A 112155-nucleotide genomic window follows, 5' to 3' on the forward strand; every position below is an offset into this window, starting at 1 on the left:
ACACACAACCCGGAACAGACGGTCGCGGTGCTCGCCGTCCACGCGGCAACCGTCGACCGAGCCTCGCTGCACCGTCTGGCGGAGGCACTTCAGCAGGCGGTGTCCGGCGTAGCAGAAGTGTCCCGCCCACCAGCGCTCGTCCCTGCGCTCGAAGCAATCGAAGCAGCCGGCGACGCGGTCGCCACGGACGGCCTCGATCGCTGGAAGGGCCTTCTCGCCCGAGCCCAGACGATCGACGTACCCACCTTTGCTTATGCCACCGTCTCCACCTTCCGCTGGGACAGCTCCCTCACCGAAGGCGTCGTCAGCAAAGCCATCCGCAACGCGCTCCACTCAACAGGAATCGCACCGCTGATCGGCGGCGTGGTCGACGAAGACGTCGCGCTGACTCCCGATGACAACACGATGTCAGTCGGTCCGTTCACCGCGGCCGCCACCATCGCTCTCGACGAGGCCGAGCCGACCGGGACCGCCGAGCTGGCACTGCTGCGCTACCACAACAAGGCCGGACGCCGAGCATTGCGGCGTGCCCCCTCGCCCGCGGTGATTCTCACGCGGGTCTATGGGCCGGACAGCGGGTCACCAACCCCAGAGGGCACCGAGCAGTTGTATCGCGCGGTTGTCCGTTATCACATCGCCCCGGACACGACAACGATCACTTTCCTCGGCTTCGCGGAAAAAGTGGTCACCGATCTCCGAGCAGCTCTGGCAGACCAACTCCGTCATTAGGTTAGGCAATGCTAAGCTTTGGTGTCTGACTATTGGCAGACCGCGTTTCGGTACGCCACCTGCTCGATGAGGAGTCGCCGTGCCGCGTCGTGCTCGCCCCAGCGTCGTACACACCATTGTCCTGCGGGAGTTGGAGGTGGCGCGGGTTGTCGATGTCACTCCCGGGATGCGCCGTGTGACCCTGACCGGTGATCAGCTGGGATCGTTTACCGGAAGCGACGGTACGACCTTCCCCGAGTTCGCCAGCGAGGGTTTCGACGACAATGTCCGGTTGATCTTCCCGTACCCCGGGGAAAACGAGCCAGTGGTCCCGGTCTACAAGGACGGCAAGTACAGGTGGCCGGCCGACCCGCCGGCGCTGTGGCGGGTCTACACGGTACGACGTTACGACGCGCAGGCTCGCGAGCTCGACATCGACTTCGTGAAGCATGGTGTGGGCGTCGCGACGACGTGGGCGTACCGGGCGAACCCCGGCGATCGCCTCCACGTCGGGGGACCTTCGGTCTCCACCAGGCGGCCTGAGGGTTACGACTGGTACCTCGTCGTCGGCGACGACACGGCCATCCCGGCGATCGACCGGTTGCTCGGGGAACTGCCCGACGAAGCACAGGCCGAGGTCTACATCGAGGTGGCCGAGGAGTCGCACCGGATCGACTTCCCGGAACGCCCCGGTGTCGAGGTGACCTGGGTCGTGCGGAACGGACTGGCAGCGGGATCCAAGCCATTGCTGCTGCGGGCAGTACGCGAGGCCGGCCGGCGAGAGGGCTCGATGTTCGCTTGGCTCGCCGGGGAACAGTCCGTAGTACGTGATCTGCGGCGGTATCTCATCGAGGAGCGCGGTGTCGACAAGTCCGACATCGACTTCACCGGCTACTGGCGGCGCGCAGAGGTTGTGGCGTTGGACGAAGACCCCGCCATGCCGGACCCCGAGCGCAACGACGAGGCCTTCGAGAAGTTCCACGAGATGTCCGAGTTGCTTCCGCCGTTGGCGATTCGGGCGGCCGCGAATCTCGGCATCGCCGACTGCATCAGCCGCGGAGTGCGCACCGTACCCGCGCTCGCACTGCACACCGGCGCGAACGAACGCTCCCTGGCGAAGTTCTTGCGGTACCTGCGGGCGATCGAACTCCTGGAACAAGAAGGCGATGGATACAAGCTCAGTGAGACCGGCGAGTTTCTGACCAACGAGTCCGTGCTCGATCACCTGGTTTCCGGCGGGGTCGACTTCCGCATGTCGCAGGCCTTCTACGGTCTTGAAGCGGCGGTCCGCCACGATCATCCGGTGTTGGAGTCGGTGACCGGCAAAGATTGGGACGCCCTCCGCAGCGATGCGACCTTTGAGCACAAGCGTTTGGAGGACAAGTCCCGGTTCGCGCAGGTACTCGCCGAGCCGCTCGCGAAGTCACCCGTGCTCGGGGGCGTCGGCAAGGTGGTTGTCCACGCAGCTGGTGCAGTGGTCCACGCCGACTACCTCACTGCGGGGCATCCGGAGGCGACGGTGACCATCGTGGCGCTCCCTACCGCGGCGGATTGGTTCCGCAGGGACATTCCGATCAGCATCGCGGATGCGACGCGACGCGACCGGATACGGATTGTCGAGCAGTCGGTGTTCGAAAAGACCGAACCTGCGGACGCCGTACTGATCATCGACACGCTCGGGCAGTATCGTGACGCGGAGGCGAAGCTCATTCTTCAGCAGGCCGCTGCGAGCCTGAGCCCCGGTGGCCGGGTGCTGTTGGTGGAGGACACTTTCGATCTCGACGAGTTGGACGAACATGACGCAGAACTCGACATTCTGCGGTTGACGCTCCACGGGTCTGGATACCGCACCGAGGACGAACTCGAGGCGGTCATTGCCGGCGCCGGATTGACAGTGATCGCGACGTCGCTCGTGGGGTGGGGTAACACGTTGCGAGTGCTGGCGCCGTGACCTGAGGTTGTGGGCCCGCCGAGCAGTCCGGCCGGGTCGTCCACGACGAGCCCGGCGACCGCCCTACCGCAGGGTCATGAAGCCACTTCGTCACCAGCTTGGAGCTTCTCCATGACCTCGATCCAGTGACCCAGTCGCGAGTCCTCGGCCAGGGTGATGAAGTCGATCCGGTCCACCCCCGCGGTGCGCCACCGCTCCACCAGATCCATGAGGCGCACCGAGTCCATCCCCTGGTCGCGGAGGCTCAACTCGTAGTCGATCTCCGCGGGTTCGAGGTACAACACGTCGGCGACGTCGGCGATCAACTGCTCGGTGCTCAGGCTCATCAGGACTCCTCGTTCATTGCTTGCCCAACCTCTTTTGACAGTTCCAGCCGGCTGTGTCACACGGTGGCGATCAGCGCTTCCTCGCCGCTGTACGGTCGTAGGCCGTCGGTCCGGCCCGCGAAGTAGCGATCGGCCAGGTCGGTTGCCGAGACGTGTTCGGCGTCGGCGAAACCTGCTTGTCGCGCCAGTTCGATGATCTGGCCGGGAGTGTAAAAGCCGATGAACGGCGTACCGGCCCGCCGAGCACCCTCCCTGGAAGCTCGCCGAATCTGTACGTCCTCGGGCGCGAGATCTTCGAGATGACGGAAGAACGTAAGGATCAGCGAGGAGCCGGACGGCAGACTCGCCACCCGCTTGAGGGTCGCCGTCGTGGCCTCTTCGGTCAGATACATGGTGACCCCCAGCCAGGACACCACCGCGGGACGTGAGGTATCGAATCCCGCCGCCTGTAGCCGATCCCACCAGTCGTCATTCGCTTCGAAATCGACCGGAACCAGGCGCAACCAATCCGGGATGTCATATCCGAGTTCGATCAACCGGCTCCGCTTCCATCCCTGCGTCTCCGGCTGGTCGATCTCGAAGACGGTCATGGTCGAGCCCGCATCGGGATGACGCTGAGCGTAAGTGTCCAAGCCCGCGCCGAGGATCACGTACTGATCCACGCCGCGGCTCGCGGCCTGCGCCACCAGGTCCTCGGTCAACCGCGCCCGCCCGACGATCGTGGCGCGCTTTCCTCGCGAGTCGCCAGGGACCATGTCTCCGCGCTCGCGCCATCCGTCGTCGTCCTGCGCCAGCCGGGCACCCAGGACGTCCTCAAGGACGTGCGGCGGCTCGTCCACCTGTGTGTGCAAGGCGCGCCACAATGCGGTCCGTACCGCTGTGTTGTCCGGCGTGCCGACAACATTTCCCGTCATGAGTCAGTCCTTCCAAGCTCGTTGTTCATGCTCCGTCCGGCCTCCCACGCGCTCCACAGCCCGCCGTACACCCCACCAGCGGCGACCAGCTCGTCATGTGTTCCGGTCTCGATGATCCGGCCGTGCTCCATGACGACGATCCGGTCACAGGTCGCGGCTTGGGAGAGGCGATGCGCGATCACCAACCCGGTGCGACCACGCAAAGCCGCCTCGGCGGCACGGTCCAACAACCCCGCATGGGTGGAGCCGGCCTCGGCGGTCGCCTCGTCGAGGATCGCCAGTTCCGGGTCGGCGAGCAGTAGCCGGGCGAGGGCGAGCTGTTGAGCCTGTGCATCGGTGAGCGGATGCCCGCCGGTGCCGATCATCGTGTTGAGATCGTCCGGCAGCAGGTCGAGCAGACCGGCAGCCCCGGTGGCGTCCAGCGCTGCGTGGATGTCGTGGTCGGTGGCCCCGGGGGCGCCGAGCGTGAGATTGTCCCGCAGGGTGCCGGCGAACACGTGCGTCTCTTGGGTGATCAACGTAGTTCGGCCGGGCTGGGCCACCGTCCCGGCGTCGGGTAGATGGATGCCGGCGATGACGGCGGCAAGCGTCGTCTTGCCGGCCCCGGAGGCGCCGACCACAGCGACGCGCTGACCGGTCGGGACGTCGAGGGTGAGGTTGTCGAACACGCGGGGGCCGTCGCCGTAGCTGAACGCGACCTCGTGAAGCCGCACGGCGATGCCCGTGTCCGCTGTCGCTGTCGGCTCGCCCGCTACCTCCGGGATGGTGGCGACCCCGATCATGCGGCTGAGCGATGCGAGGGCCGACTGGAGGTCGTCGACGACGTACAGCAGCTCGTTGATCGGTCCGAGCAGGCGCAGGACGATCAGCGTCGCGGCGGTGGCGCCGCCGACGGTGGATGCGTCCGCCTCGATCAGGACGAAGCCGACGACGAGGACGGTGGCCAGGCTCAGACATTCGCCGAGGTTCAGGCGGAGGCTGAGCATGGCCATCACGGTGCGCGCGCGGAGTGTGTGCACCGCGACGCCCCAGGACGTGGCCATCACGGTGTGGTGCCGCTGCTCGGTGAGCCCGAGCCCGAGCACGGTGGCGTAGCCGCGCTGGGACTCGAGGATCTGCTGCGCCCGCGCGCTCATCGCCGCGCGTTCGGCGCCATATACCCGCGGGCCGACGCGGAGATACCAGCGCATGACGAGTACGTAGACCGGCAGTACGACGGCGAACGCGGCGGCGTACGGCCATTCCAGTGCCGCAAGCCCGCCCAGCGACGCGACGATGGTGAACGCGCTGACGGTGAGCGCGGGGATCACGGCGGGTGCGGCATCGGCTACCGCGGTGACGTCGTCGCTGGTCCGGGAGATCAGGTCCCCGGTCCCGGCGCGTTCGACGATGTGCTGCGGGAGTGTCATGGCGCGGCCCACGAGCTGTTCGCGCAGCGCGGCGAGGATGGTGTGGTAGACGCGGGTGGCGAGCACGATCGTCACCGCGGTGCCGACCGCGCCGAGAACTGCCGAGAGCGCCATGACGGCCGTGACCGTCAGCACGGTGCCGAGGTCAGCGGTACCAGCCTGCACCCGGTCGACGAGGAACCCGATGATCACGGGCGGGATCAGGTTGACACCGGTGCTGACGATCCCCAGCACTCCGACAGTGGCGAGCCGGAGCCGGTGCCCGCGGCTGAGCCGCCACACCTCCCTGGCTGTCTCCCTGCTGCCCGCGACCGGCAGCGCGTGCCCGGTTGCCGCGGATGCCCCGCTCATGGCGTTGTCCTTACGCGCACCGGTGCGTCCTCGAGCAGGTCGACGACGCGGTCGCAGCTGCCCAGCAACGCGGGGGAGGAGGTGATCAGCAGAGTCGAGCGGCCCGCGCGGACGTCACGCAGCCGCTTCGCGATCGTGTGCTCGGTGACCGAGTCGACCGCCGTGGTCGGGTCGTGCAGCACGAGCACCGGCGCGTCGCTCGCCAGGGCGCGGGCAAGCGCGAGTCGCTGGAGCTGGCCGCCGGAGAAGCGATTGCCGTCCTCGCCGACCGGGAGGTCGAGATCGGCGGCGAAATCACCGCATGCCGCAGCTCGTACCGCAGCTGTCACCAGGTCGGGTGCGGCCGCGGTGGCGGTGAGATTGTCGCGGATCGTTCCGCTGAACAGCATGACCCGGTGCGGGGTGAACGTGACCCGGGAGCGGTACTCCTGCGCGGTCAACTCCCGCGCGGCGATGCCGTCCAGCCGCACCGCCACCTCGCTGCCAGGCCCGCGTGGATCCAGCAGCGCCTCCGCGACGCGGGCAGCGGTCAGGTCGTCGGTGCGCACTCCCACGAGTTCGCCGGGCTCCACCCGGATCGTCGCGCTGGGCGTGGACACCTCCAGCACCGGCAGCTGCCCAACCACCGGCCGCGCCGCGTCGTCAGGCTCGGGCGTCACGGCGACGTCGGTCTTCAGCACGTCGAGGATGCGCGCGGACGAGGCGCGGGATCCGGCGAGGTTGGGGATGGAATCGTTCGCGATCGACTGGATCTGCGGCAGCAGCGCCTGAGCGAGGCCGACGGCGGCGATCAGCTCGCCGATGCTCAGCTGCCCGTCCACGGCGAACCAGCCCGCCAGCCCCATCACCGCTGCGACGAATGTGCCGGTGACCACACCGGAGCCCATGAGAAATCTCCCCAGCAGTCCCGCATTGCGCTTGGCGCCGACCAGCGTCTCCTGGCTTGCCTGCCGGTACCTGCTGGTCGCCTCGGCCTCGGCGCGTATCCCCTTGACCACCCGATAGCCGGCCACGACATCCGTGGCCAGTCCGACTGTGGTGGCCAGCAGTCCCTGGTACTCACGGGTGTCCCGGGACAGCCGTTCGCTGAGGATGCCCATCAACCACACCGCCACCGGCGCCCCCACCAGCACCGCGAGCCCGAGTAGCCAGTGCGTCGTCAACAGCGACACAGCGATGAATCCGATGGTCGTGATCCTCGCGATCGGCATGATCACGAGCTGAACCCCGTTCGCCAGGCGGGCGACGTCGTTGGTCATCACCGAGACGACGCCGCCGCCCGGCGCGTGGACGCTGCCGCCGACCGGATGCAGTACGCCGGTCGAGAGGGTGCTCCGGAGGCGGTGCTGCAGCAGCTGTATCGCATACGCGGTCAGTTGGACAGCGAACTTCGCCGCCACCGTCAACACGATGTACAAGGCCACCAGTACGCCAAGCCACAGCACCAACTGCCCCGCGTTCCCGGTTGCCAACGCCCGGTCGATCGCAAGGCCCATCACCACTGGGACCGCAGCCTCGCCCACCTGCCACACGATCGCGGCCAGCGCCGCAGGAACGGAGACCCGCCGCACCGAGAGGATCACGCGCAACAGGAATCGACCGGCCGTGGTCCCCGAGCCGGCCTCGAACGGCTGGACCTCGGGCGGATCGGTGGGCGCCTGCCAAAGCACAGGTATCCGACGGGTCAAAGGTCCCCGCCCCAGCCCCAACGGGTCGGAGTGCGAGGCGTTCCTCATGGCCGCCCCCGGTCCGTGCCCAGCAGCAGGATGTCGGTGTGCTGAGTGAGCGCCGCAGCCACCCACACTCGCTGTTGCCGGGCCCCGGAGAGTTCGTCTTCCTGGAACGACCTGTCCGGGATCGAACACCAACAGGCCGTCGTCGCGGGGCGGTTGTCGTACCTGATGGAGGATTCTCCTCGGTCGGGTGGCGGGATGGGTGGTGGCACGGGGCAAGGTTAGCCTAACCTTCATTAAGGTTCTAGTGATCGTTGCCTCGGTCGGCTCGATCTGGTCTCAAGAGAAGTGGGTGTGCTTCCGTTGACGGCTTTTGATCGTGTGGAGTTGAGTGCGAGTCAGCGAGGCAACTGGGTGGCTCGGAGGCTTGCCCCTGAGTCCTCGGTGTTTTGTGCGGGTCAGTTGATTTGGCTGAACGGCCCGGTCGATCCGGCCCTGTTCGCGTCCTCGGTCAGTGTTGTTTTCGCAGAGACCGAGGCGTTGCGGGTACGTTTCGGCGACGACGACGGTGTCCCTTTTCAATACGTCGACACCGCCACGACACTCACGACAGAGATCGTCGACGTCGGCCACGGCGACGACCAGATCCGGGTGCTGGCCCGCGGGCAACTCACCGCAGCACCAGCCACCGCCGCCGGGGAACCGACGACGAAGTCGACCCTTGTCCGTCGCGAGAACGGCACCTGGGCATGGATCCTGATCACCAACATCCTGCTCGTTGACGGCTACAGCATTTCTCTGTTCATCCGCCGCGTCGCCGAGGTCTACTCCGCACAGCAGGCCGGCGATTCGGTCCCGGACCGCTGGTTCGGCAGCATGAAGAACGTCACAGACGCCAAGAATTCCGGCGATTCCAGGTTCGAAGAAGGTGCCGCGTACTGGAGTAGCGTCCTCGGAATCGAGCACGCTGGCCACGAGAACGTGGAGGACTTGTCCGAGGTCTTCGTATCCTCAAGTCAACCAGTTGTCGTCCCGATACCCGACGACACCTACTCGAAGGTTCAGCAGTTCGCCCGCGCGGCACGGGTCTCCTGGACTGATTCCCTGATCGCGCTGTGGGGCGTCTATACCGCTCTGGTCGACGGTCGTGACTGCGTAGCGGTCCGGGTTCCTCTGATGATGCGAGACGATCGCGAATCACTGAAAACACCGAGCGCGATCTCAAGGGCAATCCCGGTCGTCACCGAGATCAGCCCGTACCACACCTTCGAAAATGTCCTGGAGATCGTCGCAAACCAGCTGAAGACTTCCCGGCGTTACACGACTGTTGAAGATCACCAGATCGCCCGTCTGTGGCCAAGCGGCCAAGCTTCGTACCTCACGCTCCCGACGATCAACATCAGACTCTTCGAATCAATGCCGCGCCTGGGCGACATCGACGCGATCCCTGAAACAATCAGCACCGGCCCCGTCGGATCACTCGACCTCGCGATCTACCGCAACCCCGACACCGGAATCCGGCTAGAGCTGTCCGCAGGGTCCGCCACGAGCGATCCGCTCGTGCACGCCGAACAATTCAGCGGCTTCCTCAACGCCGTCCTCGACGGGTCCCCGGCCCAAACCCTGCACGAACTGAGTACCGGATTCACACCCGGTACCGACGGCCCGGATCCGTCGTGGGCACGAGGCGAGACGCTTGATATCGCGCCGGCGACAGTGGACGCACTGGTGCGCCGTCGGGTCGCGGCCGATCCGGACGCGGTCGCGGTCGTCGCCGACGACGGCACCGAACTCACCTACAGCCAGTTCGATGCACGGGTCAACGCTCTCACTCACCTCCTGATCGATGAGGGCGTGCGGGTCGGGGACCGCGTCGCGATCGCTATGACACGCTCGGTCGACCTGGTAGTAGCACTTACCGGAGTGATCCGCGCGGGAGCGGCCTACGTGCCGATCGATCCGGAATACCCCGCAGAACGCGTCAAACACATCCTCGACGACGCCGCACCTGCGCTGGTCATCACCGATCAACACACCACAGAAATACATCAACACGTACTGGGTGAACATCGCGCACCAGCACTGCGGATCGACGACCACGAAGTGCAGCGACGGCTGGCCACCGGTCAGGAAACCGCCCCCGTTCTATCCCCGCCGCTGAACGAGCTCGACGCAGCTGTCGTGCTCTTCACATCGGGAACGACGGGCAACCCGAAAGGCGTTGCCGTTTCGCACCGTGGCCTGGTGAACCGCCTCGCATGGGGTCACCAGGTACTGGACTACAAACCGGACAGTGTGGCGCTGTCGAAGAGCGGCGTGGGTTTCGTCGACGCTGTGACCGAGCTGTTCGGGCCGATGATCGCCGGTGCCCGAATCGTGGTCGTGCCCGCGGAAACCGCGCAAGATCCAGCCGGCCTGCTCGACACAATCGCCCGACACCGCGTCACACATCTGCTGACCGTGCCCAGCCTGGCCGACGTCCTCGTCCGCCACGACGACGCACCCACAGCGCTGACCACGATCCGGTCCTGGGTTTCCTCCGGTGAAGCACTCACCCCGGGCACCGCGACCACCATGCGAACGACCGCACCACAAGCAATACTGCACAACTTCTACGGTTCAACCGAGGTTACCGGCGATGGCACAGCGGCCATCATCACCCACACCGAGAACACCCCGATCGGTGCACCGGTCGCGAACACGACAGCGCACGTTCTTGACGCGTGGCTGCGTCCAGTACCGGCCGGTGTCGCAGGAGAGCTCTACCTGGGTGGAGTGCAACTCGCCGACGGATACGTCGCACGCCCGGGCCTGACCGCTGACCGATTCGTGGCTGATCCGTTCAGTGACCAGGGCACGCGGCTGTATCGCACCGGCGATGTCGTGCGATGGAACTCCCTAGGGCAGTTGGAGTACCTCGGCCGCAGCGATGATCAGGTGAAAATACGCGGATACCGGATCGAACCCGGCGAAATCCGCGCCGTCCTCGAACGACACCCAGCAGTATCGGGTGCCGCCATCACCGCCTTGGACCATCCCGCCGGCGGAAAATACCTCGCCGCATACGTCACCACGGCAAGTACCGCGGACGCCGAGGATGCAGCGCTGTTCGACACCCTGCGCGAGCATCTTGCACGGTCGCTGCCGGACTACATGATGCCCACAACCTTGATGCTCCTGGACCGATTCCCGGTCACCGCCAACGGGAAGCTAGATCGCCACGCGTTGCCGCAACCAGACCTCGCCGCAGGTGCAGCCGATGGCCGGCCACCGCAAACCGCCACCGAGATCGCCCTCGCCGGCATCTTCCGCGACGTACTACACCTCGACAACAACACCGATCTCGGCGTGGACAGCGACTTCTTCCGCCTGGGCGGGCACTCGCTGCTGGCCGCACGAGTCGTCGCACGCGCCAACGCACAACTCGGCGCCGCGCTGACACTCCGCGATGTCTTCGACCACCCCCGCATCAGCGAACTCGCCCACATCGCCGACACCACCACCGGAACCACCGAGACATCCGGCACACGAATCGGCGACCTACCACGCCCCGCCCTGATACCAGTCTCCTACGGACAGCAATCACTCTGGTTCACAGAGCAGATCGCAGGGCGTCCGATCTATCGGACTGAAATCGTGCTGCAAGCAGGCGTGCGGCTCGAGCTGGATGCTTTGGCAACGGCGGTACGTCGGGTAGTTGCTCGTCACGAGATATTGCGCACGATCCTCGTGCCGGACGAGGAGACCTCATCGCTCCGCCAGGTCATCTACGCGGAACCCGACGACGACACCAAGGTCCTGGAGGTCGAACACGTCGGTCCTGAGCTGCTCAGCGACAAGATCGCTCAGGTTGCCGCACTGCCACTTGACTTCACCTCCGAGTTCGGGCTGAAGTTTCATTTGTTGCGGCATTCCGATGGCGATGTGCTGGTAGCTTACGGGCATCACATAGTTACCGATGCGGATTCCTTTGGGATCCTAGTTCACGAGCTGAACAAGTTCTATCTCGAAGCGGCTGCCGGCAATTCCACCGAGGTCGCGCCCTTGTCGATCCAGTATGCCGACTTCGCGGTCTGGCAGCGACATGTGCTGGGCAGCCGGAGAGATCCGGAGTCTCGCTATCAATCAGACCTGCGGTACTGGCAGGACATGCTGTCAGATCTCCCGACGGAAACCGTCCTACCCCTCGACCAGCCACGCGACGGATCCGAAGAACGAACCATACGACCTGCCACCACGTCCCTCACCGGCAATGAGACAGCCACGGTCGACGAATTCCTGGTCGAGCACAAGGCAACACCGCTGCAGGCGTTGATTGCGGCATTTTCGTTGGCGCTCTGGGATGAAGGTGCCGGCGATACGGTACCTATCGGCACCCCGGCCAGTTTGCGCGACCAGCCCGAGTTGCAGGACCTCATCGGGTACTTCGTGAACACCGTCGTGGTGCGCGCCGATATCGACGCTTCAACCGGGTTCGCGCAGACGCTGCTCCGTTGCCGCGATCGCATGCTCGAAGCTGCTGACCACAAGCTCGTTCCGTTCGAGCACGTCGTCGAGGCGGTGAACCCGCCGCGGCAGGTCGGGATCAGTCCGCTTTTCCAGGTGATGGCCGCCTACGTGGATCGCGGTGGAGATTCGGGTGCGGCGTCGCCGTTCACCAACTACGCCTCGACCACTGCGGATGGCCCGCTGGCATCTCAGCCTGCGCTGTTCGATCTCGTGTCGAGTATTGAAAGACTTGACAGCGGCGCATTCGGAATGAATCTGAACGCGGCCCGCGAGTTGTTCTCGGCGGAAACCACGTCACGATTGTTGCGGAACACGGCGCGCTTCCTTGTGCTTGGATCCCAGCACCCGGATTTGACGGTCAAGCAACTCGCCCAGATCGTTCGTGTCGGCGACGAGGGCCGGACCAAAGCTGACAACAACGTCGGTGACATTCGCCGCTTCCGCCTGCCGCTTGAAGATTTCGACATCAGCGTGGCTCCGCTCTGGCGGGCGGCGATCGACCACGTCAGTCACGCCCTGTCGGGAGCAAGCCTCGCCTTGCGCTTGGCGATCCGCGACAGCGGCGCCGGTGAACTGGTCGCCGAGACCGGCAATCCTGAGATGCTGGATGCGGTCAGGGAGAAGCTCACCGAGCTGGTCACTGCATATCAGGCAAAAATTCCGATGGTCGTCGTCACGTCTACTCGGGCCGCGGCTGGATACGATGACGACGAATTGACGGCTCTCCTTGACGATCCGTTCTGGGAGGACTGGGCAGATCAGCTCGCTGATGCGACCGCCACTGTGCTGCGGCGGCGAGGCGACTCGGTAGCTTCGGTAGCGTCAAGTGTCACGGCTGGACGAGCGGCTCCCGCCGCCGACGAAACTTCCCTACAGTCCGTTGTGTTGACGGCCGTGGCCAAGGCCTTGGCGGGGATCGCTGAAGGTGATCTGCTCGTGGAGTTCCACGAGTCCGACGGTCCCCTGATGACGCGTAGATTCCCCGTGTTGCTTGACGACGGCGAAGTCATCGGGCTGAGCCCGGAGCGAGCGGTCGAATACGCCGCGCTGGCCGGACACCCCCGGTTCAGCCGCTTCTTCGATGATCTTCCGATCCCACGGATCCGCGTGGGTGTGTTCCGCAGCCAAGCGGAGCTGATCGCCGAGCCTGCCGCGGGTGTCGGCGTACCAGAGGATGGACTCGGCATCCATGTCCACGTCGCGGGTCGTGAACCCGACGACTACGTCGTCCGCGTCTGGGTGGAGTCGGCGGACACCGTTGATGTCGACACGAAGGCGCTGGCCGCCGCCATCACCGAAGAGATCGGCAGAGCCGGAGTCCCTGCCCTCGGCCGCGAGCGTCGAGATGCATTCACTCTGCGTCGCGCGGACCGGGTCACGTTGACGCCCGGCGAAGAAGAATCCATCCGAGCCCGCTACGGGCACGACGCCCAGATCCTTCCGCTTGCCCCGTTGCAACGCGGATTGTTCTATCACCTGCTGCGGTCCCGGGAATCCGACGACCACAACACCTACGTCTCGCAGATCACCCGGCAGATTGCGGGAGATCTCGATCCCGAGCGGATGACGACGTCCATCGCCAGTGCGATGGAGCGGTACCCCAACCTCCAGGCAGCGTTCGTCCCTCCCGGGGACGTACAGGTGATCCCGTCCGGTGTCGAAGTCCCGGTGCGGGTCATCCGATTGGACGAGTGGGGTGGCCTCGGGGTCGATGTGGAGCAGTTCCTGGCGGCCGAGCGAGGTGAGCCGTTCGACTTCGAGGTCCCGCCGCTGATCCGGTTCACGCTGCTCGAACACGGCCACCAAGCGTGGACGTTGGTCATGAGTTTTGAGCACATCCTGCTGGATGGCTGGTCCATCAACGCGCTGTTCGCCGAAATCCTCAGCATCTACGCCGATGACGGATACGTCGATCGCGTGCGACCGTCGTCTTTCCGCTCCTACCTGGACTGGGTCGACGACCAGGATCCCGCTACCGCCTATCGCGCCTGGGACGGCTACCTCGCGGAACTGGCCGGCCCGACGTTGCTGTGCCCTGACTTCGTCGACCTCGGTGAGGCACAGAGCGAGACCGGTGAACTTCACCTCGATCTCAGCCCGGCAGAGGCCGCGATGGTGTTCCGTACCGCACGAGATGCCAAGGTCACGGTGGGCACCTTGCTGCAGACCGCCTGGGGGATCGCGCTCAGCCGGCTCACGGGAAGCAATGACGTCGTCTTCGGTAACACCGTTTCCGGCCGGCCGCCGTCGTTGCCCGACGCTGACCGAATCATCGGGCTGCTGTTCAACACGGTCCCGATGCGGGTGAATCTGCCTCCGTTCGAAACGAATCGGCAGCTGCTCGCCCGGGTCCAGTCCGAGCAGCTGCTCGTCATCGACTACCCGCAAGCCGCTCTGACACAGATCCAGACCAATGCAGGCGTTCCTGTCCTGTTCGACACGCTGTTCGTGGTGCAGAACGTGCCGCTCGGCAAGGCTGCGGGGCAAGACACAGCCGGGTTGCAGGTCGTCGGCGCAAAGGTTGATGACGCAACCCACTACCCGGTGACGTTCGCGATCGACCCGGAAGAACGCGACGGAGCGGCGACCGTGCACGTGCGCCTGTCCTACCGCCGGGACGTTTTCGATGCCCCGGCCGCGGAGCTGTTGCTCAAGCGCTACGTCCAGGTGCTCGTTTCTCTTACTCGCCGGCTTGACGAGCCCGTTGGTACGTTGTCCGCCCTGTTGCCGGACGAGACTGCCCCGCATACGGGTATCGCCGCTGATCTCATCCGCGACATCGAACCGGTCACGGTCGCTGAGTTGCTGCACCGGCAGGTGCGGCTGTCCGGATCGGAGACGGCGCTTGTCGCCGGAGATCGCTTGTTCACCTTCGCGGAGTTCTTCGCCGAGGTGAACCGCTACGGCCGACTTCTGCTCGACGAGGGAGTGCGCCCAGAGCATCGGGTCGCGCTGCTGCTGCCGCGCGACGAGCGCACGGTCATCGCGATGTTCGCGGTGTTCGCCATTGGAGCCGCCTACGTCCCGGTGGACAGTGAACTGCCGGACGAACGGATCGGCTACATGATCGAGGTCGCTGAACCGACCGTCACTCTGGTGACCGACCGCGACGTGGATCGGCTCACCGGCGCCGTCGGCAAGGTGATCAACCTGGATTCCACGACGACGGTGGACCGCCTCGCGCAGACCGAAACAGCTCCGATCACGGCAGCGGAACGCGGCGGGCAGGTCTCGCTCGACAACCTCGCGTACATCATCTTCACCTCGGGAACCACCGGACGGCCCAAGGGAGTTGCCGTCGGCTATCGCGGACTGACAAATATGTACGTCAACCACGTCGAGAAGATCTTCGATCGGGTGGTGGACCACCAGCGCGGGCGCCGGTTGAAGATCGCGCACACGACGTCCTTCTCCTTTGATGCCTCGTGGGAGCAACTGTTCTGGCTCCTGAACGGGCACGAGGTTCACGTCATCGACGAGGAGATGCGACGCGACCATCAGCGGCTGCTGGCTCACTATGACGAGGTGCGTATGGACGGGTTCGATGTGACCCCGTCCTACGGGCAACTGCTGGTCGAAGAAGGGCTGCTCGAGCGAGACCGGCCGGCCGGCCGGTCCGTGTCTTCCGATGCGCCCGGTGTCGTCTTCGTCTCCCTTGGTGGCGAGGCCGTCCCCGACCGGCTCTGGCAACAGCTGCGCGGCGCCCCCGGAGTCGAGTCGTACAACCTTTACGGACCTACCGAGTACACCATCAACGCCCTCGGCGCCGACCTGGCCGACAGCACCAACTCGAGTGTCGGGACGCCGATCTTCAACACCCGGGCCTACATCCTCGACGAGAACCTGCAACCTGCCCTTCCCGGTGTCGCCGGCGAGCTCTACCTGGCCGGCGAAGGAACCGCGCGCGGATACTGGGGCCAGTCCGCGCTGACCGCCGAACGTTTCGTCGCCTGCCCGTGGGAACCCGCAGAACGCATGTATCGCACCGGAGATCTCGCCCGGTGGAACGAAGCCGGGATGATTGATTACCTCGGTCGCGCCGACGAGCAGATCAAGATTCGCGGTTATCGCATCGAACCGGACGAGATCCGGGACGTGGTGCAAGAGTTCCCCGAGGTAACGCGCGCCGAAGTGGTCGCCTTCGAGCATGCCACGGGGCTACAACTGGCTGCCTACTACAGTACGACCGCGGACCTCGACATCAGTGAGTCGTTGCGCAACCATCTGGCCAGGTACTTGCCTGACTACATGGTCCCGGCAGCCCTTGTCCCGGTGGAGTCCTTCCCCCTCACCCCGACCGGCAAGCTGGATCGCCGAGCGTTGCCTGCGGCTGACGTGGCCGCGTCCGGAGTCAGCGCGGGCCGGGCACTCGAGTCGGAGACGGAGCTGGCGGTGGCCGCGATCTTCCGTGCTGTGCTCGACCTCGACGAGGGACTGGTCCTGGGCGCCGCAAACGACTTCTTCCGGCTGGGCGGGCATTCGCTCGCGGCAATGCGGCTTGCGTCGCAGATGAATCGCGCGTTCCCCGTGAACATAGCGATGCGGGACGTCATCTCCGCTTCAACGATCGGCGCACTGAGTGCGGTGGTCGACAAGAAGATGCAGCCGGGCGCCGATCCCGAGGTCGACATCACCGCGATCGCGACCCGATTCACTCAGTCCCTGAACGGCCGCACTCTGTTCTGCGCGCACCCGAAGTTCGGCGCCTCGTCCATGTACTCGGAATTGTCGAGATACCTCCCGGACGGGGTCGGGCTGGTCGGGATCGATGATCCGGCGATCATCGGCCTGGAGATCGAGTTCGATGACCTCGACGACCTCGCCTCGACCTATGCCGACGTCATCCAGGGGCTACAGCCGGCCGGACCGTACGAACTGCTGGGTTGGTCGTACGGCGCACACATCATGTTTGCCGTGGCGCGCCAGCTCCTCTCCCGAGGCGAGCGTGTCAGCCCCCTGGTGATCGTGGATGCCATGCCTGCCGGTTCAGAAGACTCGACGGAGCTCCTCGTGCGACCGGGATCTGGCGAGTCGATGCGTGACGAAATGCTGAAAGCCTTCGGCCAGGAAGCGTTCAACGAGTTGCTCGCCGACGCGAAACAACTCAAGGCTGTCGAGACGGCCGGCCGTCGTTGTGATGTCCTGACGTCCGCGCTGACGCGGGGCAGTCTCGACATCGAGACGCTCGTGATCGCGTCATCCGCGACTCACACGCCCCGAGTGGCGGAGCTGGGCCGTGAGGACGCGCTGGGATGGAGTAGCCACCTGACCAACTTTTCGTTCTTCGTCGCTGAAGACGAAGACCATCAGTCCATCCTCGAGCCCGATTCCGGTCTGCTGAAATGGGGCCCACTGCTGACGAACTTGTTGGACGGCTGAGCGGATTTCGTGGTCTGGTGCAGTACGGCGCGCCGTACTGCACCAGACTCGTCGAACTCGAGTTCCTCAGGGGATGGCGGCAGCGTCTTGCAGGCTGTCGAACAGGGCCGCGCGGCGCATGTAGGCACGAGCGGTGTCGAACTTCTCGGCGGTGCGGCGCAGTTCGTTGAAGTTGTGTCGACGCACCTCGGGGTCGCGTTCCTCCAACAGCCGTTTGTTGGCGATCGTCTGGGCCTGTACGTAGTTCACCGCGGCATGGCGGCGCTGGCGGCTGTAAAGGTCGAGCAGGTCGTCGCCGGCCTCACCGGCGATCACCTTCGCGAGCTTCTCCGTCAGGTTGATGGCGTCATGGATGCCGCCGTTCATGCCCATGCCGCCGATCGGGTTGTTCACGTGCGCGCTATCGCCGGCGAGCAGGATGCGCCCCTGACGGAAGGTCGCGGCCACGCGCTGATTGACTGGGTAGACGTTGCGGTACTCGACGTCGTACGAGCCAGTCTTCGGCAAGAACTTCTGCAACCGCTGCTCGACGCGCGCCGGCGACAACGCGGTGGCGTCGTCCTCGTCGTGGCCGATCGGCAGGATCACTCGCCAGAGCCCCTCGGGCGTTTCTCCCCTCACCTTGAACACGTTGGCCCACTCATTGGGGTCGGAGAAGTAGTTGCGAAACGCCAGATCCGGCTTGACGGTCTTGAGGTCGAAGCTGGTCGCGATCTTGATGAACCGCTCCGGATAGGTGAATCCTTCGAATTCGATGCCGACGAGCTTGCGCACCGTCGATCGGCCACCGTCACAGCCGACGACGTAGGCCGCCGGCATACGTTCTGTGCCGGCAGGTGAGGTGTACTCCACCTCGATGCCGCTCGCGGTTTCGGTCAGACCGGTCAGCGTGTGGGAGAACCGCACGTCGAAGTCGGATTCGTTCGCGTATTCCTCGGCGATGGCAGCGGTCAGCTTGTACTGCTCGTACTGCAGTACGTACGGGAACCGGAACTCATCCTTGAGACGGCCGAGATCGAACTCCGCCACGACCTCTCCGGTCGGCCGGTCGTGGAAGCGATAGGTGCTCGAGAGCAGACTGTGCGCCCGGATCTTCTCTGTGATGCCCAGGTCGTCGAGCATCTCCAGTGTGCTCGGATGGATGGTCGCCGCGCGCTGATCCTGCACCGGCGCCGGCTCGGACTCGAGAACGGTCACCGGGATACCGCGCCGATTCAGCGCCAGCGCGCAAACCATTCCGACGGGGCCCGCGCCCACGACGAGGACACGTGTGGTCTCGTTCGACATGGGCTTAGCTCAGCTCGCGCTGCAGACGCTTGCTGACCTTGCCGACCGCGGTGTAGGGGAACTCGTCGACGACCTCCACGACATCGGGGAGTTTGAACGTGGCGAGGCCCTTGTCGCGCAGGAACTGGCGCAGCTTGCCCAAGGTGAGCTCGGCCGCGCTCTCCGGCGTCCGAGGAATCAGGTACGCCTTGACACGTTCGCCGAGAACCTCGTCATCGACCCCGACGACGGAGACGTTGTGGACGCCGGCATGAGTGAGCAGCGCGTTCTCCAGCTCCTCGGGCGCGATCTTCTCGCCGCCCCGGTTGATCTGGTCCTTCGACCGTCCCACGACTCTGATGAATCCACGCTCGTCCCGCTCGACGATGTCACCGGTGCGGTAGAAACCATCGCTGGTGAACGCCAGCGCATTCTGCTCGGGGTTGCGGTAGTACCCGCGAATCACCGACGGTCCTCGCGTCAGCAAGTGACCGGGTGCACCGGGTGGCACTTCGTTGCCCTCGTCATCGACGACCTGGATCTCGTCGGCCGCTGAGGCCGGCCGGCCCTGGTATCGCACGCTGGTGGCCCGATCGACGTCGGCAGGATTGCTGACGACGAGGCCCTCACCCATCCCGAAGCTCTGCGACAGTTGCACGCCGAACTCCGGCTCGACCCGACCCGCCACTGATTCGCTCAGCTTCGCGCCGCCGCACATGAGCACCTTCAGGCTGGAGATGTCATAGGACTTGCGGAGCGAGGAGTTCAGCCAGGCCAGCAGGATCGGAGGTACCAGCGAAACGCGGGTCACCCCGTGCTTCTCGATCAGCGGGAACGCCGCATCGGGGCTGCCGTTCGGTGCGATCACAATGGTGGCGCCCACGCTGAACGCACCGAGAAATCCGGGCGAACGCGTCGACATACTGTGGCAGATCGGTATGACCAGAAGATGCACGGTGCGCTCGGTGATGCCTCGTTCACCAACGCTTCGCCGCAGTGCGTAGCCGTACGTCTGGTGAGTATGCGGCATCAGCTTCGGAACGCCCGTCGTGCCGCCTGACATCTGCAACAGAGCGACGTCCTGCGGGCTGCACCGTCGCGCGTGCTCGAGCGATCCTTTCGACTGCAACGCCTTGTACTCAGCGCCGCCGCCCTCACGTTCGAGTACTACGGTGTGCTTCAGATGGAGCCATCGCTGCTTCAGGTCGGCAGCCATCGCAGCGAGATCGGTGCCGCTGTCCGAGGCGACTGTGATGTAGGCACGCGCCTCGGCGATCTCGATGAAGTGCTCGATCTCGGCACGACGGTGCGCGATGGGAGCGACGACGGGAACCGCCCCGAGCTCCCACAAGGCGAAGACGAAGGCAATGTACTCATAGATGTTGGGCAGGTGTACCACCACCCGGTCGCCACGGCTCAGCCCCAGATCCTGCAGGCCGGCAGCGAGGCGCAGGACCTCGTCCGTGAGCTGTGCGTAGCTCAACTCGGCTTTGCGGTCGATGACAGCGAGTTTGTCGGGACAGCGCTCCGCGGTGGCGAACAGCAGCTCCGGCAGCGTCTGATCGCGCCAGTACCCCTCGGCGACGTACTTGGCCGCCGTCTCCGACGGAAACGGAACGACCCCGTCAAGGGCCAGCGGTTCGATGCTCAATTGGTTTCCCTTTCGAGGAGCTGCCTCCAAGCCCAGAGAGGGTAGGCTACCCTAACTCCACGATCAGCGGTGCTGGATCCGGTCCGCCAGGGGACGCGCACAGCGTCGATCAATCACGTGACCGGCCGAACCGGGATCGCGGCGCTGCTACCCGAAGACGTCGAGGTCGCAGCAGCCGGACCATGCGCGCGCGGCGGCAACCGACGGGGGTGGCGCGCTCACCGGACGCTTCTCACAGAAATCAGCAAGACCTGACAGAACAATTGACGCACTGTCACCACGCCTCTACCTTCTGACCGATTCACCGAACTGTGTTCGAAATCTCGGAAATCGGTGACCTCTTGGAGGGTAGATGAGCACCAGTGCCCAGCCCGGCCCCCGCCCCTCGCGCCGGACGTTCCTCGGCATGGCGGCGACCGTGCCGCTGGCCGTGACCGGCACGCTGACCGTCGGTGCCGGATCGGCGTACGCGGCCGACTCGGCGTACGTCATGTGTTACTTCACCGAGTCCACGACCATGCTCGAGGCCAATTACGGGCTGCATCTCGCCGTCAGCACCGACGGCCTGAAGTGGATGCCGCTGAACCAGAACAACCCCGTGGTCACGCCGACCGGTGGCGCCGGCGGGCTGCGCGACCCGTTCGTCCTGCGCAAGCAGGACGGCACTTTTGTCGTGCTGGCGACGGACCTCAAGGGCACCGACTGGTCCCGCACGAGTGTGTACATCCACGTCTGGGACTCGGTCGACCTCAGATCCTTCACCGGCTACCGCCTGCTGAAGCTGCACGACATGACGAACACGCACAGCTGGGCCCCGGAGGTCTTCTGGGACGCCGGACGCGGCCGGTACGGGATCCTGTACTCGTCTGTGAACAGCAGTGGCCACAACGTGATCATGGTGAGTTACACCGCGGACTTCCGGACGACCGAGAACCCGCAGGTCTTCTTCGACCCCGGCTACGACATCATCGACGGCAACCTGACCGTGGGCGTGAACGGCGTCAACTACCTGTACGTCAAACGGGACCAGACCCTCGTAGGCGCGAGATCCACCTCGCTCGACCCGGGCAGCTTCACGGTCTTCAGCACGCCCGTCGCACACGGCGGCACCGAGGCCCCCACCGTGGTGAAGTCCCTGACCTCCAACACCTGGTACCTCTGGGGCGACACCTACACGCCGAACGGTGTCTTCTACGCCTGGCAGACCAGCAACCTGGCCGCCGGCACCTGGACGGCGCTCGATCAGCGCCTCTACACCCAGCCGCTCAACTCCAAGCACTGCGGCATCCAGTCGATCACCTCTGCCCAGTACGGCAATCTGGTGACCGCCTGGGGCGCCCCCGCCTGGAACCGGCTGAAGTCGTACAACTACCCGGCCCGTTACGTCCGGCACAGCGGTTTCGTGGGCCGGATCGACGAGTATCCCTTCGACCCGTACCCCGACTCGCAGTGGAAGCTCGTGCCGGGGCTCGCCGACTCGGCGGGGGTCTCCTTCCAGTCGGTCAACTACCCGGCCCGCTATCTGCGCCACTACAGCTACAACCTGAGGCTGGACGAGAACGACGGCACGTCCGCGTTCGCCGGCGACGCCACCTTCTACCGGGCCGCGGGGCTCGCCGACTCCTCCTGGTCGTCGTTCCGGTCGTACAACAACCCGACCCGCTACATCCGGCACGCGGACTACGCACTGCGCATCGATCCCGTCTCCACTGCCACGGAGCGGCAGGACGCCACGTTCCACGTCGGATACTGAGGATCTGGACTGACAGTACAGTGAATGGACTGCTAGTCTAGAAGCGTGAAGCTGAGTCTGGATGCGGAGAGGGATGCGATCGTCGCCGCGCTGATGCCCGTCGTCGACGGGATCGCGGCGACTTTCGGCCCGGTGTGCGAGGTGGTGCTCCATGACTACCGGCGCCCGGAGGAGTCGGTGGTCGCCGTAGCCGGTTCGGTGACCGGACGTGCGGTGGGCGGGGCGATGAGCGAGATCGGCATGCGTGTCCTCGCCCGCGGCGACGCGGCGCGCGACGAGCTGAACTACGTCACCCGCACCGACACCGGCAAGCTGGTCAAGGCGTCGACGATGGTGTTGCGGGACTCCACGGGCGCCGTGTTCGGCGCCCTCTGCGTCAACCTGGACGTCACCGCGGTGCAGGACGCGCAGTCGCTGCTCGGTGCGCTCGCCGGCATCGGCGGTGATGTGGCCGAGACGCCCGTCATCACGTTCGGCAACGACATCGACTCCGTCGTCGATGCCATCCTCGACGCCCACCAGCTCCGGCAGAACCGCAGCTGGGCGGGGCTCGACCGGGACGGGCGCCTGGAACTGTTCCGCAGCCTGGACGAACGCGGCGTGTTCGCCGTCCGGCGTGCGATCGAGCAGGTCGCCGCCCGGCTCGGCATCTCCCGTGCCTCCGCGTACAACTACCTCTCGCAGGCCCGAACCTCGACCGAGACCGAGGCCGCCGCAACCCCCGATGGAGTACACGCGTGACCACCACCCCGCCGGTCACCCTCGACGCGGTCCGTGATGCCGCAGCCCGGCTCAAGTCAGTCGCGCACCGCACCCCGGTGCTGCGCTCACGGACCCTGGACGCACTCGTCGGCGCCGAGGTGTTCCTCAAGTGCGAGAACTTCCAGCGCGTGGGCGCCTTCAAGTTCCGCGGTGCCTACAACGCGGCCTCCCGGCTCGCCCCCGAGCAGCTCGCCCGGGGCATCGCCGCCTACTCCTCCGGCAACCACGCCCAGGCCGTCGCCCTGGCCGCCCGTGAACTGGGCACCACCGCGGTGATCCTCATGCCGGAGGACGCCCCGCGCTCCAAAATGGACGCCACCGCCGGATACGGCGCCGAGATCGTGACGTACGACCGCTACACCGGCGACCGCATCGCCATCGGCGAAGCCCTGGCCGCCGAGCGGGGCCTCGCCCTCATCCCGCCGTACGACCATCCGGACGTCATCGCCGGACAGGGCACCGCCGCCCTCGAACTCCTCGAAGAGGTGGGGGAGTTGGACGCGCTGATCACACCGGTCGGCGGAGGCGGGCTGATGGCCGGCAGCGCCACGGTCGCCAAGGGCCTGCACCCGGGCACTCGCATGATCGGTGTCGAGCCGGAGACCGGGGACGACACCAAGCGGTCTCTTCAGGCGGGCCGGCGCATCACGATCCCGGTGCCCCGCACCATTGCCGACGGGCAGGCCCTGCACACCCCCGGAGAGCTCACCTTCTCCGTGAACCGGCGGCTGGTCGACGAGATCGCGCTGGTCGGCGACGACGAGATCAGGGACGCGATGCGGTTCGCCTTCGAGCGTCTGAAGATCGTCGTCGAGCCCAGCGGCGCCACTCCGCTGGCCGCGCTGCTCACCGGCCGGACGGCCGCCCTCCCGCGCCGGGTCGGTGTGATCGTCTCCGGCGGCAACATCGACGCCGAGCGCTTCGCGCAGATCTGTGGCGGCGCTGACTGACATGGTGGCCTGAGCCGTTCGGGAGGACGATGGAGGCATGGGGCACGGTCACCGCCGGTGCCGCGCATGGCCGCCCGGAGACGGAGACCGGCCCCGGCCGCAGTGCGCGGCCGGAAAGGAGGAGCGTCATGCTCGAGATCAAGACGCTCGACAAGCCGGACGAGCGGAGGGACTTCCCCCGAGGTCATCTGGAAACCGTTCACATGACCGGACTCGACTTCGCTGTGGCGACCTTCGAGCCCGGCTGGCGCTGGTCGGAGTCGATAGCGCCGATCGCCGGGACCGAAAGCTGCCAGATCCACCACAACGGCTATATCGTCGAGGGCCGTTTGCGCATCCGCATGGACGACGGCGCCGAGAGCGAGGTCGGACCCGGCGATGTCTTCGTGTGTCCGCCGGGACACGATGCCTGGGTCGTGGGCGACGAACAGGTCATCGCGTACGACTTCGCGGGAGGCATGGCGCAGGAATACGCCAAGGCCAAGGAGTAATAGCCCCAAGGGGGGATAGCCCCAAGGAGGGACAGCAGCCCTCACACCGTGATGACGACCTTCGCGCGCGCGTGCTCCACCTCGAGGTACCGGATCGCCTCCCGTGTCTCGGCGAACGGGAATGTGCGGTCGATGGCCGGGACGACCTTTCCGGACTCGGTCAGCTCGGCCAAGGCCGTCAGATACTCCGTGGTGACCACCGCCGGGAGTTCGAGCACGCGGTGCCGGACGAACCGGCTGACCGCACGCCCCTGAAAGAAGAGACTCATCGGCCCGAAGAAGGTGCCGCCGTTGTAGGTCCCTCCGCCGGACAGCACCAGCGTGCCGGTGGGGGTCAGTATGCGCCGGAACTCGGTGAGGGACTTGTTGCCGACCAGGTCGAGCACCACGTCGTACCGGTGCTCGCTCCGGGTGAAGTCCTCCTTGCTGTAGTCGACGACATGGTCCGCGCCCAGAGAGCGGACCATGTCCACGTTGCGGGTCCGGCACACCGCGGTGACGTCCAGGCCGTACACCTTCGCGAGCTGCACCGCGAACGTGCCGACGCCGCCGGACGCGCCGTTGACCAGGATCGTCTGTCCGGACCGCACCCGGGCCACATCTCGCAGGCCCATCAGCGCGGTGCACCCCGCCACCGGGATGGCGGCCGCCTGCTCGAAGGTGAGGCCGGCCGGTTTCGGGGCCACCGCGTCGGCCCGTGCGCACGCGTACTCGGCGAAGGTTCCGTCGGTCTCGCCGAACACCTCGTCGCCCACGTGCAGCCCCTTGACCCCACTGCCGACGGCCTCGACCCGGCCGGCGAAGTCCTGGCCGCGGATCTTCAACTTGGGTCCGCGGAAACCCATGGACATGCGCATCAGTTTCGGGTCGCCGTGCATGAGGTGCCAGTCCTTGGCATTGACGGACGCCGCGTGCACCCGCACGAGCACCTGGTCGGCGCTCGGCGCCGGCCGGTCGACGTCCCTGATCTCCAGCTCGTCCGCCGAGCAGTACCGGTCCTGGATCCAAGCCTTCATGGATTCCCCCTCTGTCACTCCGGAGCGTAGGAGAGCGAGGTCTGTCCGGGAATGAGGGGCGAGCCCCAGTTCTCCCGGAGAAACGCCCCCTAGGGGGTTCATGGGGAGGCGTACGGCACGAGCGTTGCGCTTGCTCTGAGAAACCGATCGGTTTACGCTCCTCATGTCGAACGGGAAACCGATCGGTTTCCTACCTCTCGTGTCTGAAGAGTCCGGAGAGTCCCATGACATCCATCGAAGGTTCCGTCGCCCTGGTCACCGGCGGCAGTCGCGGCATCGGCCGTGCCCTGGTGGCGGCCCTGTTCGAGCGGGGCGCGAAGAAGGTGTACGCCACCGCCCGCGACCCGCGGACCGTCACCCACCCCGACGCCGTGCCGCTGGCCCTCGAGGTCGGCGACCTGGCGTCCGTCGCGGCCGCCGCCGAGCAGGCCCAGGACGTCACGCTGCTGATCAACAACGCGGGTGCGAGCGTGAACGCCAACTTCCTCGACTCGCCCGTGGACGACGTCCGCCGCGAGTTCGAGACGAACTTCTACGGACCGCTCCTCGTCACCCGCGGCTTCGTGCCGGTCATCGAGCGCAACGGCGGCGGCCACATCCTGAACGTCCACTCGGTGCTGTCGTGGATCGGGCTCGCCGGGTCCTACAGCGCCTCCAAGGCCGCCCTCTGGTCGCAGACCAACTCCCTGCGCCTCGACCTCAAACCGCGCGGCATCGACGTCACCGGCCTCCATGTCGGCTACGTCGACACGGACATGACGGCGAAGATCGACGAGCCCAAGTCCACGCCCGAGAGCGTGGCGGCGCAGGCTCTCGACGGCATCGCGGCCGGCGCCTATGAAGTGCTGGCCGACGACATCTCCCGGCAGGTCAAAGCGGGGCTGTCCGCGGACCTCGCGATGCTCTATCCGCAGCTCGCGGCGTGATCACACCGGCAGCAGGCGGGCGACCAGCTCGCCGAGCTGCCGGGCGTTGCGGCACTCGTGCATCCCGATGACCCCGGCGTACTCGGGTGCGGCCGAGTCGCCGGTGCCCCACAGGGTGCGCGGCTCGGGGTTCAACCAGTAGATGCGGCGGGCCCGTTCGGCGATGTCGCGTACGGCGGGCAGATTGGGGTCGCTCATATTGGTGCGGGCATCCCCGAGGACGAACACCGTGGTGCGCGGGCCCACCGCGTCGCCGTAGCGCTCCGCGAACTCGCCCAGGGCGACGCCGTAGTCACTGCTGCCGTGCCAGCCGGTGAGCGTCGCCTCCGCCTGGATGCGGGTGCCGAGGCCCTGGGGATCGGCGATGCCGTGCACGAGCAGCCCGGTCACCTCGTCGATCCGGTTGACGAAGGCGAACACCCGCACCTTGCTGAACTGGTCGTGCAGCGCCTGCACCAGCAGCATCGTGAAGTCCGAGAAGCCGGACACCGAGCCCGACACATCGCACAGCAGCACCAGTTCGGGGCGGGCGGGGCGGCGTCGGCGCAGCACGGGCCGCATCGGCACCCCGCCCGTCGACAGCGAGCCGCGCAGCGTCCGGCGCAGGTCGATCGTGCCCCGCGAGGCACGGCGACGGCGTGCGGCCAGCCGGGTGGCGAGCTTGCGGGCGAGCGGCTGCACCGTCCTGCGCAGCTCGGCCACCCGGTCCCGCCCGGCGTACAGGAAGTCGACCCGGTCGGCGGTCGGGGCGACGGCCCGCCGGGCGATCTCGTCCCGGCCGCGCCGCTCGGCGACCCGGCGCCGGGCCTCCGCGGCCACCATCGTGCGGAAGACCTCGATCCGCCGCCGGATCTCGTCTTCGAGAAGCCGGTCCGTGAACCCCGAGGCGCTGTTCTGCGCCCGGATGTCGTCGCGGACGCGGGCGAGCAGCGTCTGCGGGCGGATCCGGTCGAGTGTCTGGTACGACGACCAGCCGTCCGAGGCCGGTGAACTCCCGTACCCGCCGAAGCCGTCGACGGCCTCGCCCGCCAACCGGCCCATCAGGGCCGCATCGCCCGCCACCAGTGCCGCCGCGAGCCGGTCGCGCAGGTCGTCCCGGTCCGCGGGCTCCTCCTCCGGAGCCCCCACGCCCCGGGGGAAGTACAGGTCGAAGACGGGGTCGAACACCGGCCGCTGCCCATTGCCGTGCAGCAGCGTCGCGGCGAGCCCCTCGCGCAGTTGCTCACGGTCCGCGAGGCCCAGCGCCGTCACCGCACGGCCGGCGTCCACGGTCTCGCCGGTGCCGATGCGGATGCCATGCGCACGGAGCGCGGCGACGAAGTCCGTCAGCCGCGCCGCGACATCCGACGCCGCCTCGGTCATACGGCGTCCAGGTCGAGCTTGGCGGCCGCCTTCAGGACGTCGTCCTGGTGCTTGAGGAGCACGCCCAGGCTGGCCCGTACGACGGTCTCGTCGAGGGTGTCGGCCCCCTGCGCCAGCAGCGTGCGCGCCCAGTCGACGGTCTCGGCGACCGAGGGCACCTTCCGCAGGTCCATCGCCCGCAGTGCCCCGACGACGCGCACCACGGATGTGGCCAGCGCCTCGTCGAGGTCCGGCACCTTCAGCCGTACGATCCGGCGCTCCAACTCCTCGTCGGGGAAGCCGATGTGGAGGAACAGACAGCGGCGGCGCAGGGCCTCGGACAGTTCGCGGCTCGCGTTCGAGGTGAGGACGACGAAGGGGCGGCGCGTCGCCGTGACCGTACCCAACTCGGGGACGGTGACCTGAAAGTCGCTGAGCACTTCGAGCAGCAGACCCTCCACCTCGACGTCCGCCTTGTCGGTCTCGTCGATCAGCAGGACTTTCGGGGTGTCGCCGCGGATGGCCGTCAGCAGTGGCCGGGGGAGCAGGTACTCCTCGCTGAAGATGTCGGTGCGCGTCTCGTCCCAGGTCTCGTCACGGCCCGCGCTGATGCGCAGCAGTTGTTTGGCGTGGTTCCACTCGTACAGCGCGCGGGACTCGTCGACGCCTTCGTAGCACTGGAGCCGTATGAGTTCCGCGCCGGCGACCGTGGCGACGGCCTTGGCGAGTTCCGTCTTGCCGACGCCGGCGGGGCCCTCCACCAGGAGCGGCTTGCCGAGCCGGTCGGCCAGGAAGACGGTGGTGGCGACCGCGGGCGAGGCGAGATAGCCGGTTTCGGCCAGGCGCGCGGAGACTTCGTCGACGGATGTGAACAACGGGGCCTCCCGCTCGGAGTCAGTTTCCGGGAACTATCTAAGCGCTTGTTCAGCATCTGTGTCACGTGATCCCCGGTCGGGATACCGATCGGTTTCCGATGTGGCCCGGGGCGCGGTAGCCTCGCCGTATGGCCATGACAGACAGGGCGTCCACGAGGGACCGGTTGCTCGACGCGGCGGCCGAGCTGTTCTACCGCGACGGTGTCTCCATCGGCGTCGAGGCGCTGTGCCGGACGGCCGGTGTCTCCAAGCGGTCGATGTACCAGCTCTTCGCCAGCAAGGACGATGTCCTCGCGGCGAGCCTGGAGCGCCGGGCGCCCGAGTACGAGCGGCAGCTCACCCCGGACCCGCAGCAGAAGCCCGGCACCCCGCGCGAGCGCATCCTCGACGTCTTCGAGCGGCTGGAGAAGGCGTCGACGGAGCCCGAGTACCGGGGCTGCCCCTACCTCTCGGCGCTGGTCGAGCTGAAGGACCCCGAGCACCCGGCGAGCGTCGTCGCCCGTGCGATGAAGGGACGGCTGACCGAGGCGTTCCGCGGGCTCGCCGAGCTCGGCGGCGCACGCGATCCGCAGCTGCTGGCCCGCCAGCTGACGCTGGTCTTCGACGGCGCTAGCGCCAGGGCGGGCGCGGGGGTCGAGACGCTGGACGGGCTGGCCACATCCACCGTGGCGGCGCTGTTGGACGCGGCGGGGGTCAGGTAGAAGAGAGGGGTCAAGTAGGAAAGAGGGGCAGCCGCCGTGGCGACCGCCCCTCCCGAAGTTCCCGTGCTCAGGCGGCGAGCCCCACCGCCTCCACCGCCGGAGTACGCAGCACCCGCCGGGTCGTGGCCAGGCCCGTCCCCATCGTCACCACCGCCGCGATCGCGACGACCGCGATCCAGATGCCGAAGAACTGGCCCGGCAGTACCTCGTCCGAGCGGACGACGGTGAACGGCACGATCCCCGCCAGCGCCGCCACCGTGCCGAAGAAGACGCCGGTCACCGTGAGGACCAGCCCCTCGGCGCCCACCATGCCGAGCACCTGACCAGGAGTCGCCCCGGCCAGCCGCTGCTGCCCGAACTCCCGGGCCCGGTACGTCGTCGCCGCGTACAGCGAGTTGATCAGCATCACGCAGACGAACGCCACGATGATGCCGACGACCGTGAAGTTCAGCGTCTCCAGGTTCTTGGCGTCGACGTCCTTGACGATCCCCAGCTTCTCGACCGTGTCGCTCTCCACGGCCTGCATGGTGAGCGTCGCCGTGGACACCGCCGTGAACAGGATCAGCGACATCAGGATCCCGGCGAGATGATCCGCCCGCTCACGCAGGTTCCGTACGGCCAGCCAGCCGCTGGCCCCCGACAGGGACAGCCGGTCCAGCAGCCCCTTCAGCAATCGCGTCGCCAGCAGCGCGAAACCCACCGACAGCAGGATCGCCCCGTACGCCGGTGCCGCCATCAGCGCCTCGTCCGTCGCCGACATCGCAAAGGTCGAGGTTGCCGCCACGGCGCCGAGGACCAGCGCGGCGTACGCGAAGAACTTCCGTGCCCCGCCCCGCCGTTCACGCCGGTGCGTCGCCCGCCGCACGGCAAGGAACGCGGCGCCCGCGGCCGCGAGCAGCGTGATGCCGACACCGGAGTTCAGCGCGATCGGCCCGAAGGAGTGGTCGACGGAGCCGGCGACCTGGCCGCTGTCCTGGAACACGTCCAGCAGCAGCTGCCCGCCCAGCATCGCCGGGCCGATCGCCAGCACCGCGCCCACCAGGGCCACGGCCACCGCCTCACCCACGACCATCCGCTTGATCTGCGCCGGGGTCGCCCCCGAGCAGCGCAGCAGCTCCAGCTCCGCCGCCCGCTGGCGGACGTTGACCGTGAGCGTCGAGGCGACGGCGAAGAACACCAGCAGGGTGCCGTAGCCGCCGACCACGCTCGCCGAGAGGCTCAGCGTTTCGGAGCTCGTCGAGTCGATTCCGGGCTGTCCGGCCGTGTCGTGCATCGAGTTGAACGTCATGATGACCGCCGCGCCGAGGAAGGCGGCCAGCATGGTCGCGAGGAAACGTCCGGGGCGTTGCCGGATCGAGCGCATGGCCAGTACGAACATCGCTCACACCGCCTTCAGTGCATCGTCGCCCAGGTGGGCGAGCCGCTCGGCGACCGCGTCGGGGGTCGGCGCGTCCATCCGGCCGGCCAGCCTGCCGTCCGCCAGGAACAGCACCGAGTCGGCGTACGAGGCGGCGACCGGGTCGTGCGTCACCATCACCACGGTCCGGCCGTGCATCCGTACCGCATGCTGGAGCAGCCGCAGCACCTCGCGAGCGCTGCGCGTGTCCAGGGCGCCGGTCGGCTCGTCCGCGAAGACCACCCGGGGTTCGGTGACCAGCGCGCGGGCGATCGCCACCCGCTGCCGCTGACCGCCGGACAGCTGGTCGGGACGGTGTCCGAGCCGGTCGCCGAGCCCCACCGAGGTCAGCACCTCCCGGGCCCGCTTCCGGTCGACGCGCTGCCCGGCCAGCTTGAGCGGCAGCACCGTGTTCTGCGCGACCGTCAGCGTCTCCAGCAGGTTGTACTGCTGGAACACGAACCCGATCCGGCGGCGCCGGAACTTCGTCAGCTCGGCCTCGGTGCCACCCGTCATCTCCGCTCCGTCGACCAGCACGATGCCGCTGTCGGGCCGGTCGAGACCGGCCGCGCACTGGAGCAGCGTCGTCTTGCCGGAGCCCGACGGCCCCATCACGGCGGTGAAGGTGCCCCGCCCGAGGCTGAGCGTGACCGCGTCCAGGGCGGTCACGGCGCTGTCGTCGGCGCCGTAGGTCTTGGTGACCTTGACCAGCCGCAGTGCCTCGGCGGCGGGTCCCTGGTCGTGCGTACGTTGCGAGCCGGTGCGAAACATTTCGTCATCACCCTCCGTCGGGCACTTCCTGTGCCACGCCCAAAACGCTACGGAGACGGAGGCCGGACCACATTGGGCGCAGAACCCGTATCGGGGGGTGTACTCGGCAACACCCCGTACGGGTCACCAGAACGAGCCGACCCGGTGGACGGCCCGATGCAATGGACCCGTGACCGCGCCCCCGGACGACTGCCTCGCGCGCAACGAGTGGATCTGCGGCGAGTATCTGAGCACCCGCCGCGACATCCTCCTCGACGCGGTCGCCCAGCATGTGCAGCTGACCGGGATCTCGGTCCTGATCGGCCTGGCCATCGCCCTGCCGCTGGCCGTGCTCGCCCGCCGCTGGGGCTGGTCCGCCGGGCCCGTCCTCGCGGTGACGACGATCCTCTACACGATCCCGTCCCTGGCGATGTTCTCGCTGCTGCTGCCCGTGTACGGGCTCTCGGAGAGCCTGGTCGTCGCCGGGCTCGTCCTGTACTCGCTGACCTTGCTGGTGCGGAACATCCTCGCGGGCCTGCGGGCCGTCCCCGAGGAGACCCGGCAGGCCGCACGCGGCATGGGCTACGGCCCCATCCGCCTCCTGCTGGCCGTCGAACTCCCGCTCGCCCTGCCCGCCGCGATGGCCGGGCTGCGCATCGCCATGGTCTCGGCGGTCTCCCTGGTGACGGTGGGTGCGATCGTCGGCTTCGGCGGGCTCGGCAACCTCATCTACTCGGGCATGAACACCTACTTCAAGGCGCAGGTGCTGACGGCGTCCGTGCTGTGTGTGGTGATCGCGGTCGCGGCCGACGTGCTGCTCCTGGGCGTGCAGCGGCTGATCACCCCATGGACGAGGGCGGCCCGCGGATGACGACCCTCACCGACGCCTGGGACTGGCTCACCGACTCCGCGCACTGGGCCGGCGACGACGGCGTCTGGCACCGGCTCCTGCAACACTTCGTCCTCACCGTTGTCTGCCTCATCGTCAGCTGCCTGATCGCGCTGCCGGTGGCGATCGTCCTGGGACACCTCGGCAAGGGCGGCGCACTGGCCGTGAACATCTCCAACATCGGCCGCGCGGTCCCGACTTTCGCCGTCCTGGTCCTGCTGCTCCTGACTCCCGTCGGCGACTGGGGAGAGGGCCCGACGGTCGTCGCCCTCGTACTGTTCGCCATTCCGCCCCTGCTCACCAATGCGTACGTCGGCATGCGCGAGGTCGACCGCAGCATCGTGCAGGCGGCGCGGGGGATGGGCATGACAGGGCGGCAGATGATGCTCCGCGTTGAACTCCCCCTCGCACTCCCGATGATCATGAACGGGGTGCGTATCGCCGCCGTCCAGCTCGTCGCGACCGCCACCATCGCCGCGCTGGCGGGCGGGGGAGGGCTGGGCCGGATCATCACGGCGGGCTTCAACCTCGCCAGCACACCGCAGGTGGTGGCGGGGGCGGTCCTGGTCGCCGTCTTCGCGCTGATCGTCGAGGGCGTCTTCGAGGTGGCCGAACGCCTTTCGCCGCGCTGGGCGAGGGGAGTGCGATGAGACGGCGCTCGGCCCTCGCCGCCCTGCTGCTGCTCACCGGCTGCGCCACCGGACCGTCCCTGGAGAACCAGGGCGAGGTCACCGCGCCGCCCGGCAACAGCCGCGATCTGACCATCGGGTCCGCCGGATTCACCGAGAGCGATCTGCTCGCCCAGATGTACGCCCTCCTGCTCAACCAGGCCGGTTACAAGACATCGATGCTCACCGTCGCCAACCGCGAACTGTACGAACCGGCCCTGGAATCCGGCCAGATCGACGTCGTACCCGAGTACGCGGCGACCTTCGCCGACTGGCTCAACGCCAAGACCAACGGAGCCGACGCACCGCCCGCCGGCTCACCCGACCGCGCCGCCACGATGAAGGCGCTGCGCGAACTGGCCGCACCCCGCGGGCTCACAGTCCTGGACCCCGGCAGGGCCGTCGACCAGAACGCCTTCGCGGTGAGCACGTCCTACGCCCGGCAGCACGGCCTCAAGACCCTCAGCGACCTCGGTGCCTCCGGACTTCCGGTGCGGCTCGCCGCGGGCGACGAGTGCGTCCAACGGCCGTACTGCCAGCCAGGGTTGGAGAAGACGTACGGCATCGACATCACGGGCGTCGACCCCAAGGGCGTCGGCACCACCCCGGCGAAACAGGCGGTCCAGAGCGGCCGGGACCAGCTGGTCCTCACGACCACGACGGACGCCACCCTCCCCGAATTCGGCCTCGTCATCCTGGCCGACGACAAACACCTCCAGAACGCCGACTACGTCGTCCCGGTCCTCAACCGCTCCCGCGCGGGCGGTGAAGGAGTGACCAGGACGTTGGGCGAGCTGAACGACGTCCTCACCACGGCCGACCTGGCCTCCCTGAACCAACAGGTGGACAGCTGGCGCCGGTTGGCGACAGACGTGGCACGGACCTATCTGGAGGACAAAGGGCTGCTGAAGTGAGGTTCCGACTCCCGTTACGCGTCCGCGACCGAGTCGAACGACACCTGATCGCGTGGCACGCCCAGCGCGTCCGCGTCGACGGAGCGCCGTAGCGCCTCGTGCAGCTTCGCCGGGGTCAGGACGCCCAGGAAGCGGGCGCCGTCCAGGACGGCGACCCAGCCGGCGTCGTGCTGGAGCATCACGCCGAACGCCTGCTTCAGAGGTGCGCCGACCGGGACCCAGGCGTTCATCCGGTGTGCGCGCTCGCCGACCGAACCGCCCGCCCCGAGGTCGTCGACTCCGACCCAGCCGAGCAGTTCACCCTCCTCGTCGAGTACGACGGCCCAGCGCGCGCCCTCCGCGCGCAGCCGTTCGGCCGCGGTTCCCGCCTGCTCGTCGGGGCGGGCGAGTGGCGGCTGCTCCAGGTCGTCGGCCTCGATCTCGGTGACGGACAGCCGTTTCAGCCCACGGTCGGCGCCCACGAACTCGGCGACGTACGGAGTCGACGGGGCGCCCAGCACCGCTCCGGGCGTGTCGTACTGCTCGATCCGCCCCTGCCCGTACACGGCGATACGGTCGCCGAGCCGCACCGCCTCCTCGATGTCATGCGTGACCAGCAGCACCGTCTTGCGCACCGCGGCCTGCATCCGCAGGAACTCGTCCTGCAACTGCTCCCGCACCACCGGGTCGACCGCGCCGAACGGCTCGTCCATCAGCAGCACCGGCGGATCGGCGGCCAGTGCCCGCGCCACCCCCACCCGTTGCCGCTGCCCGCCCGACAACTGCTCCGGATAGCGACGCCCGTACGTCTTCGGATCCAGCCCCACCAGATCGAGCAACTCCGCCGCCCGTGCCCGTGCCTTCGCCTTCTTCCAGCCGACCAGTGACGGCACGGTCGCCGTGTTGTCGAGGATCGTGCGATGCGGGAACAGGCCCACCTGCTGGATGACGTAACCGATACGGCGGCGCAGCCGTACGGGATCGACCTTCGCGATGTCCTCGCCGTTCACGAAGATCTGCCCGGCCGTCGGTTCGATCAGCCGGTTCACCATCATCATGGTCGTCGTCTTGCCGCAGCCGGACGGGCCGACGAGCGTGACGAGCTCGCCCTCGGACACCTCGAAGTCGAGCCCGTCCACGGCCGTCGTACCGTCCGGATACCGCTTGGTGACCTGATCGAACCGGATCATGCCTTCACGCTAACGGCGCCGGTCACTCTCCGCTCACCAGGACCACCTCCAGTGTGCGCGGCCCGTGCACCCCCTCGACCCGGTCGAGTTCGATGTCGCTGGTCGCGGAGGGGCCGGAGATCCAGGTCAGCGGGCGTGTCGGGTCGAGGCGCGGCAGGGCCTGCGGGACGGAGGAGACGACCTGGTCGGGGACGCGTACGACGCAGATGTGGTGATCGGGGACGAGGGTGATGCGGCGGCGGCCCTGGTCGGGGGAGCCGTCCAGGACGATCGTGCCGGTCTCGGCGATCGCGATCGCGCAGCCCGTCACCACGCTGTCGACACGGTCCAGTTCGTACGACGTGCTCTCCGCCAGGTCCGGCACCCGGGGCACCTCGGTCGCCGCCAGCCAGCCCGCGTCCAGCCCCGGCGGTACGGCGACGGAGACCGATCCCCGTGCGTCGAGCAGTCCCGCGATCACCCCGGCGAGTCCCGCGCCGGTGGTGCGGTGCACGATCGCCCGGTAGTCCGCCAGGTTCTCGGCGAGCAGATCCACCGTCTCCGCGACACTCCGGTTCCCGTGTTCGCCGAGATACGCGCGCGTGATCGCCTGGTCGTACGGCGTGTCGTCCGGTTGCACGTCCGCGAGCGCGCGGTGCACCCGGCCCAGGATCCGTTCCCTGCTGCTCACTTCGCACCGTCCTTTCCGCCTTGCGTACGCTGCCACCAGTCCCGGAAGGGTTCGGACGGCACCGGGGGCAGATCTCTGCTGCCGCTCCACGCCTTGCCGGGGCCCGGCAGCGTGCGCGGATGGAGCCTGCGGGTGCGCGAGGCGAGCCGCTGGCCGGTGCGCAGGACTCCCGGGCGGGCGAACGCCCAGCGTGCCGCCCGCATGGCCGCCCGCTCGGCGGCATGTCCCTTCGCCGGCTTCAGCACCACCTTGTTGCCCTCGCGGGTCACCTGACCGCCCTCCACGACACGTTCCCGCAGATGCACCAGCACTTCGGGGATGTCGATGGCGACCGGGCACACGTCGTAGCAGGCACCGCACAGCGACGAGGCGTACGGCAGTGAGGCGTCGATCTCGCTGTCCGTACCCCGGAGCTGCGGGCTGAGAATGGCTCCGATCGGGCCCGGATAGACGGAGCCGTACGCATGGCCGCCGGCCCGCTCGTACACCGGGCACACGTTGAGACACGCCGAGCAGCGGATGCAGCGCAGGGCCTGGCGGCCGACCTCGTCGGCGAGCGTGTCGGTGCGGCCGTTGTCGAGGAGTACCAGGTGGAAGGTCTGAGGGCCGTCAGCCGTCCCGGAGTCGGTCGTTCCCGTCCACATGCTCGTGTACGGATTCATGCGCTCCGCCGTCGACGAGCGCGGCAGCGTCTGGAGGAACACCTCCAGGTCCTGCCAGGTCGGCAGGATCTTCTCGATGCCGACGACCGAGATCAGCGTCTCGGGCAGGGTCAGGCACATCCGTCCGTTGCCCTCGGACTCCACGACGACGAGCGTGCCGGTCTCGGCGATCATGAAGTTGGCGCCGGAGACGCCGACCTTGGCGCGCAGGAACTTCTCGCGGAGGTGGAGGCGGGCGGCCTCGGCGAGTTCAGCGGGTGTGTCGGTCAGGCCTTCGGGAGCAGGGCGGCCCCACTCGCTCATCTCGCGGGCGAAGATGTCCCGGATCTCCCCGCGGTTGCGGTGGATCGCCGGGACGAGGATGTGCGAGGGCCGGTCCTTGCCCAACTGCACGATCAGCTCGGCGAGATCGGTCTCGTAGGCGTGGATGCCTTCTTCTTCGAGCGCCTCGTTGAGCCCGATCTCCTGCGTGGCCATCGACTTGACCTTGACGACCTCCGATTCGCCGGTCTCCTTGACCAGTTGCGTCACGATCCGGTTGGCCTCGTCGGCGTCGGCGGCCCAGTGGACCGTACCGCCCGCGGCCGTCACCGACTTCTCCAACTGCTCCAGATAGTGGCCGAGATGACGCAGTGTGTGGTCCTTGATCTGCTTGCCCGCCTCCCGCAGCGCCGCCCAGTCGGAGACCTCGCCGACCGCTTTGGCCCGCTTGGCGCGGATGGTGTGGGTGGCGTGGCGCAGATTGCCGCGCAGGGTCTGGTTGTGTACCGCCTCGTGTGCGGCCTTGGGGAAGGCCGGCATGCCTACGAATGTGCCGCTCATGCCACCGGCTCCTCTTCCGTGCTCGCCAGGATCTCCGCGATGTGGACCGGCCGCATGCCGGTGCTGAGCCGGGCCATGGTCCCGCCGATGTGCATCAGACAGGAGTTGTCGGCCGCGCACAGCACCTCGGCGCCCGTCGACTCGGCGTTGCGCACCTTGTCCGCGCCCATCGCCGCGGAGACATCGGAGTTCTTCAGCGCGAAGGTGCCGCCGAATCCGCAGCACTCGTCGGCACCCGGCAACTCGGCCAGCTCCAGCCCTTTGACGGCCTGGAGCAGCCGCCGTGGCCGGTCGCCCAGGCCCAGACTGCGCAGCCCGTGGCAGGTCGGGTGGTAGGTCACCTTGTGCGGGTAGTACGCGCCGACGTCCGTCACCCCGAGCACATCGACCAGGAACTCCGTGAGTTCGTACGTCTTCGGGATCACCGGAGCCAACGTGGCGGCGAGTGTGTCCCCGCGCCCCTCGGCCCGCGCTCGCTCGCCCATCCGCGGATACAGCTCCCGCACCATCGCCCCACACGACCCCGACGGGGTCACGATCGCCTCGTACTCCCCGAATACATCGGAGAAATGCCGGGCCAGCGGCTCCGCCTCATGCCGGTAGCCGGTGTTGTAGTGCGCCTGCCCGCAGCAGGTCTGGGCCATCGGGAAGTCGACCTCGACGCCCAGCCTGGTCAGCAGTTTCACCACGGCGCGTCCCGTGTCCGGATAGAGCGTGTCGTTGACACAGGTCAGGAACAGGGCGACACGCATCGCGGCTCCTTGTGATCGATCATCGGATGAGTGCAGCGTAGTCCGGCAACAGGACGCGGGGGAGTCCCCGGTCACCGCCCGGTGAGCCGGGCCTGAGCCGAGCGCCAGCGTGCGGTGTCGCCGCGCGGCTCGTACCGCGTGAGCGGCTGCGTACGGGTGAGCAGTCGCCGCGTCTCCGCACGGTCGCCGACGAGCCCGTGCGCCCGCGCCTGGACCAGGACGTTCCCGAGGGCGGCCGCCTCCGTCGGGCCCGCCACCACCGGCAGTCCACAGGCGTCGGCGGTCAGCTGGCACAGCAGCGCGTTACGGGTGCCGCCGCCGACGACATGCACGACGTCGACCGGATGGTCGGCCAGCCGCTGCGCTTCCTCGACCGCCCGGCGATGGGCGAGCGCGAGGGAGTCGAGGATGCAGCGAGTGATCTCGGCGGGGGACTCGGGCACCGGCTGCCCCGAGGCTCGGCAGGCCTCCGCGATCCGCTCCGGCATCCGCCCCGGCGCGAGGAACGCCGCGTCGCCCGCGTCCACGACCGACCGCAGCGCCGGCGCCTTGGCCGCGTCGAGCAGCAGCCCGCCCAACTCCGGCTCACCCCAGGCCCGTACACACTCCTGGAGCAGCCACAGGCCCATGATGTTGCGCAGATAGCGGACCGTGCCGTCCAGCCCCAGCTCATTGGTGAAGTTGGCGGCGCGGCTCGCCTCGCTCAGCACGGGCGCGTCCAGCTCCAGGCCCGCCAGGGACCAGGTGCCGGTGCAGATGTAAGCGAACCGCTCGCCCTCGGCCGGCACCGCCGCCACCGCCGACGCCGTGTCGTGCGAGCCGACCGCCGTCACCGGCACCGGCCCGGTCAGCCCGGTCTCCTCCAGCACCTCGGGCCGCAGCACGCCCGCCGGATCGCCGGGTTGTCTGAGCGGCGCGAACAGGCCGAGGTCGATACCGACCCGGGCGGCGACGTCGTACGACCAGTCGCGCGTCCGGGGATCGATCAGCTGGGTCGTCGAGGCGTTGGTGAGCTCGGTGCCCTGCTCGCCGGTGAGCCAGTAGGAGAGCAGGTCCGGCACGAGCAACAGGCGCTTGGCGTGCGCCAATTGCCCGGCGGAACGGGCGGCGACCAGCTGGTACAGCGTGTTGAAGGGCGCGTACTGGAGTCCGGTCGCCGCATACAGCTCGGGGGCGGGCACGGTCGCCCACACCTTCTCAGCGATCCCCTCCGTGCGGGTGTCGCGATAGTGCACGGGGTTACCGAGCAGCGCCCCGTCCGCGTCGAGCAGACCGTAGTCCACGGCCCAGCTGTCGATGCCGACGGAGTCGACCCGTCCCGCGGCCCTGAGCCCGTCCAGCACTCCGGCGTACAGGCCGAGTACGTCCCACCGCAGCCCCTCCGGCACCCGCACCGGCCGGTTCACGAACCGGTGCGCCTCCGCCAGCTCCAGCGAGTCGGGCCCGACGCGGCCGACCATGACGCGCCCGCTGGACGCACCGAGGTCGACCGCTGCGTACGACTTCACGGCGGCACTCATCGCAGGAACGCGGCCGCGACACCGGCGTCGACCGGGACATGCAGCCCGGTGGTGTGCGTCAACTCCCCACCGGTCAGCGCGAACACGGCATTGGCGACATGCTCGGGCAGCACCTCGCGCTTGAGGATCGTCCGCTGGGCGTAGAACTCGCCCAGCTTCGCCTCGTCCACCCCGTACACGGCGGCCCGCTGCGCACCCCAGCCACCCGCGAAGATTCCGGACCCGCGCACCACACCATCCGGATTGATCCCGTTGACACGGATGCCGTGCTCGCCCAACTCGGCGGCCAGCAGCCGTACTTGGTGGGCCTGATCGGCTTTGGTGGCGGAGTAGGCAATGTTGTTGGGCCCGGCGAAGACGGCGTTCTTGGAGGCGATGTAGACGATGTCGCCGCCCAGCCCCTGCGCGATCATCACCCGGGCGGCCTCGCGCGAGACGAGGAAGGACCCGCGGGCCATGATGTCGTGCTGAAGGTCCCAGTCCTTCGCCGAAGTCTCCAGCAGCGGCTTGGAGATGGAGATACCGGCGTTGTTGACCACCAGATCGACCCCGCCGAAGGCCAGCACGGCCGCCTTGAAGGCGTCGGCGATCTGCTCCTCGCTCGTCACATCCACCGTCACGGCGACGGCCTTGTCCGGCCCGCCGAGCTCCTCGGCGACCCTGCCGGCGTTCTCGGCATTCAGATCCGCGACGACGACACACGCCCCCTCGGCCACGAGCCGCCCGGCGATCGCCTTGCCGATCCCGCTCCCGGCCCCCGTCACCAACGCCACGCGAGTCGCCAGCGCCTTGGGCTTGGGCATCCGCTGAAGCTTGGCCTCCTCCAGGGCCCAGTACTCGATTCGGAACTTCTCGGACTCCTCGATCGGCGCATACGCCGACACGGCCTCGGCCCCGCGCATCACATTGATGGCGTTGACGTAGAACTCGCCGGCCACCCGCGCGGTCTGCTTGTCCTTGCCGAAGCTGAACATGCCGACGCCGGGAATCAGCACGATCGCCGGGTCGGCCCCGCGCATCGCGGGGGAGTCGGGCAGGGCGTGCCGCTGGTAGTAGGCGGCGTACTCCTCACGGTAGGCGGCGTGCAGCTCCCTGAGCCGTGCGATCGCCTCGTCCAGCGGGGTGGTCGGCGGCAGGTCGAGCACCAGCGGCCGGACCTTCGTCCGCAGGAAGTGGTCGGGGCAGGAGGTGCCGAGGGCGGCGAGGCGCGGGTGCTCGGCGGACGCAAGGAAGTCGAGGACGACCTCGGAGTCGTTGAAGTGCCCGACCTGCGGGCGGTCCTGGGACGCGATGCCACGGACATGAGGTGCCAGCGCGGCCGCCCGCTCCCGCCGCTCGGCCGCGCTGAGGGCGGCGTATCCCTCGATCACCGGCCCGAAGGGCTCGGCCTTCCCGCGCTCTTCCAGAAACGCCTCGGCGGTACGGATGATGTGCAGCGAATTCCGCTCGCACTCCTCGGAGGTGTCACCCCACGCGGTGATCCCGTGCCCGCCGAGAACGCACCCGATCGCCTGCGGGTTGGCCTCCTTCACGGCAGCGATGTCCAGCCCCAGCTGAAAGCCGGGCCGGCGCCAGGGGACCCACACCACGCTGTCCCCGAAGCACTCGGCGGTCAGCTTCTCCCCGTCGGCGGCACACGCCAGCGCGATCCCCGAGTCGGGGTGCAGATGATCGACGTGCGCGGCCTCGACCAGCCCGTGCATCGCGGTGTCGATCGAGGGCGCGGCACCACCCTTGCCGTGCAGGCAGTAGTCGAACGCCGCCACCATCTCGTCCTCACGCTCAACGCCCGGGTAGACATCGACGAGCGCCCGCATCCGATCCAGCCGCAACACGGCCAGCCCGGATTCCGTGAGAGTCCCGAGATCACCCCCGGACCCCTTCACCCACATCAGCTCCACATCACCCCCGGTGACGGGATCGGTGTCGGTGCCCTTCGCCGACGTGTTCCCGCCGGCGTAGTTGGTGTTACGGGGATCAGCGCCGAGCCGATGGGACCGGGCGAGAAGAGCAGCGGCTTCGGGGTGCGGTGCCATGAACGGTCAGTCCTTACTTGAGAGACGGCAAGTGCATTCACCTAGGGGCGCGGGGAACTGCGCGACCAGCCACAACCGGCCCGCACCCCGCGACGAAACAGATCCCGGCAGACGCTTACGCGCCCCAACCGGCCTGCTCCCCTCCAACCCGCTCGGCGACGATCTTCTCGGCCCACCCGGACCGGCGGTACGCAGCCATCGGGTCCCCGTCCAGCCCCATCTCCTCGCGTACCTCGGCAAGAAGCGGACGTACGTCCGTGTTGTACGCATCCATCAGCACGGCATTCGCATCAAGAACGTCACCCGACACCTGCGCCGCAGCCAACGCCGACCGGTCGACCAGCAGCGCCTTCGCCGTAGCCTCCTGCACATTCATCACGGAACGTACGATCGCCGGGATCTTCGCCTCGATGTTGTGACACTGATCGAGCATGAAGGCGACGTCGGACGTGAGCCCACCCCCACGCACCACCTCATACATGATCCGGAACAACTGGAACGGATCAGCGGCCCCCACCATCAGATCGTCATCCGCATAGAAGCGCGAGTTGAAGTCGAACCCCCCGAGCTTCCCCTCCCGCAGCAGCGTCGCCACGATGAACTCGATGTTCGTACCCGGCGCATGATGACCGGTGTCGACCACGACCTGGGCCTGCGGCCCCAACTTGAGGCAGTGCGCATACGCCGTACCCCAGTCCGGAACGTCGGTCGAGTAAAAGGCGGGCTCGAAGAACTTGTACTCCAGCAGCATCCGCTGCCCCTCACCGAGCCGCCCGTACACCTCGGCAAGCCCTTCGGCCAGCCGATCCTGCCGCTCCCGTAGATCATCCTGACCGGGATAGTTCGTACCGTCCGCGAACCACAGCTTCAGGTCGGCGGAGCCCGTCGCATCCATGATGTCGACGCACTCCAGCAAGTGATCAACAGCCTTGCGCCGCACCGCCGCATCCGGATGACAGATGCTGCCGAGCTTGTAGTCGTCGTCCTGGAAGGTATTGGAGTTGATCGCGCCCAGCTTCACGCCGCGCTCCTCGGCGTACTTCGCCAGCGCCGCGTAGTCGTCGACCCTGTCCCACGGAATGTGCAGGGCGACGGTCGGCGCGACACCGGTGAAAGCGTGCACCTGGGCGGCATCGTCCAGCTTCTCCCGCGGCGTCCGTGGAACGCCCTGCTGCGCGAACACCTTGAACCGCGTGCCCGAGTTCCCGTACGCCCACGATGGCGTCTCGACGGCCTGGGTCTTCAGGGCGGCCTTCACCGCGGCGAGATCGGTCACTTCAGGACTCCTGTGGCATCGGGTCGTAACGACTGGAGCAACGACTACGGCAACGACTACGGCAATGACTACGGCATGAAACGATTCAGAACGGGAAGCTATGGCGCCTCCGAAGGGGTGTCAACCCCTCTGACCAACCCCGATTCCCGTGACTGGTCCGTGACCTTCGGCTATCGAAATTTTTTCGACACAGACCCATTGACGTGACATGGCTGTGGTGCCTAACGTCCCGGCAACCCAGTTGAAACCTTTCACGACGCCGTGAGGCCCGTCCCGCCGGCGTTGTCGAGGAGCCCCCAATGACCCACCCGTCCGACACGGGTCCGGCCCCGGTGCTTGCGCTGAAGGACGTTTCCAAGTCCTTCGGCGCTGTACGTGCTCTGCGGGACGTCACCCTGGAACTGTTCCCCGGCGAGGTACACGCACTCGCCGGTGAGAACGGCGCCGGGAAGTCGACCCTCATCAAGTCGCTCGCCGGGGTGCACCGGCCGGACGCCGGCCAGGTGCTGCTCGACGGTGAGCCCGTGGTCTTCCACGGTCCCGGCGACGCCCGCGACGCCGGTATCGCCGTGATCTACCAGGAGCCCACGCTCTTCCCCGACCTGTCGATCGCCGAGAACATCTTCATGGGCCGCCAGCCGCGGCGTGGCCTCGGCCGGATCGACCACAAGGCCACCCACGCCGCCACCGCCGCGCTGATGCAGCGCCTGGGCGTCGAACTCGACCCCGACCGTCCCGCCCGCGGACTGTCCATCGCCGACCAGCAGATCGTCGAGATCGCCAAGGCGCTGTCCTTCGACGCGCGTGTCCTGATCATGGACGAGCCCACCGCCGCCCTCACCGGCAGCGAGGTGGCCCGCCTCTTCGGCGTCGTCCGCACCCTGCGCGAACAGGGCGCCGCGGTGCTGTTCATCTCGCACCGGCTGGAGGAGATCTTCCAGATCGCCCGGACGGTGACCACCCTGCGCGACGGCGCCCGGATCGCCAGCGAGCCGCTGGACGGTATGACCGAGGACGACCTCGTACGCCGCATGGTCGGCCGCGATCTCGACGAGCTCTACCCGAAGCAGGACGTCCGGCCCGGTGAGGTCGCCCTGAGCGTACGGCGGCTGACCCGTGAGGGCGTCTTCACCGACGTCTCCTTCGAGGTCCGCACCGGCGAGATCGTCGGCCTCGCGGGGCTTGTCGGCGCGGGTCGCACGGAGGTCGCCCGTGCCGTCTTCGGCATCGACCGCTGGGACGCCGGCGAGGTCGAGGTCCAGGGGCGGAAGCTGACCAACGGCGCGCCCTCCACGGCGATGGCCGCCGGGCTCGCCATGGTTCCCGAGGACCGGCGCGCCCAGGGGCTGGTGATGGACATGTCCATCGAGCGAAACATCGGCCTCACCGGACTCCGTACGACGGTCAGGGCCGGCCTCATGGACCGTGGCGCCGAACGCAGCCGCTCCCTCGACTGGGCGGTCAAGCTCCAGGTCAAGTACGCCCGGATCGCCGACACCGTGAACACGCTCTCCGGCGGCAACCAGCAGAAGGTCGTCCTCGCCAAGTGGCTGGCCACCGGCCCCAAGGTGCTGATCGTCGACGAGCCCACCCGCGGCATCGACGTCGGTACGAAGGCCGAGGTCCACCGGCTGCTGAGCGAGCTGGCCGCCGGCGGCGTGGCCGTCCTGATGATCTCCTCCGACCTGCCCGAGATCCTCGGCATGGCCGACCGCGTGCTCGTGATGCACGAGGGCCGCCTCACCGCAGAGATCCCGCGCTCCGACGCCACCGAGGAAACCGTGATGGCCGCAGCCACGGGGAGGGCCGCCGCATGACGGTGACCACCAACCCGGCTCCCGTGACCGAGGTGCCCAAGTCCAGCGGCACCCGGCTGGTCGACCGCGTCTTCAAGATGCGTGAACTCGCCATCCTGGTCGTGTTCCTGGTGATGATCGTCATCACCCAGTTGGGGAACAGCGAGTTCCTGTCCGAGCAGGGCATCAAGGACCTGCTGCTCAACGCGACCATCCTGGTGCTGGTCGCCACCGGCCAGTCCCTGGTCGTCATCACCCGCAACGTCGACCTCTCGGTCGGCTCGACACTCGGGATCAGCGCCTTCGCGGCCGGGACCTACCTCCAGGGCGGCGGCAACTCCACCGTCGCGATCCTGCTGGCCGTACTGCTCGGCATCGGCTGCGGCCTGCTGAACGGACTGCTCGTCAGCGTCGGCCAGGTGCCCGCCCTCGTCGTCACCCTCGGCACGCTCTACATCATCCGCGGCATCGACTCGATCTGGGTCGGCTCCCGCCAGATCACCGCCGCCGACCTGCCGGACGGCTTCGTCGACTTCGGCTCCGGCGGCATCTGGGCGGTGCCGTGGCTGGCGCTGATCGCGCTGGCGGTCCTGGTGGCGACGGCGTACTACCTCAAGCACTTCGGCAGCGGACGCGAGCTGTACGCGCTCGGATCCAACCCCGAGGCCGCGCGGCTCGCCGGCATCCCGGTCCGCAAGCGGATCCTGGCCGCGTACACCTTCTGCGGCGCCCTCGCCGGGCTCGCGGGCGCGATGTACCTGGCCCGGTTCGGCAACGTCGACTCCGGTACCGGCAACGGCTACGAACTCACCGTCGTCAGCGCGGTCGTGGTCGGCGGTGTGGTGTTCACCGGCGGCTCCGGCAGCGTGTACGGCGCCGCGCTCGGCGCGCTGCTGCTGACCTCCATCAACAGCGTGCTGCCCGCCCTCGGTGTCAGCTCCGTCTGGGTGCTCGCCATCAACGGCATCCTGCTACTGCTCGCCATCGCGGTCGACCGGATCGTCGCCCTGCGCGTGGCCTCCGCCCTGAAGAAGAGGAACGCCCGCCATGGCTGACTCGGCTCTTTCGCGCGCGATCCGCTGGTCCGCCTTGAAAAGGTGGGATTCAGCCGTCGGCGCGCTTCTGATCGTCGTGCTCCTGCTCTCCTTCGGTACGGTCGACGGTTTCGGGAACGCTCTCAACCTGTCGTTCCTGATCGGCAACACCCTTCCGATCGCATTGATCGCCCTGCCGATGACCCTCCTGGTCGTCTCGGGCGAGATCGATCTCTCGGTAGCCTCCACCGCCGGTCTCTCCGGCGCTGTCATGGGAGCGCTGTGGAACCAGGGCATGACGATCGAAACGATCATCCCGATCTGCCTGCTGCTCGGCGTGGTCTGCGGTCTCATCAACGGTCTGCTAGTCACCCGGCTCGGGCTGCCCTCCCTCGCCGTCACGATCGGAACCCTCGCCGCCTACCGGGGCATCGCCCAGATCGTGCTCGGTTCGGACGCGGTGACCGACTTCCCCACCCAGTACCTGGACTTCGCGTCCGGACGTCTCGGCGACACCTTCATCCCGTACGCCTTCCTGCCCTTCCTGGTGCTCCTCGCGATCGGCGTGGTCGTTCTGCACGCCACCCCGTTCGGCCGGTCGGTCTTCGCGACCGGCGCGAGCGAGGAGGCGGCGCGGTTCGCCGGCATCCGGGTCAAGCGGCAGAAGCTGATCCTGTTCACGGTGACGGGGCTTATGGCTTCGCTCACCGGCATCTTCTGGGCGTTGCATTACGCGTCCGCTCGGTATGACAACGCGATGGGGCTCGAACTGTCCGTCGTTGCCGCCGTGTTGCTCGGTGGGATCGACTTCGACGGGGGCAAGGGGACGCTCGGCGGTGCGATTGCGGGTGTGTTCCTGCTGGGTGCGCTGCAGAACGTGATGAGTCTTCAGGACGTTTCCGCGCAGTCGCAGATCGTCGTCACCGGTGTGCTGTTGGTGCTGTCCGTGTTGGGGCCTCGGGTGGCACGTCAGATTTCTGTCGCTCGGGCGCAGAGGCTCACGTCGTAGGGCCGTCTTATGGCTGTGGGTCCGTTGTGGCTGGTCGCGCAGTTCCCCGCGCCCCTGAAGGGCGCGTTCCGCTCACCCTCTTTCAGAAGGAAACCGTTATGCGTAAGTCATCTCTCCGCCGTACCTGTGCGGCCCTCGCCGCCGCCACCTCTCTCGCTCTGGCCCTCACCGCCTGCGGCGGTGGTACCACCAAGAAGGACGTCGCCGACGAGGATGCCTCCGCCGCCACCGCAGGCAAGGCCGACCCGAACGCCGAGTTGAAGAAGGGCCTGACCGTCGGGTTCCTGCCCAAGCAGGTCAACAACCCGTACTTCACCTCCGCCGACAAGGGCGGCGAGGCGGCGCTGAAGGAGCTCGGCTCCAGCTACAAGGAGGTCGGTCCGAGCAGCGCCACCGACACGGCCGGGCAGGTGAGTTACGTCAACACGCTCACCCAGCAGCAGGTCGACGCGATGGCCGTCTCCGCGCAGGACCCGGGCGCTCTGTGCACCGCGCTCAAGCAGGCGATGAAGAACGACATCAAGGTCGTCACCTACGACTCGGACACCAAGGCCGACTGCCGCAACGCCTTCGTCTCGCAGGCCAGCGCAGAGGACCTGGGCCGCACCGAGGTGCAGCTGCTCGGCGAACAGCTCGGCTACAAGGGCGAGATCGCGATTCTGTCCGCCGCGCAGACCGCGACCAACCAGAACACCTGGATCGACTTCATGAAGGACGAGCTCAAGGATCCCAAGTACAAGGACATGAAGCTGGTGAAGGTCGCGTACGGCAACGACGACGCCCAGCAGTCCTTCCAGCAGACCCAGGGCCTGCTCCAGGAGTACCCGAACCTGAAGGGGATCATCTCCCCGACCACCGTCGGCATCAAGGCGGCGGCACAGTACCTGTCGGGCTCGAAGTACAAGGGCAAGGTCAAGCTGACCGGCCTCGGCACCCCGAACGACATGCGCAAGTACGTCAAGAACGGCACCGTCGAGGCCTTCGAGCTGTGGAACCCGGCCAAGCTGGGCGAGCTGGCCGCCCGTACCTCCGTCGCGCTGGTGTCCGGGCAGATCACCGGCAAGGAGGGCGAGACCTTCACCGCCGGAGACATGGGCGAGTACACCATCGGCAAGGACGGCGTGATCAGCCTCGGCAAGCCGACCGTGTTCGACGTCAAGAACATCGACGAGTTCGACTTCTGATCCGGTCCGACGTCGGATTCCCTGGGGGCTGTTGATGCAGCGTGTGTGCTTTCTGCTGAAGGTCAGGGCGGACCGCCTCGACGAGTACCGCGAGCGGCACGCCGCCGTGTGGCCGGAGATGCTGGACGCGCTCTCGGCCACCGGCTGGCACAACTACTCGCTCTTCCTGCGTGAAGACGGCCTGCTGGTCGGCTACTTGGAGACCGAGGACTTCGCCGCCGCCCAGGCCGGCATGGAGGCAACCGACGTCAACGCCCGTTGGCAGGCGGAGATGGCGCCGTTCTTCGAGTCCCTGGACGGCGCCCGACCCGACGAATCGATGCAACCCCTCACCGAAGTCTTCCACCTAGCCTGAGCCGGAGTTGCTTTCATGAGAAGACGCGCTGTACTGGCGACCGCGCTGTTGGCCGCCGTGGCCACCCCCGGCACCGCGAGGGCGGCCGACCCCGGCCCCTCCGTCACCCGGACCGGCACCACCACCCTCGACACCCAGGCCATCTTCTTCGTCTCCTACGACGGCCTGGTCAACAACAACTCCTTCCAGAAGAACGGCCTGCTGACCTACAAGGGCTACCAGTACGCCGTCTGGTACACCGCCGACCGCAACGCCGTCGTCGGCCGCCGCGCCCTCGGCGCCACCACCTGGTCCACGGTCAAGGTCGGCCACACGCTCCGCTACAACGACTCCCACAACGTGATCTCCATGGGCGTCTCCAAGGTCGACGGCCGGCTGCACCTCAACATGGACTCCCACAGCGACGGCTTCACCTACGTCAAGTCGGTCGCCGGGCTCATGGACAACCCGGCCGGTCTCAGCTGGACCGCGAGCCGCTTCGGCGCACCCCGGTCGACGCTCGACGGGCTGGCGCTCACCTCGCAGTTCACCTACCCGCAGTTCATCTCCACCCCCGAGGGCAGGCTCCAGCTCAGCTACCGGGTCGCCGTCTCCGGCAACGGCCGCAACGCCCTTGCCGAGTACGACGGTTCGACGTGGACCGCGCTGGGGGAGTGGAGCAGTTCCACCGGCACCTACACCAGCGAGCACGGCTCCTCGACGGTCCGCAACATGTACCTGCACGGCATCGACTACGACAGAAACGGCCGGCTGCACTCCTTCTTCACCTGGCGCGAGCAGAACGGCGCCGTGATGTGCAGCAGCGGCGGCATCACCAACCACGACACGGGTTACGTCTACTCGGACGATCGCGGCCGCACCTGGCGTAACAACGCGGGCACCGTCGTCGGCACGACGGGAGGCTCCGACAAGGTCGCCGTCACGGACTCCGGCCTGGTCGTGGACGCGCTCAACCCGGACCACTCCCTGATGAACCAGGAGAGCCAGTTCACCGACTCCTCCGGCCGGCCGCACGCGATCATCAGCTACGTCCCCGGCCGCTTCGGCCAGTGCACCACCGACTACGTCGCCGACCGCACCGCAAACGGCCGCGCCTTCCACGTCCGCAAGAACTCCTCCGGCACCTGGCAGAAGACCGAGATCCCCGTTGCCCTGAACTCCAGCCAGCGCACCAGGCTGGTCCTCGACAAGTACGACAACGCGTACGCCGTCCTCCCCTTCGGCCGGATCGCCGGCGCCTCCAAGGCGTCCGGGTACACCGACTGGACACTGCTGTTCGACGGCAGCGGTCTGAACGCGTTCGGCGAGGTCGTGATAGACGAGATGCGGATCGCGCAGGACAACGTGCTCTCGGTCATGTACCAGGAGAAGTCCAGCGGTACGACGCCCTCGGCGCTCCGAGTCGTCGACTTCCGGCTTCCTGCGTGACCGAAGCACCGTTGCAGCACTGATGGGGCGGCATGACGGTAATGTGAAGACCTTCCCGCCGCCCCTCGTTTCCCTGGAGGTCCCTGCCTGATGGCCCAGTCGGTGGGTATCAAGGACGTCGCCCGAGTCGCCGGAGTCTCCGTCGGCACGGTGTCGAACGTGATCAACCGCCCGGACACCGTCGCCACCGAGACCCGCGCCCGGGTGCTGTCCGCGATCGACCGGCTCGGCTACGTCCGCAGTGAGTCCGCGCGCCAGCTGCGCGCGGGCCGCAGCCGGATCATGGGCCTGCTCGTCCTCGACATGGGCAACCCGTTCTTCGTGGACGTCGCGCGCGGTGCCGAGCGGGCCGCGCGCCAGGCCGGACTCGGCGTGATGGTCTGCAACAGCGCGCAGAGCGCGGGCGAGGAGGCCGACTATCTGTCGCTCTTCGCCGAGCAGCGGGTACGCGGCGTCCTGCTGACGCCCACCGACGCCAGCGGCCGCAACATCGACGCGTTCCGCCGCCACGGCATCCCCTTCGTGCTGGTCGACCGTGTCGCCGACGGCACCACCGAGTGCTCGGTGTCCGTGGACGACGTGGCGGGCGGCGCGCTGGCCGTACGCCACCTGGTGGACGCCGGGCACCGCTCCATCGCGTACGTCAGCGGCCCGCCCGGCCTCAACCAGGTGCGCGACCGCCGCACCGGCGCGCTCAATGCGCTCACCGAGGCGGGCCTGGGCCCCGGCGCCCTGCGCGAACTGCCCACCGAGCGGCTCGACGTCGCCGCCGGCCGGGACGCGGGCGCCCGCCTCCTCGGCCTCGCCGACCGCCCGACCGCCGTGTTCTGCGCCAACGACCTGCTGGCCCTCGGCGTCCTCCAGGCCATGTACGCGGCCGGTGTCGGCGTCCCCGACGACCTCGCGATCGTCGGCTACGACGACATCGAGTTCGCGGCCGCCGCCGCCGTCCCCCTCACCTCGGTCCGCCAGCCCGCCGTCCCCATGGGCGCCCTGGCCGCCGAACTGCTCCTCGAGGAGACGGAGGCGGAAAACGGCGGACCGAGACAGCACGAGCACCGCCGTGTCGTGCTCCAGCCCGAGCTGGTGGTACGCCGCTCCAGCCTGGCGGCCCGCTGACGGCCGCTCAGTGGGCTGCGCGAAGTCAGCGGCGGTTCGGCAGCGCCCCAAAGGGGCGCGGGGAACTGCGCGACCAGCCACGACGGCGCCGCAGCGAACCGACAACCCTCGCGGCAGCACCCCCAGCGGAGCTACCCTGCGGCCATCGCCGCCTGGACCGCCGGCGGTCGAGAGGTCGCCTACGTCCTGGCGACCAGCGGAGAGGCGGGCATCGACACGCTGGAGCCGCAGAAGTGCGGTCCGCTGCGGGAGCGTGAGCAGCGGGCGAGCGCGGCTGTCGTGGGGGTGTCGGTGGTGGAGTTCCTCGACCACAAGGACGGGGTGATCGAGTACGGCACCGGCCTGCGCCGGGACATCGCCGCCGCCATCCGCAGGCACCGGCCCGAGCTGGTGATCACCCTCAACCACCGGGACACCTGGGGCGGCGTCGCCTGGAACACCCCGGACCATGTGGCCGTCGGCCGTGCCACGCTGGACGCGGCGGGCGACGCGGGGAACCGGTGGATCTTCCCGGAGCTCGTCGAGCAGGGCCTGGAACCCTGGAGCGGCGTCCGCTGGGTCGCCGTCGCCGGCTCCAGCAGCCCCACGCACGCGGTGGAGGCGACCGAAGACCGTCTGGAGCGCGCGGTGCGCTCGCTGCTCGAACACCGCACCTACATCGAGGTGTTGACCGACGAGGACCCGGAATCGTACGTCCGGGAATTCCTGACCCGCGGTGCCGCGATGTCGAGCGAGCGGTTCGGCGGGAAGCCCGCCGTGGCGTTCGAGGTGTTCGGCCGCTAGGCCGGCCGGAGGCTTCAGGCGGCGACGGCCAGCGGGCCGAGGGTGCGGTACGGGCTCACGACTCGTCCGTCCGGCAGGAGTTCACCGGTGTCGTCGAGTATTGAGCTAGGACACCCCTAGGAGCACACTCGAAGTGAGCCCCAGGAGGTGCCCGATGACGATCAGTCAGAAGCCCAAGCGAGTAGTGATCTACGCCCGGATCAGCGACGACCGCGAGGGACGCCAGAACGGCGTCAAGCGCCAGGAAGAGCAGTGCCGCAAGACGGCCGCCCGCAACGGCGAGGAGGTCGTGAGGGTGTTCGTGGACGACGACCGCTCCGCGTACTCCGGCAAGCTGCGTCCCGAGTACGCGCGCATGATCGAGTACCTGGAAGCCGGACACGCCGTCGGCGTCCTGGCCCTGGCGCCGACCCGGCTGTACCGCAAGCTGTACGAGCCCAAGACCCGTCAGGACTACCTGCACTTCCACGACCTTGTGCAGCGCCTCGGTCTGCACGTGCAGACTGTGAAGGCGGGGCGCTTCGACCTGTCCACGGCCGACGGCCGCAAGTCGGCCCGTGACGCCGCCTCACAGGCACAGTACGAGTCCGAGCTGATCGGAGAACGCGTGGAGGACGCAAAGCGGGACAACGTCCGTGACGGCACCTTCCGGGGCGGTGGCCGTCCCTTCGGCTTCGAGGCCGACGGCATCACGCCGCGCTCACTTCTCTGCCCTGTCTGCGGAGCCACCGAGGGCTTCCGGATCATCACCGTCACCCATGACGAGGGCGCTGTAGAGGCCGTCATGGTCGAGTGCCCGGAGGGCTGCACGGCCCACCCGGTCAACGCCCCCGGGTCCGAGGCGTGGCACCTGGAGTCGGCCACCCAGGCGATCGCTGACGGCAAGTCCGTGCGCTCGGTGCTCCGCACATGGCAGACGGCCGGAGTGCGGACACCGGCCCGCCGCAAGCGTCTCCCGGACGGCACCCGCACGGAGCCGATCTCCAATGACTGGACGCCGACCACCCTTCTCAAGCTGCTGCGCCGTCCCCGGAACGCGGGACTCATGGAGGTCACCGGAGAGATCACCGGCAAGGGCGCATGGCCCGAGATCGTCGACCGGCAGATCTGGGACATCTGCCAGGCCGTGCTCAAGAACCCCGCACGCCGCACGTCGCCCGGACCTGCCCGCAAGTTCCTCGGCGGGGGTCTCTACCTCTGCGGCGTCTGCCGTGAGGCCGCGACCACTACCGGGCGTGGTCGCGCCCGCAACGGCTCTTCGTACACCTGCGGCAACGGCCAGCACGTGTCGAGGAACGCGGCGGCCGTCGACCAGTTCGCAGAGCGCGTGGTCATCGCCCGGCTCTGCGAATCCGACGCCCACGACCTGTTCACGGCCCCCGCGCCCGAGACTCCGGCCGGGCCGTCCACGGCAGAGCTGACCGCCCGTCACGCGGCGCTCACCGCCCGCCTGAAGGGACTCGCCGCAGCATTCGCCGACGACGATGATTCCGACCCCGTCGAGTTCAAGGCGGCGGCCCGCAGGATCAAGGAGAAGATCGCTGATGTGGACCGTCAGCTTGCCGAGGCGGTGGCGGCGGTGACCTCCGCCAGCTCACCGCTGGACGACGTCGACCTTCCCGAGCTCGCCCGGCGCCACGCCGAGGACCCTGACGAGGCGTTGAAGTGGTGGCGGGAGCAGTACAGCCTTGAGACCCGGCAGCGCGTCCTCGCCGCTCTGGTGACCGTGACGATCCACCCCGCAGAGCAAGGCCGGACGGCCGGATGGCGGCCGGGATCGAAGTACTTCCGTCCTGAGTCCGTCGACATCGATTGGACGCCCCGGACCACCGCCTGAGACACGCGCACGAGACGAAGCCCCGGCCGGGGGATGGCCGGGGCTTCGCGCTGTGAGGGCGATCTACATCGCAGGGCGGTGTGCGGCCCATATGCGCGTCATGATCCGCAGTAGCACCGGGTCGATCAAATCCACGTCGTCGACGTGATCGCGGTGGGCCCAGATCGTCCAGCCCGGTCCGCTGGCGGCCTCCTCGTACGCGACGGCGACCGCGTCGTCCGGGTCGGTGATCAGCCCGTCGCAGGCACGGCACACATGCAGGGGCGTGATCATCGCGCGTCCCGGTGACGGGGGCAGCGGCACGGCGGCCAAGCACCGCTCATCAGGGGCTCATCGCTGGGGACCACGTTCACGGCCCCCTGGTCCTCGACCACCTCTCCGTCACGGTTCACGCGGTAGACGTGCAGCGTCATGGTCGGGGCGATGAGCCCCTTTCCGGCGGTCTTCGCGCTCATGAGCACCCCCGCCGGAGAACATCCGCGATCCTCAGCGCGACGTCGGCACGCACCCGCCCGAGGTTGATCAGATTCAGTGAAGGGGAGGCCGGGTCGGCTCCCAGAGACGGCAGGACGATCCCCGCCGCCGTCAGTGCTCCTCGCAGGACTTCGACCGCCTCAAGGGCGTCGGCAGTGCTGGGCTCCTGTGCAATGGTCATGAACTCAGCGTTGGCCTGCGCGAGTTGGGTCCGCTAGCAGATATTCACGGATATTCTTGCCACATGAACGGTTATGCACGAGCTTTCTCATGCGGCAGGGAGCAGGCCGTAGCCGACGAGCAAGCGGTGACGCAATGCTGATGTGATCCAACCCGAAGAGAAGGGCACGATCATGAGGCGGATTCGCTTCAACGGCACGGGATCCGGCGAGGGCGGCTGCCCGTCGGTCCATGAGGACCTGGACAGCAACGAGATCATCGTTCACGGTCCGCCGCTCACCGACCCCGACGACATCGCACAGCTCCGGCACTTGTCCGAAGGGGAAGTGCCGATCGTCGTCCCGCGCGAACTGCTCGTCGACTTCGGCCCCAAGGAGGTCACCCGCGTGCCCCGCATCATCGACCTGGACGCCTTCGGCCAGCTCTTCGAGAACTTCGAGCACACCGCCTGGCGGCTGGAGACCCGCCGCCGGTACGCCTCCGACGAAGAGACCGGCACCTACGCCCAGTTCGTCCGGGGGGAGGCGCCGACGTGGGATCTCGGGACCCCGTGGTCGCTCACCATCAAGGCGAAGACCACTGGTGGCGCGAGCGTCGGACGGGTGCGCATCGTCGACTCACCCGCCACCGAGGGACAGCGCTACCTGCTCGCGCACGCCGACAAGAACGCCGCCCTCGGTGAGGACATCCGCAACCTGTCTCGCGCCGATGCTGATCGTCTGGGACTCCCCGCCGAGGACTTCTGGATCTTCGACTCGCGTCTGGTCGCGCTCCTCAACTTCGACGCCGACGACAACTTCACCGACGTCGAGCTGATCACCGAACCGGCCGAGGTGATCAGGTACTCGATGGTCCGGGACACGGCCATGCATGACGCTGTGCCCTACCAGGAATTCGCGACCAAGGAGCAGTGAGCAGGACCGGTGAGCACCGACTTCCAGCAGGCACGCGCGGCTCTCGGGGAGCGTCTGAGAGAGCTGCGTGAGTCCTCCCCTGGAGGTCGGCTCACCGGGACGATCCTCGCCGGTCGCCTCGGCTGGCCCCAGTCGAAGATCAGCAAGCTGGAGAACGGCAAGCAGACCCCTTCGGCTGAGGATCTCAAGGCGTGGGCCGAGTCGACCGGTCAGCCGGAGGCGGACGCCGAACTCCTCGCCCGCCTGAGGGGCCTTGAGTCCCACGTCCGCTCCTGGCGGCGCCAGCTCGCCGCCGGACACAAGGCCGTCCAGGACGCGCACAACGAGGCTCAGGCGCGGGCGGCGGTGCTTCATGCGTGGGAGTCGTCATGGGTCGTCGGCGTCCTCCAGACGCCGGATTATGCGAGGGCGATTCTCGGCAGATTCACCGAACTGCACGGCTCCGTCCGGGACATCGAGGAGGCCGTGCGCTCCCGCATGAAGCGCCAGGAGGGTCTCTACAGCGCGGGCCGGAAGTACCACATCCTCCTCTGGGAGCCGGTCCTGAGGGCGCTGATCTGTCCGCCCTCGGTGCTTGCGGCGCAGCTCGACCGTCTCTCCGGCGTGATCGGTCTGGACACTGTCGAGCTCGGGATCGTGCCCACCGGCGCGTCGCTGAAGATCCCGCCCGGCGGAGGCTTCTGGATCTACGACGAGCAACAGGTCGTGGTCGAGAACTGGCACGCGGAGCTGTGGCTCGACGACTCCGACAGCGTGGCGACCCACCTCAAGGTCTGGCGCACGCTGCGCGAGTCGGCCGTCTTCGGCGCCGACGCCCAGAACCTGATCAGTCACGCGCGCCGTGCGCTCAACGTCACCTGACGGCTCCGGTTCAACGCGTCCGAGGCCGCGCCAGATTGGCGGCTCCCGTCCTCAAGGCCCTTCCCCGGTACACCGCGTCATCCGGGACTCTGCGGGGCCCTCACAGCCGTACTGGTGACGTGGTCGTGTCTCCGGTGCGAGGGTGGAGACCATGACGATGGTCAACCGCACGGCCCCTCAAAGCGGCGTGGCGGAACAAGTGATGATCCGTCTCCGCAAGCGCAGGGCGGCCGGGCTCGGCGGCCGGTCACTGTGGGCGCTCGCCGCCGATCTCAAGGTCGACGCCGAGCGGTTGCGAGGCGTCCTCACCGGACTCGAAGAGCGGGGTCTGGTCGCGCAGTCGACGGCGCTTCCGTCCTCGTATCGTGAGCGACCCCCCGCGATGTGGCGGGCGGTGTGATCGCTACGCGCGCAGCGATCCTCCGTGATCTTTCCCGAGCCGGCGAGTACCTCCGGCCGGACGAAGTAAGTCCCCGGCTGGAGATCAGGGCGAACCGTTGACCTTGCTCAGCGCGGCCTTGGCCTCAGCGAGTCGACGGCCGCCGGTCGCCCGTGAGACACCGAGGAGATCAGCCGCCGACTGCGCCGACAGCGTCTCACCGCCCTTGAGACGGGTGATGAGCTGACTCACACCCGTCTCAACCGGCTGAGACGGGTGTGAGACGCCTTGAGACGCCGGTGAGACAACCTGAGTCGGCGTCTCAACGACGTGAGACGGCTGAGTCGTTGTCTCAGTGACCCGCTCAACGGCGTGAGCAGGTGTCTCAGCTGAGACACCTATGCCGAGAGCCTCCTTCTCGGCGTCGGCCTTCGCGGTGAGCCGGGTGAGCTGGCGGCTCACCGCGATCAGCGCCAGGTCGGCGTGGACCGCGTCCCTGCGCACCTTGACCGACGTCACTGCCTCGGGGTCGAGTCTCGCGCCGGTCGTCCTCATGACGATGTGCCAGTAGCTCTTCGCCAGCAGGCTCACGGCGGCACCGGCGAGGCCGACCCACAGGAAGCCCTGAGCGGAGCCGTGAGCCGTGATCAGCGTCATGGACAGGAGCAGTGCCGCCCACCCCGCGTTGCGCGGCAGCCTGACCCGTTCCGTGTCGTACCGGGTCGACCACTCCAGGATCATGAGGCCGATCCACATGAGATCGAAGACGGCCGCGATCCCGTACGAGATCCACACCGGGAATGCCAGGGACAGCAGTCCTCCGATGGCGACCGCGCTCCAGATCACGGCGCCTGACACGATGAGCACCGCGAGCACGGTGACCACGGTCAGGGCCTGGGCGTCGCGGTCGGGAATCGTCTTGCTCATGACTGCTCTCCATCGGTCTTCGGTGTGATCACGAACTTCCTGCCGACCTTGGTGAGTTCTCCGGTGTCGAGCCCCTCGTTGAGACAGGCATAGATCCGGCTCGCAGAGTGCCCGGTCTTGGTCTTGAGCTCGGTCGCCGTGAGACCGGCAGGAGCCTCGCAGACGAGATCGCGGACGTCGTCGCACACTGACGTCCGGGTGCGGCCCGGTGACCCGCTGACGGAGCGGCTGGCCGTGTTCCCGGACGCGTCCGGGACCTCCCGCAGCCTGGCGAACTGCTCCGACAGCTCCTGATTCCGGGCGCGGGCCTCTTCGAGCTGTGTTCCGGTCACCGGGGCAGCCTTCACGGCATTTGCGGCGGCGTCCTTCTCGGCCTCCCGCCGGGCCTTCTCACGCTCGAACTCCTCGGCCAGCGGGGCGAGGCGGTCATGCAGGCCGATCCAGATATCAACCCGGTCGGAGCGATCGGAGCGGCCTACGAAGACGACCGAGCCGTGCCACTCACGATGGGTCTGCACCATGCCCACGGCGATCTGGTCGGGCGTCAGGTCGTACGTGTTCCGGGCTCGCATCTGACGGGCCCTCACCAGCCCGAGGCCCGTCGCGAGATGAATGCCGCCCGTCTCGACGTCGGAGAACTGAAGGCGCCCGTGAAGACGCCCGTGAAGGCGGTAGCCGAGCTCCCATTCCTCCATGCGGCCGGGCAGGAGTCCGGTCAGTCCCCGCGCCTGAGTGATCTCCTCCCACAGCTCCCCGTGACCGAGGCGCCAGAGGAGTCGTGACTCCTCGCGGGTCGCCTCCGGCGGTGTCTCGAACAGGTCGCTGATGAATTCAGCGGCGCTCTTCAGCGCCTCTCGCACGCGCCCGCGCGTAGGTGACGATCCCGCAGGAAAAAAGGAGGAAAGGAAACGGCGCGAAGTGGTCACGGGCACGGCCTCCGCGCCGTGGGATTCTTCGCTCATGGATGTCAGCTCCTTCGTAGCTGTCCGTCCTAGGCGGCCCGTCGGCTCTCATCCGGCGGGTCCGCCGCTGTCAGTTCAGGTCGCCGACCACTTGTCCGGCTGACGCTGCGAGCCGAGATCACGGGGGCCGTGGTCGACGGTCACCTTGCCGTTGGCCGTGAGGAGTTCGAGCGCCTCGCGTATCGCTTGACGGTCCGTCATCCGAAGAGCGGTGCCGATCTGGTCGAGCGTCGCGCCGGTCGGCAGTCCCGAATCCCGGCGCTCCCGCAAGTACTTCGCGACCCTCGCGGCGGTCGGCTGCTTGTGGTCGGGCGTCGCGCTGCGGGTCTCGTACACACGGCTCATGACGGCTCCAGCGGCCAGAGACGCCCGTGGTCGTCACGGACGACGACGCGGTTGCGGACGAGTGAAGGCATGGTCTGTTGGATGAGCTGCCGGTCGAGGATCTTCTCGGCGGCTTCCACGTGTTCGCCGATCGTGCGCCCGGGGCGGGCGGTGACCAGATCTGCGAGGCGCCGGACGGCGTGAGGAGAGACGCTGTAGACGCTCACGACAGCCCTGCCCGCCAGAGAAGATCCCCGATGCGCTCGCGGGCGTCGGCCGGAAGCGCGCCGATCAGGTCGCCCAGGGTCGGCCACTGCCCCGGTGACCACATGTACTTGGCGATCGCGTCGGCGGCGGCCACCGCGTAGCGGGCACGCATCGCAGCGACCTCGAACTCTTCGCGGCTCATGTCCATGACCGACGGCTTCATGCGAGCCGTGAGTTCGAGCAGGAACTCACGTCCGGCGGGGTCGGCGGCGAGCTCTGCGATCCCCTCACCCACGATCTTCGATCGTTCGATGTCGTCCATGATCAGCCTCCGATCCTGAAGGCGGCGATCCACTCGTAGTCGCCGATGTTGCTGTACCTCACGACGTCTCGGGCGGCATGGACGACGTGGCCGCCGTCGGCGACGATCGCGGCGTGCGCGGTCGTCGCGTCACCGGCGAAGACAAGATCGCCGGGCTGCGCCTCCTCGACCGGCAGGATGACCCCGAGAGGGAGGAGTGCCTCCTTGGTACGCGGGACGTTCAGCCCCGCCGCCGCGAAGTAGGACCAACTCACAAGTCCCGCACAGTCAAAGCGAGTTGGCCCCGAGGCGTTCTTCTCGTAAGGACTTCCGATCTTCAGCTCTGCGAAGCGGAGCGCCTGAAGACGCAGCGCGGCACTGCCGGAGGCCGCACCGCCGCGCTCCCTGCGCGTCTGATCAGTGAGCCTGTTCCGGTTGGCGAAGTACCGCTGATCGGCCTCGCAGGGCTCGGATCCGAAGAGCTGCCGGTAGGCGGCGGTGTCGCCCGGGGCCAGCGCCTTCAGCCGGTAGGCGATGGTTCTCGCCGCGCACCACCGACAGCCATCGTCCAGCGGCCGGGCGGCGGCGTAGATCGAGGCGTGACCGAAGGCGTCACCAGCGTCACCGGCGAGCAGGCGTTCGCGCGCTTCGAGGGCATGCTTCGCGTCGGCCGACCGGCGGCGGCTGAAGAGGATCCCGGTCTTCCCCGGTATCCGCTCCTCGTGATCGACCAGCGGCCACATCTCCGAGGCGACCGTGCGCGCGTAGTCCTCCTCGTCACACGGCTGGCGGGCGAGGGCGGCCTCACGGCGGTCCTCGATCAGCCGGAAGATCTCGGACAAGGCGAGGCCCCCACCGGCGGAGGCGACCAGAGAACCGTTCCTGGACCAGGTGTGGATGGTGCGATCACTGACGCCGAGACTCTTCGCGGCGTCGGTGATGGAAAGGATTTCGTCCATTAATATCCGCCCCTATTCCGGAGGTTGGCGATTACTTCCGGAATAGGTATATCATCAATACGGGTTGTGGGACCTTCAGGCGAGGGGCCGGTCTTCGGATCGGCCCTTTGTTGTATGTAATCGACTCAAAAGAATTCAGAGCGCCGGCTGTCAGTTAATTATGAGCTCTTTTGAGTTGGATGTTCCTACAGGCTTTGCTGAATCGCGGAATTGGTGGCGTCGTAGAGCATTCCGGCGGCTGATCCGAAAGAATTTGCCCTAAACTGGAGGCATATCCCGGGCCCATGGGTCCGGCGGGATCAGCCCGCCTTGAGCGGTGGAGGTCGTCAACCTCGTCCCGTAGCTGGGCAGTCGCAGCGGAGGCGGCAGGACAGCCGTTGACCCGAAGATCCAGATTCTTCGGAGTCCGGCATGCCCAGGAAGTACACGGTCACTGCGGCCGTGATCGAGCGCAACAAGAATTCCCGCGCCGCACAGCTCTCCCTCGACAACTACGTGCGGAAGATCGTCGCACGTGCCCCCGAACTCACCGAAGCACAGAAGGCCATTCTCCGGCCGCTGCTCTCGGAGCCCGACGGCGGGAGCGCGGATCGATGAGCACATACGAAAGGGCCCGCTCCGCAACGGGCCCCAACGCAGATGAAGTGTTCAGCTCCACTGCCCAGGATACCGCAGAATTCGTCGAGCCGAAGAAATCAAATGGCTTCGTGCCGTGCCCGGTGTATTACGTCCGGCTGTGCGGCGATCTCGGAGCGCGTCTCGAAGATCTCGCCGACCGACGCGGGATGCGCATCGAGGACATCATCACCGAGCTGATCACCGAAGGTCTCGTGAGCGGCGGTGAGTCGTCATGATCTCCGACGACAAGTTCGCGAACACCTTCGGGGCGGTCGCCCCCGGCGACACCGAACAACTCCGCAAGATCGCGATCCTGGCCGTCCGCAACGGCTTCGCCGTCGTCCTCGTCAAGCCCGGGGACAAGGCGCCGCTGTGTCCGCTTCTGGCGAGGGCTCGCAACCAGGCCGACAGGGAAGCGCGGGAGACGCACAAAGCAGCGGGAGACGCCAACTGGGCCCGCCGGGAGCATGCTTGCGGCATCGCCCATGCCTTCACGGATCCGGCCGAGATCGGCAAGGTCACGGCCCGTCTGATCAAGAACGGGATGATCCCCAACCTCGGGGTCGAACTCGGCCGGTCCCGCATGGTGGTCGTCGACACGGACACCGCCGATCAGACGGCGGCCTTCCTCGCCGCATGGGAGGAGGCGACCGGCGATGACATGACGGGCATGGTCACGACGGTCAAGTCTCCGGGATCCCAGAAGCCTGACGGCACTTGGCCGCACAAGGACGGCGGTCACTTCTGGTTCTACGTGCCGGACGGGATCGAGCTGCCGACGAACACCGGCGTCGTCAAGGGCGAGGGTGACTGGGCGGTCTACTGGCGCGACCGGCAGATCCTCGTGCCCCCGTCGAAGCGTCCGGAAGGTGAGTACCGGCTTCGCGGTCAGGCGACTGAACTCCCGCCCTGGCTACGGGAGTTCATCGAGTCCGGGGCGAAGGCTGCTGGTGATCGTGAGCCGGCTGGGGAGATCAGGAACGGTGACGCGATCGACCGATGGGCCTCCGACGGCTGGGACTCGGTTCTGACCGCCGACGGCTGGACGAAGACCGGTCGCTTCAGTGAGTGCGGATGCCCGGAATGGACGGCGCCCGGCGAGCACGCGTCGGACAAGTCGGCGACTGCGCACGAGAAGGGGTGCGGGCGCTACGACACGTCCGGCGGCCAGGGGCCGATCCACATCTGGACGGACAACGTTCCGGAGTGCGTGGCCGACGCGGTCGCGGCTCGCGGGAAGACGTTCTCGAAGCTGACCTACGTCGCCTATCGCGATCACGGAGGGGACATGGACGCCGCGAAGGCCGCGCTCGGGATCGTGAGCGACGAAGCCGATGACGACGATCTGACCGAGGATCCGGCCAAGGCGGCGGCGGTCGCGAAGGCCTCGCGCACGCTGCCTGACGGCTTCTGGGAGTCACGCCGTGAGCTGAGGCACATCAGGCAGGCGGCATGGGGCTGGGACGTCTCCCCGGACGCCTGTCTCTACGGCGTCCTCACCCGGGTCGCGAGCATGCTGCCGGGTGATCTGCGGGTGGTCACCAGCCGGGGACCGCTGTCTCTGAACCTCTTCGCGGCCATGATCGGGGAGTCCTCCGCGTGCAAGTCGACCAGTGCGGAACGGGCCGCCGAGCTGGTGCCCGTCCCGGACTGGCTGACGCCGGACGAGGACGGCGGGATCCGGTACATCGATCTCGCGCCGATGGGATCCGGTGAGGGAGTCGCCGGAGCCTACATGGGTGAGACCGGCGCGAAGCGGCGGCAAGTCCGCCACAACGTGAGCTACTACATCGACGAGGGCGAGAGCCTGACGGTGCTCATGAACAAACGGGAGGGCGCAACACTCGGGCAGATACTCCGGACGGCGTGGCGCGGCACCACCACGATCGGGCAACTGAACGGGTCCGCCGAGCGGACCAGGATCGTGAACGACTACGCGCTCGGCATTCTGGTCGGCTATCAGCCGGACACAGCCGCTCCACTGCTCGACGGGGCCACCAAGGGGACTCCTCAGAGGTTCGTGTTCGTTCTGGTCGACACCGCTGGCAACCCCGACGAGGAGCCGGAGGATCCCGGCCCCCTGTGGAAGCCGGATCACCTCGCCGACGTGCTGGGACTGATCACAGACCCTGCGGTCACCGACGGCGTACCCCTGCTCGGTGAGCGCGCGAGGACGGCGGTCACCCTCGTCGGCTCCCTGAGGGCGAAGGTCAGGGCGGAGCTGAAAGCGGAGGGCCGGAAGCCGCCCGCCCGGCTGAACGGGCACCGGATCGCGACCATGGTCAAGCTGTCCGGGCTTCTCGCGATTCTGTCCGGCCGGACGGAGATCACAGAAGACGACTGGTCGCTCGCCGCAACGATGTGGGGAACGTCCTGCGCGGTCCGGGACGTCCTGTCGGCCAAGGCTGCACAGGACGCGAAGAAGGTGTTCCGGGACAAGACCGAAGCGATCGCCGAGCGCGCGGTGAAGATCGAGATCGACAAGATCAACGCCATCGAGAGCCGAGAGGTGGAACAGGTCGCCCGCAGACTTGCCTTCACGGTGTCGGAGAAGGGTCCTCTGATGTCTTCGGCCCTGCGGAGATCGCTCAAGGCCAACCGGCGGGAGTACTACCCGGACGCCGTCGAGTACGCCAAGGCGCGCGGCTGGCTCGTCGTACTCGACGGGGAGCCGATCGGCCCCGGCGATGCACGGCCCCAGTGATCGCGTAGGGGTGTACCCGTGTACCGGTACACCCCCCTCCAGCGCGAGAGCGCGAAAGCCTTCTTTGAAAATCAAAAATCACTATCTATCTATGCAGGTCAGGGCGGTGGAGAGTTTTCCAGGATCACGCGCTTTCGCGCTCTCGCACCGGACCGGGGGTGTACCGGTACACGGGTACACCCCCTGAACCAAGATCATCTAAGCAAGATCAGAAGGGAGAATGATCATGGGCCGACGGAAGATCAACAAACCTCGCCGGGAGCGTCCGGAGCCGTCACCGATGACGGTGGCGCTCGCCGATGCGTACGAGTGCGGGCACTGCAACAGCACCGCCCGCGTGACGAAGGACGAGCGCGGGATCAGTCATCTGTGGATCAGTCACGACGACGGGTGCCCCGTGCTCGCCGGGACGCTGCCCGCTGCCCCTGATCTTGCGCGAGCAGCCGACGCCGCAGCGTCTGACCAAGATCCCTTCGGGCCGAAGGATCACTGACCCGCCAAGCACTGAGAGGTGAGCAATGGCCGCACCACCGCAACGTCACGGCGCCCGAGCCGCACGCGTCGAACGCGCGGCGAAGATGTACCGGCTGAGCAATGCCGGTCTGACGGAACGTGAAATCGCCAGGGAAGTCGGCCTGTCGCCCGGCCGCACTCACGAGATCCTCGTCAAGGAGTACGCGGCGCACGTCGGTCCCCCCGGTGGCGAGTACGTCGACCGCCGGGAGGGAGAGCTGATCGCGCTTCACCGGGTGGCGTACGCGATCGCCGTCAGTCCGGCGACCGACCACGAGACCAGGCTGAAGGCGATCGACCGCTGCCTGAGGATCAATGAGAGCAGGCGCAAGCTGAGGGGCGCCGACGCCCCGGAGGCGATGACGGTCATGCTGGCACGGCGCGACCACCAGGAGGCCGTGATCACAAGCGAGGCGATCATCGCCGCGCTCGACTCGCTCAGCCTGCCGCCGGACCGGCGGGACCATGCCCTCAAGGTCGCCGGGGCTGTGCTGGAGGGCGGCGAGGTGCCCGCGCCGATGTCATCGGGGATCACCGCCGTGCCCTATGTCGACGACGCGACCGGGACCATGTTCATCGACGGTCCCGGCGGTCTGCGCTACCGGGTCGCGGGCGTCGAGACTCAGCCGGGCGAGGCCGTCGACCGTGCCGAGCTACTGCCCGCCCGGTCGACGACCGGCGGCGGCCTGTCTGCCCACTTCGGCAAGGGCGAGGCCGCCCCCGATGTGATCATTGAAGAGCTCGACCTCATTGAGGCCGAGTATGCCGATCTTCTGGAGGAGGTCGATGATGACGAACCTGAAGGCGATCAAACGCCGTCTGCGTGAGCTGAGGGCCGACCCCGGCGCCGAGGGAGCGACGGGCGAGGCGCAGCGGCTGATCGGTGAGCTCGCCAGGGCGCGACAGGCGAGGGACGTTGGCGACATGGAGCGTCCGGCGTCCCGCAGGACGGCACCGAGGCAAGAACGCGAAGACGGAGGCAGCGGCGACCACGTCATTCCGTCACAGGATGGAATGCCCGCCCCGGAGCCGACACCGCCCGTCATGGTCGGCAACGACGACGTCTCCGGCTGGCCGCCCGAGCTGCGCGCACGGGCCCGGCGATCGTCACTCAGCCGGTCAGTCACCGGCGAGGCCGACGATGACCTGCACGGGTACGGCCTGAAGAACGATCTCAAGCGGATCTCTCACTGGCGGTGGTGACGCTCTGAGCTGTGCAAACGCGCCACCGACTGGGGACGGAGGCACGCCCCTGGCATTCGCAGGCCGTGGCCGTCACCGACCTTGGAGTCTCTAAGATCACCCTTCGCGCGATCAAGCTTGCCTGCATGACTATGCAGCGCGCTGAGCTGCACAAACGCGTCTGGCATTCCCAGGTGAATAAGTGTGTCCTGGCTAAATCTTTGTGTCGTCGAAGACGATGGTGCCGTTGCACAGCAGGCTCCAGCCCTGTTCGGGGTGGGCCGAGACGATCACGGCGGAGTGGTGGTCCACGCTGTCGGCGGTGGGGCACTGGGGCTGATGGCTGCACATGATGACGTCTCTCCTCGATCCGTTGGCTCCTGCCTCGTCGGCTCGTATCTCTTTGGTAGCCGAGGCTGTTTTCTGTTGTATGTGGAGACCCCCACAGCGCGAAAAATTCATCGGTGAGGTTTCCTTCCGGGGCGGACATTAGGCTGGTCGTATGGAAGATCAACCCGGCGACCTCGTCGACCTGCGCGGAGACTGCGAGAACTGCTTCGGGCTGTGCTGTGTCGCGCTGCCCTTCACCGCCTCCGCGGACTTCGCCATCGACAAGGACGCCGGGACGCCCTGCCGGAACCTTCAGGATGACCACCGCTGCGGGATCCATGCCCGCCTCCGGCAGCAGGGCTTCACCGGCTGCACGGTCTACGACTGCTTCGGCGCCGGGCAGAAGGTCTCCCAGGTCACCTTCGGCGGACAGGACTGGCGCACGGGCCCGCGCGAGCAGGCCCGGCGGATGTTCGACGTGTTCCCGGTGGTCCGCCAGCTCCACGAACTGCTCTGGTACCTGACCGAGGCCCTCACCCTGCCCGCCGCCCGCACCGTCCACGCCGATCTGCGCCGGGCCCTGGAGCGGACCGAGGAGCTGACGCGCCTGACCCCGGAGGAACTCGGCGCGCTGGACGTCGGCGCCCACCGGCAGGACGTCAACGCGCTGCTGCTGCGGACCAGTGAACTGGTGCGGGCGGGCACGCGGGGCCGCAAGAAGGACCGCCGGGGCGCGGACCTCATGGGCGCCCGTCTCAAGGGCGCCGACCTGCGCGGCGTCAGCCTCCGCGGCGCCTATCTCATCGCCGCCGACCTGACCGGCGCCGACCTGCGCGGTGCGGATCTGATCGGTGCCGACCTGCGCGACACCGACCTCACCGACGCCGACCTGACCGGTGCCTTCTTCCTGACCCAGCCTCAGCTGAACGCGGCCAGGGGCAGCGCCGGCACCAGGCTGCCGGGGTCACTCACCCGCCCCGCGCACTGGGCAGGGAGCCTCTGAGCGAGCGGCCGGCACAGCCGTGTGCCGCCGCTCCAGGTGCAGCCGCAGCCCCTCCGGCATCAGTGTCAGCCGCTCGGTCACCCGCAGCCGGTACTCCGGGTCGGCCCGCAGTTCGTAGCGGCGCAGCAGCAGCCCCAGCACCAGCGTCGCCTCGTGCAGCGCGAACTGGCGGCCGATGCACGCCCGCGCCCCGGTCCCGAACGGCTTGAAGGTGTGGGCAGGACGTGCCCGTACGGCCGTGGCGTCGAAGCGGTCCGGGTCGAAGCGCTCGGCGTCGGCGCCCCACACCTCGGGTTCGCGGTGGAGCATCGGTATGAGGACCAGCGCCCAGGCCCCCCGGCGCATCGGATGGTCGCCGGCCAGCACCGTGTCCTCCCGGGCCTCCCGGGCGTACGCGGGCGCCGTCGGCCACAGCCGCAGCGACTCGTCCAGCACCCGGCGCACATACCGCAGCCTGGCCACCTGGTCGTAGCCCGGCGCCTCCGTGTCGCCCCAGACGCGGTCCACCTCGGCGCGGGCGCGGGCCGCGACCTCGGGGTGCCGGGAGAGGTAGTGCAGGGCGAAGGAGAGCGCGCCGGACGTGGTCTCGTGGCCCGCCACCAGGAAGGTGATCACCTGACGGCGGACGTTCTCCGGCGACAGCCGCTCGCCGGTCTCCGGATGGGCCGTCTCCAGCATCCGGTCCAGCAGATCCCCGTCGCCGCTCGACGTACGACGGGCGCGGACGATGTCGTCGACCGTGCGGTTGAGGACGTCCATGTCGGCGTCGTTGCGCCGGGAGGCGCGCTTCAGCAGCAGCGGAGCCAGCGGCGGCGGCACTCTGTTGAGGCGCTGGGCGTAGGAGAGCGTGCCCACCATCGCCGTCACGAAGGGGTGCGGCCGGGACCGCTCGAAGGAGCCGAAGTCGTGCCCGAACCCGGTGCGCGCGATGGTCTCCAGCGTCAGCTTCGTCATGTCCCCGGGCACGTCCACCGCCCGGCCCGCCGCAAGTTGACGGTCCCAGTGATCGGTGAGCTGCCCGGCCACGTCCAGCATCATCGGGTGGTAGCCCGCCATGGCCTCCCGGCTGAAGCCCGGCGCCAGGACGTCGTGCGCCAGCTGCCAGTTGGGCTCGTGGTTGTACGCCGTGAACAGCCCGTCCCCGACGATCGGCCGCAGGTTGGCGATGCCGAGGCCCACATGCTTGGCGAAGCGCGACTCGTCGGACATGTCGGCGGTGAGGTCGGCGCCCCACACGAACACGATCTCGTTGGCGAACGCCTTGCGCCGGAAGATCGGCCCCAACTGCCGGGCGTAGCGCAGGGAATCCTGCAAGGGCTTGGTCCTGCTGGCGCCGACCACATCGCCGAGCAGCGGGAGCCGGTGCGGCGGGTACGGTATGCGGTGCAGCTCCGGCCAGCCCTGCTCGGCGCTGCGGAATCCCTTCGGCATCGCGGCCCCGGTCGTCGTCTCCGCCATGACGCGATCTCCCTTGGTCCAGCGGTGAGTTGAGCGTGTTGTACGTGGGTTCAACAACGCGAACCAGTCTGATCCCGCTATTGAACCGGCGTCAAGTAAAGTGCGGACATGACCGCGAAACAGGGCGGGCCGATACGCCGCCGGCTGAGCACCGAGGAGCGCAGGGATCAACTGCTCACGGTCGGGGCGCGGTTGTTCTCGGACAGTCCGTACGACGACGTGTGGATCGAGCAGGTCGCCGAGATCGCCGGAGTCTCGCGCGGGCTGCTCTACCACTACTTCCCGACGAAACGTGACTTCTTCGCGGCGGTCGTGGAGCGGGAGAGCGAGCGGATGCTGCGGATGACCGCGGCGGTGCCCGGAGTTCCGGTGCGTGAGCAGCTGGCGGCCAGTCTCGACACGTATCTGGAGTACGTCCAGGCCCATGCGCACGGCTTTCGTGCCTTCCACCGGGCCGACGCGGCGGGGGATCAGGCCGTGCGCAGGATCTACCAGCGGGCCCTGGGGGCCCATGAACTCCAGATCCTGGCGGTGCTCGCCGAGGATCCCGAGTTCGGCCCCGTGGCGCGGGCGCGCCCCGACACCCAACTCGCCGTCCGTGGCTGGCTGGCGTTCACGACGTCCGTCTGTCTGGAGTGGCTGCGGGGCTCGGACCTTTCGCGGGAGCAAGTGCGCGACCTGTGTGCACGGGCTCTGCTGGGTGTGCTCACCCCCTGAATTCTGATAACTGCCGCACAGGTTCGGCTGTGCTGGTTGGCGTGCGCCCCGATCTTGGGTAAGTTAGGCAAGGCTTACCTAAGGAGGTTTTGGGATGGGTGACAGCCAATCCTGGACGGCCGCGCCTGCCGCGGCGGAACGGGCCCGTTCGCTGCTGGCCACCGCGTGGTCCTGCGCGGTGACCGCGGACGGCGGCCGCGAGGAGTTCGTCGGCGCGCACTCCGTGGACGAGGACGGCCGGGTGCTCCTACAGGTGCCCGAGGACAGCGCGCTGCTCGCGACGGCGATCTGCGCGCCCCGCGGCGAGCCGTCCGCCGTCCTGGAGTTCGCCGACGTCGCGCCCGTCCCGGTACGCAACCGGATCCGCGCCCGGCTCTGGCTCGCCGGATGGTTCTCCTCCGCGGACGACCATCTCGCGTTCCACGCCACGCGCGTCGTGCTGCGGCAGCCCTCGGGCGCCGTGGTCGTCGACCTCGACGAGTTCGCCGCCGCAGCACCCGACCCGCTGGCCACGGCGGAGTCCCGGCTGCTGACGCACCTCGCCGACTGCCACGCCGACGCGGTCGAGCGGCTCACCCGGCTCGTCGAGCCCGAGAGCCTGCACGGCGCGGTGAAGGTCCAGCCCCTCGCCGTCGACCGGCACGGACTGACGTTGCGCATCGAGCGCAACCGCGCCCACGGCGACGTACGACTGCCGTTCCACCGGCCCGCCGACGATGTCGCGCAACTCACCGAGCGCATGCACATCCTGCTCTCGCAGGCCAGCGCGGCCCAGTGCCCCAGGGCGCTACAGCGGCAGCGCACAGACGGCGACGGGTGAGGCGAACGGCTCGCCAGCGAGCCGCAGTTCACCGCTGCCGGCGTCCACCTGGAACACGCTCACCGTGCTCGACTTCTGGTTCGCCGCGAACAGCAGAGTCCCGTCCGGCGAGAGGGCGATCTGCCGGGGGAAGTCACCGGATACCGGCATCGTGTCCAGCAACCTGAGCCGGGCACCGTCGGCCTCCACCGCGTAGCGCGCGAGGGTGTTGTGGCCACGGTTGGCGAGATAGGCGTACGAGCCGTTCGGCGTCACCACGATCTGCGCCGGGTAGCTGGTGCCCTCGCCGGTGCCCGTGGACTGCGGCTCGCCGATGGTCAGGCGCCCGGAGGCGGCGTCGTATCCGCACACCGCGACCGTGTTGTCGACCTCGTTGGCCAGGTAGGCGTACCGGCCGCCGGGGTGGAAGGTGAGGTGCCGGGGGCCCGCGCCGGCACGGGTGTGGGCCTGGGACACCTCGGTGAGGGTGCCTGCGCGGTCGTCGAGGCGATAGGTGTAGACGGTGTCCGTGCCGAGGTCGACGGCGAGGACATGGCCGCCGTCGGGGCTCGTGACGAACTGGTGGGCGTGCGGGCCGTCCTGGCCCGGGCCCGGTGCCGGGCTCGTGTGGGTGACCAGTTCGGTGCGCTCGCCGAGTGCGCCGGAGTCGTCGATCGGGTGCACGGCCACACTGCCGGAGGCGTAGTTGGCGCTCAGCAGCCACCGCCCGCCGGGATGCACCGAGAGATGGCAGGGAGCCCCGCCGCCGGTGCTCCGGCTGCCCAGGATCTTGCGGTCGGACAGCCGGACGGCGGTCACGGCACCGTCCTCGCGTTCGGTGACGGCGTACAGCGTGTCGGCGTTCGGATGGAGCGCGAGATACGACGGGTCGCCGACGCTCTCGATGGTTCCCGCGCCCGTGATCAGGCCCGTGGCGGCGTCGTAGGTCGCGAGGCCGATGCCCTTGCCGCCGCCGTCGACCGAGGTGTACGTGCCGAGATACAGCGGGCGGGGGCCGGAGGGCTTGGCGGCCTCGCGCGGTGTGCTCGCCGTCGTCTCGGAGGCTGTCGCGTCCGCCGCGGGCGCCGGAGCGTCGTTGCACGCCGGGAGCGCCACCGCGGCGGCCGTTCCTGTGAGGGCACCGACGAATCGGCGCCTGCTCAAGCCACCACTGCCCATGTCCACACCCCAGGTAGTCGGTCGTCCCGACAGCCACCCTGGCGTGGAACACCCACCACGTGCAACAACGGCACCGTCCGTTGCGCAGGCCGCAACGCCTACCAGTCGCCGTCCTCCACCGGTTTGCCCGGCACGTCCTTGAGGGGCTTCACCTGGCCCGGCGACGGCTCCTCCCAGGGTTCGTGGTCGTCACCGATCCAGTCGCCCACCGGCTTCACCGCATCCAGGGTGTCCGTCGGGGCCAGGTCCTCCGCGTCCTGGTCGTAGTAGTCGAACCACGGGAGCCCCGCGCGCGTGTACGCCGCCCGGTCCACAGGTGACGGCGGCGGGGCCTCACCGGTGATGCGGCGCCACTGAGGAGGCGTGACCAGGTGGACGAAGACCCGCCCGGCCGACTCCTCGGCCCAGTCCGTCGAGGGCCGGTCGTCCTGGTAGACCTCCTGGCGCATGGAGCCACCGACGCCCAGCCCCATCTCCGCGGCGGGCCGCGCACGCCCTGCCGCGGCGGCGCCGGGTGCCGGGGGTGCGGACATAGGCATCGCGGCGCCGAAGCCCCCGGCCGCCTTCATGGACCGCGCCTCACGCTCGGCCCTGAGCCGCTGCTCCTCGCGCCACACGGCCAGCGCTCCGTCGACCAGCGGGAACGACTGAAGTTGTACGCCGCCCCAGACCTCCTCGCCGGTGACCTGGCCCTCGACGGTCGCGCCCATGCCCAGCGGCACCGCCACGAACTGGCGGACCGTGCCCTTCCCGGAATTGATGCCGTCGAGCCAGGGCTGGCGGGGCAGCACGACGTAGTTCTGGGGGTTGCGGGAGAGCCGGTCGCTCCACGGCCTGCCCGAGACGGCGCACACCTTGCCGACGCCGACCTGAAGGGCGGCCGGCTCCGTGGTGCCCGCGAAGCTCAGCCACATCGCCTCGCGCAGATACACCGGCAGCAGCACGCCGCCGCGCGAGCGCCACTGCTCGGGCACGGTGTCCGGGTAGTCCGCGACGCGCCGGACCGGGAACTCGCCGAGTCCCGGCGGCAGCGCGTGCGTGCCCGTCTCGGGCAGCCGCAGGGTGCGGATGAACCGCACCGCCGCCCCGCCCGGCAGGCGCAGTGTGTTCCCGTCGATCCGCACGGTCGTGTCGGCCATCGCCCGCTCCCCTAGGTCCGGTCGTCGAATTCCCGGCGCCCCCTACCGAGAACGCCCGTCCATCCCGGTACGGTTCCGCCACAGCTGCTCCTGGACGCCCATACGTTCGCGCAGCCGGGTCAGGCGCGGCATCCGCACGCGCTGATCCTGGGACACGCGGTCCAGTTCCTCCAGCAGACGACGCGAGCGGTTCTCGGTGTCGAGCTCGTCGAGGATGCGGTTCACCTCGGTCAGGACGGCGCCGAGCAGTTGCCAGTGCCGGGCCTCGCGCTCGGCCTCCTCGCGCAGCAGCTGGGCCAGCTTGTCGCGGGTCGCCGCCGCGGTCTGCAGCTCGGCGGCGAGCCGGGCCTCCGCCGACTCGGCGTTGGCGCTGACGCTGGTGGTGACCAGTACCGCGAAGCTGACCACGGCGTTGGCGATCTCGGCCAGCAGCTGCTGCACCGCGGCACCCGTCGGCGGCGCGAACAGCGGCTCGGGGTCGCGCTCCTTCGCCAGGTCCGTGAGGGTGCGCGCGAGCACTCGCAGGACGACCGTGCAGATCTCCAGCGTGTCGAGGCCGGTCCGCAGCACGACCCGGTGCAACAGGCCCTCACGCACGCGTGGGTTGAGCCGCAGGCTGTCCTCGGCCTGCCGCAGGGCCGCGTCCACCTCGACGATTTCGTGGTCGAGCCGGCGGGCCTCGTGGAGCCGCGCCGCAGCCTGCTCGACCGGGGTACGGCCGGCCGCCTCCTCACCCATGTTCAGCATCAGCTGCCGCAGCCTGCGGGCGAGGCCCTCGATGGACTCACCCGCCTGGCCGACCCACACCGGCGGCGCCAGCAGCAGGTTGAAGCCGAGGCCGACGACCGCGCCGATGAGCGTCTCCACCACCCGCGCCCACGCCGTGTCCCCGACGGTCGTCACCCCGAGGACCAGCATCGCGCTGATCGCGACCTCGGGGACGTACTCGTTGACCCGCACCAGGTGCCCCACGGCCAGCGAGGCGAGGATCAGCAGGGCGAGACTCCACCAGGTCAGTCCCACCAGCAGGCTGAAGGCGATGGCCACGAGAACCCCGGCCACCACGGAGTTGACCCGGCGGATGCCGTTGGTGAGGGTGGCGTAGAGGGTGACCTGGACGACCAGCAGCGCGGTCAGGGGCGCGGTGAGCGGCAGCGCCTCGGGGCTCAGGCGCAGCGCGATGACGTAGGCGATCGTCGCCGCGGCGGCCGAGCGCAGCGTCTGGACGACGACGGGGTCCCGGCGCTGCTTCCTCACCAGGCGCTCGAAGGACGCCGTCTGCTCACGTACATCTCGCATCGCTTGGGATCTTCCCTTCCTCAGGCGCATCGAACGTACTGAGGAAAACCCCCGCTGTCGCGCTGCGGATGTCCGGGCAAGGGTGGCCATCTGCCCCGTCGATCGTCTGCGGCGCCGTCGTGGCTGGTTGCGCCCGCGCGGCGGAGTCGCATATTGATACAGCCTCGCGCCCCTCAGGGCGCGGCCGAACCGCAGTGGACTTCGCCCGACCCGTCTAGACGTACAGCTTGTCGAGGAAGGCGGACAGATTGACCGTGGTGCGGGCGATCTGTTCGTCCACGGTCAGGCTCTCCTCGATACGGATCCCGGACTGCGGGATCTTCTTGCCGCGCACGTAGAGGGAACAGGCGAGATCGGTGCACATGTAGACGCCGACGGAGTTCCCCTCGCGGCCCGCCGTTCCCGCTTTGCGGGCCGTCATCAGGGAGACGCCGCCTCCCGGGTGGGTCGTCAGGCACAGCGAGCACATGCTGCGGTGCAGGAAGCCGCGTTGCGAGGACGGGAACCTCAGGGTCACGCCGGTGAGCTGTCCTGCCCGCTCGGTGACCAGATAGCTGCGATCGGGTGCCCCCGGATCACGCCAGCCGAGGAAGTCCAGGTCGCCCCAGGGGCGTTCTTCGAGGTCCCGGGGTATGGCCAGCCGCTTGGCCTCGCCCTTGGAGCAGTTGATAAATGAGTTGCGGATGTCCTGCTCGGTGAGTGATCTCATGGGAGTCTCCTGGGGATTACCGGCTGCCTAGGGGGATTAGGTTTTAGCCTAGGGTAGATAGCCCGGGGGAGGGGAAGCCAGTGCATTTCCGGGACGTCGAGTCACCGCGGGCACGCGCGGCACTGGGGCACGTGGGGGGCCGCTCCGCCGGACCGGCCGTCGACCAGGATCTGCGTATCACGCTCAACTTCCACCCGGACCGGCTGGTCGGCGGGGTCCCGATTCTCGTGGCGCTGGCTCAGGACGGTACCTACCACTCGCAGTTCGTCACGGGAGTGAGCAACGGCGGCCTCACCGCGCATCCGGGCGGCGACCGCTGGCGCTGGGAGAGCCGGATCTTCGGCGGAGCCTACGACGACGCGTCCCCGCACGACCGGCCCGTCTACGGCGCCCTGAACTTCCGGCACCAGGTGGTGGGCGCGGCCCCACGGTTCGGGTCCTCGCACTTCCGGCTCACCGCGGCGACCCTGGCCTGCGCCACCTTCTGCTACCCCGACAGCGCGGCCGAGCCCACCGACTTCGGCGTGGCCACCGGCATGTCCCTGATCGCACTGGCCGAGGCGGACCGGCGGGACGCCCTCAACGACTACATCGAGGCGCAGGTCCACGGCGGCGTCGCCCTCGCCCACGACGTGGAGGCGCTCGTCCTGGACGCGGCCTACCGGGGCACCGCTGTCGAGGCGGCGGCCCGCTCGCTGCCCTGTCCGGTCGAATGGCACCCCGGCTACCGGCTCACCGTGGCCGAATTGCGAAGCCATGCGGACTACCGAGGCCCGGAGTACGCCGACCTGGGCGCCCGGATCGCCGACGACGGCCGCCTCGACCCGCGGATCATCGGCGACGCGGCCCGCACGGGACGCCATGAACTCCAGGACCTGAAGATGGTGTGGCACACCCTCGCCTGCTTCGGCGCCCCGGAGGGAGCCGGTACGGCCTACTCCGGCGCGGCCGAGTCCGGCGTGGCCGGCGTCGGCGGCCACACCCCGGGAGTGAGCACGCCCAGTGCGTAGGCGCGGGCGACCAGTTCGGTGCGGTTCGCCGCGTTCCAGCGGGCGGACAGCCGGCGCAGGTGATAGTTGACGCCGTCGACGGTGAGGCCGGTCTCACGGGCGGCGTGGGCCGTGGTGGCGCCCGCCGCCAGCAGGGCCAGGATGCGGGCCTCGATCGGCGCGACCCGGACGGGGGTGTCCGAGCCGGCCTCGCGTTCGCCGAGGACGCGCAGCATCACCAGCAGCGCGGGCGTGTCCTCCGAGGTGTCGCTCACCGGATCCGCCGTCAGCTCCCCGTACCGCTCGCCGCCGCCGGGCGCCTGCCAGCGCACCGAGACCTGATAGCGCGACCGGTGCCGCAGCCGCAGCGCCTGCGCGATCCGCTCCACCTGCGTCGCCTCCTGCGGCCGGAACAGCTCCAGCACGTCACGGCCGCGCAGCCGCCCCGGGGCCGTACCGCACTCCGTGGCCATCGCCGGATTGGCCAGCAGCACGGAACCGTACACATCGCACACCGCGACGGGCACCGAGACCCGGTCGAACAGCAACAGCGCGCGATTGCGCCACACCACCCCTTCCGCGTGAGCCAGGTCCACCAGCACCTCCAGCCTTTCCGTGCAAGGCCGATTCATGTCCATGCACTACAGAGAAGGATTGTGGGGCAAGGGCAGCAGCCGTTGGCGCGGAGCGGCTCCAGCCGGGTCGGGCGTCTCCTGGCTGGAGCCGGTCGTCGTCAGATATGGGCAGACACGATGAGCGTGCCGATGTGCCCCGGCTTGGGCGCCTCGAATACATCCGCCTTGGCCATGGAGAACCCGGCCCGGGTCAGCAGACGTTCCCAGACTGCGGGCCGGTAGCTGTAGCGGTAGGTGAACATGGCCTTCCCTGCGAACCCGCCCTTGTACATGCCCTGCGGCCCGTAGGCCCCGGGGATCGCCGGGGGCTGCGAGAAGACGAAGACACCGCCGGGGTTCAGCCGTTGCCGTACGAGAGGGAAGAGACGCCCGGGATCGGTGAACCAGGCCGCACCAAAGATCGAGTAGACGGCGTCGTACGTGTCCTCGCACTCCGCCAGGTGTTCCAGGACTTCGGCGTGGCTGAACACGGCCCCGGTGCATGCCCACTTCTCGCTGGTCCTCTTGACCATGACCGGTGAGAGGTCCACGCCGTGCGCGGTGGCGCCCTGCTCGGCCAGGTGCGCGAGCGCGCGGCCAGTGCCGCAACCGAGCTCCAGCACCTTGTGCGGGTCACCGAGAAGTTCCGGGCCGGGGCCGTGGCCGGCGTACTGGGTCCAGCAGAAGGTGGGCTCGGCGTCGTCCTTGAACGCGGATTCGGCGTATGCGTCCCACAGTTCGGTCTCGGCGGCGATGTCGTGTGGTACGGGCACGGCGCGTTCCTTCGGGTAGTCGGGATGCGGGAGCCCCCGCCCTCGGGGAGATGGGAGGGCGGGGGCCGACTGTAGCGAGGTCAGTGGCTGTCGGGGACCTTGTCGTCGCACGGGGAGCAGTCCGCGCCGTCGATGGCCCACAGTTCCTCGTCGATCGGCCAGCCCTGGCTCTTCAGGAAGTCGCCGGTGCGCATGCACAGGCCGTCTCGGCGGCGCTCGATGAACGGGGCGTGGTGCTTGAACCTGCCGCCGTTGTAAAGGCGGCAGATGCCCCACCAGACAGGCGTGTCGAGGATCAGTTGGTGCACGCCGAAGTCGACGAGTTTGCCGACGCCGAGGTGAACGTCGGGGTTCTCGATGGAGCCCATGACGTACATGACGGCGTTGCCGAGGATCCGTTCGGCCATGTCGCGGACCATGGTGTGGTCGCGGAGCAGGAGGGCGACTTCGCGGTCCCACAGGCTCATGCCGGAGTCGAAGACGTTGACGGTCAGCTCGGTGATGTGTGGTGCGACCGCTTCGAGCAGTTCCTGCGGGTCGCGTGCGCGGGTTGCGGCGGGACGATCTAACGCGATGGTCACGTTGTTCCTCCTGTTGCGGACGGTTGCCTCCGGTCGGAGGCGATGAGCCAACCCGCCCTTTCGGGGGGCAGGGCGGGCTGCACCCGTACCCGGCGTGCCGTCCCGCCGGGGACGGGTCTACCAACTGGTCTTGGTGTACGGATGCCAGTGCCCGCCATTGCCGTCCCGCGGGGGATGCCCGGGGGCTCGGTGCAGTGGACGTGGGTGCGCCGGTGCTCGGCCCAGCAATACCAGGCTGCTCGTCCTGCGGGCGTCTCGGAGCGCCCGATGATGGCGCTGCGCTCGGTCTCGGCGGTCATGGACTGTGCTCCCCCGTCCGGCGGTGCAGGGCGCGCGCGACCAGGACGCGCGCTAGGATGCGGACCCCGTCGGGGTCCGGCTCGACGAGGTGGGCGTGCTCGCGGTGTGCCCACACCGTCCAGCCCGGGTCGGACATCCCCAGCTCGTGGGCGACGGCCACTGCGTCATCCGGGTCCGCTATCAGGCCGTCGCAGTAGCGGCACACGTGCAGAGTGGCAGTCACGGGCGGCAGCTCAGCGTCTCGTAGTGGTCGCACAGCGCACTCAGGGACCGGGCCAGGCGCCGGGCATGGGCGACACCGGCATCGAGCCCGGCGAGGGGCGGGACGGACATCTTCCGGCGGGCCTCGCCCACGCAGGCCATCGCGCAGTACGACTGCACGTCCTTGAACCGCGAGCCCGCGGCCCGCTCCACCTCAGGGACGAGCAACTCAATGTGGCCACGCAGGGCGAGGGTGAGCGTGTCGACCTCGTCGGCGGCCGGTGGCAAGGCCTCCGGGCCGTCATCGGGCCCGAGGAGACGGAGCGCGTTTCCTCGCATCGTCGCCAGATCCGGAGGGGCCTGATCGCGCTCTTCGACGGTCGGTGAGTGGGCTGTAGCTTGGGCCATGTCGGCGCTCCTCAGCAGCGTTGGCCGCGCCCCGGGAGGTCTCATCCTCGCCGGGGTCTTGTTGTAACTCCCGACGCTAGAAGCGCAGGCTGCACGACCTCCAGGAATGTGCACGCATGTACACGCGTCTTGTTTATGGTCTTGACCTGCCAACACCCACGAACGACCGTGGTGTACATCCCTGAACACGAAGAGCAGCGGAGGCGATTGTGGACCTACAGTTCATCGGGATCGACCCCAACACCGGCGACGGCGAAAGCCCCACCGTGTGGGTCGACCAGGAGAAGCAGGAACTCGTGCTCCAGGGCTGGAAGCCGGGTCCGGAACTTGAAGCGGCGTGTGCGCAGTTCGAGGCGCCCGGCCACGCGGTGGGGATCCCGGACCACGAGGCCGTGATCCGTATCCCCGCCAGGATGGTGCACATGATCAGGGAGGCCTGCGATGCCGTCGAGCGTGCCGACGTTTCCTGAACTGCTCGGCTCGGCAACGAGCACGGCCGTCCATCTGGAGATGCGCGACAGCTACGCCGTCGACTACGAGAAGGGGCCGTTCGCCGACTGGCGGGCTGGTTTCCGCCACGACATCGCGGACCGGGCGTCCTGGTGGCGTCCGTGGCTCGACCTGATCCAGGAGACCGTGGGCCGCGGCGTCGTCGTCCGCCGGGCCCGCATCGTCTCCGAGCCGGTCAGCGAATACACCCGCTTCCTGTACGACGGCACCTTCACCAACGTCGCCGCGGGCGAACAGGTGCGCTGGCTTGCTCGCCGCAGTGCTTCAGACATCGCCCTGCCGGGAAACGACTTCTGGCTGATCGATGGCCGGCTGATCCGGTGGAACCACTTCACCGGCGAAGGCGCGTCCGGAGGCGGGGAGATCAGCGATGATCCGGCCGCGGTGAAGCTGTGCGCCGACGCCTTCGAAGCGGTGTGGGCGCGTGCCGTACCGCACGACCAGTACGAGATCAGCTAGAACGGAAGGCGCACGCCCAGCTCATGCCCATTTCTCCCTCGTCCTCGGCGCAGGCCGCCCGAAAAGCAGTAGCCGGGCGGCTGAAGGAACTTCGAGCCGACGCCGGGATCACCGGCCCCGAGCTGGCCGCGCGCTGCGGCTGGAGCCACCCGAAGACGTACCGGATCGAGGCTGCCCGCACGCCGCCGTCAGCTGACGACATCCGTCGTTGGTGCGAGGCGTGCGGCGCCGTGGGCCAGGCCGAGGACATCATCGCCCAGTCCCGCACCGCCGAGTCCATGTACACGGAATGGCGACGCAAGGTACGCACTGGCCTCAAGCAACTCCAGAACAGCTACGTGCACTTGTTCCAGTCCACGCAGCTCTTCCGCGTCTACTCGCCCACGCTCGTGCCCGGCCTGCTCCAGACCGAGGGATACGCGACGGGCCTGCTTTCCTCGATCACAGAGTTCCGCGACATCCCCAACGACGTCGCGGAAGCCGTAGCCGCGAGGCTGGAACGATCCCGGATCCTGCACGAACCCGGGCACCACTTCGTGATGGTCATCGAAGAGCCGGTCCTCTACTACCGACTGGGCGACAGCGATGCCATGGCCGCACAGCTCGGCTACCTGCTCACCGCTGGCGCGCTGCCGTCGGTGTCGCTGGGCATCATCCCCAGCGCGACCGAGGAACGCGCCATGTGGCCACAGGAGTTGTTCCACGTGTACGACGACGCGCTTGTGTCGGTGGAGCTGCTGTCGGCGCGCATCCAAGTCACCCAGCCCTCGGAGATCACCCTGTACGTGAAGGCGTTCGAGCAGCTGCGCGGCATGGCCGTGTATGGGGCCGACGCGCGGGCGCTGATCGTGAACGCCATCGACGCGCTGCACTGACCACGTGCAGGGCTACCCTCCCGGCATGACCACCGCTGCCGTGACCCTCGCCTTGATAGCCGCCGCCCTGGAGATCTGGGGCATCTGGCGGACCATCAAGGACATCTGTACGGCACGCCAGCGTCTGGCGTCGTATCTGGATTTTCCGCGCACCGTGTACGGGTCGGCTCACGGCCTCTTTGGCGGCTTGAGGATGACGGCCACTGGGACGGTGCACGGTCAGACGCTGGAGCAGCGCATCCAGGCTCTGGAGGCGGCACAGCGCGGTCTGCGTGACGAACTCGACCGTCGGGAAGAGAGGGCGAGGGAGCGCCTCAGGAACGAGTTCCAAGGCGCCCTGAAGGCTTCCGAGAAGACCATCGACGACCAGGTCACGAAGCTGCGGGGATACGTCGTGGGCGATGGTCAGACGTCCCGGACCAGGGCGTACCGGGGGCCGATCGTGTTGGGCATCGGCATCGTGGTCGGTCTGGTCGGCAACATCTTCTCCAGCCTCTGATCGCAGAGATCAGGCAAGGGTGGAACCGCATAGAGGATGCGGTGTGTCGGCTGTGAGGGTTCAACTAGGGGATGGCACCCGTGTGGCACTCGTGGGGATCTGGCGGGAGATGAAATGGACTGGGGAGACGCACCAAGTGCGGCCGCCGCGCTGGTGGCGGTGGTGGCGGCCGTCTTCAGCGGCATTGCCCTGAAGCACAGCCGAGAGTCAGCGGCCGCAGCCAAGCAGTCCGCGGCATCGTCGGACCGGTCTGCCGTAGCGGCAGAACGCTCGGCGACGGCAGACGAGGCCGCTCTCGCCGAGATGAGGCGTGAGGCGCAGGAGCGGCGGGATGCTGAGGCCGAGGTGCAGCGACCCAAGCCTGAGCTGCGGGTGGACTGGATCGCCGGAGTGCGGTACATCGTGCGGAACGGAGGCACAGGTCCCGCGGTCAATGTGGCGACCGTCCGGGCAGGCGAGCCAGACCAGTGCCGCGACCTGCCGAGCGGTGTGACGATCGGTCCCGGCGAGGGCCACGAGTTCATCATCCTCACCGCGATGGGTCTGCCTATCCCGACGTCGATTCACGTGACGTGGGACGGGCAGGCCACGCCCGTGGCATTGCCGGTGCCGCAGTGATGTCCGGCGCCACACGTTGCGTGCGCCGGTCGACGGGCAGTCGAAGACAGGCGGCGACGAACGAGGGCCGCGACTACATCGGCCCCCGGCGACCGCCGAAGGATCTGGTCTTCTTACAGGTTGGGCACCGGTAGCGCCCGGGTTCGATGCGCACGAGCAGCAGACATTCGCACGTAGCTGCACGCGGGCTTGGCGGAACGGCGGTCGGGAGCCCCGATCCCATCCGCTCCCACACGATGATTTCAGGAGTCGGCGGGGGCACTGGTTTGGTCGGACCCCAATACAATTCGTAGACCGGCAGTTCGGGCTGCTGGTCTCGTCCTGTCAGAGGGCCGAACTTGATTGCCGGATCCCCTTTGTCGGCTAGCTCCATGGTTGCCCCTCCCCGCTATCGGCATACGCCGGAGGGGTACATGCCGCAACGGTCGGGGCACAACGGCTTGAGCCCGATTGCGGGGAGGGAACCAGGCCGAGGGAGGCAGAACCCCCCGTTCCCCGCCTTCCGGGGTGTGCTTCTCTCGCCTCCCTGACTGCCATTTTCGCAGGTCATGTACAGGGAGGTTGGGTAGGGAGAACGCCCTCAGTCCTCGGCGCCTCCCTCGTCGTCCAGGGTGTCGTCGTCGCGGGCGGCGATGGCATCGAGGACGCGGTCGAGCCGTTCGTTGTCGAGTCCAGCTTCATCGAGTGGCGAGGCGGCAGCGGGAAGCGTGGGAGCACTGAACGCGAGAGCGCCCGCCCTATGCAGGCTGGCGGCCCTACTCAGGGGCGTACTCGAAGACGGTCCGCGAACTCCCATTGATTTCCATCGTCTCGCTGGTCCGGCGGTAGCGCTCGGTTTTCCCAGTGGCGCCGTTCTGGAACCACAGGTATTCATGGTCGTCATCGGCTGCCAGCGTTGGGGCGAGCCCGTCGTTGGGGCCGCCCCTGAAGTACAAATCAGCCATGCACCCATGGTGCACGCCGGAGCGGATGACGCATACCGGGCGGCGGGCGCTGCTGTCGGTCAGGCGTGCCACGATGCGTCCATGAGCAACGGATACCCGACTGAGTTGACTCTGCTGGGGATCGAGATCATGACTGCGTGGGCCGCGAGCCAGTCTGAGAACGACTTCATGGGTGAGCGGCTCGAAGCGCTGAAGCGAGATCTGGAAGACCCGACGAACGAGATCATCACCGCCCTCACGAACCTGTCGGCTCACCTGCTGAAGCTGCGCCACCAAGAGCAGGGCGCGAGTTTCGCCGAGACCCTGCAACTCCTCGCCTCGTACGTCAACAACCAGGAGCAATGAGGGCGTACGACAATGGCCCCGCCCCCCGGTGAGGGGCGGGGCCACGTTGGCGGTGCGGTCAGCGCGCGCCGGCCTGGTGGGTGCGTCGCCATGCGTTGTGTGTTCCGGCCGTCGCGCAGCCGTCGGCGGTCCGCACTCGTTGGATGAGCTGCACACGACGGCGGGTGTGCTGCTGCGCCGTGGCGCGCAGGAGGGGCGCCAACTCGTCGCCGCCCTGGGCGAGTACGACTGAGAGAGTGCAGCCATGACTACCGCCGCCGTGACTCTCGCCTCGCTCGCCGCAGTCCTGGAGATCGGGGGCATCGTCTGGACGATTCGCGATATCCGCACCGCGCGTGACCACCTGGCGACGTACCTTCAGCGTCCCGGCACTGTGTACGCCTCACTCGGTCTAGCTGTGGAGTCGGCTCTTGCACTCGCCCTAACGCCGCAGAACCAAACGCTTGAGCAGCGCATCGAGGCATTGGAGGCATGGCGGCGGGGTCTGCCCGACGAGCTTGCCTGGCGTGAGCGGGAGTTGGGCGACGTGCTGCGACACGACTTCCAGGGCGCGCTCAAGGCTACTGAGCGCACGATCGACGATCAGTTCAAGGGGCTGCGTGAGTACGTCGTGGGCAGCGGGCAGACGCCTTGGATCAAGGCGTATCGGGGTCCGGTCCTGCTCGCCGTCGGTGTCGTGGTCGGCCTGGCGGGCAACATCGTTGGCGCCTTCTGAGGACCGCCTACGCGGCTGCGCGAACACGTCGTCCACGACGAGCGGCAGCAGCACCCGATGGAACCGGTAGGGCGCCACGCGCTCGAATGAACCCGTCCGCACGCCCAGACCGCTGCCATGCGCCCCGAACGCGTCCACCTCGCCACCAGGCCGCCGAGCGTGAAGTCGCCCATGTACGCCTGGCACAGGGCGTCCACGGCGGCCGTGAGGACCGCGTCGGTGCCGTCCTCGGGTTCGGTGAGGGTGGGCCGGTACGCGTGGACGTACAGCTCCATCCGCACCGGCGTGGTCGCAAGCCCGGATGACCGGACGAGCGAGATCCGCCTGCATCGTGACGCAGGCGGCGGTGCCGCTGCCGAGCGCCCGCGGCTCGTGCAGGCTGACCGTCTCGAAGTGCCCGGTCGACAGGGCGTGTGTGGCGACGGCGTCGAGGATCGCCGAGGAGTTCAGCGCTATGAGGGCTCCCGCTCCTCCGTGCACCTTTTGCCCGTTATGTGTGTCACCCGCAGCCCCGTGAACGTCTCCACACACACCCGCTCAGCCCTTAACACCCCAGCCATACCCAGGAGATGCCCAGCTCACAGCCTTGTGCAACACGCTTTAGGGGTGGTCAGATAGCCGACGCTAGTGATGTTCTTCTGGAGATCTGGCGCGATCAGCGCCAGGCGGCCGTGTAGTCGGAGAACCAGCGAGCGACGCTTTCCAACATCGTCATTCTGGTAGTTGCCGCTGGGCTGGGGCTCGTGTCGCAGCGAGGGATCGAGACATCGACGTTGGTGATCTCCGTGCCGATGGCCTTTTTGGGCGTGTACGGCGTATTGGCGTGCCTGAAGTTCCGGGAGCGTTTTAATCTTCACAACAAGCTTGCTGTGGAGTTGAGAGACCAACTGGTGGCGCTGCACCCCGGGTTGGAGGTGCGAACCGCTTGGTCGAGCGCTTACGGCGCGCGCCGATCCAAATACCGTGCCCTCTTCAGGGTTCGCCTGTATGCGCTGTGGGTGGCTCTGCATGGGGGGATCGCGCTGGTGGGAGTCATGCTCTCCATCTTCGCGCTGGCCGCGTGAGAAGCGGGGCTGTGAGCTGCTGCGCGGTCTGGTGGGCAGTGAGGCGGTCGGGCCAGATGTTCTGCGACTTCCACGTGGCTGGTGTGACTTACTCGTCTGTCTCGGAAGGTCGCCACATGCGGGTCTGCATGTGGACCGAGAGATCCTCGAGGCGCGCATTCTCGATCGTTCCGGTGGCGAAGCCGATTTCCGGCTGTCCGTCGAGGTTCCACTTGATGGCTGGCCTGGGCCGGTAGCGGAATCCCTCTCTCGCTGCGTTCCAGCCCCACTCGGCGGCACGCGCCATAAGCTGCTCGACAGCCGCACGCCGGAACTGGACTACGTCGATCTCGTCCGTTGCTAGGCCACCTTCACCGTCGCCGTCTGTTGTGGCGGCCCGAATGATCTCGGCGTCGCTGCTCGCAGCGATTGCTGCTGCCTCTTCCACGCGGGTCAGTTCCACCTCTTGGCCAGCGAGACTGATTCGGACGCTCCTGCCTTCGAGGACCTTCTGCAACGTTGCTGCCAGGACGGGGTTCTTCCTGAGACGCCACCAAGAGAAGGCGACCAGGATCAGTATCAGAAGGGGCCATTTCACGGAGGAGATGAATTGCAGGACGCTCATGGCTGCTCCAGGGGCCCGCTCTGCGTGGGAAGCACATTGTGCCCGAGCGGGAGGCAGCGTGGGCGCGCTGCGGCGCCTGTTTGCAGCTTCTCTGGGGTCGGCCTCCTGCTCTCCCTGGCCTCCCTGGGTGGCGTATCCGCAGGTCACCCCAGGGAGGCAGGGCAGGGAGGCGGTCAGGGAGTTCTCCCTGATCCCTCGCGCCTCCCTACGCGGCGTCCCGCTTGGCAAGGGCGTCACGGATCCGGTCACGACCGACGACCATCACGCCGTCAGACTTGTACGGCGCCGCCTCGAACTCGTCGAGGAACTCTCGCAGATCGGAGTTCGTCCACGGCCGGTATGTCCTGGGGTCCCGCTCGGCGAGGCGCTGAAGAACCTCCTGCGTCCGCATGCGGGGCGCGGTCCCGAGCACGGTGAGGGGGGCGACCTCTCGTACGACGTCGAGCTTGTGCAGGGTGGCGACGCCGGACCGCTGTGCCTTGGCCCGGTCGGTGATCACCTGCGCCTGGTCGTCGTGGATGAAGTGCGTGCGCACCGTGATGGACGACTGGCCCGGCTCCAACTTGATGCCGTCACCGGCGACGGCCAGCGTCCCCTTGTCAAGACCCTGGCGCAGCAGATGAGGCGCGGCGCCGTCGTCGATGGCCTTGTCGCCCAGCGCCATCCGCCCCTGCGATTCGGTGCCGACGACCAGCGAACCGCGGACGTGGGCGCCCTCCCGCACCAGCTTGGGAAAGTTCTGGTCGGTGGGGTCCTGCGTGCCCTGCCACAGCGTCACAGACACGGCACGCCCCTGGTTATGGATCCGGCGCGCTGCCATGAAGTACCGGCTCGTCGCCTTGCTCCCGCCGTACGGACGGTCGTCGGCCCCCTTCATCGGGTGCATGAATGCCACCTGCGCCTCGTCGACGATGATGACGAGCGGGTCGAACACGGTGCCCGGAGGCGCCATCAGGCGGCGCTCCATCTCCTGTAGGCCCGCCTCGACCATCTCGGTCACGGCGCAGGCGTGTTCGTGGGTCGGCCCCTGGATCAGTACCGAGGCGAGCCCCTCGAACATGCCCCAGTCGCCGATGCCCTTGAGGTCGCCGATCCAGAACTCAACCGAGGAGTCGAGGGCGAGCCACAGCGCCAGGGCACGCAGCGCTGCCGTCTTGCCCTGGTTGGACAGGCCCGTGACCAACACATGCCGCTGATGACCGTGGCGTCGCCGCGCAGGTTCTGACCCCACGGCGCGCGCCCCGTCTGGTAGTCCGCGGTCAGCGTCTCGTCGAGGACGAGCGCCGACGGGCCGATCGGCTCGTCCAGCGCCCCTGAGTCGGCAATCCACAGCCGTACGGTGCGGGCCGCCTCGGGGATCGTGATGAACACCTCGTGCTCGTGACGGCCAAGGTTCTCGGCAAGCTTGCGGCGCCGGTTCTGGATCTCGTCCGTGGATACGCCCGAGGGCAGCCTCACGTCCACCTCGACTCCGCAGCCCGCCATGACGATCGGCGAGAGCATCGCCGCGCCCATGTCGCCCATGTCCTCAATGGCACGGGGCAGAGCGGAGATACCGAGGTCTCTGAACGCCACGACGACGATGGACGGCGTGATGGGTCCGCCGTCGTCTCGCTGGTGCGGCGGCAGCGCCCATTGAGGGGCGGTGCGTGAGTGCCGGCCGACTGCCCACACGGCGGCGAGGCCGATCCACGGCAAGACGAACAGCGTTGGTTCCCACGCCACGCCAGCGACGACGGCGACCAGGCGGACCAGCTCGATGACAACACGCGTGGGGGCGAGGACGTCGCTCACGTCGTGGTTCGCCCACGCCAGCAGAAGCCCGCACAGGAGCAGCGCACCGGCTCCCGGGACGACGGCGGAGCCGACAGCCTTGGGAGCCCGGATCAGGGCGGTGAGCATCTCCATACGGCGCCGGTGACGAGCCTCCCGGAACACTCGCCCACGCTCCTCCCACAGTTTCACCTCATCCATGAGCCCTGCCGCTTCGGCTGCCCGGATCATCCGCTCGTACCGGGCAGCGCTGCGGCCGTCCCACGTACGGCGTGCCAGCACGCGCGCTCCTCCGCCGACGTAGGCGCCGTGACGCACGATCAGGCGCCCAGCGGTGCGGGTGCGTTCGTCGGCCAGGGCACGGCGCAGACCGTCAAGCCGCAGGCCTCGCGGTCGTTCAGGAGCGTCGACCTTGCCCAGGGACACCAGCACGAGGCGTTCGTGTTCCGTAGTCATGGTCACGCCCCTCGCCGGTAGTCGCGCCACATCGAGCGCAGCACCAGAACGCAGATGGTCAGGGCGCAGGCAGCGATGGCCAGCACCATCGGGGCGATGGACAGCCCGATGAGGATGGCCACCAGGACCGTGCCGACGATGGCCAGGGCGATAACGCCGAGGCACCCGACACCGACGTACGTGCCGACCGGGTACGCCTTGATGGGCGCCCGCGGTACCGGCGCCGCGGCGACTGGCCACGGGTAGATGGGGTGTCCGTCGGCGGTCATCCCGATTGTCTTGAGGTGGTCACGCTGCGGCGTGACGTCGGGCTGTTCATGACCGCTTCCCCTCGACGATGTCGCGCCGTAGTTCGGCGGCGTCACGGCGGGACAGACCCAGCTCAGAACGCAGCCGTTCGATAGTCACTGGGCGACCGGTCTCGGCGGGTACGGAAGTGGTCACCTTGGTGGTCATGCCGCTGGTCACATAGGCGTGCCGCGCATGAGGCAGCGGATCGGGCACGGCGGTCACCTCGGTGACCACCTGCGCGGGCGTGCTGCGGGGGGTAGGGGTGGTCACCTCGACGTCATCGCGCAGGGCGTGAACCCTCCACAGCACGAGAGGGGCGATGGCGGAGACGGCGACGACGAGCGGCACCGACACCGGCAGCAGACCGGCCGTGACGAGATGCGAGGCGGCGTTGACGGCGATCATCGCGAGGACTACGGCGAGCACGTCGCGGTGCACTCTGAGGGCGCGTACGGCGTAGATGTCCAGCGCTGCCGGAACCCCTGCGGCGACGACCGGGCTGAACCCGCGCGCGGGCAAGGATGTACTCAGCGGATGCGGTGAACGCGAGAGCCGTGCCAAGTGCGGCCCACGCCAACAGGTCGCGCTTCACCGGTCCTCACCCCACGCCCGGTAGCCGGTGGGCGGCGTCTCGGTGAGTCGCTCGTGCAGGAAACGGGTGTTCTACTCGACGCCGCACGGGTGGCCGCCCAGGATGCTGCGCAGGGCAACGGCGGCATGAAGGCACGGGCGGCAAGGATGTGATCGCGGGTCTCGGCGTCGCCGAGGCTGTCGGGTGCGGGGATGTCGATGGCTTCGAGGACGGTGGCGAGGAGATCTCGGGTGGGCTCGGGGATGGCGCTCATCAGGCAGCCACCTCCAGAGCGAGCCGCGCGAACGAGGCGGCGGCCGTGGTGTCCTTGGGCCGGTAGGCGGCCAGGCGCGTAAGGAAGGTGTCGGCTGAGTAGACCTTGACGGCGACGGCCTTCCGGGCGCGGCCCTTCAGCTTCACCGCGGTCGTGCGGGTGCCGTCCGCGGTCACGCCACGGGAGAAGGCTCCGGCGAACCGGTGGGCGGTGGCGTCGTCGAGACCCGGCGGCGTCGAGCCGGGTACGAACGGGCTGCGGCTGGCCGGTGGCCACGGCACGGACCGCGCGAGCGGTGGCGCGAGTGGCGGCCGAGCGGGGGCGGACGATGGCACGCAGAGCGCGGCGCTCACGGTGGGCGGTACGGTCCTTCATGGGTCCGGCTCCTTGATCGGAAGATTCTGGATCAAGGCCCCGGGGCGGTGATGGGCTCACCGTCCGGGGCCGCCGCCGTCTCACACATGTCTCACGGACTGTGCGTGAGACGGCGGACTCGGAGCCCCTGACCTGGACGTTGAGCGGTCCTACGGACTCACACAAGTCCTGTTGGACGCTTTCGACTACAGAATCATGTAGTTCCGCGGCCCGGGCCACCGGGGCCGATCGATCAACCTGGAGCGCAGTACTTCCGTACCGCGAAAGGCAGTTGTCGCGCCATGCCCCCCACCGCGCTGCACACCCATACCGCCGGCACCCTCCCCGGTGTCCCCGTCGTCGACATCTCCGCCACCGGACCGGGACGCACGCCGATCCAGCAGGTCATGGGCCTGATGCGGCAGCACGGGCCGGTGCTCGTGCGGCGGCTGCACGGGCGGGACACGCTCTTCGTGGGCGATCTCGACCTGGTCGCCGATCTCGCCGACGAGCAGCGGTTCGCCAAGCACATCGGGCCCGCCCTGGAGAACGTCCGTGAGTTCGCCGCCGACGGGCTGTTCACGGCGTACAACGACGAGCCCAACTGGGCCAAGGCGCACGACATCCTGATGCCCGCCTTCGCGCTCGGCTCGATGCGCACCTACCACCCGGTGATGCTGAAGGTGGCCCGAAGGCTGATCGACTCCTGGGATCGCGGCGCCCGCGACGGGCAGCCGGTCAATGTCCCCGACGACATGACCCGGATGACCCTCGACACCATCGGGCTCGCCGGCTTCGACTACGACTTCGGCTCCTTCGAACGCGCCGAACCCCACCCCTTCGTCGAGTCGATGGTCCGCTGCCTGGAGTGGGCCATGACCCGGCTCGCCCGCACCCCGGGCGAGGACCACTCAGCCGCCGACGCGGCCTTCCGCGACGACGCCGACTACCTCGCCCAGGTCGTCGACGACGTCATCGCCTCCCGCACCGGCACCGACCAGCAAAACGCCGAGGACCTGCTCGGGCTGATGCTCAGCGCCACGCACCCGGCCGACGGCAGCACGCTCGACACCGCCAACATCCGCAACCAGGTCATCACCTTCCTGATCGCGGGCCATGAGACGACCTCCGGCGCGATGTCCTTCGCGCTGTACTACCTCGCCAAGCACCCGACCGCGCTCCAGCTCGTCCAGCGCGAGGTGGACGCCCTGTGGGGCGACACGCCCGACCCGGAACCGACGTACGACGAGGTCGGCCGGCTCACCTACACCCGCCAGGTCCTCAACGAGGCACTGCGGCTGTGGCCGACGGCCGCCGCCTTCACCCGGCGCGCTCTTCAGGACACGGTGCTCGGTGGCCGGATCCCGGTCGCCGCGGGACAGGCCGTCACCGTGCTCGCCCCGGTGCTGCACCGGCAGCCGGTCTGGGGCGACAACCCCGAGCGCTTCGACCCCTCCCGCTTCACGCCCGAAGCGGAGGCGGCCCGGTCCGTGCACGCCTTCAAGCCGTTCGGCACCGGTGAACGCGCCTGCATCGGGCGGCAGTTCGCGCTCCACGAGGCGACCATGCTGCTGGCGATGCTCGTCCACCGCTACCGGCTGAACGACCACGCCGACTACCGCCTGGGCGTCAAGGAGACGCTCACCCTGAAGCCGGAGGGCTTCACGCTGACGCTCACCCCGCGCACACCGGCCGACCGCGTGCACGCGCCGCTGCCAGGTGTCGTGCAGGCCGAGGCGTCCCCGACGGTCGACAGCGACACCCTCCCCGCTCGCGTCCGTCCCGGCACCAGCGTCCTCTTCCTGCACGGCAGCAACTACGGAACCTGCCGTGAGTTCGCCGCCCAACTCGCCGACGAGGCCGCCGCGATCGGCTGCGAGACCCGGATCGCGTCCCTCGACGCATACGCCGGCGGCCTGCCCACCGACCGCCCCGTCGTCATCACGGCCGCCTCCTACAACGGCCGCCCCACCGACGACGCCACCGCCTTCGCCGCCTGGCTCGACGGCACTCCGGACGCGACCGAGGTGACGTACGCCGTCCTGGGCGTCGGCGACCGCAACTGGGCCGCCACCTACCAGCACGTCCCCACCCGCATCGACGCCCTCCTCGCCGAGCTCGGCGGCACCCGGCTCACCGACCGCGTGGCGGCCGACGCCTCGGGCGATCTCACCGGCGCCGTGCGGGAGTTCACGGTCAAGCTGCGCACGGCCCTGCTGGAGCAGTACGGCGACCCCGACGCCGTCGCTCCCGCGGACGTACCCGACACCGCCTACGAGATCCGCACCCTGACCGGTGGCCCTCTGGACGCCCTCGCCGAACGGCACGGCCTCGTCCCCATGACGGTCACCGAGGCATACGACCTCACCGCACCCGGATACCCGCGCCGCAAGCGGTTCGTACGCGTCGCACTCCCGGAGGGCATCGCCTACCGCACGGCCGACCACCTCGCCGTGCTGCCCGTGAACGCCCCTGCCCTCGTCGAACGAGCCGCTGCCGCCCTCGGCGTCGACCCCGACACCGTCCTGGAGATCCGCGCCGCCCGCCCACGCCGCGCCGGCCTGGCGGTGGACCGCCCCTTGACGGTACGTCAACTCCTCATGCACCACGTCGAGTTGCAGGAGCGCCCGAGCGCATCACAGCTGTCCGCGCTCGCCGCCGCCAATCCCTGCCCGCCGGAACGCATGGCGCTGACGGCCCTCGAAGCCGACGACCCGCGCACCCTGGTCGAGGTGATCGAGGCGTACCCGGCACTGCGCGGTGCCCTGGACTGGCCGCAACTTTTGGAGATCCTCACCCCGCTGCGCCCCCGCCACTACTCCATCTCCTCCTCACCCGCCGTCGACCCCGGCCACGCGGACCTGATGGTCTCCCTGCTGGAGGCACCGGCCCGCTCGGGCAACGGCGTGTACCGGGGGACCGGGTCCGGCCACCTCGCCACCGTCGAGCCGGGCGACACGATCATGGCCCGCGTCCAGCCGTGCCGGGAGACCTTCCGGATCGACGGCTCCACGCCGGTCATCATGATCGCGGCGGGTACGGGACTGGCCCCCTTCCGTGGCGCCATCGCGGACCGCACGGCAGCGGCTGCCGAACTCGCCCCCGCCCTTTGCTACTTCGGCTGCGACGCCCCCGACGCGGACTTCCTGCACGCCGAGGAACTCCGCGCCGCGGAGACCGCCGGAGCGGTCTCGCTCCGCCCGGCCTTCAGTACCGCCGGGACCTTCGTGCAGCACCGCATCGCCGCCGAGGCGGCCGAGGTCTGGGAGCTGCTGAACGCGGGCGCCCGGGTGTATGTCTGCGGCGACGGCTCACGGATGGCGCCGGGCGTGCGGGACGCGTTCCGTACTCTTTACCGGGAGCGCACCCCGGACGCCGACACAGCGACGGCCGAGCGGTGGCTCGACGCGCTGATCGCGGACGGGCGTTACGTCGAGGACGTGTACGCCGCCGGCTGACCGGAGGGAAGGGGTGGGCGCACGGTGGTGGACTCCTGGGAACGGGCCCGAAACGTCCTGGCGGCGGCGCAGATCCCGCCCCACCAACTCGCCCACCTGCGTCCACTGGACGGCGGCACGTACAACACCGTCGAGGAACTCCGGCTCACCGACGGCACCCGCCACGTCCTGAAGATCCCGCCCGCGGGGACCACGCCCGGCCTGCGCCACGAACGCGAACTCCTCGTATCCGAGGCGGAGTTCTACGAAGGGGCCGCCAAGGCCGACGTACCGGCACCGCGCGTCGTGGCGGTCGGCGGGGACCCGGGCGCACGACATCTGCTGATGACCGCCTGTCCGGGCGACCCGTGGGACGATTCACTCACGGATGCCGAACAGGCCGCCCTGCGCACGGAGTTGGGACGTCAGGTGGCCAGGCTCCATCGGGTGACGGGCCCCGGCTTCGGCTATCCGTCCGGCGCCCTCGGCCCCCTCGCCCCCGACTGGCGGACCGCCGTCACCGCGATGCTCGACGCCGTACTCGACGACGCCCGCCACTACCGCGCCAAGCTGCCCCGCCCCGCCGGCGAGGTGGCCCGCACCGTCCGGGCCGCTCTCCCCGCCCTCGACGAGGTCTCGGTCCCGTGCCTCGTCCACTTCGACCTCTGGCCGGGCAACATCCTGGTGGACCGCTCGACGGGGGTGGCGAGCATCGGCGGGCTCATCGACGGGGAGCGCATGTTCTGGGGCGACCCCCTGGCGGACTTCGTCTCCCTTGCGCTGCTGGGTGACATCAAGAAGGACGAGGATTTCCTGGCGGGCTATCGGGAGGCCGGGGGCCATGCCGTCTTCGACGCACCGGCCCGCGTCCGTCTTGCCCTCTACCGCAGCTATCTCTACCTGATCATGCTCACCGAGACGGTCCCGCGGGCGGTGGGCGAGGACCGGAACCGCTGGGTCCAGGCGGCGGTCGGCCCCGAACTCCTCGCCGCCCTCGACGAGATTCAGGAACTGACCGCTTCTTGACAGGGACAGGCCCGTCTTAATTCATCTCATGAACTAAGGGGTCGAAAAAGTCGCGCAGGACCCGTCCCCGGAGGTATGTTGCAGGTCGGACAGGGTTCGAAAGGAGCCACATGGCGGGGCGGAACGGGCGCACGGTACGCGACCTCAGGCGGGCCAACCGCACGGCCGTACTACAACGGCTCTACTTCGACGGACCCCTCAGCCGCTTCGAACTGGGTCCCGTGACCGGGCTCAGCTCCGGCTCCGTCAGCAATGTGGTGGCCGACCTGGTCGCCGACGGTCTGCTGGAGGAGGCGGGCAGCGTCGACTCCGACGGCGGCCGCCCGCGCACCCTGCTGCGTGTGGCCCCCGGCAGTGGCCACATGATCGGGGTCGACGTCGGCGAAACCCGGGTCCGCATCGAGCTGTTCGACCTCACACTCACCGAACTCGCCCGCACCGAACGCCCGTTGGCGCAGCATGGCTACGAGGTCGGCGTCATCGTCGGTCACATCCGCGACGGCATCACCGAGGTGCTCACCGCCGCCGGAATCGCACCGGAACAGCTCCTGGGCGTCGGCATCGGCGTCCCCGGCATCGTCGAACGCACCCCGAACCGCGGCGCCGTGGTCCACGGACAGACGATCGGCTGGGACGCGGTCCCCCTCGAAGCGCTGCTCCGTGACGGCTCCCCCCTCCCGGAGACCGTCCCGTACTTCATCGACAACGGAGCCAAGACCCTGGGCCAGGCCGAGATGTGGTTCGGCGCCGGACGAGGCGCCCGCAACGCGGTCGTCGTCCTCTTCGGCTCCGGCGTCGGCGCCTGCCTCGTCACGCCCGAGGTGGAGCACGGGCGGGCGGTGGAGTGGGGGCATCTGACGGTACGGGTCAGGGGGCGCCGCTGCCGCTGCGGTGCGCTCGGCTGCCTGGAGGCGTACGCGGGCGCCGAGTCGCTGCTCGAGCGGTGGCGCGAGCAGGGCGGACGTCCGCCGGAGGACACCGACGAGGAGACGGCGCTGACGGCGATGCTGGCCGCCGCCTACCCGACCGAGAGCGGTGCGGCCGACCCGGTGGCGCTCGCCGTCCTCGAGGAGACCGCCGAGTACCTGGGCGCCGGCCTGTCCGACCTGATCAACCTCTTCCAGCCCGAGCGGATCCTCATCGGCGGCTGGGCCGGGCTCCAGCTCGGCTCACGGTTCCTGCCCGCCGTACGCCGCCACGCCGTGTCGTACGCGCTGCGCCACCCGGCCGAGCGGGTCACCATCGACCTGGGCCGGCTCGGCCCCGACGCGGTCACCGTCGGCGCCGCGATCCTGCCGCTGGCCGACTTCTTCGCCCGCGGCGGCCGCCGTGCCGAGCCCGCGCCCGAGGGCCCGCCGCCCGCCTGGCGCGCGGCGCTTCAGGAACGGGCTCCGCACTGAGGTTTCGCCGGTGATCGCGGAGGTACTCGGTGCGCTCGCACCACCGGAGGGAGGACGCGATGGCTGACGACCGACGTGCGGGTCCCGTGCCGCGTGATCTCCAGGACCAGCAGGCGGCCGACCCGGGCGACGACCCGTGGGAGGTGCCGCCCGCCGACGCGACCGACGATCCCGACGAGACCGATGAGACCGACGTGCCCGACACCGACGTGCCAGACACCGACGAGGCGGGCACCGGTCGCCAGGGTGCCCCGCACGCGGCAGGCGTCCATCCCGAGCAGCCGGTACCGGACGAGTCCTCCGGGTGACGCGCCACCGGACGGACCCGGTGGATCTCCGGCGTTGCGCCATGCGAACGCAGCAAGCCTCATACGCGAGACGCATGATCGGGTAGGGTCCGTGGGGTGGGACTGTCCTTGGGAGAACGGGTGAGGTCGGCGGTGGCCGCGCTGATGCACGCGACCGGTGAGTCGCAGGCGGACCTCGCCGTCGCACTCGGTGTGAGCCAGGCACAGGTGAGCCGTCGGCAGTCCGGCAGCGCGGCCTGGAGCCTGTCCGACTGCGACGCGCTCGCCACGCACTTCGGCATCGACGTACTCGACCTGCTCGCCGGCCCGACCCGGGCGTGCGAGACCCTGCCCGTCCGGCGGCGCAGGACCGGCGGATCGGCGGCGGTGGCCCGATGACCGACTTCGAGGCGATCGACGCGCTTCTGGCGGGCGCCCGCCAGGAGGTGCCCCTGCCGCCCGCCGAGGAACGGCGCGACCTGCGGGAGAAGCTGAACCTCTCCCGCGCCCAGGTGGCCCAGGCCCTCGGCGTGAGCCCCTCCACCGTCGGCGGCTGGGAGTCCGGCCGGGACCCCAGCGGCGAGGTGCGCGAGAAGTACGCGTACTTCCTGGAGGGGGCGCGGACGAAGCTGGTGGGCCAGGACGAGGAAGAGGAAGAGGTCGGGCCTACGGAGGATGCCGTCGACCCGGCGGATGTGGACGAGGGGAGCGGCCACGCCGTCGACGAGGCCGATGACGTCGCCTCCCTCGGCGCTCCGCGCCCGTGCGTCCTGTGCGGCGGCCCCGCCCACCATGAGGTCGCCGGATTCCCCCAGCACCTGGACCCCGCCGAGTGCGCCCCGACGGTACCGGTACCGGCGCCGACCGCCCCGGTCGCGGAGCCAGGGCAGCAGGCCGGACCGGTCCAGCCCCGGCAGGGCGCGAAGCCCGTCCAGGTCGTCCCCGCAGGCCGCCGTATGCGCACCGCCTCCGACGCAGAGCCCGACCTGATCCGCGCGGCCGTCGCCGAGGCGCTCGCCCGCCACGAAGGCGATGTGGACGCGGCGACCGCGGCCCTGGTGAAGCGGGCCATTCCCGATGCCATGGCGTTGCTGGACGAGACCCGCAAGGGCGGCCGGTACGACGTCGTGGCGCACCCGTGGATCCCGGAGGTCCTGCGCAAACAGACCGCTCGCGGTTCCGATCAGATCTGGGAGGCCCGCCCCAAGTGGGCCCGGCGCGAACTGCCGCCCGGCGCGCACGAGGTGACCGCCCTCGACGTCAACGGCGCATATCTGTCGGCACTCAAGACGCATCTGCCGATCGGCCAGCTGGAACACTCCACCGGCTTCGACCACGACCGCCGCCGGGCCGGCGTCCATCTGATCACCCCGTCTGCCTGGGAGCACGACGCCCACCTGCCGAACCCGCTCGGCAGCCGCGACGAGCCAGGGCCCTTGTGGGTCACCGAACCCACCCTGCGTCTCCTGCTTCGGCTGTCCGGCCCGAAGCACGGACTGTGCGACCCGCCGGAGATCCACGAGTCGTTCACCTCCGGCGCGACCGAGAGCCTCCTGGAGAAGTTCCGGGTCGCGCTGAAGGACGCCCGCGACCGGGCGATCGCGGAGGACGACGAGGTGACGCTGGAGTATGTGAAGGCGATGTACTCCAAGTTCGTCTCCACGATGGGGGAGTCCAACTACAACCGGGAGCTGTACCGCCCCGACTGGATGCACCTGATCCGCTCCCAGGCCTTCGCCAACCTCTGGATGAAGGCGTACAAGGCGCACGAGGAAGGCCTGCTGGTCGTCCGCGCCATGGGCACCGACGAACTCCATGTGATCGGCGACTGGCGGCGGGTCTTCCCGGAGGGCCGGGGGGTCTCCGACGTGAAGCTCAAGGACGTGTACACCGTCGGAGAGGACGCCGCCCCGGCCGTCGTCGACGACTGAGAAGCCCTACGCGGCGAGCGGGTTCACACCGGTCAGCTTCACCGACAGCTCCCACAGCCGTGCCGCCTGCTCGGGGTCGACTGCCCAGTCCATGACCCCCTCGGACGCGTCGGCGTCCGGAGCGGGCTCGGCGATGTCGCAGTCCTCCAGATACACGCCGCCCATTCCGGCCAGCTGAGGCGAGGTCGCCGCCCACACCTGGGTGGCCGCACCCTGCTCCGGTGTCTTGAAGCCCTGGGGGTTCAGCGGATTGCCGTCCTCGTCGATCCAGCCGCGATCGACCATCTCCTGCTTCGCCAGATGGCGCTGGAGCGGCGTGAGGATGCCGCCCGGGTGCAGCGCGAAGGCCCGTACACCGCGCTCCCGGCCCAGCCGGTCGAGGTGCACGGCGAACAGGACGTTCGCCGTCTTGGCCTGCCCGTACGCCTCCCACTTGTCGTAGCCGTCGTGCCAGTGCAGGTCGTCCCAGCGGATCCCGGAGTTGTGGTGCCCGCGCGACGAGACCGAGACGACACGGGCGCCGCCCGGTTCGATCGCCGGCCACAACAGGCCGACCAGGGCGAAGTGGCCGAGGTGGTTGGTGGCGAACTGCGCCTCCCAGCCGGGGCCGACCCGGGTCTCCGGGCAGGCCATGATCCCGGCGCTGTCGATGACGAAGTCGACGGTCCGCCCGGAGGTGAGGAACCGCTCGGCGAAGCCGCGCACGCTCTCCAGGTCACCGAGGTCCATCTCGTCCACCTCGACGCCGTCGATACCCGCGAGGGCCTCCTGCGCGGGGGCGGGACGGCGGGCGGGTACGACGACCTGGGCGCCGGCCTTGGCGAGCGCGCGGGTCGTCTCCAGGCCCAGGCCCGAGTAGCCGCCCGTGACGATCGCGAGCTTCCCGGTCAGGTCGATGCCCTGGAGGACGTCGTCAGCGGTGCTCGTGGCACCGAAGCCCGAGCCGATCTTGTGCTGTGCAGTGGTCATGCCGCAACGCTACGAATTGGAGCGCTCTCGAAGTCAAGGCCGGACGAATGCGGGCAAAAGGAAAGCCCCGACCGTGACGGGGGAATCACGATCGGGGCGGCCAGGTGGTGGGCACGGATGGCGGTCGCCTCTCGGCGAAAGGCTCCACAGGGCTTCAGCCGAACGATCTTCCCTGTGGGCGAAAGGTGAGGCCCGGGGACACTGTTCCATCCGCGCCCACGGTTTGTTCAACGGGGAACCACCTTGGAGTGTTCCGGCACCTGCGGTGATCTGGGTCACCGGGGCAGCCGTCGCTCGCGGGCCCAGGTCAGCAGGTCGTCCACCGGCCAGGTGGTGACCACCCGCTCCGCGGGCACCCCGCACTCCTCCGCCCGGGCGCAGCCGAGGATCTGCCAGTCCAGCTGGCCCGGCGCGTGCGCGTCGGTGTCGATCGAGAACAGGACGCCCGCCTCCACGGCCCGGCGCAGCAGCCGCCGTGGCGGGTCCAGCCGCTCGGGGCGGCTGTTGATCTCCAGGGCGGTGCCCGTCTCGGCGCATGCGGCGAACACCTCGTCCGCGTCGAACCTCGACTCGGGCCGCGCGTCGCCGCCGTTCCGCCCGATGAGCAGCCGTCCGGTGCAGTGCCCGAGGATGTCCGACAGCGGATTGCGTACGGCGGCCACCATGCGGCGCGTCATCGCGCGGGCGTCCATCCGGAGCTTGGAGTGCACCGACACGACCACGACATCGAGCCAGTCCAGCAGCTCCGGCTCCTGGTCGAGCGTGCCGTCCTCGAGGATGTCGCACTCGATCCCGGTGAGCAGCCGGAACGGCGCCCAGGTCGCGTTCAGCTCCGCCACCACGTCCAGCTGCGCGCGCAGCCGGTCGGGGGACAGCCCCCGGGCCACGGTGAGCCGCGGCGAGTGATCGGTCAGGACCGCCCACTCATGGCCGAGCCGGGCCGCGGTCCGGCCCATCTCCTTGATCGGGCTGCCGCCGTCAGACCAGTCGGAGTGCAGATGGCAGTCGCCGCGCAGCAGCGCCCGCAGCCGGTCGCCGCCCTCGCCCTGGGGACCCCCGGCCTCCTCCTCCAGCTTCTCCAGATAGCCGGGCACGCCTCCGGCCAGCGCCTCACGCACCACCTGCGCCGTCTTGGGGCCGACCCCCTTGAGCTTCTCCAGCGACCCGCCGTCCGCCCGCGCGCGCACCTCGTCCTCGGGCAGCTCGGAGAGTACGTGGGCGGCCGTGCGGAAGGCGCGGACGCGGTACGTCGGCGCCAGGGACCGCTCCAGCAGGAACGCGATCCGGTCCAATGCCTCGACGGGATCCATCGCCACCTCCTCCTCCAGGGTTCCCCAGCCCTGGAGGGAGCGCACCCGGGTCGGGCGGGTCCGGTGGCCCGGACCCGCCCGACCGGTCGCTTCGCCCCGCTTCGGGGGCGACTCGTATGGTTCGCGATGGCCGGATCGCTCTACGCTCTATGCATGACCGAAGCAGCGAGCCCCTATATGTCCCACCCGCGGATCTTGGTGCTCGGGGTACAGCCGGGCACGCCCCCGTTCCGCATCGTGGAGATCGACGGAGAGGTGGTCGGTGCGGCGAAGACCCTCACCGACGTACTCCAGGCAGCCGCCGCCTGGGGCATCACGGTCCACGACCTGGACGACCCGGACGTGGTCCGCTGGGTGGGCGGCGACAAGCTCACCTGGAGGATGCACTAGGACGCGGCGGCTCAGCCGACCGTCCACTTCTGGTTGGCGCCGCCGCCGCAGGTCCAGATCTGTAGCCGGGTGTTGTTGGCCGAGGTGTTGCCGGTCACGTCGAGGCACTTGTTCGCCTGCGGGTTCACTATGTCCTGTGCCGCGCTGACGGCCCACTTCTGGTTCGGGCCGCCGGTGCAGTCCCACAGCTGGACGGTCGAGCCGTCCGCGGTGGCGTTGCCGGTGACGTCCAGGCACTTGCCGAGCGCCCGCAGTGTGCCGTCGGAGCCGACGGTCCACTGCTGGGCGGCGGAGGAGTTGCAGTCGTAGAGCTGTACGGGAGTGCCGTTGGCGGAGCTCGCCCCGGCGACGTCCACGCACTTGCCGCCGAGGCCCCTGATCGGCACGCCGGCCGCCGAGTCGCTCGTCGTGACCGTCACGTGGTCGACCACCAGCTGCTGCGGGAAGACCGTGGAGCCGTCCGGGTCGCCGGGCCAGTAGCCGCCGACCGCGAGGTTGAGGATCATGAAGAACGGCTTGTTGAACACCCAGGTCCGCCCGCCCAGGTCGGCGGGCGTGCGCCGCTGGTAGACGTTCCCGTCCACGGACCAGGTGATGGAGTCGGGCGCCCAGTCGATGGCGAAGGTGTGGAAGGCGTCCGCGAAGGCCTGGCCGTTCGGCAGGGAGTAGCCCGCGCCGATGCCACCCGAGCCGGAGTAGCCGGGGCCGTGGAGGGTGCCATGGACGGTCGAGGGCTCGTAGCCGACGTTCTCCATGATGTCGATCTCGCCCGAGTCCGGCCAGTTGACCGGTGTGCCGAGCATCCAGAAGGCGGGCCACATGCCCTGTCCGCGCGGGACCTTCATCCGCGACTCGATGTGACCGTACTGGGCGTTGAACTTCCCGGCGGTGTTGAGCCGTGCCGACGTGTACTGGCAAGTACCGTACCAGCACTGGTAGTTGGCCGGGTTCTCACGCTTGGCCGTGATCACCAGATTGCCCTGGCCGTCCAGGGCGGCGTTGTTGGTGCCGGAGGTGTAGTACTGCCGTTCATGGTTGTTGACGTTGTCGCCGGTCTCGAGCTGCCACTTCGACGAGTTGACGCCCGAGCCTGCGGGCCCGTCGAAGGTGTCGGAGAAGGTCACGGCCTTGACGCTCGGCGCGTCCGCCCCGGCGGGGGTGACGTCCGCCCCGGCGGGGGCGACGGCTGCGGAGGCGACCAGCAGGGCAGACAGTGCGACGAGGAGACATCTGCGGAGCGAGCGTGGGGAGACCACGGCTCTCCCTTCCGTACGGCGCGCCCGGCGTACGGGGGCGCCGACCGAGGTGGGGGGTTGGTGTGTCGCCTCTTGATTTAAGGGTTGAACAAAGGGGCCGTCAATAGCTTGGTACGGTCCAACTCTTGAACAGTACGCGTCACGCGCTCCGATCCCGGGAGTGCACGGCCCGGCTCAGCCGGCGCCCCAGCAGGAGGTAACCGATCAGTGCGCCGGTGGTGTTGAGGATGACGTCGTCGATGTCGAAGGCGCGCCCGTTGACCATCAGGCCCTGGGCCAGCTCCACCAGCAGCATCACGGTCGCGGTCAGCAGCAGGATGCGCAGCGGCCCCCGGGTGCGCGGGGCGATGACGGGGGCCAGGATGCCGAACGGGATGCCGAGCAGCAGATTGCCGCCGATCTGCTTGGCGGCGTCGCGCAGTTCCGGCTGATCGAGATAGGCCTTGAGTGAGCGGCCCGGCCGCAGATTGGTGTGGGTCAGCGCTTCTGACGCGGGGGAGGGCTCCAGGGTCAGCCGGGCCAGCACGACGGCGAACGCCACCATGAGCACGAACGCGCACAGCATCGTCACCATCCGGGCGAGGAAGCGCAGGGGATCCCGCTTCCGACGGGCGGCCGGCGGCGCCTGCTTGGACTTGGGCGTCCGCTTGGACTTGGGCGCCCCCGCCGACTTCGGCGTCCGCTTGGATTTGGGCGCCTCCTCCGACTTGGGGGCCCGCTTCCCCTTGGGTACCCCCACGGACCCGGACGTCTGCGTGGTCCTGGTCGCCTGCGCGGCCTTGGATATGCGGGGGCGCCACCCGCCGGCACGGGATCGCAAGGCTGTACGGGCCATGAGGTCCTCCAGTCTTCAACTTCCCCCGGTCGTAGGGCGGTTACCCGCGAACCAACCGAAGATGCCGCGCGATCCCGGCCGCCGGTTCGCCCGCCCGATCAGGCGCCGTTCGTCGAGCCGGAGCCGTACGAGACGGCCACCTTCTTGAAGCCGAGGGAGTGCAGCAGGCCTTCGAGCATGCTGGTGGTGTTGGACTCGGCGCGTGTGGTCAGCTCGCTGTCCTTGGCGGCGTCGCCGATGTGCCGGGACGCGAGCTTCTGAACGGCCTGTTCGCTGTTCGGGTTGTCGGAGAAGAGGTCGCCGAGACGGTCGAGCAGCCCGCGCTGCTTGGAGACGGCGTAGGAGCGTTCGGGGTCGAGAGCGGGTTGGCCCAGCGCCGCGTGCGGCAGCCGGAGCGTGGCGGACGTACGGTCCTCGTTGACCTTCACGTCCTGCTTGCCGACCTGTCCGAGGTCGACGTAGGCGTCCACGGTGCCCGCCCCGACATACAGGGTGCGGGTGCCACGGATCGCGTCGGGCAGGAACTTGGCGTCCTTCTCCAGGTCCACGACGACCTGGAAGTTGCCGGAGGCGGCGTCGTAACGGCTGATGTCCTGAATGGACTCCAGCAGCGTGGGACCGGTGTGGTCCTGGGTCTCCGTGCCGAAGAAGTCCTTCAGGCCCGGAAGCAGACTCAGCCGGATCCCGGCGAACATCACGGCAAGCACCAGGACGACGGCGGTCACCAGCTTCGCCCAGCCGGGCATGCGCCTGGGTAGGCGCTTGATGGAAGTCGTCATGTCGACGGTCCCCCTTCCTCCCAGACCGAATGCCCCTCAAAGCCCGCGTCAGACCCGGTTGTTGCGAGACCGGGACACCCGACGGAGGTGCGCACCGGCGCACGGGCGAGCGTGAACCGCTCCTACCGGCGTGCTCGGAGTTCCCGGTCGCCGGACGGCCGTGACCACCACACTCCCTCGCCACGCGTGAGCCCCGGCAGCCGCAGCTCCACCTCACGCACCCTGCGCGCCGGCAGTTCCCCGGTGATCAGCCACGAGGCGCCCGCGCTCGTCGTTCCCGTGAACTCGGCTGTGCATGAGGCCAGTTGGGCGGTCACCTGGGCAAGGACGTCACGGGGGATCTCGGCTTCGAAGGTGTGATACGGCTCGTACAGCCGCGTTCCCGCTCGTTCCAAGGCCTGGCGCAGCACGACCGGAGTGAGGCCACGGAAGTCGGCCGCGGTGCTGAGGGGAGCGGAGTAGCCGGACCGGACCAGGGTGACCCGGTAGTCCGTCACGGCCGCGCCGGAGAGCCCCGTGCGCAGTGTCGCGTGGACCGTGTCCTCGATGGCCTGGTGGAAGGCCCGGGGGAGTGCGCCGAGTTCCGTCTCGTACGTGAACACCCCGCCGGAGTCGACAGGGCCCGGCTCGATGCGCAGCCCGATCGTCGCCCAGTAGCGGGTGTGGTCGTGCCACGGCATCTCCGCGCAGTCTTCGCCCAGTTTCCTCGGGCGCTCCAGGAACCGGACCCGGCCGGCCGTGAAGTCGGCCTCGACACCGAAGTCCTGGGTGAGCGTGGCCGCGAGGACCTCCATCTGGACCTCGCCGTACAGGAGCAGCGCGGTCGCGCCGGAGTCCGCGGGCCGGGCGTGGATCAGCGGGTCCTGGTCGGCCAGGGCGAGCAGGGCTGAACGCAGCCGACCCGCCTGCCCGGGGTGCCGCGCCCGGACGAGGGTCTCCAGTGTCGGCGGTGCGAACTGCGGGGCGCGGTCGGTGAGTTCACCGAACCGGTCGCCGACGCGAAGACCGGACGGGACGGTGAGCGCCGCGATGTTCCCGGCAGTGAGCGGGTCGCTCCCGCCGACCACGTCGAGGCGCGTCACCCGGCCGGAGACCTCGGTGGTCCGGCCGTCCGCCTCCCGCCGCAGGAAGGTCAGCCGCTGGCGCCGGGCCACCTCACCGTCGTACAGCCGCAGATACGCCGTTCGCTCCCCGCCGGGACCCGGTCGTACGGCGAAGACCGTGCCGCGCGGCTGTGTGCCCTCGGCCGTCGGGGCCGGTGGGATCAGCCGGAGTACGCCCTCGACGAGATGCGTGACGCCCTGGCCGCTCAGCGCGGAGCCGAAGAAGACCGGGTGGAAGGAACCGCCGGCGGTATGGGCGGCGAGGGCTGCGCGCAGCTCGTCCGGGGTCGGCTCGGGACCGTCGACGACGGCCGCCAGGATGTCCGGGTCGACCTCGGCGAGGGTCTCGGCGAGCGTGGGGTCGTCTTCGGGGAGGGGTGCCACCCGGGCGTCGGGGGTGCCGATGCCCGTCACCTCCGTGAGCGGGACGACGTACGGCGTCAGCCTGCGCCTGATGTCGGCGAGCAGGTCCGTGGACCGGGCGCCGGCCCGGTCGATCTTGTTGACGAAGACGAGCGTGGGCAGCCGCAGCCGGCGCAGCGTCCTCATCAGCACCCGCGTCTGCGCCTGTACGCCCTCCACGGCGGACAGCAGCAGGACCGCCCCGTCGAGGACCTCCAGGGCACGCTCGACCTCGGCGATGAAGTCCGAGTGGCCGGGGGTGTCGATGAGGTTGATCCGGGTGTCGCCGGCCGTGAACGAGGCGACTGCGGAACGGATGGTGATGCCGCGTTCCCGCTCGATCGCGCCGTCGTCCGTGCGGGTGTCACCGGTGTCGACGCTGCCGAGCCGGTCGATCGCTCCGTGGTCGAACAGCAGCCGCTCGGTGAGGCTGGTCTTACCCGCGTCGACGTGGGCCAGAATTCCGATGTTCAGGGTCTGCATGCGTGGTCGAGTCCTCGAGAACCGTCGTCCAGTAGGGGCGCTGGGAGATTCCGAGGAGTCGGCGCATGCGAAGGATCCTGACGTGAGGGAATGCGGACGCCGCCATGATGGCCTGCTGTCCGATGCGGTCCGCAACCGAATTTCCGCGGTCAGTAGCATGAGGGCGCCAGCCCGGAATGATCATGCGAGGAGCGGACGTGCGAGACATCGCCGTGTTCAGCGGTAGCGCCCACCCCGAACTGGCGGCGGAGGTTTGTCGGCATCTCGGCGTGCCGCTCAACCCGATCCGGGTCAGCCGGTTCGCCAACGACTGTCTGGAGGTGCAGCTCCAGGCCAACTGCCGCGAGCGGGATGTCTTCCTCATCCAGCCGCTGGTCGTTCCCGTCCAGGAACATCTGGTCGAACTGCTGATGATGTGCGACGCGGCGCGCGGGGCGTCCGCCCGCCGGATCACCGTCGTCATGCCGCACTACGCCTACGCCCGCTCCGACAAGAAGGACGAGCCGCGCATCTCCCTGGGCGGACGGCTTGTCGCGGACCTGATGGTCGCGGCCGGCGCGAGCCGGGTGCTCGCCATGACGCTGCACTCGCCGCAGGTCCACGGCTTCTTCTCGGTGCCCGTCGACCATCTGCACGCGCTGCGTGAACTCGCCGTGCACTTCCGGCAGTACGACCTGACCCGCACCACCGTCGTCTCGCCGGACCTCGGCAACGCCAAGGAGGCGGCCGCCTTCGCCCGTCTGATCGGCGCCCGGGTCGCGGCAGGCGCCAAGCAGCGGTACGCGGACGACCGGGTCAGCATCAGCGCCGTCATCGGCGATGTCGCCGGGCGCGATGTCATCGTGCTGGACGACGAGATCGCCAAGGGCAGCACGGTGCTCGAACTGCTCGATCGGCTGCGGGAGTTGGGGCCGCGGTCGATCCGGATCGCCTGTACGCACGGCCTGTTCGCCGCAGGCGCCCTGAAGAGGCTCAGCGAGCAGCCCGACGTGGAGGAGATCGTGTGCACCAACACCGTGCCGGTACCGGCGGAGGAACACACGGACAAGCTGCGGATTCTCTCCATCGCTCCCGCGCTCGCCGAGGCCGTGCGCCGCATTCACAACGGTGAGTCCGTCAGCGCCCTGTTCGACGCGCCGCGGAGCGAATAGACAGGAGGGAGCGGATTCCCAGCAACCGCAACGCTCGGCACCACCCAGGTGACCAGGAGGGCTTGCAGTGGCCAAGGCGAAGTTCGAGCGGACGAAACCGCATGTGAACATCGGCACCATCGGTCACATCGACCACGGTAAGACGACGCTCACGGCAGCCATCACGAAGGTGCTGCACGACCGGTTCCCCGATCTGAACCCGTACACGCCGTTCGACCAGATCGACAAGGCGCCCGAGGAGCGGCAGCGCGGCATCACCATCTCCATCGCCCATGTCGAGTACCAGACGGAGCGCCGCCACTACGCACACGTCGACTGCCCGGGGCACGCCGACTACATCAAGAACATGATCACGGGCGCGGCGCAGATGGACGGCGCCATCCTGGTCGTCGCGGCCACGGACGGGCCGATGCCGCAGACCAAGGAGCATGTGCTGCTGGCCCGGCAGGTGGGTGTGCCGTACATCGTGGTGGCCCTCAACAAGACGGACATGGTGGACGACGAGGAGATCCTGGAGCTCGTGGAGCTGGAGGTGCGCGAGCTGCTCACCGAGTACGAGTTCCCGGGCGACGACGTCCCGGTCGTGCAGGTCTCCGCGCTGAAGGCCCTGGAGGGCGATCCGCGGTGGACCCAGTCGGTGCTCGATCTCCTCGACGCGGTCGATTCGGCGGTCCCGGAACCGCAGCGTGACGTGGACAAGCCGTTCCTCATGCCGATCGAGGACGTGTTCACCATCACCGGACGCGGTACCGTCGTCACCGGCCGGATCGAGCGCGGCACGCTGAACGTCCACAGCGAGGTCGAGATCATCGGCATCCACGAGCAGAAGACGAAGACGACCGTCACCGGCATCGAGATGTTCCGCAAGCTTCTCGACGAGGGCCGGGCGGGAGAGAACGTGGGACTGCTGCTGCGTGGGGTGAAGCGTGAGGACGTCGAACGCGGCCAGGTCGTCATCAGGCCCGGATCGGTCACCCCGCACCTGGAGTTCGAGGCGCGCGCCTACATTCTGTCGAAGGACGAGGGCGGCCGGCACACGCCCTTCTTCGACAACTACCGCCCGCAGTTCTACTTCCGTACGACGGATGTGACCGGCGTGGTGACCCTGCCCAAGGGCAGCGAGATGGTCATGCCGGGCGACAACACCACCATGCACGTACAGCTGATCCAGCCGATCGCCATGGAGGAGGGGCTGAAGTTCGCCATCCGGGAGGGCGGCCGGACGGTGGGCGCCGGTCAGGTCACCAGGATCCGTAAGTAATCGCCGTCAGACGGAACCGGACGTCGCCTCGGGCTGCCCCAGGGCCGCGTCCAGCGTCGGGGCCGGGGGCATCAGCCGCACCAGGCCGGTCACCCGGAGGATGCGCAGCGTCAGCGGATGCGTGCACACGAGATGCAGCTGTCCGCCACGGTCGAGCACCCGGCTCCGCGCCCGGTACAGCAGACGCAGCCCGGAGCAGTCGAAGAACTCGATCCGGCTGAGGTCGAGCACGACCCGGGGACCGGGCCCGGCCGTCGCGCGGTCGAGGGGCGGGATGATCTCCACGGACGCCGCGATGTCGATCTCACCGCGGAACTCGAGCACCGTGAAACCACGGTCCTGGCGGATACGCAGGTGCCGGGTGAGTGGAGCGGGTTCCTGCGGCACGACGACGTCGCCTCCAACGGGCTCCCTGAGCATAATTCCATTTCCCGCCCAGCAAGTTACCCCCGATCGAGCGAATTCGCGCAAGTTCGATTGACATATGTCTTCGTGTCGCGCTCAAGCAGTTACGAGAGTGCATGCCAGGAGCGGGAGAGGGCCCGGCGGAACTGCTCGGCCTGGTGCGTCGTGAGATCCCCGACCATCCGTTCCTCCAGCTCCCGCACCGGCCCGGCGTGGCGATCGAGCAGCTCCCGGCCGGCGTCGGTGAGCAGGATCAGCAGCTCGCGCCGGTTGCGGGGGTTGCGCTCACGCCGGACCAGTCCGCGGCTCTCCAGGGACCTGACCAGGTCGGCGATGGACTGGGCGGTGACGAACGAGTCCCGGGCCAGCTGCGCCGCGGACAGACCGTCGTGTCGCTCCAGGACGGTGAGCGCGGTGTACTGGAGTGCGGTGATCCCCGACGGTTTGACCAGCTCGTCCAGGCGTGAGCGGACGATGAGTTCCACCTGCTTGACCATGTAGAGCAGTGACGGGGGTGCCTTGGTTGCCTGGGTGCCGACCATGGGATCGAGCCTAGAGCATTGACAGGAATCCTGTCTGTAAAGAGACTGCGAGCGGACGAGGAACCAACAGGAATCCTGTTGGTTGAAAACTTGGCAATGAAGCTGAGGAGTGGTGATGACCACCTTCGAGATCGAACCCGGACGGCTGTTCATCGGGGGTCAGTGGCGCGAGGCCGCCGACGGGGCGCGCACCGAGGTGGTCGACCCGTCCCGGGGCACGGTCCTCACCACCGTCGCGGAAGCGGGCGCAGCGGACGTGGACGCCGCCGTGCGTGCCGCCCGGGAGGCCTTCGACGACGGAGCCTGGTCCGGCCTGAGCGGCCGCGAGCGGGGGCGGGTGCTGCACCGCGTCGCCCAGCTGATCCGGGAGAACGCCGACGACATCGCCCGGCTGGAGAGCCTCGACGTCGGTAAGCCGATCACCCTGTGCCATGCCGTCGATGTGACGAACGCGGCCAACGACTACGAGCACTTCGCCGCCCTCGCCCACTCCCTGCACGGGGCGAACCGCGACACCCCCATGAACGCCCTCGCCTACACCCGGCGCGAGCCGCTCGGCGTGGTCGCGGCCATCACGCCCTTCAACTTCCCGCTGATCCTGGCCGGTTCGAAGCTCGGACCGGCGCTCGCGGCCGGCAACACGGTGGTGCACAAGCCAGCGGACGAGACCCCGCTCAGCGCCCTCTACATGGCCAGGCTGCTCCAGGAGGCGGGCGTCCCGGACGGAGTGGTCAACGTCGTGACCGGCACGGGCCCGGTCGCCGGCGAGGCGCTGCTGCGCCACCCCGGCGTCGACAAGGTCGCGTTCACCGGCTCCACCGCGGTCGGCCGGCATGTGGCGAGCGCCGCAGGCGAGGCACTCAAGCCGGTCACCATGGAACTCGGCGGCAACGCGGCCCATGTCGTCTTCGAGGACGCCGACCTGGAGAAGGCGGTCGGCGCTGTCATCAAGGGCTTCGTCTTCAACACCGGGCAGTTCTGCATGGGCGGCCCGCGCCTGCTGGTGGCCCGCCCGGTGTACAGCACCCTGCTGGGCATCCTCGCCCAGGCCGTCCCCGGCGTGCCGGTGGGCGACCCCCGCCATCCCGAGACCGTCGTCGGACCGATGGCGGGGGAGAGGCACCTGGCGAAGGTCGAGGAGTACGTCGACCTGGCCCGCAAGGAAGGCGGCCGCATCGTCTGCGGCGGCGAGCGGCTCGACCTGGACGGCGGCTTCTACTACAAGCCCACCGTGATCGCCGACCTGCCGAACGACTCCCGTGTCGTCCAGGAGGAGATCTTCGGCCCGGTCCTCACCGTGCAGCCCTTCGACTCCGAGGACGAGGCCGTCGAACTCGCCAACTCCACGCCGTACGGCCTGGCTTCGGGCGTCCAGACCACCAACCTGGCCCGCGCCCACCGCATCGCCGACCGGCTCCAGGCGGGCATCGTCTGGATCAACGACTGGGCGATGCTCGACCCCGCGGTCCCCTTCGGCGGCGTCAAGGACTCCGGCTTCGGCCGCGAGTACGGCCCCGAGGCGCTCGCCGCCTACACCAAGGTCAAGTCCGTCGTCGTCTCGCTCGACTGAGCGCCGCCCTCAAGGAGTTCGTACGATGTCCATCACCACCCGCGCCGCCGTCGTCGAGTCGGGCGGCGCGCCCTTCACCCTCTGTGACGTGGCCCTCGACGAGCCCGGCCCGCATGAGGCGGTCGTCCGCATGGTGGCGACCGGTCTGTGTCACACCGACCTCGGCGTCGCGAGCGGCGGACTGCCCTTCCCGCTGCCCGGAGTTCTGGGCCACGAGGGGGCCGGGGTCGTCGAGGCCGTCGGTCCGGCCGTCACCGGCGTCGCCCCCGGCGACCATGTCGTGCTGTCCTTCACCTCGTGCGGGGAGTGCCGCAACTGCCACGGCGGTCACCCGGCCTACTGTGCGACCTGGCTGCCGCTGAACCTCATCGGCGGCCGCCGTGCCGACGGCACCAGCACCATCAGCCGGGACGGCACACCGCTCGGCGGCCACTTCTTCGGCCAGTCCTCGTTCGCGGAGCGGGCGTTGGTGGACGAGCGCAGCCTCGTCAAGGTCGACTCGGATGTGCCGCTGGAGTCCATCGCCCCGCTGGGCTGCGGTGTACAGACCGGAGTCGGCGCAGTCTGGAACGTACTGCGGCCCACCCTCGGCAGCACCGTCGTCGTCCTCGGCGCCGGCGCCGTCGGCCTCTCCGCCGTCATGGCCGCCGCCCTCACGCCCGCGACCCGGATCGTCGCCGTCGACAGGGTCGGCGAACGCCTGTCGCTGGCAAGGGAATTGGGCGCCACCCACACCGTCAACGCAGGCGAGGCCGATCTCGGCGAGGCGATGGCCGAGATCACCGGCGGCCAGGGCGCCGACGGCGTCGTGGAGACCACCGGCAGCGTCGCCGTGCTGCGTCAGGGCGTCGACGCGCTCGCCGCCCGCGGCACCCTGGTCGTCGTCGGCGCCCCGCCGTTCGGCGCCGAAGTCGCCCTGGACGTCAACGGGTTGCTCGGCGGCAAGCAGGTCGTCGGCCTCACCCTGGGCGACGCCGAGACGCAGTCCTTCATCCCGTCCCTGGTGCGGCTCGTCAAGGAGGGCCGACTGCCGCTGCACCGCCTGATCAGCACGTATCCGTTCGCGGAGATCGACCAGGCGGTGCGGGACATGCGCGCGGGCAAGGCGATCAAGCCCGTGCTCACCTTCTGAGCGACGTCAGTCGACCAGCAGGACCAGCTTCCCCGTGGTCCGGCCGGTGTCGCCGAGTTCATGCGCCTTGGCGGCATCGGCCAGCGGGAAGGTCCCGGCGATCGTGGCGCGCAGCTTGCCCGCCTCGACGAGGTCCGCGATCGCCTCCATGTCGGAGTGCGAGGCGTCGACCAGCATCCTGAGCGCCCGTACGCCAAGCCGCTCGGCCTCTTCGTAGAGCTCGTCCGAGCCGACGGGCAGGATCGAGACCAGGAGCCCGCCCGGGCGCAGCACGCGCAGCGAGCGGAGGCCGTCGTCGCCGCCGATCGTGTCCAGGACCACGTCGACGTCCCGCACGGCCTCGGCGAAGTCGGTCGTCCGGTAGTCGACGGCCTCGTCCACGCCGATCTCGCGCAGGAACTCGTGCTTGCGCGCGCTCGCGGTGCCGATCACATACGCGCCCCGGGCCTTGGCGATCTGCACGGCCACATGACCGACGCCACCCGCCGCGGCGTGGATCAGCACCCGCTGCCCGGGCTGCACGTCCGCGTACTCGACGAGCGCCTGCCAGGCGGTCAGGGACACCAGGGGGAGCGCGCCCGCCTGTGTGTGGTCGATCGAGGCCGGCTTGCGGGCGAACCAGCGCGCCGGGGCGGTGACGTACTCGGCGTGCGAGCCGTGGCCGAACGGGTACGACAGCATGCCGAAGACCTCGTCGCCGGGCTGGAAGCGGGCGACGCCGATACCGACCGCCTCGACCGTGCCGGAGACGTCCCAGCCGAGGACGAAGGGCGGCTTGCCGAGGAAACCGCCGGTGGCGCGGTGCTTCCAGTCGGTCGGGTTGACTCCGGCGGCGCGTACCCGGATCAACACCTCGTTGGTGCGCGGCGCGGGCCGCTCGATCTCCACTTCCTTCAGGACCTCGGGGCCGCCGAGGACGTCCTGGCTGATGGCTCGCATCGTGTTCACAGTGCTCATGGTGGTACAGCCTGCCGGGGGCCGCCCCTCAGGAAAATGGCATGATTGCCAAGCTTCGATAGGATCGTGCCATGAGAGATGTGCACCGGGTCGTGGTCCTGGCCCTCGACGGCGTCTATCCCTTCGAGCTCGGCATCCCCAGCCGGATCTTCGGCGCCGCCGACGGCCGGTACGAGGTGCTGACCTGCACTGTCGACGGACGTCCGGTGCGGACCAACGCCGACTTCACGGTCACCGTGGAGCAGGGTCCCGAGGTGCTGGCCACAGCCGACACCGTGATCGTCGCGTCGATCTCGCCGTCCCACGTCACCTCGGAGCTGACGGACGAGGTGGCGGCCGCCCTCGCAATGATCCGGCCCGCGGCGCGCATCGTCTCCATCTGTACCGGCGCGTTCGTGCTCGCGGCGGCCGGACTGCTCGACGGCCACACCGCGGCCACGCACTGGAACATGGCCGACTCGTTTCGGAGCATGTTCCCGCACATCGCCCTCGACCCGGAAGTGCTCTTCGTCGACGACGACCGGATCCTGACCTCCGCCGGAGCCGCCTCCGGAGTGGACGTCTGCCTGCACCTGGTGCGCAAGGACCACGGCAGTGAGCTGGCCAACGCGGTGGCCCGGCGTTGCGTGGTGCCGCCCTTCCGGGACGGCGGCCAGGCCCAGTACATCGAGCAGCCGGTTCCCGAGAACGGGGCCGCGAGCACGTCCGCCACCCGCGCCTGGGCCCTCGAACGCCTCGACGAGCCGCTCACGCTGACCGACCTCGCCACGCACGCCCGGATGAGCCTGCGCACCTTCGCCCGCCGCTTCCACGACGAGGTCGGCCTCAGTCCCGGCCGCTGGCTGATCCAGCAGCGCGTGGCCCGGGCCCGGCATCTGCTGGAGGCCAGCGACCTGTCCGTGGACCAGATCGCCGGCCGGGTCGGCTTCGCGACCGGAGCCTCCCTGCGCCAGCACCTGCACACGGCCATCGGCGTCTCGCCGCAGGTGTACCGGCGTACGTTCCAGGCGACTCGCTGAACGCGTGGTGTCGAGCCGGGACCGGGGCAGCGTGACTCAGCGGCTGGCGTGCAGGGCGACCAGCAACTGCCAGACCTGGTCGGCGACTTCCTCGGGAGACCCCTCGACCAGCCCGTGCAGCCAGTCGGCCAGCACCCCGGCGAAGGTCGCGGCGACCGCGGAGGCGATCAGCGGTGCGTCCGCCGCGCCCACGAGCCGGCGCTCGGCCAGACTGCGGGCCCGTAGATCCCGGTGCAGGACACGGCCGAGCGGACCACCGCCGCCCGGGCTCAACAGGGCGCGGTACAGGGCCGTGTGCGGGGCGAGGCCGGCGAAGAACGCCGGCAGCGCGGCGGGCGCGTGCACGGGATCGGGCCGGCCCCGCCAGGCGTGCAGCGCATCCACGGCGTCCCGTACGACGTCCGCGCAGGCGTCCACCGCCAGGGCCTCCAGGTCGGCGTAGTGGACGTAGAACGTGGCCCGGCCGACACCGGCCCGGCGCACCAGCGAGGCGACCCCGACCTCCTCCAGCGGCCGCTCGGCGCACTCCGCGAGGAGAGCCTCGCGCAGGCGCGCCCGGGTGCGGGCCGCCCGCGGGTCCTCGGGCACGCCGCGGGTCACTGCGCGACGAGGACGGCGGCCAGGGCGAGCGCACCGGGCAGTGCCTGCGCGACCAGGATGCGGATGTTCGCGGTGACCGCGCCGAACACGCCCGCGACCACGACACAGGACAGGAAGAACACCTGCACCCTGAACCCGGTCGGATCCGCGGCGATCAGCCCCCACACCAGACCCGCCGCGAGAAACCCGTTGTAGAGCCCCTGGTTTGCAGCCATGGGCGCGGTCGCCCGCGCCATCTCACGGTCGAAACCGTGGAACGACCTGCCCGGCTTCTTCTGCCAGAGGAACATCTCCATCACCAGGATGTACGCGTGCAACGCGGCCACCAGACCGACCAGCACGCTCGCGACTGTCTCCATGCCCCACCTCTGTTTTCTGGACGACTGTCCACTATAGCTGGACGACTGTCCATGAAGTTCCGCTGGCGGAGAGTGACGGAATCCTCACTTCCGGGAGGCCCTGAGGTTGATCCTTTTGCCTTCGAACCCGATAAGCTCCCCTTCGGCGCTGCGAGTTGACGCGGTGACGATCCG

Annotated in this window: 106 protein-coding genes and 4 pseudogenes (1 of these 110 cut by a window edge); 54 read left to right on the top strand and 56 right to left on the bottom strand. The window is 68.7% G+C overall.

Features of this window, described 5'->3' with window-relative positions; all coding sequences use genetic code 11:
- Window positions 1-729: the 3' portion of a non-ribosomal peptide synthetase gene (locus KCH87_RS17690; protein WP_210587076.1), read on the top strand. The gene continues 6738 nt to the left of window position 1, outside the view; only the last 729 of its 7467 coding nucleotides appear in the window; its start codon lies beyond the left edge, outside the window; it ends in the stop codon at window positions 727-729.
- A gap of 79 nt (window positions 730-808) precedes the next feature.
- Window positions 809-2659 carry a siderophore-interacting protein gene (locus KCH87_RS17695; RefSeq protein WP_210587077.1) on the top strand — a complete coding sequence of 617 codons (1851 nt, stop codon included), beginning with the start codon at window positions 809-811 and terminating at the stop codon, window positions 2657-2659.
- A 74-nt stretch (window positions 2660-2733) separates the two neighbouring features.
- On the opposite strand, the gene KCH87_RS17700 is transcribed toward KCH87_RS17695, so the two are convergent.
- From KCH87_RS17700 to KCH87_RS17715, 4 genes are read right to left on the bottom strand one after another with little or no spacing between them, the layout of a single operon-like run.
- Window positions 2734-2985, bottom strand: a complete 252-nt coding sequence (locus KCH87_RS17700; RefSeq protein WP_210587078.1) for a phosphopantetheine-binding protein — start codon at window positions 2983-2985, stop codon at window positions 2734-2736.
- A gap of 56 nt (window positions 2986-3041) precedes the next feature.
- Window positions 3042-3899, bottom strand: a complete 858-nt coding sequence (locus KCH87_RS17705) for a class I SAM-dependent methyltransferase (protein ID WP_210587079.1) — start codon at window positions 3897-3899, stop codon at window positions 3042-3044.
- A complete protein-coding gene (locus KCH87_RS17710; protein WP_210587080.1) occupies window positions 3896-5659 on the bottom strand; it encodes an ABC transporter ATP-binding protein in 1764 nt (587 codons plus the stop codon). Before KCH87_RS17710 ends, KCH87_RS17705 begins: the two co-directional genes overlap by 4 nt.
- Window positions 5656-7329 (bottom strand): ABC transporter ATP-binding protein, encoded by a 1674-nt coding sequence (locus KCH87_RS17715; protein WP_210587081.1) that lies wholly within the window; start codon window positions 7327-7329, stop codon window positions 5656-5658. Before KCH87_RS17715 ends, KCH87_RS17710 begins: the two co-directional genes overlap by 4 nt.
- A gap of 357 nt (window positions 7330-7686) precedes the next feature.
- Here KCH87_RS17715 and KCH87_RS17720 point away from each other — a divergent pair, with 357 nt between their 5' ends.
- Complete coding sequence (locus KCH87_RS17720) at window positions 7687-17220, top strand: non-ribosomal peptide synthetase (protein ID WP_210587082.1); 9534 nt, start codon at window positions 7687-7689, stop codon at window positions 17218-17220.
- 66 nt (window positions 17221-17286) lie between these two features.
- Here the strand turns inward: KCH87_RS17720 and KCH87_RS17725 are convergent, their stop codons facing one another.
- The gene (locus KCH87_RS17725; RefSeq protein ID WP_210587083.1) at window positions 17287-18507 is read right to left on the bottom strand and encodes an NAD(P)/FAD-dependent oxidoreductase; all 1221 of its coding nucleotides are present in this window, start codon (window positions 18505-18507) and stop codon (window positions 17287-17289) included.
- A 4-nt stretch (window positions 18508-18511) separates the two neighbouring features.
- Window positions 18512-20137: a (2,3-dihydroxybenzoyl)adenylate synthase gene (locus tag KCH87_RS17730; protein WP_210587084.1), complete on the bottom strand. Its 1626-nt coding sequence runs from the start codon at window positions 20135-20137 to the stop codon at window positions 18512-18514.
- 352 nt (window positions 20138-20489) lie between these two features.
- On the opposite strand from KCH87_RS17730, the gene KCH87_RS17735 reads away from it, so the two are divergent.
- The 4 genes from KCH87_RS17735 (at window position 20490) to KCH87_RS17750 (ending at window position 24093) form a co-directional block, all read left to right on the top strand.
- A complete protein-coding gene (locus KCH87_RS17735) occupies window positions 20490-21890 on the top strand; it encodes a glycoside hydrolase family 43 protein (protein ID WP_210587085.1) in 1401 nt (466 codons plus the stop codon).
- Between the two features lie 93 nt (window positions 21891-21983).
- Complete coding sequence (locus KCH87_RS17740) at window positions 21984-22631, top strand: transcriptional regulator (protein WP_210587300.1); 648 nt, start codon at window positions 21984-21986, stop codon at window positions 22629-22631.
- Window positions 22628-23602 carry a threo-3-hydroxy-L-aspartate ammonia-lyase gene (locus KCH87_RS17745; protein WP_210587086.1) on the top strand — a complete coding sequence of 325 codons (975 nt, stop codon included), beginning with the start codon at window positions 22628-22630 and terminating at the stop codon, window positions 23600-23602. The genes KCH87_RS17740 and KCH87_RS17745 overlap by 4 nt, the downstream gene beginning before the upstream one ends.
- Window positions 23603-23730: 128 nt before the next feature.
- Window positions 23731-24093, top strand: a complete 363-nt coding sequence (locus KCH87_RS17750; protein WP_210587087.1) for a cupin domain-containing protein — start codon at window positions 23731-23733, stop codon at window positions 24091-24093.
- Between the two features lie 41 nt (window positions 24094-24134).
- Here KCH87_RS17750 and KCH87_RS17755 read toward each other — a convergent pair whose 3' ends face one another.
- Window positions 24135-25109: an NAD(P)-dependent alcohol dehydrogenase gene (locus KCH87_RS17755; RefSeq protein WP_210587088.1), complete on the bottom strand. Its 975-nt coding sequence runs from the start codon at window positions 25107-25109 to the stop codon at window positions 24135-24137.
- A gap of 224 nt (window positions 25110-25333) precedes the next feature.
- On the opposite strand from KCH87_RS17755, the gene KCH87_RS17760 reads away from it, so the two are divergent.
- Window positions 25334-26035, top strand: coding sequence for an SDR family oxidoreductase (locus KCH87_RS17760; RefSeq protein WP_210587089.1), 702 nt, complete (start codon window positions 25334-25336; stop codon window positions 26033-26035).
- Here the strand turns inward: KCH87_RS17760 and KCH87_RS17765 are convergent, their stop codons facing one another.
- Window positions 26036-27397: a VWA domain-containing protein gene (locus KCH87_RS17765; protein ID WP_210587090.1), complete on the bottom strand. Its 1362-nt coding sequence runs from the start codon at window positions 27395-27397 to the stop codon at window positions 26036-26038.
- Complete coding sequence (locus tag KCH87_RS17770) at window positions 27394-28251, bottom strand: MoxR family ATPase (protein ID WP_210587091.1); 858 nt, start codon at window positions 28249-28251, stop codon at window positions 27394-27396. The genes KCH87_RS17765 and KCH87_RS17770 overlap by 4 nt, the downstream gene beginning before the upstream one ends.
- 128 nt (window positions 28252-28379) lie before the next feature.
- Here KCH87_RS17770 and KCH87_RS17775 point away from each other — a divergent pair, with 128 nt between their 5' ends.
- On the top strand, window positions 28380-28952 hold the full coding sequence (locus tag KCH87_RS17775) for a TetR/AcrR family transcriptional regulator (protein ID WP_210587092.1): 573 nt from the start codon (window positions 28380-28382) through the stop codon (window positions 28950-28952).
- A gap of 67 nt (window positions 28953-29019) precedes the next feature.
- Here the strand turns inward: KCH87_RS17775 and KCH87_RS17780 are convergent, their stop codons facing one another.
- Both KCH87_RS17780 and KCH87_RS17785 read right to left on the bottom strand, forming a co-directional pair.
- Window positions 29020-30330, bottom strand: a complete 1311-nt coding sequence (locus tag KCH87_RS17780) for an FtsX-like permease family protein (protein WP_210587093.1) — start codon at window positions 30328-30330, stop codon at window positions 29020-29022.
- A gap of 3 nt (window positions 30331-30333) precedes the next feature.
- A complete protein-coding gene (locus tag KCH87_RS17785) occupies window positions 30334-31119 on the bottom strand; it encodes an ABC transporter ATP-binding protein (RefSeq protein ID WP_210587094.1) in 786 nt (261 codons plus the stop codon).
- 169 nt (window positions 31120-31288) lie between these two features.
- Between KCH87_RS17785 and KCH87_RS17790 the strand changes: the two genes are divergently transcribed.
- Genes KCH87_RS17790 through KCH87_RS17800 form a run of 3 tightly spaced genes read left to right on the top strand, consistent with a single transcriptional unit; the run spans window position 31289 to window position 33569 of the window.
- Window positions 31289-31969: an ABC transporter permease gene (locus tag KCH87_RS17790; protein ID WP_210587095.1), complete on the top strand. Its 681-nt coding sequence runs from the start codon at window positions 31289-31291 to the stop codon at window positions 31967-31969.
- Entirely contained in the window at window positions 31966-32637 is a 672-nt protein-coding gene (locus tag KCH87_RS17795; protein WP_210587096.1) for an ABC transporter permease, read from the top strand. Before KCH87_RS17790 ends, KCH87_RS17795 begins: the two co-directional genes overlap by 4 nt.
- Window positions 32634-33569 carry an ABC transporter substrate-binding protein gene (locus tag KCH87_RS17800; RefSeq protein WP_210587097.1) on the top strand — a complete coding sequence of 312 codons (936 nt, stop codon included), beginning with the start codon at window positions 32634-32636 and terminating at the stop codon, window positions 33567-33569. Before KCH87_RS17795 ends, KCH87_RS17800 begins: the two co-directional genes overlap by 4 nt.
- A 14-nt stretch (window positions 33570-33583) precedes the next feature.
- Here KCH87_RS17800 and KCH87_RS17805 read toward each other — a convergent pair whose 3' ends face one another.
- From KCH87_RS17805 to rhaI, 7 genes are all read right to left on the bottom strand, one after another.
- Window positions 33584-34738: a betaine/proline/choline family ABC transporter ATP-binding protein gene (locus KCH87_RS17805; RefSeq protein WP_210587098.1), complete on the bottom strand. Its 1155-nt coding sequence runs from the start codon at window positions 34736-34738 to the stop codon at window positions 33584-33586.
- Between the two features lie 22 nt (window positions 34739-34760).
- Complete coding sequence (locus tag KCH87_RS17810) at window positions 34761-35408, bottom strand: lactate utilization protein C (protein ID WP_210587099.1); 648 nt, start codon at window positions 35406-35408, stop codon at window positions 34761-34763.
- The gene (locus tag KCH87_RS17815; protein ID WP_210587100.1) at window positions 35405-36892 is read right to left on the bottom strand and encodes a LutB/LldF family L-lactate oxidation iron-sulfur protein; all 1488 of its coding nucleotides are present in this window, start codon (window positions 36890-36892) and stop codon (window positions 35405-35407) included. Before KCH87_RS17815 ends, KCH87_RS17810 begins: the two co-directional genes overlap by 4 nt.
- Entirely contained in the window at window positions 36889-37644 is a 756-nt protein-coding gene (locus tag KCH87_RS17820; protein ID WP_210587101.1) for a (Fe-S)-binding protein, read from the bottom strand. The genes KCH87_RS17815 and KCH87_RS17820 overlap by 4 nt, the downstream gene beginning before the upstream one ends.
- Window positions 37645-37715: 71 nt before the next feature.
- Window positions 37716-39152, bottom strand: coding sequence for a rhamnulokinase family protein (locus KCH87_RS17825; protein WP_308298851.1), 1437 nt, complete (start codon window positions 39150-39152; stop codon window positions 37716-37718).
- Window positions 39153-39160: 8 nt separating this feature from the next.
- Window positions 39161-41200 (bottom strand): bifunctional aldolase/short-chain dehydrogenase, encoded by a 2040-nt coding sequence (locus tag KCH87_RS17830; RefSeq protein WP_210587103.1) that lies wholly within the window; start codon window positions 41198-41200, stop codon window positions 39161-39163.
- A 115-nt stretch (window positions 41201-41315) separates the two neighbouring features.
- Window positions 41316-42476: an L-rhamnose isomerase gene (gene rhaI, locus KCH87_RS17835; protein ID WP_210587104.1), complete on the bottom strand. Its 1161-nt coding sequence runs from the start codon at window positions 42474-42476 to the stop codon at window positions 41316-41318.
- A 299-nt stretch (window positions 42477-42775) separates the two neighbouring features.
- Between rhaI and KCH87_RS17840 the strand changes: the two genes are divergently transcribed.
- From KCH87_RS17840 to KCH87_RS17875, 8 genes and pseudogenes are all read left to right on the top strand, one after another.
- On the top strand, window positions 42776-44293 hold the full coding sequence (locus KCH87_RS17840; protein WP_210587105.1) for a sugar ABC transporter ATP-binding protein: 1518 nt from the start codon (window positions 42776-42778) through the stop codon (window positions 44291-44293).
- The gene (locus tag KCH87_RS17845; RefSeq protein WP_210587106.1) at window positions 44290-45327 is read left to right on the top strand and encodes an ABC transporter permease; all 1038 of its coding nucleotides are present in this window, start codon (window positions 44290-44292) and stop codon (window positions 45325-45327) included. Before KCH87_RS17840 ends, KCH87_RS17845 begins: the two co-directional genes overlap by 4 nt.
- Window positions 45320-46315: an ABC transporter permease gene (locus KCH87_RS17850; protein WP_210587107.1), complete on the top strand. Its 996-nt coding sequence runs from the start codon at window positions 45320-45322 to the stop codon at window positions 46313-46315. The genes KCH87_RS17845 and KCH87_RS17850 overlap by 8 nt, the downstream gene beginning before the upstream one ends.
- A 98-nt stretch (window positions 46316-46413) precedes the next feature.
- Window positions 46414-47499, top strand: coding sequence for a rhamnose ABC transporter substrate-binding protein (rhaS, locus tag KCH87_RS17855; protein ID WP_210587108.1), 1086 nt, complete (start codon window positions 46414-46416; stop codon window positions 47497-47499).
- 34 nt (window positions 47500-47533) lie between these two features.
- Entirely contained in the window at window positions 47534-47854 is a 321-nt protein-coding gene (locus KCH87_RS17860; RefSeq protein WP_210587109.1) for an L-rhamnose mutarotase, read from the top strand.
- Window positions 47855-47869: 15 nt separating this feature from the next.
- On the top strand, window positions 47870-49282 hold the full coding sequence (locus KCH87_RS17865; RefSeq protein WP_210587110.1) for a BNR repeat-containing protein: 1413 nt from the start codon (window positions 47870-47872) through the stop codon (window positions 49280-49282).
- Window positions 49283-49372: 90 nt separating this feature from the next.
- The gene (locus tag KCH87_RS17870; RefSeq protein WP_210587111.1) at window positions 49373-50401 is read left to right on the top strand and encodes a LacI family DNA-binding transcriptional regulator; all 1029 of its coding nucleotides are present in this window, start codon (window positions 49373-49375) and stop codon (window positions 50399-50401) included.
- Between the two features lie 138 nt (window positions 50402-50539).
- Window positions 50540-51184: pseudogene (locus KCH87_RS17875) on the top strand (PIG-L deacetylase family protein); the annotation flags it as partial.
- A 14-nt stretch (window positions 51185-51198) separates the two neighbouring features.
- Here the strand turns inward: KCH87_RS17875 and KCH87_RS49100 are convergent.
- Window positions 51199-51285: pseudogene (locus KCH87_RS49100) on the bottom strand (DUF5999 family protein); the annotation flags it as partial.
- Window positions 51286-51338: 53 nt separating this feature from the next.
- On the opposite strand from KCH87_RS49100, the gene KCH87_RS17880 reads away from it, so the two are divergent.
- Window positions 51339-53021 (top strand): recombinase family protein, encoded by a 1683-nt coding sequence (locus tag KCH87_RS17880; RefSeq protein WP_210587112.1) that lies wholly within the window; start codon window positions 51339-51341, stop codon window positions 53019-53021.
- 63 nt (window positions 53022-53084) lie between these two features.
- On the opposite strand, the gene KCH87_RS17885 is transcribed toward KCH87_RS17880, so the two are convergent.
- The 3 genes from KCH87_RS17885 to KCH87_RS17895 are packed head-to-tail and all read right to left on the bottom strand — an operon-like array spanning window position 53085 to window position 53676.
- Window positions 53085-53294, bottom strand: coding sequence for a hypothetical protein (locus KCH87_RS17885; protein WP_210587113.1), 210 nt, complete (start codon window positions 53292-53294; stop codon window positions 53085-53087).
- Window positions 53291-53476, bottom strand: coding sequence for a hypothetical protein (locus KCH87_RS17890; protein WP_210587114.1), 186 nt, complete (start codon window positions 53474-53476; stop codon window positions 53291-53293). Before KCH87_RS17890 ends, KCH87_RS17885 begins: the two co-directional genes overlap by 4 nt.
- Window positions 53473-53676, bottom strand: coding sequence for a hypothetical protein (locus tag KCH87_RS17895; protein WP_210587115.1), 204 nt, complete (start codon window positions 53674-53676; stop codon window positions 53473-53475). The genes KCH87_RS17890 and KCH87_RS17895 overlap by 4 nt, the downstream gene beginning before the upstream one ends.
- A 169-nt stretch (window positions 53677-53845) precedes the next feature.
- Here KCH87_RS17895 and KCH87_RS17900 point away from each other — a divergent pair, with 169 nt between their 5' ends.
- The 3 genes from KCH87_RS17900 (at window position 53846) to KCH87_RS17910 (ending at window position 55850) form a co-directional block, all read left to right on the top strand.
- Entirely contained in the window at window positions 53846-54589 is a 744-nt protein-coding gene (locus KCH87_RS17900; RefSeq protein WP_210587302.1) for a DUF6879 family protein, read from the top strand.
- Between the two features lie 9 nt (window positions 54590-54598).
- A complete protein-coding gene (locus KCH87_RS17905) occupies window positions 54599-55450 on the top strand; it encodes a helix-turn-helix transcriptional regulator (RefSeq protein WP_210587116.1) in 852 nt (283 codons plus the stop codon).
- Between the two features lie 151 nt (window positions 55451-55601).
- Window positions 55602-55850, top strand: coding sequence for a hypothetical protein (locus tag KCH87_RS17910; protein WP_210587117.1), 249 nt, complete (start codon window positions 55602-55604; stop codon window positions 55848-55850).
- Between the two features lie 84 nt (window positions 55851-55934).
- Here the strand turns inward: KCH87_RS17910 and KCH87_RS17915 are convergent, their stop codons facing one another.
- From KCH87_RS17915 to KCH87_RS17940, 6 genes are all read right to left on the bottom strand, one after another.
- Window positions 55935-56756: a hypothetical protein gene (locus KCH87_RS17915; RefSeq protein ID WP_210587118.1), complete on the bottom strand. Its 822-nt coding sequence runs from the start codon at window positions 56754-56756 to the stop codon at window positions 55935-55937.
- The gene (locus KCH87_RS17920) at window positions 56753-57718 is read right to left on the bottom strand and encodes a hypothetical protein (protein ID WP_210587119.1); all 966 of its coding nucleotides are present in this window, start codon (window positions 57716-57718) and stop codon (window positions 56753-56755) included. Before KCH87_RS17920 ends, KCH87_RS17915 begins: the two co-directional genes overlap by 4 nt.
- A 75-nt stretch (window positions 57719-57793) precedes the next feature.
- Window positions 57794-58063, bottom strand: coding sequence for a hypothetical protein (locus KCH87_RS17925; RefSeq protein WP_210587120.1), 270 nt, complete (start codon window positions 58061-58063; stop codon window positions 57794-57796).
- Entirely contained in the window at window positions 58060-58269 is a 210-nt protein-coding gene (locus tag KCH87_RS17930) for a hypothetical protein (protein ID WP_210587121.1), read from the bottom strand. The genes KCH87_RS17925 and KCH87_RS17930 overlap by 4 nt, the downstream gene beginning before the upstream one ends.
- Complete coding sequence (locus KCH87_RS17935) at window positions 58266-58571, bottom strand: hypothetical protein (protein ID WP_210587122.1); 306 nt, start codon at window positions 58569-58571, stop codon at window positions 58266-58268. Before KCH87_RS17935 ends, KCH87_RS17930 begins: the two co-directional genes overlap by 4 nt.
- Before the next feature lie 2 nt (window positions 58572-58573).
- Window positions 58574-59509, bottom strand: a complete 936-nt coding sequence (locus KCH87_RS17940) for an NlpC/P60 family protein (RefSeq protein ID WP_210587123.1) — start codon at window positions 59507-59509, stop codon at window positions 58574-58576.
- A gap of 411 nt (window positions 59510-59920) precedes the next feature.
- On the opposite strand from KCH87_RS17940, the gene KCH87_RS17945 reads away from it, so the two are divergent.
- From KCH87_RS17945 to KCH87_RS17970, 6 genes are all read left to right on the top strand, one after another.
- Window positions 59921-60106: a hypothetical protein gene (locus KCH87_RS17945; protein WP_210587124.1), complete on the top strand. Its 186-nt coding sequence runs from the start codon at window positions 59921-59923 to the stop codon at window positions 60104-60106.
- The gene (locus KCH87_RS17950; RefSeq protein ID WP_210587125.1) at window positions 60103-60363 is read left to right on the top strand and encodes a hypothetical protein; all 261 of its coding nucleotides are present in this window, start codon (window positions 60103-60105) and stop codon (window positions 60361-60363) included. Before KCH87_RS17945 ends, KCH87_RS17950 begins: the two co-directional genes overlap by 4 nt.
- Window positions 60360-62831, top strand: a complete 2472-nt coding sequence (locus tag KCH87_RS17955; protein WP_210587126.1) for a bifunctional DNA primase/polymerase — start codon at window positions 60360-60362, stop codon at window positions 62829-62831. The genes KCH87_RS17950 and KCH87_RS17955 overlap by 4 nt, the downstream gene beginning before the upstream one ends.
- 280 nt (window positions 62832-63111) lie before the next feature.
- Window positions 63112-63324, top strand: coding sequence for a hypothetical protein (locus tag KCH87_RS17960; RefSeq protein ID WP_210587127.1), 213 nt, complete (start codon window positions 63112-63114; stop codon window positions 63322-63324).
- A 25-nt stretch (window positions 63325-63349) separates the two neighbouring features.
- Complete coding sequence (locus KCH87_RS17965; RefSeq protein WP_210587128.1) at window positions 63350-64171, top strand: hypothetical protein; 822 nt, start codon at window positions 63350-63352, stop codon at window positions 64169-64171.
- Window positions 64134-64547, top strand: coding sequence for a hypothetical protein (locus KCH87_RS17970; RefSeq protein ID WP_210587129.1), 414 nt, complete (start codon window positions 64134-64136; stop codon window positions 64545-64547). Before KCH87_RS17965 ends, KCH87_RS17970 begins: the two co-directional genes overlap by 38 nt.
- Window positions 64548-64748: 201 nt before the next feature.
- Here the strand turns inward: KCH87_RS17970 and KCH87_RS17975 are convergent.
- Window positions 64749-64877 (bottom strand): annotated as a pseudogene (locus tag KCH87_RS17975) (DUF5999 family protein); the annotation flags it as partial.
- Window positions 64878-65028: 151 nt separating this feature from the next.
- Here KCH87_RS17975 and KCH87_RS17980 point away from each other — a divergent pair.
- Entirely contained in the window at window positions 65029-65859 is an 831-nt protein-coding gene (locus KCH87_RS17980) for a pentapeptide repeat-containing protein (protein WP_210587131.1), read from the top strand.
- Here the strand turns inward: KCH87_RS17980 and KCH87_RS17985 are convergent.
- Window positions 65821-67317, bottom strand: a complete 1497-nt coding sequence (locus KCH87_RS17985; RefSeq protein WP_210587132.1) for a cytochrome P450 — start codon at window positions 67315-67317, stop codon at window positions 65821-65823. The genes KCH87_RS17980 and KCH87_RS17985 overlap by 39 nt on opposite strands.
- 108 nt (window positions 67318-67425) lie before the next feature.
- Here KCH87_RS17985 and KCH87_RS17990 point away from each other — a divergent pair, with 108 nt between their 5' ends.
- Together KCH87_RS17990 and KCH87_RS17995 are read left to right on the top strand one after the other, a co-directional pair.
- The gene (locus tag KCH87_RS17990; protein ID WP_210587133.1) at window positions 67426-68034 is read left to right on the top strand and encodes a TetR/AcrR family transcriptional regulator; all 609 of its coding nucleotides are present in this window, start codon (window positions 67426-67428) and stop codon (window positions 68032-68034) included.
- Window positions 68035-68128: 94 nt separating this feature from the next.
- Entirely contained in the window at window positions 68129-68854 is a 726-nt protein-coding gene (locus KCH87_RS17995; protein WP_210587134.1) for a DUF2470 domain-containing protein, read from the top strand.
- Here KCH87_RS17995 and KCH87_RS18000 read toward each other — a convergent pair.
- The 4 genes from KCH87_RS18000 to KCH87_RS18015 all read right to left on the bottom strand — a co-directional run bounded on the left by KCH87_RS18000 (window position 68822) and on the right by KCH87_RS18015 (window position 73159).
- Complete coding sequence (locus KCH87_RS18000; protein WP_210587135.1) at window positions 68822-70012, bottom strand: lactonase family protein; 1191 nt, start codon at window positions 70010-70012, stop codon at window positions 68822-68824. The genes KCH87_RS17995 and KCH87_RS18000 overlap by 33 nt on opposite strands.
- Before the next feature lie 98 nt (window positions 70013-70110).
- Window positions 70111-71151: a hypothetical protein gene (locus tag KCH87_RS18005; protein ID WP_210587136.1), complete on the bottom strand. Its 1041-nt coding sequence runs from the start codon at window positions 71149-71151 to the stop codon at window positions 70111-70113.
- Between the two features lie 42 nt (window positions 71152-71193).
- Window positions 71194-72450 carry an FUSC family protein gene (locus KCH87_RS18010; RefSeq protein WP_210587137.1) on the bottom strand — a complete coding sequence of 419 codons (1257 nt, stop codon included), beginning with the start codon at window positions 72448-72450 and terminating at the stop codon, window positions 71194-71196.
- 214 nt (window positions 72451-72664) lie between these two features.
- Complete coding sequence (locus tag KCH87_RS18015; RefSeq protein ID WP_210587138.1) at window positions 72665-73159, bottom strand: FBP domain-containing protein; 495 nt, start codon at window positions 73157-73159, stop codon at window positions 72665-72667.
- Window positions 73160-73290: 131 nt separating this feature from the next.
- Here KCH87_RS18015 and KCH87_RS18020 point away from each other — a divergent pair, with 131 nt between their 5' ends.
- Window positions 73291-74169: a DUF3626 domain-containing protein gene (locus KCH87_RS18020; protein ID WP_308298852.1), complete on the top strand. Its 879-nt coding sequence runs from the start codon at window positions 73291-73293 to the stop codon at window positions 74167-74169.
- Here the strand turns inward: KCH87_RS18020 and KCH87_RS18025 are convergent.
- The 5 genes from KCH87_RS18025 to KCH87_RS18045 all read right to left on the bottom strand — a co-directional run bounded on the left by KCH87_RS18025 (window position 74094) and on the right by KCH87_RS18045 (window position 77025).
- Entirely contained in the window at window positions 74094-74780 is a 687-nt protein-coding gene (locus tag KCH87_RS18025; RefSeq protein ID WP_210587303.1) for a PAS domain-containing protein, read from the bottom strand. The two genes, KCH87_RS18020 and KCH87_RS18025, sit on opposite strands and share 76 nt — an antisense overlap.
- Window positions 74781-74881: 101 nt before the next feature.
- Window positions 74882-75535, bottom strand: coding sequence for a class I SAM-dependent methyltransferase (locus KCH87_RS18030; protein WP_210587140.1), 654 nt, complete (start codon window positions 75533-75535; stop codon window positions 74882-74884).
- A gap of 80 nt (window positions 75536-75615) precedes the next feature.
- Window positions 75616-76116, bottom strand: coding sequence for a hypothetical protein (locus KCH87_RS18035; protein WP_210587141.1), 501 nt, complete (start codon window positions 76114-76116; stop codon window positions 75616-75618).
- Between the two features lie 295 nt (window positions 76117-76411).
- On the bottom strand, window positions 76412-76639 hold the full coding sequence (locus tag KCH87_RS18040) for a hypothetical protein (protein ID WP_210587142.1): 228 nt from the start codon (window positions 76637-76639) through the stop codon (window positions 76412-76414).
- Window positions 76636-77025, bottom strand: a complete 390-nt coding sequence (locus tag KCH87_RS18045; RefSeq protein ID WP_210587143.1) for a DUF6415 family natural product biosynthesis protein — start codon at window positions 77023-77025, stop codon at window positions 76636-76638. The genes KCH87_RS18040 and KCH87_RS18045 overlap by 4 nt, the downstream gene beginning before the upstream one ends.
- 209 nt (window positions 77026-77234) lie before the next feature.
- Here KCH87_RS18045 and KCH87_RS18050 point away from each other — a divergent pair, with 209 nt between their 5' ends.
- The 5 genes from KCH87_RS18050 (at window position 77235) to KCH87_RS18070 (ending at window position 79986) form a co-directional block, all read left to right on the top strand.
- Window positions 77235-77495 (top strand): hypothetical protein, encoded by a 261-nt coding sequence (locus KCH87_RS18050; protein ID WP_210587144.1) that lies wholly within the window; start codon window positions 77235-77237, stop codon window positions 77493-77495.
- A complete protein-coding gene (locus KCH87_RS18055) occupies window positions 77467-77994 on the top strand; it encodes a DUF6879 family protein (protein ID WP_210587145.1) in 528 nt (175 codons plus the stop codon). The genes KCH87_RS18050 and KCH87_RS18055 overlap by 29 nt, the downstream gene beginning before the upstream one ends.
- 23 nt (window positions 77995-78017) lie before the next feature.
- Window positions 78018-78869 (top strand): helix-turn-helix transcriptional regulator, encoded by an 852-nt coding sequence (locus tag KCH87_RS18060; RefSeq protein ID WP_210587146.1) that lies wholly within the window; start codon window positions 78018-78020, stop codon window positions 78867-78869.
- A 25-nt stretch (window positions 78870-78894) separates the two neighbouring features.
- Entirely contained in the window at window positions 78895-79368 is a 474-nt protein-coding gene (locus KCH87_RS18065; RefSeq protein WP_210587147.1) for a hypothetical protein, read from the top strand.
- Window positions 79369-79482: 114 nt separating this feature from the next.
- Complete coding sequence (locus tag KCH87_RS18070; RefSeq protein WP_210587148.1) at window positions 79483-79986, top strand: hypothetical protein; 504 nt, start codon at window positions 79483-79485, stop codon at window positions 79984-79986.
- 755 nt (window positions 79987-80741) lie between these two features.
- Here KCH87_RS18070 and KCH87_RS18075 read toward each other — a convergent pair.
- Window positions 80742-80930 (bottom strand): hypothetical protein, encoded by a 189-nt coding sequence (locus tag KCH87_RS18075; RefSeq protein WP_210587149.1) that lies wholly within the window; start codon window positions 80928-80930, stop codon window positions 80742-80744.
- A gap of 81 nt (window positions 80931-81011) precedes the next feature.
- Here KCH87_RS18075 and KCH87_RS18080 point away from each other — a divergent pair, with 81 nt between their 5' ends.
- The 3 genes from KCH87_RS18080 to KCH87_RS18090 all read left to right on the top strand — a co-directional run bounded on the left by KCH87_RS18080 (window position 81012) and on the right by KCH87_RS18090 (window position 83054).
- Window positions 81012-81275 (top strand): hypothetical protein, encoded by a 264-nt coding sequence (locus KCH87_RS18080; protein WP_210587150.1) that lies wholly within the window; start codon window positions 81012-81014, stop codon window positions 81273-81275.
- 244 nt (window positions 81276-81519) lie between these two features.
- Window positions 81520-81990 (top strand): hypothetical protein, encoded by a 471-nt coding sequence (locus KCH87_RS18085; RefSeq protein WP_210587151.1) that lies wholly within the window; start codon window positions 81520-81522, stop codon window positions 81988-81990.
- Between the two features lie 743 nt (window positions 81991-82733).
- Window positions 82734-83054: a hypothetical protein gene (locus tag KCH87_RS18090; RefSeq protein ID WP_210587152.1), complete on the top strand. Its 321-nt coding sequence runs from the start codon at window positions 82734-82736 to the stop codon at window positions 83052-83054.
- 88 nt (window positions 83055-83142) lie between these two features.
- Here KCH87_RS18090 and KCH87_RS18095 read toward each other — a convergent pair whose 3' ends face one another.
- From KCH87_RS18095 to KCH87_RS18115, 5 genes and pseudogenes are all read right to left on the bottom strand, one after another.
- The gene (locus KCH87_RS18095) at window positions 83143-83658 is read right to left on the bottom strand and encodes a hypothetical protein (protein WP_210587153.1); all 516 of its coding nucleotides are present in this window, start codon (window positions 83656-83658) and stop codon (window positions 83143-83145) included.
- Window positions 83659-83863: 205 nt separating this feature from the next.
- Window positions 83864-85887 (bottom strand): annotated as a pseudogene (locus tag KCH87_RS18100) (ATP-binding protein).
- Window positions 85888-85889: 2 nt separating this feature from the next.
- On the bottom strand, window positions 85890-86156 hold the full coding sequence (locus KCH87_RS18105) for a hypothetical protein (protein WP_210587154.1): 267 nt from the start codon (window positions 86154-86156) through the stop codon (window positions 85890-85892).
- Window positions 86157-86202: 46 nt separating this feature from the next.
- Window positions 86203-86697: a hypothetical protein gene (locus KCH87_RS18110; protein WP_210587155.1), complete on the bottom strand. Its 495-nt coding sequence runs from the start codon at window positions 86695-86697 to the stop codon at window positions 86203-86205.
- A gap of 325 nt (window positions 86698-87022) precedes the next feature.
- Complete coding sequence (locus tag KCH87_RS18115) at window positions 87023-87304, bottom strand: hypothetical protein (RefSeq protein WP_210587156.1); 282 nt, start codon at window positions 87302-87304, stop codon at window positions 87023-87025.
- A 375-nt stretch (window positions 87305-87679) separates the two neighbouring features.
- Between KCH87_RS18115 and KCH87_RS18120 the strand changes: the two genes are divergently transcribed.
- The 6 genes from KCH87_RS18120 (at window position 87680) to KCH87_RS18145 (ending at window position 95458) form a co-directional block, all read left to right on the top strand.
- Window positions 87680-90835, top strand: coding sequence for a cytochrome P450 (locus KCH87_RS18120; RefSeq protein ID WP_210587157.1), 3156 nt, complete (start codon window positions 87680-87682; stop codon window positions 90833-90835).
- A 24-nt stretch (window positions 90836-90859) separates the two neighbouring features.
- Window positions 90860-91840 carry a phosphotransferase family protein gene (locus tag KCH87_RS18125; RefSeq protein WP_210587158.1) on the top strand — a complete coding sequence of 327 codons (981 nt, stop codon included), beginning with the start codon at window positions 90860-90862 and terminating at the stop codon, window positions 91838-91840.
- Between the two features lie 110 nt (window positions 91841-91950).
- A complete protein-coding gene (locus tag KCH87_RS18130; RefSeq protein WP_210587159.1) occupies window positions 91951-93240 on the top strand; it encodes an ROK family protein in 1290 nt (429 codons plus the stop codon).
- A 59-nt stretch (window positions 93241-93299) separates the two neighbouring features.
- The gene (locus tag KCH87_RS18135) at window positions 93300-93548 is read left to right on the top strand and encodes a hypothetical protein (protein WP_210587160.1); all 249 of its coding nucleotides are present in this window, start codon (window positions 93300-93302) and stop codon (window positions 93546-93548) included.
- A gap of 96 nt (window positions 93549-93644) precedes the next feature.
- Entirely contained in the window at window positions 93645-93926 is a 282-nt protein-coding gene (locus tag KCH87_RS18140) for a helix-turn-helix transcriptional regulator (RefSeq protein ID WP_210587161.1), read from the top strand.
- Entirely contained in the window at window positions 93923-95458 is a 1536-nt protein-coding gene (locus KCH87_RS18145) for a helix-turn-helix domain-containing protein (protein ID WP_210587162.1), read from the top strand. Before KCH87_RS18140 ends, KCH87_RS18145 begins: the two co-directional genes overlap by 4 nt.
- 6 nt (window positions 95459-95464) lie before the next feature.
- Here the strand turns inward: KCH87_RS18145 and KCH87_RS18150 are convergent, their stop codons facing one another.
- Both KCH87_RS18150 and KCH87_RS18155 read right to left on the bottom strand, forming a co-directional pair.
- The gene (locus tag KCH87_RS18150; protein WP_210587163.1) at window positions 95465-96427 is read right to left on the bottom strand and encodes an SDR family NAD(P)-dependent oxidoreductase; all 963 of its coding nucleotides are present in this window, start codon (window positions 96425-96427) and stop codon (window positions 95465-95467) included.
- Window positions 96428-96702: 275 nt separating this feature from the next.
- Entirely contained in the window at window positions 96703-97737 is a 1035-nt protein-coding gene (locus tag KCH87_RS18155) for a PHP domain-containing protein (RefSeq protein ID WP_210587164.1), read from the bottom strand.
- A 153-nt stretch (window positions 97738-97890) separates the two neighbouring features.
- Between KCH87_RS18155 and KCH87_RS18160 the strand changes: the two genes are divergently transcribed.
- Window positions 97891-98127: a hypothetical protein gene (locus KCH87_RS18160; RefSeq protein WP_210587165.1), complete on the top strand. Its 237-nt coding sequence runs from the start codon at window positions 97891-97893 to the stop codon at window positions 98125-98127.
- Between the two features lie 11 nt (window positions 98128-98138).
- On the opposite strand, the gene KCH87_RS18165 is transcribed toward KCH87_RS18160, so the two are convergent.
- The 4 genes from KCH87_RS18165 to otr(A) form a co-directional block, all read right to left on the bottom strand.
- Window positions 98139-99383, bottom strand: coding sequence for a ricin-type beta-trefoil lectin domain protein (locus KCH87_RS18165; protein WP_210587166.1), 1245 nt, complete (start codon window positions 99381-99383; stop codon window positions 98139-98141).
- Window positions 99384-99522: 139 nt separating this feature from the next.
- Window positions 99523-100218: a VanZ family protein gene (locus KCH87_RS49110; RefSeq protein ID WP_247196382.1), complete on the bottom strand. Its 696-nt coding sequence runs from the start codon at window positions 100216-100218 to the stop codon at window positions 99523-99525.
- Between the two features lie 98 nt (window positions 100219-100316).
- On the bottom strand, window positions 100317-100997 hold the full coding sequence (locus KCH87_RS18175) for a DUF4230 domain-containing protein (protein WP_210587167.1): 681 nt from the start codon (window positions 100995-100997) through the stop codon (window positions 100317-100319).
- A gap of 122 nt (window positions 100998-101119) precedes the next feature.
- The gene (gene otr(A) / locus KCH87_RS18180) at window positions 101120-102985 is read right to left on the bottom strand and encodes a tetracycline resistance ribosomal protection protein Otr(A) (RefSeq protein WP_210587168.1); all 1866 of its coding nucleotides are present in this window, start codon (window positions 102983-102985) and stop codon (window positions 101120-101122) included.
- A gap of 197 nt (window positions 102986-103182) precedes the next feature.
- On the opposite strand from otr(A), the gene KCH87_RS18185 reads away from it, so the two are divergent.
- The gene (locus KCH87_RS18185; protein WP_210587169.1) at window positions 103183-104136 is read left to right on the top strand and encodes a ribose-phosphate pyrophosphokinase; all 954 of its coding nucleotides are present in this window, start codon (window positions 103183-103185) and stop codon (window positions 104134-104136) included.
- Window positions 104137-104203: 67 nt separating this feature from the next.
- Complete coding sequence (gene tuf / locus KCH87_RS18190; RefSeq protein WP_210587170.1) at window positions 104204-105397, top strand: elongation factor Tu; 1194 nt, start codon at window positions 104204-104206, stop codon at window positions 105395-105397.
- Between the two features lie 6 nt (window positions 105398-105403).
- Here tuf and KCH87_RS18195 read toward each other — a convergent pair whose 3' ends face one another.
- On the bottom strand, window positions 105404-105817 hold the full coding sequence (locus tag KCH87_RS18195; protein WP_210587171.1) for an anti-sigma factor antagonist: 414 nt from the start codon (window positions 105815-105817) through the stop codon (window positions 105404-105406).
- Window positions 105818-105906: 89 nt separating this feature from the next.
- Window positions 105907-106344 (bottom strand): MarR family winged helix-turn-helix transcriptional regulator, encoded by a 438-nt coding sequence (locus KCH87_RS18200; RefSeq protein WP_210587172.1) that lies wholly within the window; start codon window positions 106342-106344, stop codon window positions 105907-105909.
- Between the two features lie 115 nt (window positions 106345-106459).
- Here KCH87_RS18200 and KCH87_RS18205 point away from each other — a divergent pair, with 115 nt between their 5' ends.
- Both KCH87_RS18205 and KCH87_RS18210 read left to right on the top strand, forming a co-directional pair.
- A complete protein-coding gene (locus KCH87_RS18205; RefSeq protein WP_210587173.1) occupies window positions 106460-107914 on the top strand; it encodes an aldehyde dehydrogenase in 1455 nt (484 codons plus the stop codon).
- A gap of 25 nt (window positions 107915-107939) precedes the next feature.
- Entirely contained in the window at window positions 107940-109046 is a 1107-nt protein-coding gene (locus KCH87_RS18210; protein ID WP_210587174.1) for an NAD(P)-dependent alcohol dehydrogenase, read from the top strand.
- 6 nt (window positions 109047-109052) lie between these two features.
- Here the strand turns inward: KCH87_RS18210 and KCH87_RS18215 are convergent, their stop codons facing one another.
- Window positions 109053-110003: an NADP-dependent oxidoreductase gene (locus KCH87_RS18215; RefSeq protein ID WP_210587175.1), complete on the bottom strand. Its 951-nt coding sequence runs from the start codon at window positions 110001-110003 to the stop codon at window positions 109053-109055.
- Window positions 110004-110074: 71 nt separating this feature from the next.
- Between KCH87_RS18215 and KCH87_RS18220 the strand changes: the two genes are divergently transcribed.
- Window positions 110075-111022 (top strand): GlxA family transcriptional regulator, encoded by a 948-nt coding sequence (locus tag KCH87_RS18220; RefSeq protein ID WP_210587176.1) that lies wholly within the window; start codon window positions 110075-110077, stop codon window positions 111020-111022.
- Window positions 111023-111058: 36 nt separating this feature from the next.
- Here KCH87_RS18220 and KCH87_RS18225 read toward each other — a convergent pair whose 3' ends face one another.
- Together KCH87_RS18225 and KCH87_RS18230 are read right to left on the bottom strand one after the other, a co-directional pair.
- Window positions 111059-111622: a TetR/AcrR family transcriptional regulator gene (locus tag KCH87_RS18225; protein WP_210587177.1), complete on the bottom strand. Its 564-nt coding sequence runs from the start codon at window positions 111620-111622 to the stop codon at window positions 111059-111061.
- Window positions 111619-111981, bottom strand: a complete 363-nt coding sequence (locus tag KCH87_RS18230; protein WP_210587178.1) for a DUF1304 domain-containing protein — start codon at window positions 111979-111981, stop codon at window positions 111619-111621. Before KCH87_RS18230 ends, KCH87_RS18225 begins: the two co-directional genes overlap by 4 nt.
- Between the last annotated feature and the right edge of the window lie 174 nt (window positions 111982-112155).

The sequence above is a fragment of the Streptomyces sp. GESEQ-35 genome (assembly GCF_017948485.1).
In the GTDB taxonomy this organism is placed as follows: domain Bacteria; phylum Actinomycetota; class Actinomycetes; order Streptomycetales; family Streptomycetaceae; genus Streptomyces.

What these genes read in the sequence shown, in the direction of transcription:
- KCH87_RS17700 (WP_210587078.1), bottom strand. Translation starts at nt 2,985, where the DNA reads ATGAGCCTGAGCACCGAGCAGTTGATCGCCGACGTCGCCGACGTGTTG.
- KCH87_RS17705 (WP_210587079.1), bottom strand. Translation starts at nt 3,899, where the DNA reads ATGACGGGAAATGTTGTCGGCACGCCGGACAACACAGCGGTACGGACC.
- KCH87_RS17710 (WP_210587080.1), bottom strand. Translation starts at nt 5,659, where the DNA reads ATGAGCGGGGCATCCGCGGCAACCGGGCACGCGCTGCCGGTCGCGGGC.
- KCH87_RS17725 (WP_210587083.1), bottom strand. Translation starts at nt 18,507, where the DNA reads ATGTCGAACGAGACCACACGTGTCCTCGTCGTGGGCGCGGGCCCCGTC.
- KCH87_RS17735 (WP_210587085.1), top strand. Translation starts at nt 20,490, where the DNA reads ATGAGCACCAGTGCCCAGCCCGGCCCCCGCCCCTCGCGCCGGACGTTC.
- KCH87_RS17740 (WP_210587300.1), top strand. Translation starts at nt 21,984, where the DNA reads ATGCCCGTCGTCGACGGGATCGCGGCGACTTTCGGCCCGGTGTGCGAG.
- KCH87_RS17750 (WP_210587087.1), top strand. Translation starts at nt 23,731, where the DNA reads ATGCTCGAGATCAAGACGCTCGACAAGCCGGACGAGCGGAGGGACTTC.
- KCH87_RS17755 (WP_210587088.1), bottom strand. Translation starts at nt 25,109, where the DNA reads ATGAAGGCTTGGATCCAGGACCGGTACTGCTCGGCGGACGAGCTGGAG.
- KCH87_RS17760 (WP_210587089.1), top strand. Translation starts at nt 25,334, where the DNA reads ATGACATCCATCGAAGGTTCCGTCGCCCTGGTCACCGGCGGCAGTCGC.
- KCH87_RS17765 (WP_210587090.1), bottom strand. Translation starts at nt 27,397, where the DNA reads ATGACCGAGGCGGCGTCGGATGTCGCGGCGCGGCTGACGGACTTCGTC.
- KCH87_RS17775 (WP_210587092.1), top strand. Translation starts at nt 28,380, where the DNA reads ATGGCCATGACAGACAGGGCGTCCACGAGGGACCGGTTGCTCGACGCG.
- KCH87_RS17780 (WP_210587093.1), bottom strand. Translation starts at nt 30,330, where the DNA reads ATGTTCGTACTGGCCATGCGCTCGATCCGGCAACGCCCCGGACGTTTC.
- KCH87_RS17785 (WP_210587094.1), bottom strand. Translation starts at nt 31,119, where the DNA reads ATGTTTCGCACCGGCTCGCAACGTACGCACGACCAGGGACCCGCCGCC.
- KCH87_RS17795 (WP_210587096.1), top strand. Translation starts at nt 31,966, where the DNA reads ATGACGACCCTCACCGACGCCTGGGACTGGCTCACCGACTCCGCGCAC.
- KCH87_RS17800 (WP_210587097.1), top strand. Translation starts at nt 32,634, where the DNA reads ATGAGACGGCGCTCGGCCCTCGCCGCCCTGCTGCTGCTCACCGGCTGC.
- KCH87_RS17805 (WP_210587098.1), bottom strand. Translation starts at nt 34,738, where the DNA reads ATGATCCGGTTCGATCAGGTCACCAAGCGGTATCCGGACGGTACGACG.
- KCH87_RS17815 (WP_210587100.1), bottom strand. Translation starts at nt 36,892, where the DNA reads ATGAGCGGCACATTCGTAGGCATGCCGGCCTTCCCCAAGGCCGCACAC.
- KCH87_RS17820 (WP_210587101.1), bottom strand. Translation starts at nt 37,644, where the DNA reads ATGCGTGTCGCCCTGTTCCTGACCTGTGTCAACGACACGCTCTATCCG.
- KCH87_RS17830 (WP_210587103.1), bottom strand. Translation starts at nt 41,200, where the DNA reads ATGGCACCGCACCCCGAAGCCGCTGCTCTTCTCGCCCGGTCCCATCGG.
- KCH87_RS17840 (WP_210587105.1), top strand. Translation starts at nt 42,776, where the DNA reads ATGACCCACCCGTCCGACACGGGTCCGGCCCCGGTGCTTGCGCTGAAG.
- KCH87_RS17845 (WP_210587106.1), top strand. Translation starts at nt 44,290, where the DNA reads ATGACGGTGACCACCAACCCGGCTCCCGTGACCGAGGTGCCCAAGTCC.
- KCH87_RS17850 (WP_210587107.1), top strand. Translation starts at nt 45,320, where the DNA reads ATGGCTGACTCGGCTCTTTCGCGCGCGATCCGCTGGTCCGCCTTGAAA.
- rhaS (WP_210587108.1), top strand. Translation starts at nt 46,414, where the DNA reads ATGCGTAAGTCATCTCTCCGCCGTACCTGTGCGGCCCTCGCCGCCGCC.
- KCH87_RS17860 (WP_210587109.1), top strand. Translation starts at nt 47,534, where the DNA reads ATGCAGCGTGTGTGCTTTCTGCTGAAGGTCAGGGCGGACCGCCTCGAC.
- KCH87_RS17865 (WP_210587110.1), top strand. Translation starts at nt 47,870, where the DNA reads ATGAGAAGACGCGCTGTACTGGCGACCGCGCTGTTGGCCGCCGTGGCC.
- KCH87_RS17870 (WP_210587111.1), top strand. Translation starts at nt 49,373, where the DNA reads ATGGCCCAGTCGGTGGGTATCAAGGACGTCGCCCGAGTCGCCGGAGTC.
- KCH87_RS17880 (WP_210587112.1), top strand. Translation starts at nt 51,339, where the DNA reads ATGACGATCAGTCAGAAGCCCAAGCGAGTAGTGATCTACGCCCGGATC.
- KCH87_RS17885 (WP_210587113.1), bottom strand. Translation starts at nt 53,294, where the DNA reads ATGATCACGCCCCTGCATGTGTGCCGTGCCTGCGACGGGCTGATCACC.
- KCH87_RS17890 (WP_210587114.1), bottom strand. Translation starts at nt 53,476, where the DNA reads ATGAGCGCGAAGACCGCCGGAAAGGGGCTCATCGCCCCGACCATGACG.
- KCH87_RS17895 (WP_210587115.1), bottom strand. Translation starts at nt 53,676, where the DNA reads ATGACCATTGCACAGGAGCCCAGCACTGCCGACGCCCTTGAGGCGGTC.
- KCH87_RS17910 (WP_210587117.1), top strand. Translation starts at nt 55,602, where the DNA reads ATGACGATGGTCAACCGCACGGCCCCTCAAAGCGGCGTGGCGGAACAA.
- KCH87_RS17915 (WP_210587118.1), bottom strand. Translation starts at nt 56,756, where the DNA reads ATGAGCAAGACGATTCCCGACCGCGACGCCCAGGCCCTGACCGTGGTC.
- KCH87_RS17920 (WP_210587119.1), bottom strand. Translation starts at nt 57,718, where the DNA reads ATGAGCGAAGAATCCCACGGCGCGGAGGCCGTGCCCGTGACCACTTCG.
- KCH87_RS17925 (WP_210587120.1), bottom strand. Translation starts at nt 58,063, where the DNA reads ATGAGCCGTGTGTACGAGACCCGCAGCGCGACGCCCGACCACAAGCAG.
- KCH87_RS17935 (WP_210587122.1), bottom strand. Translation starts at nt 58,571, where the DNA reads ATGGACGACATCGAACGATCGAAGATCGTGGGTGAGGGGATCGCAGAG.
- KCH87_RS17940 (WP_210587123.1), bottom strand. Translation starts at nt 59,509, where the DNA reads ATGGACGAAATCCTTTCCATCACCGACGCCGCGAAGAGTCTCGGCGTC.
- KCH87_RS17945 (WP_210587124.1), top strand. Translation starts at nt 59,921, where the DNA reads ATGCCCAGGAAGTACACGGTCACTGCGGCCGTGATCGAGCGCAACAAG.
- KCH87_RS17950 (WP_210587125.1), top strand. Translation starts at nt 60,103, where the DNA reads ATGAGCACATACGAAAGGGCCCGCTCCGCAACGGGCCCCAACGCAGAT.
- KCH87_RS17955 (WP_210587126.1), top strand. Translation starts at nt 60,360, where the DNA reads ATGATCTCCGACGACAAGTTCGCGAACACCTTCGGGGCGGTCGCCCCC.
- KCH87_RS17960 (WP_210587127.1), top strand. Translation starts at nt 63,112, where the DNA reads ATGACGGTGGCGCTCGCCGATGCGTACGAGTGCGGGCACTGCAACAGC.
- KCH87_RS17965 (WP_210587128.1), top strand. Translation starts at nt 63,350, where the DNA reads ATGGCCGCACCACCGCAACGTCACGGCGCCCGAGCCGCACGCGTCGAA.
- KCH87_RS17970 (WP_210587129.1), top strand. Translation starts at nt 64,134, where the DNA reads ATGACGAACCTGAAGGCGATCAAACGCCGTCTGCGTGAGCTGAGGGCC.
- KCH87_RS17980 (WP_210587131.1), top strand. Translation starts at nt 65,029, where the DNA reads ATGGAAGATCAACCCGGCGACCTCGTCGACCTGCGCGGAGACTGCGAG.
- KCH87_RS17985 (WP_210587132.1), bottom strand. Translation starts at nt 67,317, where the DNA reads ATGGCGGAGACGACGACCGGGGCCGCGATGCCGAAGGGATTCCGCAGC.
- KCH87_RS17990 (WP_210587133.1), top strand. Translation starts at nt 67,426, where the DNA reads ATGACCGCGAAACAGGGCGGGCCGATACGCCGCCGGCTGAGCACCGAG.
- KCH87_RS17995 (WP_210587134.1), top strand. Translation starts at nt 68,129, where the DNA reads ATGGGTGACAGCCAATCCTGGACGGCCGCGCCTGCCGCGGCGGAACGG.
- KCH87_RS18000 (WP_210587135.1), bottom strand. Translation starts at nt 70,012, where the DNA reads ATGGGCAGTGGTGGCTTGAGCAGGCGCCGATTCGTCGGTGCCCTCACA.
- KCH87_RS18005 (WP_210587136.1), bottom strand. Translation starts at nt 71,151, where the DNA reads ATGGCCGACACGACCGTGCGGATCGACGGGAACACACTGCGCCTGCCG.
- KCH87_RS18010 (WP_210587137.1), bottom strand. Translation starts at nt 72,450, where the DNA reads ATGCGAGATGTACGTGAGCAGACGGCGTCCTTCGAGCGCCTGGTGAGG.
- KCH87_RS18015 (WP_210587138.1), bottom strand. Translation starts at nt 73,159, where the DNA reads ATGAGATCACTCACCGAGCAGGACATCCGCAACTCATTTATCAACTGC.
- KCH87_RS18025 (WP_210587303.1), bottom strand. Translation starts at nt 74,780, where the DNA reads ATGAATCGGCCTTGCACGGAAAGGCTGGAGGTGCTGGTGGACCTGGCT.
- KCH87_RS18045 (WP_210587143.1), bottom strand. Translation starts at nt 77,025, where the DNA reads ATGGCCCAAGCTACAGCCCACTCACCGACCGTCGAAGAGCGCGATCAG.
- KCH87_RS18055 (WP_210587145.1), top strand. Translation starts at nt 77,467, where the DNA reads ATGCCGTCGAGCGTGCCGACGTTTCCTGAACTGCTCGGCTCGGCAACG.
- KCH87_RS18060 (WP_210587146.1), top strand. Translation starts at nt 78,018, where the DNA reads ATGCCCATTTCTCCCTCGTCCTCGGCGCAGGCCGCCCGAAAAGCAGTA.
- KCH87_RS18065 (WP_210587147.1), top strand. Translation starts at nt 78,895, where the DNA reads ATGACCACCGCTGCCGTGACCCTCGCCTTGATAGCCGCCGCCCTGGAG.
- KCH87_RS18070 (WP_210587148.1), top strand. Translation starts at nt 79,483, where the DNA reads ATGGACTGGGGAGACGCACCAAGTGCGGCCGCCGCGCTGGTGGCGGTG.
- KCH87_RS18075 (WP_210587149.1), bottom strand. Translation starts at nt 80,930, where the DNA reads ATGGCTGATTTGTACTTCAGGGGCGGCCCCAACGACGGGCTCGCCCCA.
- KCH87_RS18080 (WP_210587150.1), top strand. Translation starts at nt 81,012, where the DNA reads ATGAGCAACGGATACCCGACTGAGTTGACTCTGCTGGGGATCGAGATC.
- KCH87_RS18085 (WP_210587151.1), top strand. Translation starts at nt 81,520, where the DNA reads ATGACTACCGCCGCCGTGACTCTCGCCTCGCTCGCCGCAGTCCTGGAG.
- KCH87_RS18095 (WP_210587153.1), bottom strand. Translation starts at nt 83,658, where the DNA reads ATGAGCGTCCTGCAATTCATCTCCTCCGTGAAATGGCCCCTTCTGATA.
- KCH87_RS18105 (WP_210587154.1), bottom strand. Translation starts at nt 86,156, where the DNA reads ATGACCGCCGACGGACACCCCATCTACCCGTGGCCAGTCGCCGCGGCG.
- KCH87_RS18120 (WP_210587157.1), top strand. Translation starts at nt 87,680, where the DNA reads ATGCCCCCCACCGCGCTGCACACCCATACCGCCGGCACCCTCCCCGGT.
- KCH87_RS18130 (WP_210587159.1), top strand. Translation starts at nt 91,951, where the DNA reads ATGGCGGGGCGGAACGGGCGCACGGTACGCGACCTCAGGCGGGCCAAC.
- KCH87_RS18135 (WP_210587160.1), top strand. Translation starts at nt 93,300, where the DNA reads ATGGCTGACGACCGACGTGCGGGTCCCGTGCCGCGTGATCTCCAGGAC.
- KCH87_RS18145 (WP_210587162.1), top strand. Translation starts at nt 93,923, where the DNA reads ATGACCGACTTCGAGGCGATCGACGCGCTTCTGGCGGGCGCCCGCCAG.
- KCH87_RS18150 (WP_210587163.1), bottom strand. Translation starts at nt 96,427, where the DNA reads ATGACCACTGCACAGCACAAGATCGGCTCGGGCTTCGGTGCCACGAGC.
- KCH87_RS18155 (WP_210587164.1), bottom strand. Translation starts at nt 97,737, where the DNA reads ATGGATCCCGTCGAGGCATTGGACCGGATCGCGTTCCTGCTGGAGCGG.
- KCH87_RS18160 (WP_210587165.1), top strand. Translation starts at nt 97,891, where the DNA reads ATGACCGAAGCAGCGAGCCCCTATATGTCCCACCCGCGGATCTTGGTG.
- KCH87_RS49110 (WP_247196382.1), bottom strand. Translation starts at nt 100,218, where the DNA reads ATGGCCCGTACAGCCTTGCGATCCCGTGCCGGCGGGTGGCGCCCCCGC.
- KCH87_RS18175 (WP_210587167.1), bottom strand. Translation starts at nt 100,997, where the DNA reads ATGACGACTTCCATCAAGCGCCTACCCAGGCGCATGCCCGGCTGGGCG.
- KCH87_RS18195 (WP_210587171.1), bottom strand. Translation starts at nt 105,817, where the DNA reads ATGCTCAGGGAGCCCGTTGGAGGCGACGTCGTCGTGCCGCAGGAACCC.
- KCH87_RS18200 (WP_210587172.1), bottom strand. Translation starts at nt 106,344, where the DNA reads ATGGTCGGCACCCAGGCAACCAAGGCACCCCCGTCACTGCTCTACATG.
- KCH87_RS18205 (WP_210587173.1), top strand. Translation starts at nt 106,460, where the DNA reads ATGACCACCTTCGAGATCGAACCCGGACGGCTGTTCATCGGGGGTCAG.
- KCH87_RS18210 (WP_210587174.1), top strand. Translation starts at nt 107,940, where the DNA reads ATGTCCATCACCACCCGCGCCGCCGTCGTCGAGTCGGGCGGCGCGCCC.
- KCH87_RS18215 (WP_210587175.1), bottom strand. Translation starts at nt 110,003, where the DNA reads ATGAGCACTGTGAACACGATGCGAGCCATCAGCCAGGACGTCCTCGGC.
- KCH87_RS18220 (WP_210587176.1), top strand. Translation starts at nt 110,075, where the DNA reads ATGAGAGATGTGCACCGGGTCGTGGTCCTGGCCCTCGACGGCGTCTAT.
- KCH87_RS18230 (WP_210587178.1), bottom strand. Translation starts at nt 111,981, where the DNA reads ATGGAGACAGTCGCGAGCGTGCTGGTCGGTCTGGTGGCCGCGTTGCAC.